Origin of the sequence: Flavobacterium sp. T12S277, assembly GCF_048514875.1 — a bacterium.
Classification (GTDB): Bacteria; Bacteroidota; Bacteroidia; order Flavobacteriales; family Flavobacteriaceae; genus Flavobacterium.
Window position 1 is genome coordinate 57,672 of sequence record NZ_JBLYEG010000011.1, and the last position, 115,343, is coordinate 173,014.

The 115,343-nt window shown below is 37.5% G+C and carries 94 protein-coding genes, 1 tRNA gene and 2 pseudogenes (2 of these 97 cut by a window edge); 27 read left to right on the forward strand and 70 right to left on the reverse strand.

The features are described from left to right. Nucleotides 1-1,193 carry the 3' portion of a UvrD-helicase domain-containing protein gene (locus tag ACN1CN_RS15740; RefSeq protein ID WP_419136304.1) on the forward strand. It extends 688 nt beyond the left edge of the window, so the window shows 1,193 of its 1,881 coding nt (coding positions 689-1,881); its start codon lies beyond the left edge, outside the window; it ends in the stop codon at nt 1,191-1,193. 89 nt (nt 1,194-1,282) lie between these two features. On the opposite strand, the pseudogene ACN1CN_RS15745 reads toward ACN1CN_RS15740, so the two are convergent. Beyond that, nucleotides 1,283-1,396, reverse strand: a pseudogene (locus tag ACN1CN_RS15745) (transcriptional regulator); the annotation flags it as partial. Between the two features lie 138 nt (nt 1,397-1,534). Between ACN1CN_RS15745 and ACN1CN_RS15750 the strand changes: the two are divergent. From ACN1CN_RS15750 to ACN1CN_RS15770, 5 genes are all read left to right on the forward strand, one after another. Further along, nucleotides 1,535-2,161, forward strand: coding sequence for a hypothetical protein (locus tag ACN1CN_RS15750; protein ID WP_419136305.1), 627 nt, complete (start codon nt 1,535-1,537; stop codon nt 2,159-2,161). After that, the gene (locus tag ACN1CN_RS15755) at nt 2,158-3,216 is read left to right on the forward strand and encodes a DNA polymerase beta superfamily protein (RefSeq protein WP_419136306.1); all 1,059 of its coding nucleotides are present in this window, start codon (nt 2,158-2,160) and stop codon (nt 3,214-3,216) included. The genes ACN1CN_RS15750 and ACN1CN_RS15755 overlap by 4 nt, the downstream gene beginning before the upstream one ends. A gap of 252 nt (nt 3,217-3,468) precedes the next feature. After that, nucleotides 3,469-4,407 (forward strand): multicopper oxidase domain-containing protein, encoded by a 939-nt coding sequence (locus ACN1CN_RS15760; RefSeq protein WP_419136307.1) that lies wholly within the window; start codon nt 3,469-3,471, stop codon nt 4,405-4,407. A gap of 17 nt (nt 4,408-4,424) precedes the next feature. Then, complete coding sequence (locus ACN1CN_RS15765; protein WP_419136308.1) at nt 4,425-4,853, forward strand: hypothetical protein; 429 nt, start codon at nt 4,425-4,427, stop codon at nt 4,851-4,853. Between the two features lie 40 nt (nt 4,854-4,893). Next, on the forward strand, nt 4,894-6,357 hold the full coding sequence (locus ACN1CN_RS15770; protein WP_419136309.1) for a tyrosinase family protein: 1,464 nt from the start codon (nt 4,894-4,896) through the stop codon (nt 6,355-6,357). Between the two features lie 72 nt (nt 6,358-6,429). Here the strand turns inward: ACN1CN_RS15770 and ACN1CN_RS15775 are convergent, their stop codons facing one another. From ACN1CN_RS15775 to ACN1CN_RS15785, 3 genes and pseudogenes are all read right to left on the reverse strand, one after another. Then, entirely contained in the window at nt 6,430-7,758 is a 1,329-nt protein-coding gene (locus ACN1CN_RS15775; protein WP_419136310.1) for an SWIM zinc finger family protein, read from the reverse strand. A 5-nt stretch (nt 7,759-7,763) separates the two neighbouring features. Next, nucleotides 7,764-8,666: pseudogene (locus ACN1CN_RS15780) on the reverse strand (DUF6493 family protein). A gap of 71 nt (nt 8,667-8,737) precedes the next feature. Continuing rightward, nucleotides 8,738-10,855: a DUF6493 family protein gene (locus ACN1CN_RS15785; protein ID WP_419136311.1), complete on the reverse strand. Its 2,118-nt coding sequence runs from the start codon at nt 10,853-10,855 to the stop codon at nt 8,738-8,740. A gap of 157 nt (nt 10,856-11,012) precedes the next feature. On the opposite strand from ACN1CN_RS15785, the gene ACN1CN_RS15790 reads away from it, so the two are divergent. From ACN1CN_RS15790 to ACN1CN_RS15805, 4 genes are all read left to right on the forward strand, one after another. Then, complete coding sequence (locus ACN1CN_RS15790) at nt 11,013-11,162, forward strand: hypothetical protein (protein ID WP_291285996.1); 150 nt, start codon at nt 11,013-11,015, stop codon at nt 11,160-11,162. 719 nt (nt 11,163-11,881) lie between these two features. After that, nucleotides 11,882-12,484 (forward strand): hypothetical protein, encoded by a 603-nt coding sequence (locus tag ACN1CN_RS15795; protein WP_419136312.1) that lies wholly within the window; start codon nt 11,882-11,884, stop codon nt 12,482-12,484. 206 nt (nt 12,485-12,690) lie between these two features. Then, the gene (locus ACN1CN_RS15800) at nt 12,691-13,314 is read left to right on the forward strand and encodes a hypothetical protein (protein WP_419136313.1); all 624 of its coding nucleotides are present in this window, start codon (nt 12,691-12,693) and stop codon (nt 13,312-13,314) included. A 12-nt stretch (nt 13,315-13,326) separates the two neighbouring features. Continuing rightward, nucleotides 13,327-13,551, forward strand: coding sequence for a hypothetical protein (locus ACN1CN_RS15805; RefSeq protein ID WP_419136314.1), 225 nt, complete (start codon nt 13,327-13,329; stop codon nt 13,549-13,551). A gap of 73 nt (nt 13,552-13,624) precedes the next feature. On the opposite strand, the gene ACN1CN_RS15810 is transcribed toward ACN1CN_RS15805, so the two are convergent. The 6 genes from ACN1CN_RS15810 to ACN1CN_RS15835 all read right to left on the reverse strand — a co-directional run bounded on the left by ACN1CN_RS15810 (nt 13,625) and on the right by ACN1CN_RS15835 (nt 26,552). Continuing rightward, a complete protein-coding gene (locus ACN1CN_RS15810) occupies nt 13,625-15,403 on the reverse strand; it encodes an AMP-dependent synthetase/ligase (RefSeq protein ID WP_264524729.1) in 1,779 nt (592 codons plus the stop codon). A 169-nt stretch (nt 15,404-15,572) separates the two neighbouring features. After that, nucleotides 15,573-16,004: a hypothetical protein gene (locus ACN1CN_RS15815; protein WP_264524728.1), complete on the reverse strand. Its 432-nt coding sequence runs from the start codon at nt 16,002-16,004 to the stop codon at nt 15,573-15,575. A gap of 132 nt (nt 16,005-16,136) precedes the next feature. Then, entirely contained in the window at nt 16,137-18,539 is a 2,403-nt protein-coding gene (locus tag ACN1CN_RS15820; RefSeq protein ID WP_419136315.1) for a TonB-dependent receptor domain-containing protein, read from the reverse strand. Between the two features lie 284 nt (nt 18,540-18,823). Continuing rightward, nucleotides 18,824-22,477, reverse strand: a complete 3,654-nt coding sequence (gene purL / locus ACN1CN_RS15825) for a phosphoribosylformylglycinamidine synthase (RefSeq protein ID WP_419136316.1) — start codon at nt 22,475-22,477, stop codon at nt 18,824-18,826. 386 nt (nt 22,478-22,863) lie between these two features. After that, entirely contained in the window at nt 22,864-24,711 is a 1,848-nt protein-coding gene (locus tag ACN1CN_RS15830) for an endonuclease (protein WP_419136317.1), read from the reverse strand. Nucleotides 24,712-25,034: 323 nt separating this feature from the next. Further along, a complete protein-coding gene (locus tag ACN1CN_RS15835; protein WP_419136318.1) occupies nt 25,035-26,552 on the reverse strand; it encodes a hypothetical protein in 1,518 nt (505 codons plus the stop codon). Nucleotides 26,553-26,792: 240 nt separating this feature from the next. Here ACN1CN_RS15835 and ACN1CN_RS15840 point away from each other — a divergent pair, with 240 nt between their 5' ends. From ACN1CN_RS15840 to ACN1CN_RS15855, 4 genes are all read left to right on the forward strand, one after another. Next, the gene (locus ACN1CN_RS15840; protein WP_264524723.1) at nt 26,793-27,224 is read left to right on the forward strand and encodes a PaaI family thioesterase; all 432 of its coding nucleotides are present in this window, start codon (nt 26,793-26,795) and stop codon (nt 27,222-27,224) included. A gap of 4 nt (nt 27,225-27,228) precedes the next feature. Continuing rightward, on the forward strand, nt 27,229-28,299 hold the full coding sequence (locus ACN1CN_RS15845; RefSeq protein WP_419136319.1) for a chorismate-binding protein: 1,071 nt from the start codon (nt 27,229-27,231) through the stop codon (nt 28,297-28,299). A 129-nt stretch (nt 28,300-28,428) separates the two neighbouring features. Then, nucleotides 28,429-29,145, forward strand: a complete 717-nt coding sequence (gene bshB1, locus ACN1CN_RS15850; RefSeq protein ID WP_264524721.1) for a bacillithiol biosynthesis deacetylase BshB1 — start codon at nt 28,429-28,431, stop codon at nt 29,143-29,145. Nucleotides 29,146-29,227: 82 nt separating this feature from the next. Next, nucleotides 29,228-29,301: transfer RNA gene (locus ACN1CN_RS15855), tRNA-His, on the forward strand. Between the two features lie 509 nt (nt 29,302-29,810). On the opposite strand, the gene ACN1CN_RS15860 is transcribed toward ACN1CN_RS15855, so the two are convergent. From ACN1CN_RS15860 to ACN1CN_RS15900, 9 genes are all read right to left on the reverse strand, one after another. Next, nucleotides 29,811-30,656: a neutral zinc metallopeptidase gene (locus ACN1CN_RS15860; RefSeq protein ID WP_419136320.1), complete on the reverse strand. Its 846-nt coding sequence runs from the start codon at nt 30,654-30,656 to the stop codon at nt 29,811-29,813. 94 nt (nt 30,657-30,750) lie between these two features. Next, entirely contained in the window at nt 30,751-34,803 is a 4,053-nt protein-coding gene (locus ACN1CN_RS15865; protein WP_419136321.1) for a PAS domain S-box protein, read from the reverse strand. 90 nt (nt 34,804-34,893) lie between these two features. Then, nucleotides 34,894-35,682 carry a hypothetical protein gene (locus ACN1CN_RS15870; RefSeq protein WP_264524718.1) on the reverse strand — a complete coding sequence of 263 codons (789 nt, stop codon included), beginning with the start codon at nt 35,680-35,682 and terminating at the stop codon, nt 34,894-34,896. Between the two features lie 124 nt (nt 35,683-35,806). Next, the gene (locus tag ACN1CN_RS15875) at nt 35,807-37,135 is read right to left on the reverse strand and encodes an aldehyde dehydrogenase (RefSeq protein WP_419136322.1); all 1,329 of its coding nucleotides are present in this window, start codon (nt 37,133-37,135) and stop codon (nt 35,807-35,809) included. A gap of 78 nt (nt 37,136-37,213) precedes the next feature. Then, nucleotides 37,214-37,903: an RluA family pseudouridine synthase gene (locus ACN1CN_RS15880; protein ID WP_419136323.1), complete on the reverse strand. Its 690-nt coding sequence runs from the start codon at nt 37,901-37,903 to the stop codon at nt 37,214-37,216. Nucleotides 37,904-37,946: 43 nt separating this feature from the next. Beyond that, nucleotides 37,947-38,297, reverse strand: a complete 351-nt coding sequence (locus ACN1CN_RS15885; protein WP_264524715.1) for a four helix bundle protein — start codon at nt 38,295-38,297, stop codon at nt 37,947-37,949. Between the two features lie 209 nt (nt 38,298-38,506). After that, complete coding sequence (gene panB / locus ACN1CN_RS15890; RefSeq protein WP_419136324.1) at nt 38,507-39,325, reverse strand: 3-methyl-2-oxobutanoate hydroxymethyltransferase; 819 nt, start codon at nt 39,323-39,325, stop codon at nt 38,507-38,509. Nucleotides 39,326-39,375: 50 nt separating this feature from the next. Next, entirely contained in the window at nt 39,376-40,572 is a 1,197-nt protein-coding gene (locus tag ACN1CN_RS15895) for an SH3 domain-containing protein (RefSeq protein ID WP_419136325.1), read from the reverse strand. A gap of 126 nt (nt 40,573-40,698) precedes the next feature. Further along, the gene (locus ACN1CN_RS15900) at nt 40,699-42,126 is read right to left on the reverse strand and encodes an L-serine ammonia-lyase (RefSeq protein WP_264524712.1); all 1,428 of its coding nucleotides are present in this window, start codon (nt 42,124-42,126) and stop codon (nt 40,699-40,701) included. A 316-nt stretch (nt 42,127-42,442) separates the two neighbouring features. Here ACN1CN_RS15900 and ACN1CN_RS15905 point away from each other — a divergent pair, with 316 nt between their 5' ends. From ACN1CN_RS15905 to ACN1CN_RS15920, 4 genes are all read left to right on the forward strand, one after another. Further along, the gene (locus ACN1CN_RS15905) at nt 42,443-44,590 is read left to right on the forward strand and encodes a cation:proton antiporter (protein WP_419136326.1); all 2,148 of its coding nucleotides are present in this window, start codon (nt 42,443-42,445) and stop codon (nt 44,588-44,590) included. Between the two features lie 97 nt (nt 44,591-44,687). Further along, the gene (locus ACN1CN_RS15910; protein ID WP_419136327.1) at nt 44,688-45,365 is read left to right on the forward strand and encodes a DUF2625 domain-containing protein; all 678 of its coding nucleotides are present in this window, start codon (nt 44,688-44,690) and stop codon (nt 45,363-45,365) included. Nucleotides 45,366-45,448: 83 nt separating this feature from the next. Next, complete coding sequence (locus tag ACN1CN_RS15915; protein ID WP_419136328.1) at nt 45,449-45,874, forward strand: SMI1/KNR4 family protein; 426 nt, start codon at nt 45,449-45,451, stop codon at nt 45,872-45,874. Nucleotides 45,875-45,920: 46 nt separating this feature from the next. After that, entirely contained in the window at nt 45,921-46,283 is a 363-nt protein-coding gene (locus tag ACN1CN_RS15920) for a VOC family protein (RefSeq protein ID WP_419136329.1), read from the forward strand. 27 nt (nt 46,284-46,310) lie between these two features. Here the strand turns inward: ACN1CN_RS15920 and ACN1CN_RS15925 are convergent, their stop codons facing one another. The 14 genes from ACN1CN_RS15925 to ACN1CN_RS15990 all read right to left on the reverse strand — a co-directional run bounded on the left by ACN1CN_RS15925 (nt 46,311) and on the right by ACN1CN_RS15990 (nt 56,010). Beyond that, the gene (locus ACN1CN_RS15925; RefSeq protein WP_264524707.1) at nt 46,311-46,679 is read right to left on the reverse strand and encodes an iron chaperone; all 369 of its coding nucleotides are present in this window, start codon (nt 46,677-46,679) and stop codon (nt 46,311-46,313) included. Nucleotides 46,680-46,734: 55 nt separating this feature from the next. Further along, nucleotides 46,735-47,202, reverse strand: a complete 468-nt coding sequence (locus tag ACN1CN_RS15930) for an SRPBCC family protein (protein WP_419136330.1) — start codon at nt 47,200-47,202, stop codon at nt 46,735-46,737. Nucleotides 47,203-47,321: 119 nt separating this feature from the next. Beyond that, complete coding sequence (locus ACN1CN_RS15935; RefSeq protein ID WP_419136331.1) at nt 47,322-47,834, reverse strand: DUF1772 domain-containing protein; 513 nt, start codon at nt 47,832-47,834, stop codon at nt 47,322-47,324. 138 nt (nt 47,835-47,972) lie between these two features. Further along, nucleotides 47,973-48,554, reverse strand: a complete 582-nt coding sequence (locus tag ACN1CN_RS15940) for a TIGR00730 family Rossman fold protein (protein WP_419136332.1) — start codon at nt 48,552-48,554, stop codon at nt 47,973-47,975. Then, complete coding sequence (locus tag ACN1CN_RS15945; protein WP_419136333.1) at nt 48,554-49,081, reverse strand: GNAT family N-acetyltransferase; 528 nt, start codon at nt 49,079-49,081, stop codon at nt 48,554-48,556. Before ACN1CN_RS15945 ends, ACN1CN_RS15940 begins: the two co-directional genes overlap by 1 nt. A gap of 31 nt (nt 49,082-49,112) precedes the next feature. After that, nucleotides 49,113-49,643: a GNAT family N-acetyltransferase gene (locus tag ACN1CN_RS15950; RefSeq protein ID WP_419136334.1), complete on the reverse strand. Its 531-nt coding sequence runs from the start codon at nt 49,641-49,643 to the stop codon at nt 49,113-49,115. Nucleotides 49,644-49,675: 32 nt separating this feature from the next. Then, nucleotides 49,676-50,782: an MBL fold metallo-hydrolase gene (locus ACN1CN_RS15955; protein WP_419136335.1), complete on the reverse strand. Its 1,107-nt coding sequence runs from the start codon at nt 50,780-50,782 to the stop codon at nt 49,676-49,678. After that, the gene (locus tag ACN1CN_RS15960; RefSeq protein ID WP_419136336.1) at nt 50,779-51,207 is read right to left on the reverse strand and encodes a DUF1801 domain-containing protein; all 429 of its coding nucleotides are present in this window, start codon (nt 51,205-51,207) and stop codon (nt 50,779-50,781) included. The genes ACN1CN_RS15955 and ACN1CN_RS15960 overlap by 4 nt, the downstream gene beginning before the upstream one ends. A gap of 2 nt (nt 51,208-51,209) precedes the next feature. After that, nucleotides 51,210-52,253 carry a serine hydrolase domain-containing protein gene (locus ACN1CN_RS15965; RefSeq protein ID WP_419136337.1) on the reverse strand — a complete coding sequence of 348 codons (1,044 nt, stop codon included), beginning with the start codon at nt 52,251-52,253 and terminating at the stop codon, nt 51,210-51,212. A gap of 53 nt (nt 52,254-52,306) precedes the next feature. After that, nucleotides 52,307-52,681: an ester cyclase gene (locus ACN1CN_RS15970; RefSeq protein WP_419136338.1), complete on the reverse strand. Its 375-nt coding sequence runs from the start codon at nt 52,679-52,681 to the stop codon at nt 52,307-52,309. Between the two features lie 101 nt (nt 52,682-52,782). After that, nucleotides 52,783-53,463, reverse strand: coding sequence for an aspartate/glutamate racemase family protein (locus ACN1CN_RS15975; protein WP_419136339.1), 681 nt, complete (start codon nt 53,461-53,463; stop codon nt 52,783-52,785). A gap of 608 nt (nt 53,464-54,071) precedes the next feature. Continuing rightward, entirely contained in the window at nt 54,072-54,488 is a 417-nt protein-coding gene (locus ACN1CN_RS15980) for a hypothetical protein (RefSeq protein WP_419136340.1), read from the reverse strand. Nucleotides 54,489-54,597: 109 nt separating this feature from the next. Beyond that, the gene (locus ACN1CN_RS15985; protein ID WP_419136341.1) at nt 54,598-55,086 is read right to left on the reverse strand and encodes an SRPBCC family protein; all 489 of its coding nucleotides are present in this window, start codon (nt 55,084-55,086) and stop codon (nt 54,598-54,600) included. 138 nt (nt 55,087-55,224) lie between these two features. Continuing rightward, nucleotides 55,225-56,010 carry a hypothetical protein gene (locus tag ACN1CN_RS15990; RefSeq protein WP_419136342.1) on the reverse strand — a complete coding sequence of 262 codons (786 nt, stop codon included), beginning with the start codon at nt 56,008-56,010 and terminating at the stop codon, nt 55,225-55,227. Between the two features lie 313 nt (nt 56,011-56,323). Here ACN1CN_RS15990 and ACN1CN_RS15995 point away from each other — a divergent pair, with 313 nt between their 5' ends. Continuing rightward, complete coding sequence (locus ACN1CN_RS15995; RefSeq protein ID WP_419136343.1) at nt 56,324-58,831, forward strand: M14 family zinc carboxypeptidase; 2,508 nt, start codon at nt 56,324-56,326, stop codon at nt 58,829-58,831. An 86-nt stretch (nt 58,832-58,917) separates the two neighbouring features. Here ACN1CN_RS15995 and ACN1CN_RS16000 read toward each other — a convergent pair whose 3' ends face one another. The 16 genes from ACN1CN_RS16000 to truA all read right to left on the reverse strand — a co-directional run bounded on the left by ACN1CN_RS16000 (nt 58,918) and on the right by truA (nt 73,292). After that, a complete protein-coding gene (locus tag ACN1CN_RS16000) occupies nt 58,918-59,322 on the reverse strand; it encodes a hypothetical protein (protein ID WP_419136344.1) in 405 nt (134 codons plus the stop codon). Between the two features lie 193 nt (nt 59,323-59,515). Next, complete coding sequence (locus ACN1CN_RS16005) at nt 59,516-59,947, reverse strand: GNAT family N-acetyltransferase (RefSeq protein WP_419136345.1); 432 nt, start codon at nt 59,945-59,947, stop codon at nt 59,516-59,518. A 16-nt stretch (nt 59,948-59,963) separates the two neighbouring features. Further along, complete coding sequence (locus tag ACN1CN_RS16010) at nt 59,964-60,887, reverse strand: PhzF family isomerase (RefSeq protein WP_419136346.1); 924 nt, start codon at nt 60,885-60,887, stop codon at nt 59,964-59,966. A 52-nt stretch (nt 60,888-60,939) separates the two neighbouring features. Beyond that, nucleotides 60,940-61,593, reverse strand: a complete 654-nt coding sequence (locus ACN1CN_RS16015) for a DUF2306 domain-containing protein (protein WP_419136347.1) — start codon at nt 61,591-61,593, stop codon at nt 60,940-60,942. Nucleotides 61,594-61,657: 64 nt separating this feature from the next. Continuing rightward, nucleotides 61,658-62,047, reverse strand: coding sequence for a DUF1801 domain-containing protein (locus ACN1CN_RS16020; protein ID WP_419136348.1), 390 nt, complete (start codon nt 62,045-62,047; stop codon nt 61,658-61,660). Nucleotides 62,048-62,134: 87 nt separating this feature from the next. Then, entirely contained in the window at nt 62,135-63,043 is a 909-nt protein-coding gene (locus ACN1CN_RS16025) for an arginase family protein (RefSeq protein WP_419136349.1), read from the reverse strand. 189 nt (nt 63,044-63,232) lie between these two features. Beyond that, on the reverse strand, nt 63,233-63,724 hold the full coding sequence (locus ACN1CN_RS16030; RefSeq protein WP_419136350.1) for a TPM domain-containing protein: 492 nt from the start codon (nt 63,722-63,724) through the stop codon (nt 63,233-63,235). 149 nt (nt 63,725-63,873) lie between these two features. After that, nucleotides 63,874-64,620 (reverse strand): DUF2314 domain-containing protein, encoded by a 747-nt coding sequence (locus ACN1CN_RS16035; RefSeq protein ID WP_419136351.1) that lies wholly within the window; start codon nt 64,618-64,620, stop codon nt 63,874-63,876. 109 nt (nt 64,621-64,729) lie between these two features. Next, a complete protein-coding gene (locus tag ACN1CN_RS16040) occupies nt 64,730-65,689 on the reverse strand; it encodes a DUF6620 family protein (RefSeq protein ID WP_419136352.1) in 960 nt (319 codons plus the stop codon). Between the two features lie 27 nt (nt 65,690-65,716). Next, the gene (locus ACN1CN_RS16045) at nt 65,717-66,649 is read right to left on the reverse strand and encodes a hypothetical protein (protein WP_419136353.1); all 933 of its coding nucleotides are present in this window, start codon (nt 66,647-66,649) and stop codon (nt 65,717-65,719) included. A 12-nt stretch (nt 66,650-66,661) separates the two neighbouring features. Further along, nucleotides 66,662-66,904: a hypothetical protein gene (locus ACN1CN_RS16050; protein WP_264524680.1), complete on the reverse strand. Its 243-nt coding sequence runs from the start codon at nt 66,902-66,904 to the stop codon at nt 66,662-66,664. Continuing rightward, a complete protein-coding gene (locus tag ACN1CN_RS16055) occupies nt 66,904-67,857 on the reverse strand; it encodes an SPFH domain-containing protein (protein WP_419136354.1) in 954 nt (317 codons plus the stop codon). Before ACN1CN_RS16055 ends, ACN1CN_RS16050 begins: the two co-directional genes overlap by 1 nt. Before the next feature lie 418 nt (nt 67,858-68,275). Then, nucleotides 68,276-69,664: a dihydrolipoyl dehydrogenase gene (gene lpdA / locus ACN1CN_RS16060; protein WP_121329580.1), complete on the reverse strand. Its 1,389-nt coding sequence runs from the start codon at nt 69,662-69,664 to the stop codon at nt 68,276-68,278. 338 nt (nt 69,665-70,002) lie between these two features. Continuing rightward, the gene (locus tag ACN1CN_RS16065; protein ID WP_264524678.1) at nt 70,003-70,587 is read right to left on the reverse strand and encodes an NUMOD4 domain-containing protein; all 585 of its coding nucleotides are present in this window, start codon (nt 70,585-70,587) and stop codon (nt 70,003-70,005) included. A gap of 145 nt (nt 70,588-70,732) precedes the next feature. Continuing rightward, nucleotides 70,733-72,487, reverse strand: coding sequence for an ABC transporter ATP-binding protein (locus ACN1CN_RS16070; RefSeq protein ID WP_264524677.1), 1,755 nt, complete (start codon nt 72,485-72,487; stop codon nt 70,733-70,735). A gap of 70 nt (nt 72,488-72,557) precedes the next feature. Then, nucleotides 72,558-73,292, reverse strand: coding sequence for a tRNA pseudouridine(38-40) synthase TruA (gene truA, locus ACN1CN_RS16075; RefSeq protein ID WP_419136355.1), 735 nt, complete (start codon nt 73,290-73,292; stop codon nt 72,558-72,560). 455 nt (nt 73,293-73,747) lie between these two features. Between truA and ACN1CN_RS16080 the strand changes: the two genes are divergently transcribed. Further along, nucleotides 73,748-75,664, forward strand: a complete 1,917-nt coding sequence (locus ACN1CN_RS16080) for an SPFH domain-containing protein (RefSeq protein ID WP_419136356.1) — start codon at nt 73,748-73,750, stop codon at nt 75,662-75,664. Between the two features lie 326 nt (nt 75,665-75,990). Continuing rightward, nucleotides 75,991-76,485, forward strand: coding sequence for a metallophosphoesterase family protein (locus ACN1CN_RS16085; RefSeq protein ID WP_264524673.1), 495 nt, complete (start codon nt 75,991-75,993; stop codon nt 76,483-76,485). Nucleotides 76,486-76,492: 7 nt separating this feature from the next. On the opposite strand, the gene ACN1CN_RS16090 is transcribed toward ACN1CN_RS16085, so the two are convergent. The 3 genes from ACN1CN_RS16090 to ACN1CN_RS16100 all read right to left on the reverse strand — a co-directional run bounded on the left by ACN1CN_RS16090 (nt 76,493) and on the right by ACN1CN_RS16100 (nt 78,687). Next, nucleotides 76,493-77,404 (reverse strand): sensor histidine kinase, encoded by a 912-nt coding sequence (locus ACN1CN_RS16090; RefSeq protein WP_419136357.1) that lies wholly within the window; start codon nt 77,402-77,404, stop codon nt 76,493-76,495. A 36-nt stretch (nt 77,405-77,440) separates the two neighbouring features. After that, a complete protein-coding gene (locus ACN1CN_RS16095) occupies nt 77,441-78,103 on the reverse strand; it encodes a response regulator (RefSeq protein ID WP_419136358.1) in 663 nt (220 codons plus the stop codon). A 167-nt stretch (nt 78,104-78,270) separates the two neighbouring features. Next, nucleotides 78,271-78,687, reverse strand: a complete 417-nt coding sequence (locus ACN1CN_RS16100) for a DUF4293 domain-containing protein (protein WP_291286046.1) — start codon at nt 78,685-78,687, stop codon at nt 78,271-78,273. A gap of 183 nt (nt 78,688-78,870) precedes the next feature. Between ACN1CN_RS16100 and rho the strand changes: the two genes are divergently transcribed. The 3 genes from rho (at nt 78,871) to ACN1CN_RS16115 (ending at nt 82,160) form a co-directional block, all read left to right on the forward strand. Continuing rightward, the gene (rho, locus tag ACN1CN_RS16105; RefSeq protein WP_419136359.1) at nt 78,871-80,775 is read left to right on the forward strand and encodes a transcription termination factor Rho; all 1,905 of its coding nucleotides are present in this window, start codon (nt 78,871-78,873) and stop codon (nt 80,773-80,775) included. A 254-nt stretch (nt 80,776-81,029) separates the two neighbouring features. Continuing rightward, entirely contained in the window at nt 81,030-81,614 is a 585-nt protein-coding gene (locus ACN1CN_RS16110; RefSeq protein WP_419136360.1) for a TetR/AcrR family transcriptional regulator, read from the forward strand. Between the two features lie 54 nt (nt 81,615-81,668). Next, nucleotides 81,669-82,160 (forward strand): acyl-CoA thioesterase, encoded by a 492-nt coding sequence (locus ACN1CN_RS16115; RefSeq protein WP_419136361.1) that lies wholly within the window; start codon nt 81,669-81,671, stop codon nt 82,158-82,160. Between the two features lie 167 nt (nt 82,161-82,327). Here the strand turns inward: ACN1CN_RS16115 and ACN1CN_RS16120 are convergent, their stop codons facing one another. The 7 genes from ACN1CN_RS16120 to ACN1CN_RS16150 all read right to left on the reverse strand — a co-directional run bounded on the left by ACN1CN_RS16120 (nt 82,328) and on the right by ACN1CN_RS16150 (nt 90,410). Beyond that, nucleotides 82,328-83,350 carry a M28 family peptidase gene (locus ACN1CN_RS16120; RefSeq protein WP_419136362.1) on the reverse strand — a complete coding sequence of 341 codons (1,023 nt, stop codon included), beginning with the start codon at nt 83,348-83,350 and terminating at the stop codon, nt 82,328-82,330. Between the two features lie 7 nt (nt 83,351-83,357). Continuing rightward, complete coding sequence (locus ACN1CN_RS16125; protein ID WP_419136363.1) at nt 83,358-84,335, reverse strand: DUF3667 domain-containing protein; 978 nt, start codon at nt 84,333-84,335, stop codon at nt 83,358-83,360. A 150-nt stretch (nt 84,336-84,485) separates the two neighbouring features. Further along, complete coding sequence (locus ACN1CN_RS16130; RefSeq protein ID WP_419136364.1) at nt 84,486-85,259, reverse strand: dienelactone hydrolase family protein; 774 nt, start codon at nt 85,257-85,259, stop codon at nt 84,486-84,488. A gap of 102 nt (nt 85,260-85,361) precedes the next feature. Beyond that, complete coding sequence (locus ACN1CN_RS16135) at nt 85,362-87,554, reverse strand: penicillin acylase family protein (RefSeq protein WP_419136365.1); 2,193 nt, start codon at nt 87,552-87,554, stop codon at nt 85,362-85,364. A gap of 2 nt (nt 87,555-87,556) precedes the next feature. Beyond that, complete coding sequence (locus tag ACN1CN_RS16140; RefSeq protein ID WP_419136366.1) at nt 87,557-88,417, reverse strand: cyanophycinase; 861 nt, start codon at nt 88,415-88,417, stop codon at nt 87,557-87,559. A 13-nt stretch (nt 88,418-88,430) separates the two neighbouring features. Then, the gene (locus tag ACN1CN_RS16145; protein ID WP_419136367.1) at nt 88,431-89,936 is read right to left on the reverse strand and encodes a M20/M25/M40 family metallo-hydrolase; all 1,506 of its coding nucleotides are present in this window, start codon (nt 89,934-89,936) and stop codon (nt 88,431-88,433) included. A gap of 21 nt (nt 89,937-89,957) precedes the next feature. Beyond that, nucleotides 89,958-90,410, reverse strand: a complete 453-nt coding sequence (locus ACN1CN_RS16150) for an Lrp/AsnC family transcriptional regulator (protein WP_264524662.1) — start codon at nt 90,408-90,410, stop codon at nt 89,958-89,960. Between the two features lie 252 nt (nt 90,411-90,662). Between ACN1CN_RS16150 and rocD the strand changes: the two genes are divergently transcribed. Beyond that, complete coding sequence (gene rocD, locus ACN1CN_RS16155; RefSeq protein ID WP_291287799.1) at nt 90,663-91,916, forward strand: ornithine--oxo-acid transaminase; 1,254 nt, start codon at nt 90,663-90,665, stop codon at nt 91,914-91,916. A 65-nt stretch (nt 91,917-91,981) separates the two neighbouring features. On the opposite strand, the gene ACN1CN_RS16160 is transcribed toward rocD, so the two are convergent. The 11 genes from ACN1CN_RS16160 to ACN1CN_RS16210 all read right to left on the reverse strand — a co-directional run bounded on the left by ACN1CN_RS16160 (nt 91,982) and on the right by ACN1CN_RS16210 (nt 112,120). Beyond that, complete coding sequence (locus ACN1CN_RS16160) at nt 91,982-93,379, reverse strand: RagB/SusD family nutrient uptake outer membrane protein (RefSeq protein ID WP_419136368.1); 1,398 nt, start codon at nt 93,377-93,379, stop codon at nt 91,982-91,984. Between the two features lie 10 nt (nt 93,380-93,389). Further along, nucleotides 93,390-96,398 carry a SusC/RagA family TonB-linked outer membrane protein gene (locus ACN1CN_RS16165; RefSeq protein WP_419136369.1) on the reverse strand — a complete coding sequence of 1,003 codons (3,009 nt, stop codon included), beginning with the start codon at nt 96,396-96,398 and terminating at the stop codon, nt 93,390-93,392. A gap of 376 nt (nt 96,399-96,774) precedes the next feature. After that, complete coding sequence (locus tag ACN1CN_RS16170; RefSeq protein ID WP_419136370.1) at nt 96,775-98,712, reverse strand: family 2A encapsulin nanocompartment cargo protein cysteine desulfurase; 1,938 nt, start codon at nt 98,710-98,712, stop codon at nt 96,775-96,777. Beyond that, nucleotides 98,696-99,616, reverse strand: a complete 921-nt coding sequence (locus ACN1CN_RS16175) for a family 2A encapsulin nanocompartment shell protein (protein ID WP_264524657.1) — start codon at nt 99,614-99,616, stop codon at nt 98,696-98,698. Before ACN1CN_RS16175 ends, ACN1CN_RS16170 begins: the two co-directional genes overlap by 17 nt. 666 nt (nt 99,617-100,282) lie before the next feature. Continuing rightward, a complete protein-coding gene (locus tag ACN1CN_RS16180) occupies nt 100,283-101,938 on the reverse strand; it encodes an arylsulfatase (RefSeq protein WP_419136371.1) in 1,656 nt (551 codons plus the stop codon). Nucleotides 101,939-102,127: 189 nt separating this feature from the next. After that, nucleotides 102,128-103,390: a YeiH family protein gene (locus ACN1CN_RS16185; RefSeq protein WP_419136372.1), complete on the reverse strand. Its 1,263-nt coding sequence runs from the start codon at nt 103,388-103,390 to the stop codon at nt 102,128-102,130. 169 nt (nt 103,391-103,559) lie between these two features. Beyond that, nucleotides 103,560-104,279, reverse strand: a complete 720-nt coding sequence (locus tag ACN1CN_RS16190) for a thioredoxin domain-containing protein (RefSeq protein ID WP_419136373.1) — start codon at nt 104,277-104,279, stop codon at nt 103,560-103,562. 5 nt (nt 104,280-104,284) lie between these two features. Continuing rightward, nucleotides 104,285-105,355, reverse strand: a complete 1,071-nt coding sequence (locus tag ACN1CN_RS16195; RefSeq protein ID WP_419136374.1) for a sterol desaturase family protein — start codon at nt 105,353-105,355, stop codon at nt 104,285-104,287. Nucleotides 105,356-105,550: 195 nt separating this feature from the next. Next, complete coding sequence (locus ACN1CN_RS16200) at nt 105,551-107,470, reverse strand: arylsulfatase (protein ID WP_419136375.1); 1,920 nt, start codon at nt 107,468-107,470, stop codon at nt 105,551-105,553. A gap of 30 nt (nt 107,471-107,500) precedes the next feature. Beyond that, entirely contained in the window at nt 107,501-108,973 is a 1,473-nt protein-coding gene (locus ACN1CN_RS16205; RefSeq protein ID WP_419136376.1) for a RagB/SusD family nutrient uptake outer membrane protein, read from the reverse strand. A gap of 15 nt (nt 108,974-108,988) precedes the next feature. Continuing rightward, a complete protein-coding gene (locus ACN1CN_RS16210; RefSeq protein ID WP_419136377.1) occupies nt 108,989-112,120 on the reverse strand; it encodes a SusC/RagA family TonB-linked outer membrane protein in 3,132 nt (1,043 codons plus the stop codon). 1,130 nt (nt 112,121-113,250) lie between these two features. On the opposite strand from ACN1CN_RS16210, the gene glp reads away from it, so the two are divergent. Beyond that, a complete protein-coding gene (gene glp, locus ACN1CN_RS16215; RefSeq protein WP_419136378.1) occupies nt 113,251-114,423 on the forward strand; it encodes a gephyrin-like molybdotransferase Glp in 1,173 nt (390 codons plus the stop codon). 245 nt (nt 114,424-114,668) lie between these two features. Next, nucleotides 114,669-115,343, forward strand: partial view of a sulfite exporter TauE/SafE family protein gene (locus ACN1CN_RS16220; protein ID WP_419136379.1) — the 5' portion only. Its footprint extends 72 nt past the window's final position; 675 of the gene's 747 nt are visible here — the first part of the coding sequence; the start codon lies at nt 114,669-114,671; its stop codon lies off the right edge, out of view.

Here is a 115,343-nt window from a genome sequence, read left to right on the forward strand (position 1 = left end):
AAGTAAAAAAAGAACAAAACCGTAGAAGCCCTAGGTTAGTTTATGAATTGGCGAATAGATTACGTACTGATGGATTGGAACAAACTCATTCAAATGACGAAAATGCTCCCAATATGATTTCCAAAGAAAAAGTAAAAGAAGGTGACATTAAATTTATTTATTCAAAAAAATATGATTTAACGAATGCAAAAAATTACTTAGGATGGAATTTTGAAAATGCAAAATTGACAAAAGAATTAAATCTTACTCATAATCTAATCGCTGAGAAGGCAGGTTTTCCAAATTTAATGGAGATTTATAATCGAGACAGAATCATTGAATATAAAAATAATATATTGAGAGAGTTAAAAATAAGGGCTGACATATTCGTTGATGATAAGGACACTTTTGGACAAGTTATAGATAAGCTAAATCTTCATAAACAACCAGTTATTCAAACATTTATTGATGCAAATCCAGAGTTATATAGGGAAGCTAAATGTTACAATTTCTTAATTTTTAAAAATATTTATTTAGATAGTGATGTGCTAACTGATGATAAAAAACAAGATGAGCAAGAGGAAAGTAAAAAAGGTTCTAAAAGAGACAATTTATTAAAACATTTATTTAAGATTCAAGATTGTTTAAAATTATATGAATCCGGCAATTATAATGACTTTATTAAAAAAGTTCAATTTAAAATCAATAGTCTAAATGATAAAAAAGTTCTCAAAGAAAAGATAAGTAGTTTAACGAAGACAGACGAAAAAACTATTGAGGATATTATTAATGTAGCTGATTCTCTAGGACTAGTGCTTAAAAATGACGATAAATTAAATAGTTTTATTGAGAAAAATGAATATGCTTATAATAGGATTAAAAAAGTAAAATATTTAGAGTTTATTAATCTTTATAAATATTTAGAAGGATTTACACCTTTTTCAACACAACATAAAACAAAAGGGAATGAATTTGAAAATGTTTTTGTAGTACTTGATAACGGTAACTGGAATAAATATAATTTTAATTATTTATTCAGTGACAGAACTGATAAAGCTAGTGTCTTAGAAAGAACGCAAAAAATATTTTATGTTTGTTGTACAAGATCAAAGGAAAATTTAGCCGTTTTTTATAATGATCCAAGTAAAACTGTAATTGATAAAGCCGTATTATGGTTTGGCAAAGACAATGTAATTGATATAGATAGTAAATAATTATTTCAATCCAAGTCCATTTAAAAAATAAAAAAGCGCAAACCTTTTTTAAAAAGTTTGCGCTTTCAATTCTATAAAGAAAAAGAGTATTATTTCAATTTCATCAATTTTTCTAAATATTCAACCTTATCTTTTTCAGCCTGAACCAAACCTTAGTAAAGTTCTACAAGTTTATCAAGAGGATTGAATGTGCAAGCATTATGATTAGTGTTTCTTTTTCCCTGACTTACTTCAATAACTTCCGTAGAATCTTTTTTTAATACCAAGAAGCACCTTATTCGACTTATATTTCGCGAGATAAATTGTAACTTTAAAATATTTATATTTGCATTATAAACTTCATGAAAAATGAACTACAAAATATCATTTCAGGAAAGAGCCAGGTTAAGCATGGAGCAAATATCCAAGCAGCCTCCGGTTACCTTAAAAATGGCAAAGGAACAGGCACTTTGGCTGAAAAAGGAATCCACATCAAAAAACAAGAAGAAGCCTTAATTGAGGAATTTGCAACAATTAATGAACTTTGGATTACCAATTTAAACATTGAGAATTTTTTCTCTAGTGGTGCAGAACAATTAGTTTATCTGAAAGATGAACGAAAAGTTCTCAAACTCAATGATACCATCTACTATACTTCTTGGGAAGATTACTTTAATAATTTACTTTTAAATAATTATTTTTTCCCCGATACCGCTTACAAACTTCTTGGATTTTATAAAAATACTAAAGGTCTGTATGCTGTTGTGGAGCAAAACTTTGTAATAGCTACCGAAAAGACAGAATTGATTAATGTGAAAATATTTCTTGAAAACTCAGGATTTGTGAACAAAAAAAATAACGATTACTTTCATCCTGAATTGGGTATTATTTTAGAAGATTTGCACGATGAAAATGTATTGACTAAAGATGGAATCCTAAAATTTATCGATACCGTTTTCTATATCACAGAACAATTTTACAAGCCATGACCATCCAAGACCTAAAATCCCAAAAACTGATCCTTTTTGAAGTAATTTCCGGAAGTAGATCTTTTGGATTAAATACACCAACATCTGATACCGACATCAAAGGTGTTTATTATTTGCCGAAAGAAAAATTCTTTGGGTTAACCTATATTCCTCAAATTAGTAATGAAACTAACGATGAGGTATACTACGAAATTGGGCGTTTTGTAGAATTGTTGCTTAAAAACAATCCAAATATTTTAGAGATTTTGGCTTCGCCGGAAGATTGTATTTTGTACAAACATCCATTGATGGAGCATTTAAAATTAGAAGATTTTCTATCGAAACTCTGCAAAGATTCTTTTGCCGGTTATGCTGTTACACAAATCAAAAAGGCGAGAGGTCTAAACAAGAAAATCGTAAACCCAATGGCAAAGGAAAAAAAGAGTCTTTTGGATTTCTGCTGTGTTTTAAAAGGTTACGAAACTGTTTCGGTTAATAGTTTTCTAGCCGAAAATAATTTGAATCAAGAACAATGTGGTTTGGTGAATCTTCCTAATTCCAAAGGAATGTTTGCGATGTTTTATGACGAAAATAAAAATTTGGGTTACAAAGGAATTATTCAGAAAGAAAGCTCTAATGAAGTTTCAGTTTCGTCGATTCCTAAAAGCGAAAAGTTACTGGGGTATTTGTCCTGTAATCAGGAAGGCTATTCTAAATATTGTAAAGAATATACAGAATACTGGGCCTGGATCGAAAAACGTAACGAAGAGCGATACAACACCAATCAGCAACACGGTAAAAATTACGATAGCAAAAACATGATGCACACCATCCGACTTTTGCAAACTGCCGAGCAAATTTTGTACACTGGAAAATTAAATATCAGAGTTTCCAATCGTGACGAATTGTTAGACATAAAAGCAGGAAATAAAGAATATGATGGTTTGCTCGAAATGGCCGATCAATTAATTACCTCAATAGAAAGCCACTATGTAACTTCAAATCTTCCGGAAAAACCAGGTGAGGTAAAAGCCATCCAAACCTTAATAACAATCCGGGAAACCTTATACCAATAAAGACTAAAATCATCCAAAATTAGGATGATTTTTTTTATCATACCCTTAACGATTTCAGGGACGTATTGTAAATTTTAGCTTCAAAGGTTGATGGTTTCAGTACGTTCGTAGATTGTTGATATAGAAGAATTTTGGCCATGTTTAACTTGATTTTTACTACAAAATCAGGTGTTTATACGCTGTTTTTTAATGTTAAATAGCTCTAAATTTGATTGGTCAAACGGTTGATAACCAAATTAATTGAGTCTTTAAATGAGGAATTGGAGTAAAATAGGAGCATTTTGTTTTTTACTGAGCAGTACCTTTTTGTTTTCTCAAAACGAAAGATTAATCATTGGCCGAACAACCGGAAAACTAGCCATAGGGAACAATCAGGAGATTCGGACTTTTGGTTTTACCAATTCGCTTTCGGGACAGGTCACTTTGCCCGGCTTGTCTATTGAAGCTGTGGAAGGAGAAACGGTAAGTATTGATTTTTGGAACATTTCACAAGGTAATCCGGTCTCTTTATTCTGCAAAGAAATTGATTTTGTACAGCGGGATAAAGAGAATAAAGTGATGAAGAAAGAAGAAGCAATTCATCATATGGAACATGGCTTTTATTCTTTTCAGGCTCAAAAAGCAGGAACGTATCTTTATTACAGTCCCGAAAATTACCCTTTCAATCTTCAGGCGGGTATGTTTGGAGTTATCATTATACGTGCAAAAGACCAAGATTCTTCGGCACTTCAGCCTTTACAAGAACTACTTTGGTGCAGCAGTGAACTGGACACCAAGTGGCATACCGATGCTATTATGGGTACGGAGTATGATTCCAGCAATAAACCCATAGTTCTTCCGAAATACAAGCCTGAGTACTTCCTTATTAATGGCAAAATGGCAACAGATAGTAAGGGATTACAATCGCTGGGTAATAAAAATGAGCCGCTACTTCTTCGTCTCGTAAATTCGGGTTTATACCTTCATGAAATCGTGTTTCCGTCTCCGGTAAAACTTCAGTTGCGCTACGGAAACGAGGCTTCCGTTACGGCATTGCCCGACGGATGTAAAATACAACTTCGTTCGGGGGAAAGCATAGAAGTGCTCGTTTTTTTAGAAAACGTGGACGAGAAGGAACACATCGTATATCATTTTACAGACCCGGTTTTAAAAAAGAAAGTCTATGAAGCGGCTATACCGGTTTTTTATTAAAATTTAAACAAACAATCATGAAACAACTCTTCTTTTATTGCATGCTGCTTTTCTCTTTTTCTGTCTCATTTGCGCAAAGCAAACCTACATTTTCTGTAGTGGGTACAGCTGTTAACAAAGAAAGTGTACTCAAAAATAAGCGACTGGATATCTCAAAAATTAAAGTCGAAAACATTTCTAATAAACCGATATTCCTGGTTTGGGAAACCGTGTCTAACACATTTCCTAAGGAATGGGATTGTTCAATGTGCCAGCATGGAGCTTGTCAGATTGGAATTCCAAAAGGATCGGCTTTTAACAAACTCAACCCAGATCAACAGGGATTTATTGCCATTCATGTAATTCCCGCCAACAAAATAGGTAACGGAACGGTAAAATTTAAAATCTACGACAAAGCAAATCCTAATTATGCTAAGATTTTAACTTTTGAAGTCGAGGTACTTTAAATTCAACCAATAATTTATTACTCACCCAAAAACAAACAAAATGAAAAAAATTACTAGTTTATTATTCATTATTCTGATCGCAGGATTGTCCTATGGTCAGAGTAAATCTAATGTGAAGTTTATTCGCTGGAACGTTAATACGCCTCAGGGACAAGCAAATCTCGAGGCTATGAACGTAGCGTTTAAAAAAATGCGCGAAATAGGCTGCGAGAAAGGTTACTCCTGGTATTATCAGGGAGCCATACACAGCATTCCGAATGAAATTAACGGACCAAATGCACTTTGTGCGGCTTATCAAACCGATAAAGATAAATTATGGGCATGGGCAGATTGTACGCATAACGGAACACAAAATGCCAATTTAAATTTTCTTTTATGGCACAGAATGTACATTTGGTTTTTAGAAAAAATGGTACGTGAATTTTCAGGAAAAGATGATTTTGCGCTTCCCTATTGGAATTATGGCAGCCCGGAAGAGAGCCAAAATGTTATGGCGGCAAAATTAAGAGACCAGTCAGGTTCCTTGTACACGGCGGCCAGATATAGTATTCTGAACAACGGAAAAGCGATTCTTCCTGATCAGGTGAAGCAAATTCAATTGGCACTTAACGAATTAAAAACAAATCCTTCTTTTGCAGGATCGGCCGGATTCAGTAAAAACCTTGAAGGGGCACCTCATGGTTATATGCACAATCTGATAGGAGGCGGTTATGCACAGCCAAGTGAAACGTATTTTAATGAAATATATCAGAAACAATATTCCGGTTTAATGGCAAATGTTCCTTCAGCCGGATTTGACCCTGTTTTCTGGCTGCATCACAGTATGGTAGACCGTATTTGGGAATCTTGGGATGCTTCTGTTTACGGGCAGCGTCCTACCTTAGAGCAGTTAAAAGCAAATCCTTGGCAGTATCAGTTTATCGCGCCAAATGGAGACCATCTTACGTATACAATGGAGGAAGTGTACAATATCGTTTTTAATCTGGATTATAAATATGATAATTTGCTTTACGGATCTAAAACTCCGGTTTTGGCTGGCAAGGAAATAAAAGGAAAAAAACTAATTGCATTTCAGGATTCAAATGAAAAAGTGATCTGGGAACAAAAAGTTGGGAAACCGCTTGAGGGTGCTTTTACTCATAAAGTGAGCAGCACATTCGCCAAAAACACCAATAGAGTTTTTAAAACCGCTAATTCTAAAATCATATTAAACCTGGATATAGTGGTTTATAAAGAACCAAAAGATTACTATACGGTTTATCTGCGTTATCCGGGAAAAGAAGATCAGTATGTAGGTACGATGACTTTCTTTGGAGTAGCTCATGATCACGGAACAGGGGCAAATCACGAAATAGGGGAAGATGGTGTAAAACTTAAATTTGCCTATTACATTTCCGATGATTTAGTGAATTCAGATGCGAATTTCGATATTATTATCAAAAAGACCGGAGGCGGCGATGCAAAAGTAACACTGGAAAAAATTGGTGTATCCAATGCAAATTAAGCAAGAAGCTAAAAAATAAAAAAATGCCCCGTTACGACGGGGCATTTTTTGTTATAGGTACATAAGTTGTTACTAAGAAACGGTCATTTTAACGGCTAGTATATGTTTGCAAATCCCTCTTTTTCCCTGATAAGCTGTAAACCAATCGCAGGTGCATTTTTGAGAGTGACTGTCCATAATCACTTTGTGTAAAACCCCTGAGCCTTTTACTCTGGCTTCAATATAATCGGCCCTTCGTTCTATGATTTCGATATCTTCATTGTCGATCAGTTTTTTGGCATTTTTAAGCCTTGGATTTAAAGACAGTATACGCTCGGTTTTAAAAGGGAGACGTCTGTAGAAATGTGCTTTTTCGCTTAAATCATATCCCAATAAACCCATTGAGGACAGATTCGAAGTCAGATTATCCATTGTACCAAAGTCAATATCATTTTCTATTGAAAGCATTGTTGGATCAAAAGTTTCATTAGACTTTAGTAAACTGTTTAAACCGTAAACCCATTCAATGGGTAAATTTTCGGTCATGGTTTCGAGTACATTTCCTTCACCCGAAAAACCACGGTACGAATCGGGAGAAAAAGCCATTAGAAGCTGCATTTTGCCAAATTCCGAAACGATGGCGCAGGTTTGTTTGTCTGACGATTCGTAAATGTAAATTTTATCGACAATGGCCAGAATTCCTTCTAACAATCGCAATCGCTGCACTCCTCCAATTCTAACGCTATCGGCTGTAGCCAAAGTCGAGAACATAAATTTCCCCGCTCTTTTTGTAATGAAAAAATCACCTTTTACATTTCCTTTGGGTAAACTTTGAAACAGTTGAATGGTCTGGATTTTATTCAGTTCAAATTGTACATCCATATCTGCCAGATAGAGCTGAACACTTGTTAAACCTTTGATCCAGCGCATGGGTAAGGTTACTTTTTTCTCTGTAACCTTTGTTTTGCTGGTAATGACCTGAACATCTTGCTGCCCCACTGCAAGCGTTACTTTTTCATTTTTTTGAATGGCATTCAGCGCATTGAGCATCGGATCATTAAAATCAACATTAGTCGTTCCGTTGGCAATAAATTCTCCGTCAATCGCTTCGGGTTTCATGTCCAGTCGCACATAAACGCCATTACAGGAGGAGAAACCTTCAAAACGCAGTCGTTCTGATCCTGCCGATACAATAGGATCCCGAAGACTTGGCGGAATAGGGCCGAAACTGGAACGAACCACTTTGGCAATCGTGCTCCAGCATTTTGCCGTAACATAAGGATCGGTCAAACTTCCCCAGAAAAAACACGGAATGTTGTTGACTTCCTCAATTTCGGTTTGATGTGCCAGAACCAGATTATTGATTCCTTTGGTTTTGCTGTAGGTTGAAATTCCTTTATAGTTGTATTCTAAATCTGTCATTTTGATTATTTTAAAATTTGCTTAATCAATGATTTAAGCGAAGCATTATCTTTCCATTGTTCAAAGAAAGCAATCGCCTGTGACGATGGCTTCTGATTGGTTTTGGTAAGAATGTCAACATAGTTTTCTACAATTTTCTTAAAATTCGTTGGTAGTTTGTCTTTTAAATTGAGATTTTCAAAGAAGGCGTTTAACAACTTCAGTAAAGCATTATTATGCAGGGGCGAAATGTCTTTCAAGGCGGTAAGGCCATCGACTAGTCTTAAAAACACACCGTATTTTTCAGTTGCCAGAAAAGCTAAGTTTTTAGCAAATGGGCTAAGGTCGATTTTTTGCTTTTCGATGAGGTTAATCAAAACTTCCGATGCGAGTAATCGCAGGTCTTTCTTTTCCTGAAAAAAACTAACCGCAAACAAAAATAAACTAGTATCAGAAAATAAAAATCCAGGTCGGTTGATGATCTCTAAAAAGCCTTTTAATTCCGGTTTTGAACCATCGGCAACACCGCAATTTTGCAATAAGGTCAACGCAAGAGCATCTGAGTTTTGAGGAGTCAGACTGTGCCAGAAACACGTATTTCCGGCATAATTCAAACTATAATCCCAACTGTTGGAACGCTGATAAATATCGAGGCTGTACAGCAGATAATTTGGAATTTTGGTATAGTTTGGCAAGTCAAAACGCAGTTCTTACCAGGAAGGTGTTCGCTCTTTTTCTTTGGTTTGATAATTCGTCCATTCGTTCCATTTTTCTTTAAACTTAAACTCAGGCTTAAAAGGAGCTACCACAAATGGAACTGTTTTTAAATAAGTATTTTCAAATTCGGCGAAAGTATCGTTTGGATAAAAGGTCCTTGCTGCAACGGCCCAGAGTGATAATTTACCAGTTTCTTTGGTCGTTTTGCCCATGGTTGACAGCAGTTTCGAAAACAGAGATTCTGAATCCAATTCGAGTTTTTCATTTACTCCTAAAGAAAAGGCTATAAAGGTTTGAGATCTCCTTCTATTTTATCCAATAAAGGAATTGCTTCGGCTACATTTTCTCTCGGCATACGCGCAATGGCAATCGCAAGATCGACGGCATCAATTTCTTCGTTGGTATTTTGATAGGCAATCACTCTTTCCAGCAAAACTTTCGGAGCCACCCAATACGGTCTGTGACTAGGGAAGGAGAGTAGTGGTAAAGACGAGTTTGTATCTATTTTTTGCTGCACTTTCTCTAACAAGGATTGTATTAAAGTCAGTGTATTGATTTTGGAATAATGTTTATAAGAACTGTCAAATTTGCTCGAGATATTTTGAATTTTTTGCTGTAAAAAAGACTTCACGAAATTTTTGTGAACGCTTTCAAAATAATGCTTTTGCAATTGTTTCTCATAAGGCTGCAATTGTGCCACATAATCCTCCGGAAACAAATCTCGTTGCGAAATATAAATGTTGAACAGGATTTCTGAATCGACACTTTCTTCCGAATTAATGAAATTACCAAACTGAAAAACAATGTCATTCCAGTCTTTTGGCAAAACCACTTCTTCGGTCAGCAATAGCTCTTTTTGAGGTTCAAAAATATATTCTTCCAGGACTGAAGTATCAGAACTTAAAGCCTCCTCATCTAAAAAAGGGGTTAGTCCTGACTTTATATTTCCCTGCATCAGGGTTACATAAGAGGATAGTTTTTCTTTAAGGGCTTTGTCTTTTGCGTTCGCAATTTTTAAAATAATTTTACTGGCGCGTTCCTGTAACGTTAAGTCAGAGATTACATAAACATCGGCAATAACAGAAGCAATAGTGCTGCTTAATTTAGGATTCGATTTGTTGAGTTTCTCCAAAACAGGCAATACATTTTTAATGGCAGCTTTACAGTCGTTTCGCATCATTAAAGGCTCCAGCCATTCCAGAAACGACTTGGTTTTGAATTTTGGATGATCGTAAATCTTCTTTATCAATTCTATTCCGTAACTCGTTATAGGTGGATAGGCATTGTGGAGATAAGAGAATATATTTTCCTGATGAACAATAAGTTCGTCAGCAGTAACCTTAAATTCGTCTATTCTTTTTCTGAAAAAAGACTTAAGGTTGTTGTTCCATTCTTTGGTTTGAATCAGGATGGCATTTTCGATAAAGAAAGCGCGATCCATCTTTTTATCTTCTAATAATGATTGGTAAATAACACTCCAGGTCTGGAATTCGTCGTGTTTTTGTTTGTCATTATCTCTAAAAAAAGTATTGTGAAGTGTCGTTTCATAATTAAACAACTCCGGAATATCTCTTTCATAGCCTATTTTATCTTCCAAAATCTTGGCAATAAAAACTCTGGCTTTCATTTTAGTACGCCATTCGTTTGTATCGGCCAGACATATAGCATACAATTCAGGATTGAATTGTATGAGTTCTAATTCTTCAAACTGTCTAAGAATTTGATAATTAAAGCTTCTCCAGTCTTGTCGTTTTATTTTGTCGAGAATAAAAGTTTCAATCCAGTTTGGTTTTGCCCACAATAAAGTCTCGAGTACATAGGGTTTCTCGTTGGTTTCGTCCAGTAATTGAAGCGCTTCATCCCACGAATTAATGTCGGTTTTGTCAAACAAGGCGATTGCGCTCAGGGTAATGATCTCGCTTTGAGTGCGGTCACCACGTGTTCCCCAGCCATAATCGTGTTTGTCTTTTTTTACATAACCGGGATCTTTGGTTAAATCAGTATACGTCATCCAGTAACGTTTACATTTTTTAATGTGCTTTTTTAAGGCTTCGATATTCCCTTTTGCTTTTTCTTTTAGCAAAGGCAGCATCAAACTGATGTTTTTAGATTTTATAATGGCATCGTATTCTTCTAAAACCAGATCCGAATTAGTGCTCTTGGCCGATTTTGGTTTAGAAGTGACATCAACTTCTCCGGTTTCTGAATATCCTTTTTTAATTTTTTCGGCCAGTATTTTTTCGGCCATTTTCAAACATTCTTCACTTGTTGCAAAGCTTTTTGTTTGAGAAGTTCCTGAGGTTCCGTTTTTTCCGTAAGTTACGGTGTAATCTAGTCCGGTAACTTCGATATCCCAGAATTTGTCGGAGTTTCCATCAATGTATTTTAGGTTTTTTTTCATGTTTGTTTATGGACTGAATGGCTAAAAAAAAGTGTGCGTATATTCTCAAAAATATAAAATATTTAAAGTATAGCGCGGGTTTTAAAGGGAAATTTTTGTTAAAATTGGTAGCGCTGTACAGCCTGTTTCTGCACGAATAAAACGTAAATGTTAAATTATGTTAAAAAAAACACTTACTTTTGCTTCTGAAATGGAAATGAAAAATATAAATATCAATTGGTCGGTTGGACTATACAGTGATCGTTTGGCGGGATTTGCCCCTGCTAAAGGCTCTGGATGTGATATGTATTTTAGAATTGAAGTGTAAATGATCGTTACAAACTCAACATAAATATCATTAAAGCGTCCTCATCAGGGCGCTTTTTTTGTTTTTGGACGGTTAAAAAAACACTTTGATTCTGCCCAAGAGGATGGAAAATGATAAAAAAGAACGCTAAACTAAAAATAATTGAAAAAATATTTGACCAATGTTATATGATAAAACTAAATTAATGAAATACAATTTTGAAAAGTAATCGGATGAGAGACAGTCATTTGAAATAAGTAAGAAGCTGCACAACTATGCGGACAGGGATTTCTATGACTTTTTTAAAAGTGTAACTAATTGATTTTTAAATAGATGTAGTTAAAATTGATTTGGAAAATTGATTTTTTAGACATTATCTTTGCAGAAGAAAACACGGAGAACGAGTTTCGAATACTAACAATGATTTTAATATATAGTACAATACATAAAATGGACTTTAATAAAAACACACATATCGCAAAATTATCAAACGCCAGTTTTTACTCAGAACGTTTGGCAATACAGGTGCATGAATACGGGCAATAGGATAGTTATATCTTGTTAGATCTCATGAAGCACCTTTAATCGGGTGCTTTTTTTGTGTCTGTTTTTGAGGTACAGAGGTACAAAGGTGCAGAGGTACTGAGGCTTAACAGGAAGAAAACAAAACTTTGCGTCTTTGCGAGAAAAATTAAGAGAAATTAACAAAAAACCAAGTCTAATTTAAATAACAAAAAGAAATGAAAAAGATAGGCACATTATTTGCAAAAGACCCTACGGATTTGGCAAAAGTGATTAATAAAATTAGTGACGAAAACAAATGGGTGATTGCCGGAAAGGCCGTCGCTACCAGAAAATTTGATGGTACAGCTGCCGCGATTATTAACGGAGCGCTATTCAAAAGATTTGATGCCAAAAAAGGACGTGTAGTTCCCATAGGTGCAATTGCATGCCAGGAAGCAGATATCATTACAGGACATCATCCGCATTGGTTAAAATGCGATCGTTCGAAAGCTGAAGACCGATTTTTCTTTGAAGGTTTTGATAATTTAAAAATCAAAACAGATGGAACATTCGAATTATGCGGACCTAAGGTGCAGGGGAACCCTGAGAACTTAGCCAGGCATACACTAATCAGACACGGTAGTGAGGTTTTGGAGTTTTCAAGTTTTGAGTTCGATAATTTGAAGAAATTCTTGTCAGAGAATGATATCGAAGGCATTGTTTTTCACCATGAATCGGATGGCAGAATGTGTAAACTGAGGAAATCTGATTTTGGAATGAAACGTTTAGAAGTAGTCGAAGAGACAATGTTGTATAATTTGAATATTTCTGACAAATGAGTAAAAAAATTACGTTTGACCATCATTTTGGTCGTACAGGTATAATTAGGTTTAAGGAGCAGCTGTTTGTTTTTATAACAGAAATGGAAGCAGCACTCGCTAGACTGCGGAACAGAAAGGAGGTTCAGGAACGCTGCAGGCTATTCAGGTAATAGCTGCTCAGAAGGTTTTTGTGATTGCCGGAAATTCCTAAAAAAAGTAAGATTATGAAAAGTAATACATTAGAACTATATAAAAAAGCAATTAGAAATAAATATGAGATAGAAAAAAACGGGGAGTATTTTGATTATTTGTACAATCCTTCCCGTGGAAAACTTCGTGACTTTTGTTGGCTTATTTTCGAGAACAACGCAACAAAGGAGGATTTGAATGTTTTTAGAAACTTATTCTCTTTAGATTTCGATCACACCAAAAAGAACAAGTTTAAGGAGCAGAAAGATAAGTTCAGACCTATTGAAACCTTCTTTAAAGGAGAAACAAATCCATCGAATATTGATGCGATAAATCTTGCTGCAATTATGGTCGATTTTCATCCGCGTCCTTTTAAAAAGTTTAACGAATACTGTAGAACTGATGAAGGAAAGCAGTTGGAACGTGCTACTAAAGCTGAGGTGACGTTTGAATTGAAGAAAGAAAACCTAAAGATCGAGCGTTTTGAAGAAACCCAAAAGGAAGAGTCAGGTAAAACTTCTAAAGCTGGAAATCTTTTTTTCAAGTTTAAAGATTTATCCAAGAAAATGAATCAGGATTCCGAAGGGCGAAAACGTCATTGGTCAATTGAAGAAAGTTTTCGTGAAATGAAATCTCGTTATAAGAGAAGATTAAATTAAAAAGGAACAAAAATGAAATTTAAGAATAAAATGAGTAGTATCGATTTAGAGGCCAAGTGTTGGCAGAACGCAGCTCCTGAGGAACAGGAACGTACAATTATCGAATATGCATTGGCTGTTTTAGAAGCTGAAACTGGTAAAATTGCCCCAAATTATAAGGGTTTAAATCAGTCACAACGCTTAAACGTAAGTCCGTTTTGTGCAGCACTAATAACTATTGTTCCATATTTGAATTGATGTTTGCACCATTAAAAAACGGCTGTCCTGTAAAGGCAGCCGTTTTAGGTTTGGTTGTTATTATTTTGATTTATTAATTCTGACCGTATATTTTAGCGTAAAGATCTTTGTATATTTCTTTGATGATTTTACGTTTTAATTTTAGGGTAGGAGTAAGTTGTCCGCCATCGATAGACCAAACATCAGGCGTTAACTCAAAACGTTTGATTTTTTCCCAGTGTCCGAATTTTTCATTGATTCCTTCTACTTCTTCGTCAATACGTTTAATAACCTGTGCATTGGTACTGATTTCTTTATCGGTACTTCCTAAAGTTATTTTGTGAATTTTAGCCCATTCTTTTACAAATTCAAAGTTAGGCTGAATAAAGGCAGCCGGCATTTTTTCACCTTCACCAATTACCATGATCTGCTCGATAAAACGGGATTGTTTCATGGCATTTTCAATCAGCTGAGGAGCAATGTATTTTCCGCCTGAAGTCTTAAACATTTCTTTCTTACGGTCGGTGATTTTAAGGAAACCTTCACTGTCAATCTCACCAATATCTCCTGTATGAAAATAACCGTCCTGTAAAGCTTCGGCTGTTTTTTCAGGATCTTTAAAGTAGCCTAGCATCACGTTTGGTCCTTTGCAAAGGATCTCACCGTCTTCGGCAATTTTAACTTCTACGTTTTGAATTGGTTTTCCAACTGTTCCAATTTTAAAGCCTCTGTTTCTCTGATCGTTTACGGCAATTACCGGTGATGTTTCAGATAAACCGTAACCTTCCATTACCGGAATTTCTGCCGCGGCAAAAACTCGCGCTAAACGTGGTTGTAATGCAGCACTTCCTGAAACCATTAAGTCTAATCTTCCTCCCAAACCTTCTTTCCATTTACTGAAAATAAGTTTGCGGGCAATTTTTAACTGAAACTCATACCAGGCGCCATTGGCTCCATACGGTTGGTATCTTAGTCCTAAATCAATAGCCCAGAAAAATAGTTTTTTCTTGATGCCGGTTAATTCAGCTCCTTTTGCATAAATTTTATCGTAAACTTTTTCCAGAAGTCTTGGTACAGCTGTCATTACATTTGGACGAACTTCTTTGAGGTTGTCACTGATCTTATCAATCGATTCACCAAAATAAACCGAAATACCATAATACTGATAGATGTACAGGATCATTCTCTCAAAAATATGACAAATAGGAAGGAAGCTCAATGCCGAACTTTTTCCCGGGTCAAACGGAATTCTTGGTGCACTATCTAAAACATTAGAAACAATGTTTTTGTGAGAAAGCATAACTCCTTTAGGTCTTCCTGTTGTTCCGGAAGTATAAATGATAGTCGCTAAATTTTCTGGTAGAATGCTGTCTTTTCTGGCTTCAACTTCGCTCTGATTGCTATCGTCTTTTCCAAGCTCTAATAATTCAGACCAGTGTTTGCAGCCTTCAATTTCATTAAAAGAATAAACTTCTTTTAAAGTGGGAACGTTTGCTTTGATCGCGTTTACTTTATCAAGTACTTCGGTATCGGATACAAAGCAGTAAATACTTCCGCTATGGTTTAATATATATTCGTAATCTTCTTCGGCTATAGTTGGGTAAATCGGTACGTTTTGTGCACCGGTTTGCAGGATACCAATATCCATAATATTCCACTCCGTACGGTTGTTAGAAGTGATTAATGCAATTTTATCATCTTTTTGAACACCCATGCGCAATAATGCTCTTGAAATGGCATTTGCTTTTGCAATATATTCCTGGCTAGATGTTTTTTCCCAGACTCCGTTTTTTTTAGTTGCTAAGGCAACCTGAAGGTTATAAGTTTCTTGTTGATAATAGGGAAAATCAAAAAGGCGTGTGATTGAAACCATGTTTAAAATGTTGAATTTTATCGCAAATTAAATAAAAATTAGGGATAATTTTTATATTTATGAAAATTTATGGGAAAAATTATAACTACTTTAGAAAATCAACGAAAACGTTTTCTTTTTTGTAGTAAAATTTAGAAAAACCAAGAAAAAAATGATTTTTGTGTAGTAATTATTGTACGTTATAATCTACATATTCTTTTACTCTTTCTCCCATCAGAAACATCTTTTTCTTAGCAAAATGGATCGAAAATTGAGTGTAATTCCACTCCTCACTATCATCGGTACGGTACCAGAAAGTATAAGAAGCACTGTTGAAACCTTCTTTGAAAACCGGAATACCTTCTTCGGTACATTCAATTCCCCAGTTGATCTTTTTTTTGCTTAAATCGTCATACTGAATAACTCCTGTTCCGTCCGGATTTAATACGGTAGAAGGCTCTTTTTGTCCTGTTGGTAAAAAAGTTCCCGGAACCGGATAACCAATTGTAGTGGTAATAAAATGATCACGTACTTTGTAAGTGATTCGGTCTACCTGAATTTGGGAATGTGATTTTACGGCAATAAATAATAAAGTAAAAAGAAATACTTTTAGGATTTTCATTCTATGTAGGTTTAAGGGGTTTTGGAGCTGCCAAAAAATCCGGGGCACGAATTTTTTGGCGAATATAGTTCAATTTTTACTAGAAAAATGAATCCAAATTACAAGAATGATTTTTTTTACCGTAATGTAATGTTACTCTGTCGAAAACTGGTTTTCCAGTAATTTTTCCTTAAAGTCCGATTTAAAAGTATAAGCAAAAGTAATCATCAGAGCGCGGGTATCTGATTTTGAAGTTCGATGGTTACTGAACAGGGCCGTGTTGTTTTTAAAACCGCTTTCAAGGGTGTTAAACATATCCGTAACCACTAAGCCTAAACGGGCATTACCCTTGCCAAGTTTTTGCTGAAACCCCATGTCGACATTATAAATCGGAATCCTTTTTCCCTGTGCCGTAGCGAGAGCCGAATTGTAATTTCCGATGATTTGCAGTTTCCCGCCTTTCCAGGGAACAAAATTATTGATGATCTTTCCGTACCAGCTAAAGGCATTGTTTACCACATCCTGAGCCAGATTAGAAGCGTTTATATTTTGCTGGAAAGCGGTAATGCTGATGTTGGCATCATAAAACCCAATTGGTTTTAAGCTGAAAATAGTTTCAAGACCATAAGTAACGGTGCTTCCGATATTTCTGGGCTGCTGTAAAACAACTCCATTGTCCTGCAATTCTGCATATTGCCTGATGCTATTGGTAGCATTTCGGTAAAAAGCATTGGTCGAAAAGGAGTATTTAGACCATTCTTTGGTATAACCGCTTTCGATGATGTGAATGATTTCGGGTTTTAAATACGGATTTCCTCCATGCGGATTTAAAGCGTCCGTAATGTCGATAAAAGGATTTAAATTGTCTAAATCCGGGCGGTTGATACGTTTGCTGTATCCTATTTTTAGAAATTCATCTGAAGCTAAATTAAGCTGTAAAGAGGCAGAAGGAAAAAGTTTTATATAATGATTTGAAAAATTGTCACTGTTGTTTTGTGTCTTTCCGTTGTTTGAAACCTGTTCGGCACGCAGTCCTAAATTGTATTTCCATTTTGGAGCTTCTTTGGTACCAATATAGGAGTTTAACATTCCATAAACCGCATTGATCTGCTCGTTGAATTTAAAGCCGTTACTGGCCAGCGGATTTACAATGTATTCGCCATTCGTTTGATCGGCGCTTTGAAAGTCGGAGTCGAAAAATCGGAAGGTTCCTTTGTAACCTGTCTCTAAAATTGATTTTTCAGAAACCGGAAGCGCATAATTTACCACAGCATTTGAAATGTTCTCGTGCTCGTAATTGTGTGTTCTTTGCCATGCAGCAGCACCAATCAGGTTGTAGTATTGGTCAAATTGATAGGTGTCGATGTCTGTATTTTCTCTGTGTTTATTAAAAGAAGAAGTAATGCTGGCATTCAGACTTTTTCGATCATCGGTAAATTTGCGATCGTAGCTAAAAGCAAGTTCACCTACCTTAGAACGTTCAAGTTCCAGAGAATGTCTTTTGTTGTTAGAGAAAAACTGATTTGCACTGTTGTTTACCTGCGTGTACAGGGTTTCGCCATTGTCCTGACTTTCCATATTTCCCAAAGCCTCAAAAGAGAAACTATTGTTTTCGTTAGGCGAAAAATCAATGTTGAATTTCAAATTTTGCAAACCTTCGGTACGTTGATCGCTTCGGTTTTGATTGATGTAATGCTCGTCATCGATCAGATAATTGATTCTTTCTCCTTTTATTTTTTTAGTTCTTCCGGCAAAACGATTGTCATAACCCAGTCCAAAATTCCATTTGTCCGTTTTATGATTTAAAAGCACGGAGCTGTTTAATCTTCCTTTGGCGCCAAATCCGCTCCCTAAAACTACCGCGCCGTTCATACCGCTTTGGTTGTTTTTTTTGAGTTTGATGTTGATAATGCCACTCTCTGCATTGGCATCGTATTTAGCCGTAGGATTGCTGATGATCTCAATACTTTCAATACTGCTCGCGGCAATCTGGTCCATATTAGTAATGGCAGAGTTTTTTCCGTTGATTAAAATCATTGGAGATTTTCCCCTCAAAGTAATTCCCCCGTCTGCATCAACGGCAACGGTTGGAATGTTTTTTAGCATATCTGTAGCCGTTCCGCCTGCCTGTGTCAGATTGGAAACTGCGTTAAAAATAAAACCTTCGTCAGTCTTTTGAATTTGTTTCTTTTGAGAATTTACAACCACAGCATTTAATAAATTGGCATCGGTGTGCAATGTTATGGTCCCAACTGAAAGTGGAGTGCCCGCAAATTTTACTTTTTGAGTAAGGGTTTTGAATCCGATTAACCTGAATTGCAGCTGATATTCGCCGGAAGCAAGATTGTCTAAAGAAAAGTTTCCCGAAGCGTCTGTAACGGCATATCCGGCTACTTTTGTAGAATCGGCGGTGTTTTTTAAAACGACATCGACAAATTCGATGGCCAGTTTTCCGTCAGAAACAGTTCCTTTTACAGAAGAATTTTGTGCAAATGTAACTTGGCTTATAAGTAATAAGAGTAGTAAAAGCGATAATTTTGGCGTCCATTTTTTCATGAGACAAAGATATTTATCGCATTAAAAACAGTTTATTAAAGTGCCTTAAGATACTATTAAATTAGTCTTAGAGTCGTTTTAAATAATCTCGATTTATGGTATAACAACGATTTAGACAAAGTTTGTTATTCCGAGGAACGAGGAATCTTCGCAAGTAGTTTCGTCCAGAATAGTTGCCAATCTTTGTCGAGTTTCTCACGAAGAGTCGTCGTTCCTCGGAATGACAAGATTGTGGCAAAAAAAAAAGCGTCCGAATTATCGAACGCTTTTAGTAAAATATATTTTTAGTTTTTCTCAATCCATTTTCTGACGTTGACAAAAGCTTCGTGCCAAGGTGAAACCTCGTCATTTCGGTCTTTTGGATAGTGTGCCCAGTTCCATTGGAAGGTTGAACGCTCGATGTGTGGCATCATAACTAAATGTCTTCCGGTTTTGTCGCACAGCATGGCCGTGTTGTAATCAGATCCGTTAGGGTTAGCAGGATAACCTTCGTAAGCATATTTTGAAACGATGTTGTAGTTTTCCTCCGCTAAAGGCAATTTGAATTTACCTTCTCCGTGAGAAACCCATACCCCTAAAGTACTTCCGGCCAATGTCGATAACATTACCGAATTGTTCTCCTGTACTTTTACTGAGGTAAAGATACTTTCGTGTTTCTGGCTTTCGTTGTGAAGCATTTTTCCGTGAACTTCATGCTCCGGATTGATTACTTCCAATTCCATAAACAACTGACAACCGTTGCAAATTCCAACTGATAACGTATCTTCTCTTTTGAAGAAATTATCCAATGCCGTTTTGGCTTTTTCGTTGTATAAGAAAGCTCCGGCCCAGCCTTTGGCAGAACCTAAAACATCTGAGTTAGAGAAACCTCCAACAGCACCAATAAACTGAATATCTTCAAGTGTTTCACGACCCGAAATCAAATCGGTCATGTGAACGTCTTTTACATCAAAACCAGCCAGGTACATGGCATTTGCCATTTCGCGCTCAGAATTACTTCCTTTTTCACGAATGATAGCAGCTTTTGGTCTCACGGCTTCACTTGAGATAACAGGTTTTTTACCTGTAAAGTGTGCTGGGAAAGTATAATTTAAAACCTGATTTTTATAGTTTTCGAAACGTGCCTGCGCTCTTCCGTTTTTAGATTGTTTTTGATCTAATAAATAAGAAGTTTCAAACCAGATGTCTCTGTACTTCGCAATATCCAAATTATAAATTCCAAATTCCAAACTTGGGGTGCTTTGAACTGAACCAATTTTGAAGAATTCGATATTGTTGGCTTTTAGTTTAGCTTCAACCGCTGCATCTGATTTCGCCTGGAAAACGATTCCGATGTTTTCAGCGAAAAGGATTTTCAATAAGTCTTTTTCCGCGAAAGCGCTGAAATCAATTTTAGCTCCAAGGTTTACGTCGGCAAAACACAATTCTAATAAAGTAGTGATTAAACCACCGCTTCCAATATCGTGTCCGGCTAAGATTTGGTTGTCACCAATTAATTCCTGAATCGTATTAAATGCATTTTTGAAGAAAGCAGCGTCTTTAATAGTCGAAGTTTCTTTTCCAATGGTGTTTCTGATTTGTGCAAAAGACGAACCTCCTAGTTTGAAATCGTCCTGAGACAAATTGATATAATAAATAGAATCTCCGTTTTTCTGTAAAACTGGCTCTACTACTTTTCTAATATCGGTACAGTTTCCACCAGCCGAAATAATTACCGTTCCCGGTGCGATTACTTCGTCATTTGGATATTTTTGCTTCATCGAAAGTGAATCTTTTCCGGTTGGAATGTTGATTCCCAATTCGATTGCAAATTCTGAACAACCTTCTACAGCAGCGTATAAACGAGCGTCTTCACCTTCGTTTTTACAAGCCCACATCCAGTTGGCAGATAATGAAATTCCTTTTAATCCGTTTTTAATTGGCGCCCAAACAATGTTTGATAACGATTCTGCGATCGCATTTCTGCTTCCCGCAACCGGATCAATCAAAGCCGCAATAGGAGCGTGGCCAATAGAAGTTGCAATTCCTTCTTTACCTAAATAATCCAGGGCCATAACCCCAACATTATTCAAAGGCAATTGTAGTGGTCCTGCGTTTTGCTGTTTTGCAACTTTTCCACCCACACAACGGTCTACTTTATTGGTTAACCAGTCTTTTGATGCTACAGCCTCTAAACGTAAAACGTCTTGTAGATAACTTTCGAAATTTGCTGCGTCGTAAGCAACATCAGCATATTTTCTGTCGATTGTTTTGTCTGTCATTACCGTTTTTGGAGAGCTTCCGAAGAAATCTTCCAAAGCGTAATCCATCGGTTTTGAACCATTTGATTTTGATTCGAATGTAAAACGGTGATCACCCGTTACATCTCCAACCTGATACATTGGCGAACGCTCTCTGTCGGCAATTCTTTGTAGAGTATCGATGTCTTTTTGACCAATAACCAATCCCATTCTTTCCTGAGATTCGTTACCGATAATTTCTTTAGCCGAAAGGGTTGGGTCTCCAACAGGTAATTTATCCAAGTCGATTAATCCTCCGGTTTCTTCTACCAATTCTGAAAGACAGTTTAAGTGTCCTCCTGCTCCGTGATCGTGAATAGAAACAATCGGGTTGTGATCGCTTTCTACCAAACCACGAATGGCATTGGCAGCACGTTTTTGCATTTCTGGATTTGAACGCTGGATGGCATTTAATTCAATACCTGATCCAAAAGCTCCGGTGTCTGCAGAAGAAACCGCAGCTCCACCCATTCCGATTCTATAGTTTTCTCCACCAAGAATTACGATTTTATCGCCTTCCTGTGGTTTTTGTTTGATCGATTGATCTAATTTTCCGTAACCGATTCCACCTGCCTGCATGATTACTTTGTCGTAACCAATTTTGCGGTCGTTTTCTGAATGTTCGAATGTTAAAACAGAACCTGTAATAAGAGGTTGTCCGAATTTATTTCCAAAATCAGAAGCTCCGTTTGAAGCTTTGATTAAAATATCCATTGGAGTCTGGTACAGCCATTTTCTTTCTTCAACAGCATTTTCCCATTTTCTTTCGCCGTTTAAACGAGAGTAAGAAGTCATATAAACAGCGGTTCCTGCTAATGGCAAAGAACCTTGTCCGCCAGCCAGACGGTCACGAATTTCTCCTCCTGATCCTGTTGCTGCTCCGTTGAAAGGCTCTACAGTGGTTGGGAAATTGTGTGTTTCGGCTTTTAATGAAATAACAGAATCGAATTCTTTTATTTCGTAAAAATCAGGTTTGTCAGCTGTTTTTGGTGCAAACTGCTGCACTTTTGGTCCTTTTACAAAAGCAACGTTGTCTTTGTAAGCAGAAACAATATCGTTAGGGTTTTCCTGTGATGTTTTTTTGATTAATTTGAATAAAGAAGTTTCTTTTTCTTCTCCGTCAATTACAAATGTTCCATTGAAAATTTTGTGACGGCAGTGCTCTGAGTTCGCTTGCGAGAAAGCAAAAATTTCAGAATCGGTTAGTTTTCGTCCAAGTTTTACAGCAAGATTGACTAAATAATCTACTTCTTCCTGACTTAAAGCCAAACCTTCTACTTTATTGTAAGTGGCAATATCATCAATTTCCAGAATAGGTTCCGGTTGCACATTGATCGTAAAAATTTCCTGATCTAATTGGCTGAATTTTTGAAAGAGCATTGGGTCAAAATCTGAAAAATCAGCTGTTGCCGGATGAAATTCTTCAATTCTGATAATGCCTGTAATACCCATGTTCTGAGTGATTTCTACAGCATTTGTACTCCATGGAGTGATCATAGTGGCACGAGGGCCAACAAAAAAATCCGTCAGTGCGGATTTTTCGATCTTATTGGAGTCGGCAAAAAGCCAGTTTAGTTTTGAAATGTCTTGAGCCGAAATTTCGTTTTGCGTTTGTACTGCAAAAACAGTTTTGCTTTGGTTTTCAAAGAAATGGATCATTGTGATGTGTAGTTTGTTGTATTGAAGTGCAAATTTAGTGTAAATAAATAGCAAGCGCAAATTTGAAAATAAACTCTTTTGAAAAAAAATGAAGCTGCTTTTTGAAACCCTATAAATGCTATGAGCTCCTTTTAGAAGTTGGTGTAATTGTTCTTGATGTTTTGATCTCGCGAAGGTGCAAAGGCGCAAAGTTTTTAATTTTTCGCAGTGAATGGATGGTAAGATATTCTAATGCTGTAAATCTGCGCAAATTATGTAGTGAGTTTTCGATTTGCCTGATCTGTAAAATCTGCGAGAAAAAATAAAGATTGCGTTCTTCTTTAATGGTATAAAAAAAACAGCGACACTATTGCCGCTGTTTTTCTTTAGTAAGCACTCGTATGTAATTAGTTGATTACGATTTTTTTACTGAAATTTTCAGAACCTTTACTAATACGAACAATGTACACACCTTTTGGTACATTATTTATCGTTGATAATGAATCAGTAGTATTTAATTTCTCAAATACTTTTTGACCTAATATTGAAATTATCCCGATAGAATAGGGTGCTTCTAAATTGTTAAAATAAACCGTGAAGTTGCCCTGTGAAGGGTTTGGATAGATAACCAACTCCTTTGTTGAAGCTTCTTCTGTTTCAGAAAGACCTTCTTTTATTCGTTTGGTACCCAGATTAGAACAGGTGTCAACTCCAAATGAATCCCATTGCGCCGACAGGTTAAAAGTAGTGCTTGGGGCAGTAACGGTTGCTTTTCTTCTTATAGTAACATCGGCTGCAAAATTTGCCGCTCCGCCACTAAAAGTTCCGATGATGTCAATCAGAACGCCATTTTTGAATAATCCGATAGGGTCATTTCCGTTAAAAGCCAGTTCAGTTGCTGTTGTTGAAAGGTTGGCCGAACCGGTTGAATAACAACTGGAAGACATTAGGTTGTTTACGATTGTAAATTTAGATCCCGAAGCCAAAGTTCCGGTCAAGGCTAAGCCCGTACTCCAGGAACCTGCACCGTTGGTTTGTTTTTTTATGGTATAGGCTGATAAATTTACAGCTGCTCCGGTATTGTTGGCAATAACCACTGCTTTGTTGTTTCCGGATCCTTCGATGTATTCAGAGAAAAGCAAATCGCTTGTTGTTCCTCCGGTTCCTCCACTGCTGTCGGTTGTCACGGCAACTGTGTTGCTCAACGCCGAAGTGTTGGCGGCTGCATCTCTTGCATTCACATTAATGTTATAACTGGTAGAAGCAGTTAATCCTGTTATTGTAGCGGACAATCCTGTCACTGTTGTTTTCAAAACTCCGTTTGAATAAACGTTGTAACCGCTTACGCCTACATTATCTGTTGAAGCGGTCCAGCTCACTGTAATTGAAGTCGCAGTTTTAGCCGTAGAAGCTAAACTGGTCGGCGCAGTTGGTGCCTGAGTATCTGCCGAAGTATTCCATATTTGATTTACATATTCCGGATGATCGATGAAAGGGTTTCTGTTGTTTTGACGGGCATAAATCGCATTGTTTCGGGCAATTTCTCTGGCACTTACCGGATCTTGTGTATGCCATGCCAGAAGAATGCTTAGAAATGTTGCTGTAAAAACTTTGTTGCTCGAACCGTCAAACATAGGATAAGAGTAGCCCGCAACGGTATTTTCATAACGCGTGGCAAAGTAAAAATACATTCGGGCAATATCGCCTTTGAATTCGTTGATAGGTTCAAATACGGTTCCGGAATATCCAGAAGTGGAGTTTGCCCCCAGTTTTCCTCCATTTTTAGAAATATAAGTTGGGGTATTCACCACGCCATGTGGGAAATTGGAGCGAACTCCGTTTACTTTTCCATCGGTTGGAGTGATAAAATGAGCATCGGCTACCATTGGAGACTGTTCGTTAAAAACAGATTGGGGAATGATATGTTCTCTGTTGTAGCAGTCGCCTTCTACGACATAGTTGCCACAACGCTGTGTGGATGCTATGCTATAATTGTAAGGGTCGGTTCCGGCAGGGTTTTCTGAGTACATGTCTAAAACTGTCCCGTCGTTTTCGTAAAAATTATCAATATCTGAAGTTTGATAAGTGGTGTACAAACCAGCATAACCGTTATTGGTATGTCCTTTTATGATGTTGTACAATTGTGTTTTTAAAGTGTAACCCGAGCCTGTTGCAGTGCTGTAATAGCCGGATGGAATTTGTGCAAATGATGCGGTAATAAAAAAGAATAATACATGCGAGTAGATTTTTTTCATAAATAGCAGTAGTTAAATTTGGTTTTTTAATAAATGAGTGTTTCCTGTTTGAATTTATTAATTGTCTCAAATTTACTACTTTATGAAACACGTTGCGTTAAGCGATGTTTAAATTAAGATAATTTTTCTTACGGTTGTAAAGAGAACCGCGAAGGCGCGTGGATGCTACGTTTTTTATTTTTTAGCACACAGCTGCAAGCCCATTGGTTTTGTTGGGTTAGAGAAAAAGCTTATACTTTTAAGAAAGAACTATAGACCAAAAAGAAGATGGGTAAAGTGAAAAAAACTTTGCGTCTTAGCGAGCAATTTTTTTTTAGTAATCTTTATTTCGGAAATGCCGCACTCTGATAAGCTCCCAGATCGGGTGGAGAAGTTCTGGTTTTTCCAATAATATCCTGAGGAACGTTATAAGCCTGATTTCCTTTCGCGAAAGCGGCAGAAGTATTGTCAATGTTGAACAGGTTCTTGGCTACATTAAAGAACTTTGGATTTTCGTTTAGAATGATCTGGTTGTAGTGCGCGGGATCTGTTTTAAATTGATAATCGGGATTGGTCGTTGAACTGCTGAATTTTATTAGGCAGTTGTTGAGCTGATATACAAAGGCTGTTGCAGCATTTTTACTCAGATTGAATTCATTAGTACCCGATCCGTAAATGATACAATTGTTAAAAGTTGCCTGTGTCAGCGGATTTGTTTCGGGTACGGCATTGGCCAGGCTATTGCTGAGCTGAACCGCAAATTGTGAGTTGTTGGACCAGCTGTTGTTGAAAGTACAATGTGTGAACTTATAATTTCCGCCATATACGCAGGACAAACTGGCCAGGCCGGCATAATTAATAACGATGTTTTCTCCGTTTATGCGCGCATTTTGAGCCAGTATTCCGTATTCGGCAGAATTGTAAATCTGCGTATTTTTGATTTGAACAGTCGAAGCAGCGTCGGGATTTTTGAAGTTTAAACCAACAACAGCATTTTTCAGAGTAAGATGGTTTATGGTGTGATTGGTACTTCCGTTCGCAAAAATAACCGAGTTCCATTGCCCCGGAATATTGTCGTAAAGTGATTCTAAGCGATCGCCTTCAAATACAACTTCATTCTCTAATTTAGGAGTTGCAGATGTTGTTCCATTAATGTGTAAAGAGGCTTTGTCGTCAATAAAAAGTCCTGAATTGGCATGGAAAAACACACGTGCTCCTGCTTCGAAAGTGACAGTTTTATTTTTGGGAACTCCCGCATATCCGTAGATAACATAAGGTTTTTGTTTGGTGAAAAGCAACTCATTTCCGTTTACAGGATCATTGTCATCGAGATAAAAACCATCTACATCTTTGCCTTCAATTTTAATTTTCTCTTTGCTTCCGTCTGGATTTTGCTTCGGATAAAGAAAAACAGCATCCTGAATCAGTGTGACCAAAGCGACTTCCTGAAGGTTCGCACCGCTGTCAAACTGAATTTTATCGGTATATAAAAAGTCGGTTGGGTTTGCATCTGTGATATCTGCAGTGGTTTCTACAAAAATGTACAAACTGTCTTTGGCTAAAAGTGTGACGTCCTTGAAGATTTTACCATTGTTTCCGCTCGTCCCGTCAACCGTCATTCGGTATTTTGAATTTAAGCCGTTTTTGAGCTGAATGACCGGAATTGAAATGTCATTTTTGCTTCTATTGTACACTTTAAGCTGGTAGGTAGCAGAGCCAATATTTTTAAAAACAGTATCCAGATAAACGGTGTCTTTTGAAAACTTCAAATCTCCGGAACTGGGAACGGTATCAAAATCAGTTCGGCAAGAGCTGAAAGTTATAAGCAATCCGAAAATAAGAAGTATAAAGTATTGACGCATTTGTTTGGCTTTTTTGCCACAGATTATAAGGATTTAAATGATTTTGCCTGAAGCAAAAAAAACCTTCGTAAGCTGTGTAATCTGTGGCATAAAAAAAATCTTTGCAACAGATCAATATTAATGTTTTTGTAAAAATAGCAAAAAACTTACATGTTTGAAGTTGAATTTTAATTTTAGAATGTGATTTTCGAATTTGTATCTCATCTTTTCTTTAATTTTACGATTTTAAAGTCTATTTTAATGAATTATACAAAAGAACAGATTTTAGCACACTGTAATGAGTTTTCTAAAAACACATTGATGGAAACGCTAAAAATAGAATATGTCGACGCAGGAGCTGATTTTTTAACTGCAAAAATGCCTGTAAATCCTTCTGTTCACCAGCCAATGGGCTTGTTACACGGCGGTGCTTCGGTTGCTTTGGCTGAAAGTGTAGGGAGTGCGGCATCCTTCTTTTTTATCAATCCAAATGAACAAGAAGTACGCGGAATAGAAATTTCGGCCAATCACCTGAAAAGTATCAGAGAAGGATGGGTTTTCGGAACAGCGCGAATCATTCACAAAGGAAAAAGTATTCATCTGTGGGAGATTAAAATTACCGACGAGGCCGGAAATTTGATTTCGCTTTGTAAACTGACCAATATGGTTTTGGACAGAAAGAAAACAGTATAGAAATATGAATGATTTTTTTTCTAAAATTAAAGTACAGTACGAAAAGCGTTTGCCTTTTGTGATGTATTCTAAACCTAATTCCACTACTATTTTTGCTCTTTTGCAGCAAAATGACAGGCTGCATAAAATTTCTGATTATAAAGAAAAAGGTTTTGTTTTTGCTTCTTTTGATGAAAAACAACTGATACTGATTCCGGAAAATGAATCTGAAATTCTAACAACAGTACAGGAAGAAATTCTTTTTGAAAGTACAGAAATAGAAACTTCGGAGCTTGATAATGAAGCCAGGGTACAATATGAAATGTTGGTTTCAAAAGGAATCCAGGCCATTAAAAACGATGAATTCAAAAAAGTAGTGCTGTCCAGAAGCGAAAAAGTAGCTTTAGCCGAATTTGATTTTGTTGCTACTTTTCAGCATTTGATTCAGTTGTATCCCACGACTTTATCGTATGTGTTTTTTCATCCAAAAATTGGTTTCTGGATGGGAGCAACTCCTGAGCGATTGCTAAAAGCCAATGGCAATGTTTTTGAAACGGTGGCTTTGGCCGGAACGCAGAAAGCAACGCTGGAAACCGATATCTTATGGCAGCAAAAAGAAAAGGACGAGCAGCAATATGTGACCGATTTTATTGTCAAGAGATTGCGTGAAGTAGCTTCTTCGGTTGAGGTAACAGAACCTTACAGCGTGAAAGCAGGATCTATCTGGCATATTAAAACAGATATTTCGGGAGTTTTAAATGACAATTCGACTTTGGAAGAAGTGATCGATACACTGCATCCAACGCCGGCAGTTTGTGGTTTGCCAAAGAAAAAAGCAAAAGCATTTATTATAGAGAATGAAAATTACGACCGGACTTTTTATACCGGTTTTCTGGGAGAATTAAACAGAAGCTTTGCTCATGAAGATATAAGTTCTGATTTCTACGTAAATTTACGAAGCATGCAAATTCAGGAGAATACTGCCATTTTATATATGGGCTGCGGTATTACCAAAGAAAGCGTTCCTGAAAAAGAATGGGAGGAAAGCGTAAACAAATCGATGACGATGAAAAGAGTATTAAGAGTTATGAGTTAGAAATTATGAGTTTTCAGTTGCAGTTGCAGTTTTCAGTTACTGAGACTGTATACTGAGACTTCGACTGGGACTAAACTTGAAACAAAGAAAACTTGAAACCTGAAACAAAGAAAACAAAAAACAAAAACAATGAAACTAGACATATTAGCCTTTGGGGCACATCCGGATGATGTAGAATTAGGTTGTGCGGGAACCATTTTAAAAGAGATATCACTGGGTAAAAAAGTAGGTATCGTCGATTTAACGCGTGGGGAATTGGGAACCCGTGGTACAGCTGAAATTAGAGATGCGGAGGCAAAAGAAGCGGCAAAAATATTAGGCGTACTGGTTCGTGAAAACTTAGGTATGCGTGATGGCTTTTTTACAAACGATGAAAAACACCAGTTGGAAGTAATTAAAATGATTCGGAAGTACAAACCGGAGATCGTATTGTGTAATGCAATTGACGACCGTCATATTGATCATGGTAAAGGAAGTAAATTAGTGTCGGATGCCTGCTTCTTGTCTGGATTGTCAAAAATCGAAACTTCGATAGATGGAGAAGGGCAGGAAGCCTGGAGACCAAAGGTGGTGTACCATTATATTCAATGGAAAAACATCGTGCCGGACTTTGTAGTGGATATTACAGGTTTTGAAAAGAAAAAGGTAGAAGCTGTTTCGGCATACAAAACGCAGTTTTACGATCCGAATTCGAAAGAGCCTGCAACGCCAATTACGAGTAAAAACTTCTTTGAAAGTTTAGATTATCGTGCGAAGGATTTAGGAAGGCTAGTTGGTAAAGAATTTGCCGAAGGTTTTACTGTTGAAAGGTGTTTGGCAGTCAATAGTTTAGAAAATTTACTGTAAATTTTTCATTTTTTTCTTTGCAGAACTCAACATTAGTTATATATTTGCACTCGCTAAGCAGAAATGCACAAGCAGAAAAATGGTGGTTGTAGCTCAGTTGGTTAGAGTAGCGGTTTGTGGTGCCGCGGGTCGCCGGTTCGAACCCGGTCAGCCACCCAGAAATTTAAAGCCTTGAAGAAATTCAAGGCTTTTTTTGTGCGCTCAATTGAAAACGCCAGTTTTTATCAATTCCACTTTGTTCCATTGTGGGAGTCTCCTAAATTTTATTCTTTTCTATGATGGTCTATGGTTTCAACTGTAGGGTAATGTGATTGTTGTTGCGATCTGGTAGTATTCAATTAAAAATAGTGTTCCATGATTTTTATCATGAAATAGCAGGAAGTGTGCTACTATCTTTACCCCACTAAACAGATATTTAGTTTTTGGAAGGATATCGTTTAGTAAAAAAAAAAGCTGCACGGTCAAGGAAGTGTACAGCTTTCTCCTGAGTCGAATACAAATTTATAATTTGAATATTTTGTAATAGACCCCAATAAAAACAAAAATGTAGAGAATCGTTTCGACTTGGGAGTTTTTACTTTAAAGAGTAGTTGTATTTAAAAATAACAAAAAAGCATGACGATTAAGTCATGCTAAATTGGTTGTTATAATTTGGTTTATGAATATTATATTTCATCAAAAGTATTCCCTTGTTTGATATCTCCTGTAGAAAAACCTTTTTTGAACCAATACATTCTCTGCTCAGAGGTACCGTGAGTAAAGGAATCCGGGACAACTTGTCCTTGCATTTTACTCTGAATGGCATCGTCCCCAACCGCATTGGCAGCACTTAAAGCTTCTTCAATATCACCTGGGTCTAAGTTTTTCTGATTGTAATGTGCCCATACTCCGGCATAAAAGTCGGCCTGTAATTCCAGGGCTACCGAAAGCTTGTTGGCTTCTGCCTGACTCTTTCCTTCCTGTGCCTGATGCATTTTTGCTGAGGTTCCCAGCAATGTTTGTATGTGGTGCCCAATTTCGTGCGCAATAACGTACGCAATAGCAAAATCACCACCTTTGGCACCAAATTTAGTTTTTAGTTCCTCAAAGAAGCCCAAATCCATATAAACCTTTTGGTCGCCCGGACAATAAAATGGTCCTGATGCCGATGATGCGCCTCCGCATGCCGTGTTTACTGCTCCTCTGAAAAGTACTAATTTCGGGTTTTTATAAGTCATGCCGTTTTCTGCAAATATTTTACCCCAAATGTCTTCGTTATCGGCAAGATTAACTCTCACAAATTGTCCTAGTTCTTCATCTTCTTTGCTCAATGGAGCTGCAGCTTCGGTGGATTGCTGTCCGCCTTGCATTTGTTCCAGTATAGGGGTAATCATCTGGGCATTTTCGCCGCCAAAAACATTTAACAGTAAAATAATAATACCAATAATTCCACCGCCAACGGCAACTTTACCGCCAGAAATTGATCGTCTGTCTTCAACATTATCACTTTGTCTTCTACCTTGCCATTTCATAGTAATTTGAATTTTAGTTGATTAGGATTTGTGTTGTACGAATTTATATTTTTTTTAGGAATAACGCGCAGTAATAGTCCGATTTAGTTCTAAATTATTTTAGCCATTTTACTAAAGCTTCCTCTACACTGCCTTTCATTATGGGCTTCGAGATATAATCATCCATCCCTGCTGAGAGGCATTTATTACGTTCCTCTTTTTCAGCACCTGCGGTTACTGCAATGATCGGAATATCTTTTCCGATAATGGTGTTTCTGATGGCTCTTGTGGTTTCGTAACCGTTCATGATTGGCATTTGAATGTCCATAAAAACCAAATCAGGATTGATGCTTTCAAACTGACTCACGGCTTCATAACCATTTTCGCATTCGTGTATGTACGCGCCGCTGTACAAGTTTTTGATGATGGTTTTTAAAAGCAGCATATTCACTTTGTTGTCTTCTACAATCAAAAAAGTAATGTTTTTGTGATTAGAAGCCAGACTTTCAGGACTTAGGTCAAGGTTGATGCTTTGAAGTTCTGCCTTGTATTTGTCGTTAATGCTCTGATTGCTGGTTTTTAGATTCAGATCAAAATAAAAATTACTTCCCTCATCGATTTTACTTTCCAGTTGTAAACGACTCTCCATCAAAGCAAGCAATTGATTTGAAATGGTCAGTCCTAAACCGGTACCTCCAAATTTTCTCGTTGTAGAACTATCCTCCTGTGAAAAAGCTTTGAAAATTTTCTTCTGATTCTTTTCGAGAATTCCAATTCCTGTATCAACGACTGAAAAACGGATTGTGCAGTTGTTGTTTTTGCTTTTTTCCAAAACAGAAACATTCAGCTTGATTGAGCCTTCGTTGGTGAATTTTACAGCATTGGAAAGCAAATTGATTAAGATTTGCTTGATTCTCACAATATCGGTCCAGATGTATTTCGGAACGTCGGGAGCGACATTTAGTTCTAACCTTAGATTTTTTTGGTTGGATTCGTATACGATGAGATCAAAAACCTGTCCGAGGACTTTTTTAATGTCGTATAAATCGATAAAAAGTTCGAGTTTACCGGCTTCGATTTTAGAGAAATCGAGGATATCATTTATAATGTCTAATAACGAATGCGCCGATTGATTGATCGTGGTCATGTATTTTTCCTGAATTTCTTCGAGACCCGTATTCATCAGTAAATGGGTAAACCCAATAATGCCATTCAAAGGAGTTCTGATTTCATGAGACATATTGGCCAGAAAATCAGACTTGGATTTATTCGCGGCTTCTGCCAGTTGCTTGGCTTTTATGGCGTCTTCAGTCTCTTTTTTGTTGGTAATGTCAAAGTAAATTCCACCCACAAATTCGATTTCATCGCCTTTTTTAATAACGTCTCCAAATTCCTCTACCCAAATGTATTCGCCTGTTTTACGTCGGATGCGATAGATATTGTGCAGTGGCATCCCCTTTTGTAAATTGTCGATCTGATTGTTGATCACCTCGTCTTTGTCGTCAGGATGAATAAGGGATAAGAACGATAAGTTGTTCTCGATAAATTCAGATTTTGAGTAACCGGTAAGGTTTAAAATCTCATCATTCAGGAATATTTTGGTAGAGAATGCATCAAATTTCGACAAGTAAACGGTGCCGGGAATGTTGTTGGCGATTAACTTGAACTTTTCTTCGCTTTCCAGAATTTTGGTTTCGTTTCGGTTTCTTTCCAGTGCCGATGAGATGTTGTTGGCCAAAACCTGAAAGATATAAATTTCTTCTTCAGACCATTTTCTTTCTTTGGTACAATCGTCAAAACCTATAAAACCGGTAAAAATATCATTGATGTACAACGGTAAAATCAGGATTGATTTAATTTCGTTTGCGATCAGTAACTGCCTGAAAAAAGTATCCTCGAGTTTGCGGGTAAGCGTGTTGACGATTTTTTTGTTTTGAGCTGCCTCGTAAATTTCGCTTAAGTGATCTTTGGTAAGCCGCTGTAATTTTGTAATCTGATGTTCAATGCCTTGTCTCGACCATTTGTATTTCTGGCTTACGGTATTGGTTGTAAAATCTTTTTCGTAGTAGTACATATGATCTACCTTGGCTGCTTTACCAATTAAATTGTAAGTCTCCTGAAACATTTCCTGAGTCGATTTGCTCATTAAAAATTTCTCGGTACATAACGAAAGTGCAGACAATAGCTGACTTTTAAATTCCAGTTTTCTTTCGGCCTCCAGACGCATTTGTGATGAAATGGCCAATGAGATTACATCCGAAATGGTACGGGCATAATTGATATCTTCGTTGTCCCAGTCTCTTTTTTCGTCAGTACTTTCAAAACAAACTACACCCGCCAATTGCCCGTTTAGAAAAATAGGAACGTCCAGCATCGATTTGATCTGGTTCTTGGTGAAGTAAAGTTTTTGAAATTCAGAGGTTTCCAGTTTGTTGAAAACATCCGGCGCATTTATGATGGTTTTACTTTTTAGGGTTTCAAAGTAAATAGGATAAGATTCTTTATCGAGAATATTTTTGTCGTTAGAATGCTGACTGTTGCTGCTAAAAAGGTTTTTGCAGGTGATTAGGTCTTTATGATACTTCCAGAAACTTACCCGATTGGTTTTGGTTACGGTTGCGGCCTCTTTGATGATATAATCGATAACCGTGTTTAAATTATCGTATTTACTAAAATCTGTAGTCGATAATTTGTTGGTTGAATTGTTATAAGATTCAATTTTTTTGAGACGTTTCCTTTTATCGTTTTCTATATTTCTGATCTCCGTAATATCGCGGGCGATTCCGGCAAAACCAATAGTTTGTCCAAGGTCATTTTTTCGAACAATGATCTTTTGTGAAATCCATAGTTTTTTTCCGTTTTTCTTTAAAATTGGAATTTCAATAGTCGGAAAATTATTTTCATTAACTTCCAGATTCTCATAAAAATCGACGGCATTTCGTTGGTAATTTTCATGGATGAAATTAGAATAATGCTGCGAAATGATTTCATTTTCGCTATACCCTAAGATCGAAAATCCAAAATCGTTGATAAAGGTAAAATAACCGTCAGCGTCGATTTCGAAAATAATATCGGTGGCAGTCTGAATCAGGTTTTTGTACTGATCGCGTACAGTGATCTGCTCGGTAACGTCCTGACCAATGCTAATGATTAAACCCTGTGAAAACTTTTTGTCTTTCCACTGAATGTATTTGTACTCCCCGTTTTTACTTTTTAATTTACGGATGTAGAGTTTATCTTCTTCATGATTGATGTTGCTGAGGTTTTCGGGACAGTCCGCTTCGGTGGTTAAGTCCCAAAATTTGGGTCCCATAACTTCGTCCGGCAAATACCCCAGGATTGAAGTGATCGTTTCACTGCAAAACAGTACTTCATTTTTTTCGTTTGTAGCAATTGTTAGTGAATTTCCTTTGTGTACAATTTCATTGGTGAATCTGAAATTATCACTGTTATTCAGTAAAACAGCATATTTAACCTGATTAAGAATGAAGATCAGGATGCAGTAATTAAGTAATAAAATGGAGGATTTTATTGGAACTAATTGGTAAATAATAGTGGCAATAAGAAAGGCAAAAACCAATCCGATATAAAGCCAGTATAATTTTATGGGCTTTAAGATGCTATAGGAAAAGTAGAAGGAAATTAGAAAAACAATTACAGGTATAATATCATCTTCGTGGTAAATGATATTGTGTCCAATGTAAAAAACGTAAATAAAGAAAAATGAAATGAATATGGACTGGACCTGCTCCCGTAAAAACTGAATTTTGTCGATTATCACGTAAACTAAAAGGACGGAGAAACCAATGCATAAATTGACGACGAGTAAGCTTTTGGGTCTTATTTTGAAGATTTCATTGATAATTTCGATTACAATTACCGCAAGACCAAAGAACAAGATGTAAAGTTGATACTCTTTGTTTAGCGTTTCAGCTTCCGGTTTTTTTTCGATGAAATAGCCAATTCTGGCTTTGATCCGGAAAAATTGATACACCAACAGTGCCAGAAAAGCAAACAGAGACAATCCTAACATGATGAGCTTAGGATTGTTGTAAAATATAATATCGGAATTGAGTACATACCACTTCGTAATAATTGATTTCAGGGCACTGCCAAAATGGGCAATTCCTGATATCAACGAATTGAAGAGACTATAGTTTGCTACCATAGAATTCGGGGGTATGTTTGGTTTAGTAAATAGTTTTTGAAAATTTCAACAGAGTAGGTTAGGCTCTTTTGTGATGGAATTTTCTATTTTTTAAAGATCAGACTGACCGATAGAGTCAATAGGATCTTGTTGATCAATCTTAAAAATGGCTCGATATATGGCATATGTCATCGAATAACTGAACGGAATGGTGAAGAGTACTCCAACACAAAACGCACAGAATCCAACCAATATAGCTCCAATAATCGTAATGATTAGTCCGATTAGTACCATAGGTTGTTTTGCGATTACAATACAACTGGATTTGACAGCCTCAACTGCTTTTAAATTTCCAAATACGATAAGTGGAATGGTTAAAAACGTGAAAAAAGAAATAAACAATGAAAACACCAGACCTAATGCATTTAATTTAAAAATCTCTAAAGCGGTTGTGATTATTACACTAAACAATGAAATAAGGAAGGTGGCCGCAAAAATTTGTGAAAAATGACTGGTTTTGTAATAGTAAAAGATGGTGGAGACGTTGAACTCCTCGTCTTTTTCTGCACAATCGGCCATTTTTAAAAATCCGGCAGTAAAAGGACTCATAATTGCCGATGCAAATGCGGTTCCCAGAATATAATAGAGCAATTGAATTTGCGACAGATTTTGAGGCTGAATGTTAAGAAAATTCGCATTTGTTATTTTGTCGATACCAAAAGCGGTAAGCAGTATTATGTAGGCGATAATTCCAAAAAGAACCGAAAAAACCAGTAGCATTAATCCGGCGTAAACGGCTATTTTTTTATAATTTTCAAAAGCATGATTGAAAACAGTTGAAAAATCTAAGGTATAACCATGATTTTTAATGTCTTTGACCTGATCAGATGTGGATTTCATTTTAACTGGGGTAGAATTATTTTATGTCGCCGAAAATTTAGTTGATTATTTGAGGCGTAAATATAATATTTTTAATCAATTCCATATAAAAATCTACTAAACATTACGAAATTGTTTTTAATCATCATAGCCAGTTCAGTAACCGTTTCAGGGACGTTAGTTTGTCCTTGTAAGGAGCATAGCGCATGGGCAGGTCAAGCCAGTTTGCTTTTTTTACGACAGCCTTGTGGTGCGAAAAAATATCAAAACTCAGCTGGCCGTGATAAGCACCGATGCCACTGTGACCAACTCCTCCAAAAGGCAGTCTTTTGTTTGAGAAATGCACCACTGTGTCATTGATACAGCCTCCTCCGAAAGAATGGGAAGTGATTAGTTTTTTGGCAAAATATTTATTCTCACTGAAAACATAAAACGCAAGAGGTTTTTCGTAACGGCTGACTACATTATGAATATCAGCTTCGGTTTCGTATGTTAAGATCGGAAGTATAGGGCCAAATATCTCTTCTTTCATGACCGGACTGTCCAGTGCAGGCTCTTCGATTAAGGTAGGAGAGATGTAGTTGTTTTCGGCATCTGTTTCCCCTCCAAAAACAACCTTTTCACGTTCGATCATACTGTCCAGGCGTACCCAGTTTTTGGTATTGATGATTCGGGCGAAATCGGGAGATTTCTCTATTTTTTTACCGTAAGCCTTTAGAATTTCTTCTATTAAAAAAGAAATAAAATTGACTTTCATGTTTTTTTGAACCAATATATAGTCCGGTGCAATGCAGGTTTGTCCGGCATTGATAAATTTCCCCCAGACGATTCGTTTGGCAGCCAGTTTTAAATTGGCAGTTTCATCGACAATACAAGGATTTTTCCCGCCTAGTTCTAAGGTTACAGGAGTTAAATTTTCGGCAGCGGCTTTGGCGACAATTTTACCAACAGCAACACTTCCGGTAAAGAAAATATAATCCCAGCGCTGTGCCAGTAATTTGTTGGATACTTCAACACCGCCTTCAAAAACTTCAACATGACTGACATGGAATGTTTTTTCAATAATTTTAGCGATTACGGCTGAAGTATGGGGAGTGAGTTCTGAGGGTTTCAAAACAACCCTGTTTCCGGCTGCTACGGCCGAAATTAAAGGGCATAAAGCCAATTGAAACGGATAGTTCCAGGGAGCAATCACCAGCACATTTCCGTAAGGTTCTTTAAAAATATAATCGGTAGAAGGAAAATTAAGCAGGGAAGGTAAAATGCGTTTTCGTCCTGCCCACTTATGGATGTTTCTGATGGTATCTTTCAACTCCGAAATCACATAATTGGTCTCGGTTAAAACCGCTTCAAATTCGGGTTTTTTAAAATCATCGTACAAAGCTTTTACAATTAAATCCTCGCTTTTTTGAATGTTATACAACAATTTCTTTAACGTTTCTTTCCTGTATGCGATGTCGTTTTTATAGTCCATAATGTATAATCCGATTGATTTTTTGTCAATGCAAGTTAATCGATAAAAGTTAGAATTTTAACAATTAAATCATAAAAATCATATGGCGTTCCAGATAGACTCATCGGGAGTAGGAGCGATAATGGTGATGTTTTCTTTAGAAACCGGATGTACAAAAACTAATTTGCGGGCGTGAAGATGAATTCCGCCGTCAGGATTACTTCGATCAGCACCATATTTTAAATCGCCTTTTATTGGTGACCCAATTGCAGCCAACTGCGCACGTATCTGATGATGGCGTCCCGTATGTAAATTGATTTCGAGCGCCACATAATTCTGAAGTTCTTTAAAAACCGTATACTCCAAACTGGCCAGTTTACTGTCGGGAACCTCTTTTAAATGGGCTTTGGAAGTATTGTTTTTTTCGTTTCTTTTGAGGTAGTGTACTAGTTTGGCTTTGGTTTCCTGAGGTTTGTTTTTCACCACTGCCCAATAGGTTTTTTGAGTCTCGCGATTGCTGAACATTTCGTTCATGCGCGACAATGCTTTACTGGTTCTGGCAAAAACAACAATTCCCGTTGTAGGCCTGTCCAAACGATGAATCACCCCTAGAAAAACATCTCCGGGTTTATTGTATTTGTCTTTGATGTATTCTTTTACAATATCTGATAAAGGTTTATCCCCTGTTTTATCTCCTTGTACAATATCGCCCACACGCTTGTTGACCACAATAATATGATTGTCTTCGTGCAGGATTTGGAGGTTGTTTTTGTTGGAAACGATTTTCATTCTAGACTTGCTTAGACTTCTTAGATGTTGGACTTCTTAGACTTTATAATAAAGTTGCCCTAAATCTGGATGTCATTTTAATTATTTCTTCTAACAGATTTGTTAGTTCGGTTAAGTTTTCTTCGTTTATAAAGCCTAAATCTGATGATATAAGAAGTTGTGTTTCTACTTCATAGGCTGAGCCAATCGCAATCTCTAAAAATCGGGCAAAATCTTTATTCGAATTTCTTGAAGAGCCTTCTGCTATATTTGAAGCAATAGAAACGGAAGCCCTTCTCAATTGATTCGTTATTCCGAATTTTTCTTCACTCGGAAAATTAGCTGTTGCACTATAAATTTTAGAACAAAATAACCTGCTTTTCTTCCAAATTAGAAGCTCTTTAAACTGATGCATTTTTTTAGATTTTTAGACTTGCTTAGACATCCTTAGACTTTCTTAGACTCCTTAGACTTGCTTAGATTTATTTAGATTTTTAGAAGAATTTAGACTTTTTAGATTTTGTACATTTAATTCTAAAATAACAAATCTAAAAAGTCTAACATCTAAGCAAGTCTAAGTAAGTCTAATATCTAAGTAAGTCTAATATCTAAGTAAGTCTAAACTTAATATTGTTCCCTTTCGTTAGGAAAATCTGTCGATTTTACATCGGCAGCATATTGACCGATTGCTTTGGTCATTTCTTCGTATAAGTTTAAATAACGACGTAAGAAACGAGGACTGAATTCATTGTTCATTCCTAACATATCATGAATTACAAGCACTTGTCCATCTACTCCGCCTCCAGCTCCGATTCCGATCACGGGAATAGAAATGCTTTTGGCAACCTGCTCGGCTAAATGTGCCGGAATTTTTTCTAAAACAATACCGAAACAACCAATTTTTTCCAGGAGTTTAGCATCTTCAATTAGTTTTTCAGCTTCCTGATCTTCTTTTGCACGAACGCTGTAAGTTCCGAATTTATAGATCGATTGTGGGGTTAAACCCAAATGTCCCATTACCGGAATTCCCGCGTTTAATATTTTTTTGATAGATTCTTTAATTTCTTTTCCACCTTCCAGTTTCACAGCATGTCCACCGCTTTCTTTCATGATTCTGATCGCAGAACGCAAAGCTTCTTTCGGGTCCGACTGGTAACTTCCAAAAGGTAAATCTACCACTACTAAGGCTCTCTCTACAGCGCGAACTACAGAGGAAGCGTGATAAATCATCTGATCTAAAGTAATAGGCAATGTCGTTTCGTGCCCCGCCATAACGTTGGATGCTGAATCGCCTACCAGAATTACATCAATACCTGCGGTATCAACAATTTTAGCCATGGTATAATCGTAAGCTGTAAGCATTGAGATTTTTTCTCCATTGCTTTTCATTTCGATCAATGACTTTGTTGTGATTCTTTTATAATCTTTTTTTGCTACTGACATTTTTGAGTTTTTTTGAATGTGTAAAAGTATTGAATAATTATAGATTGAAATCAGCAATAGAAGATTATTTCAATGGTAAATAACTTTCCATCTTTGAATTTTATTCTAAACTCGCTGTCTTCCACCTGGATAGAATACAAATGCGGACTTTTTATGGAAGCTCCGATATAGGCCCCGTATTTTTCAATAAATGCATTTTCAGACAGGTTGTGGTCCAGAGAATGCGTTGGACTAAAAACAAGTTTGTTGTTTTCATTGATGAAAACCCTGGTGATTTCGGCCTTATTTTGGTGTTCGTCTACAGAGGCTTCAAAATCCGGGTAATAATAAAAAAGCTCACTCAGGTAAATGCCACATTCATCGCTTATCGTTCCTTTTTTGGGAGGATTTCCAAATGCTTTCACTAAATCTTTTTGCGAGAAGTAGAGTGATTTGGTTTTTACTCCTTTCAAAACAAACTCGGCTTTTTTGCTGAAAGCGGTAATTTCTTCCGACGTTTTGTGTTTGGCTAAGCCTTTGGCAATCGCGATATTCAGTTCGGTATCAGCGAGAAGTTTAGGATCGTTGAGCTGTTTTACAACTTCATAATATCTTTGGTAGGCAGGAGCCAGTGTGGTATTGTCACTGTTCCATGCTAATTCGACAATTCTTTCACCAATCGTTTTTCGTTCCGCAACTCCATTGACATTGAGTTGGTCGAAATCTTTGAGTAATGAATTAAAATCGGGTCTTTTTCCGAGAAATTTTCCAAGCGTGTACTGCGCATATTCCTCGTCGATTCGACCTTGTATGTTTACCCACTCGTCTGGATTTTTGGGAAGATAGTTAACTGCTACAGGATCACCGGTGAATAAGATCTCCCTGGTCTTTGCGTTTTTACCGGGAAGTGCTCTTGCTTTCAGACCGGCCACCAAAACAAAAAGGTGATTGCCGCCATAATAATTGTCGTTGCCTTCAAGAATGGGGTTTTCACGGTCTATTGTTTTAACATCTTTTGCGTTCAATCGGGTTGCAACAAAATTTTCAGGCACATAACCTTCAGAGAAATTGTCGGATCTTACTTTGTACCATCCATTTTTACTTTCCGATAACAACTGCACCTCTGCGCCGTATTTAAAGTAGCCTAAAAAGTCACCGGCTGCATTGGTTGAAGTGTACAAACGTGTATCTGAATTTAGGAAATAACGCTGCTGCGAATGCATCATAACAGCGCAAAGCAGTAGTGCTGTAAGGAAGTGCTTTTTCATGAAGTTCAGTTTGTTTTTTTGCCACAGATTAAAAAGAGTAAAAGAATTTTTTAATTAGAGATTAAAGAAATATCTAATCTGTGTTAATCCTTTTAATCTGTGGCTGTAATATATGAAGCAAACAGTTTAGCAATCCGCCATGTTTACGGCAATTGCCAATCCGCCTTCAGAGGTTTCTTTGTATTTAGAATTCATGTCTTTAGCCGTTTGCCACATGGTGTTGATGACTTTATCTAAAGGCACTTTTGCGTTTTTAGAATCGGTTTCAAGGGCTAGTTCGGCAGCATTAATGGCTTTTATGGCTCCCATCGTATTTCTTTCGATACATGGAATCTGAACCAAACCGCCAATAGGATCACAGGTTAATCCTAAGTGATGCTCCATTGCAATTTCGGCAGCCATTAGAACCTGAGCAGGAGATCCGCCCATTAATTCGCAAAGTGCTGCTGCGGCCATCGACGACGAAACGCCAATCTCTGCCTGACAGCCTCCCATTGCTGCTGATATGGTTGATCCTTTTTTGAAAATACTTCCAATTTCTCCGGCAACCATCAGGAATTGTTTGATTTCTTTTTCGCCTGCATCATGGTTTTCAATTACCAGATAATACATTAAAACGGCCGGAATTACACCAGCGCTTCCATTGGTAGGTGCAGTAACTACACGGCCCAAAGAAGCATTCACCTCATTTACGGCCAGTGCAAAACAGCTTACCCATTTTAAGATCTGACGAAATTTTACTTCGGTCTTTCTAATTTCTTCCAGCCAGCTTTGCGGATCGGAATAGTTAGACAGTCCGATTAAATTCTGATGCATGTCAAAAGCACGTCTGCGAACATTTAGACCGCCTGGCAGAATTCCTTCAGAATGGCAGCCAATGTACATACACTCTAACATGGTATGCCAGATGCGCATTAATTCGGAGTGAATTTCGGGCTCCGGACGCATTGATTTTTCGTTTTCGTAAACAATCTCAGAAATCGATTTGTTTTCGGTAACCGTATAATTTAAAAGCTCAACAGCATTTTGAATCGGGAAAGGGAAGGCACATTTGATGACCTCCTTGATTTTGGCATTCGTACGTTCCTCTTTAACAACAAATCCTCCTCCAATCGAATAAAAAGTAGATTCATATTCAGAATCGTCGGCTTTATAAGCTGTGAACTTTAATCCGTTGGCATGAAAAGGAAGGAAGTCTTTATTGAATACAATGTCCTGAAGAAAGTAGAACGGAACTTTATATTCATTAGCCAGAATAATTTCGTTTTGCTCTTCAATGTTTTTTATAATTCCGGCAATATTTTCCACCGGAATGTATTCGGGATCTTGCCCGCTTAATCCCAGCATCACCGATAAATCGGTAGCATGACCTTTTCCGGTTAAGGAAAGTGATCCGTATAAATCGACTTTTACACGTTTAATCTGGTCTAAAATTGATTCGTCTTTCAGCTCTTCCAAAAAACGTTCTGCGGCTCTCCATGGCCCTAAAGTATGTGAACTTGAGGGACCAACGCCAATTTTAAGCATATCAAAAACTGAGATACATTCTTCCATTGTGCAATTTTTATTAAGACAAAGATAATTGAATAATGCAATGTCGCTTAATTTTCTATAGTTAATGTTGCCGTTTTGTTAAAATAAATATTAAATATTAATAATTTGGCAACGAAACAAAATTAATTGCTTAATATGGTATTTTCATAGAAAGTTCGCGTTTTTTTTAGGTATTTTTGTAATGAAACAATCACTAAAGAAGCCGTTTTTAGAGCTTTTCGAAGAATCGGCAAATAATAACTTCTGAGATTTTAGTTTGGTTTTAGCGTTTTATTTGCGAAAAACTAAAAGAGTTTAAAGAAGATAAAATTACATTATGATAGAATTTTTCAGGCATTTTTTACAAGAATTCGAATTACCACTCAGCAATCCAGTATTGATTTTTTCTTTGATACTTTTCATCATTCTCTTGTCACCTATTTTACTCAAAAAAATAAACATTCCCGGAATTATCGGGCTTATTATTTCAGGAGTGATTATTGGGCCTCACGGATTAAATATTCTGGCAAAAAACTCGGCCGTTGATTTATTTTCTACGATCGGACTTTTATACATCATGTTTATTGCCGGTCTGGAATTGGACATGAATGAGTTTAAAGCCAATAGAAATAAGAGTTTATTGTTTGGCTTTTTTACCTTTATTTTTCCATTAACGATCGGGTTTCCGGTTTGTTTTTACCTGCTGAATTACGATTTTAACGCAAGTTTTTTAACAGCAAGTATGTTTGCGACCCACACCCTGGTAGCCTATCCGATTGTGAGCAAACTCGGAATCGCAAAGAATCAGGCAGTAGCCATTACGGTTGGTGGAACTATTTTGACCGATACGGCCGTTTTAATTATTCTGGCGGTGATTATGGGAAGCAGTCAGGGAAATTTAAATCAGGCCTTCTGGATCAAACTAACGGTTTCATTAGCGATTTTCTCGGCGATCATGTTTTTGGTTATTCCGAGAATAGCAAAATGGTTCTTTAAAAAATTAGAAAGTGAAAAACACGCCCATTATATTTTTGTACTTTCAGTGGTGTTTTTTGCGGCGTTTTTGGCAGAAGTAGCAGGGGTAGAGCCAATCATCGGAGCATTCGTTGCCGGTTTAGCACTTAACCCTTTAATCCCGCATTCGTCAGCTTTAATGAACAGAATTGAATTTATTGGAAATGCCTTGTTCATTCCGTTTTTTCTGATCTCGGTGGGGATGCTGGTAGACATCAGCGTGATCCTGAGCGGACCAACGGCTCTGATTGTAGCCGGAACATTGAGTGTTGTTGCTATTTTTGGAAAATGGATTGCCGCTTTTTTTACGCAAATTGTTTTTAGATATACCAAAACCGAAAGACAGCTTATTTTTGGATTGAGTAGTGCGCATGCCGCAGCAACTCTGGCCGTTATTCTGGTTGGATTTAAAGCAAAAATCTTGGACGAAAACATCCTAAACGGTACCATTATTTTAATCCTGATTACGTGTATTGTAGCCTCTTTTGCCACAGAAAAAGCGGCTAAAAAGATTGCTATTTGCGAAGAAGAAGTTTCAAACGAAGATGCCAACGGCGATCAGATTTTAGACGAGCATATCTTAATTCCTTTAGCCAAAACGTCGGCTACAGCCAGTTTATTAGATTTTGCTCTTTTGATAAAAGATAAAAAATCGTCTAATCCGGTGACGCTGTTAACGATTGTTCCAAATAATGATCAGGCGGAAATTAATATCTTAAACTACCGAAAAGCAGTTGATAAATTTGTGATTCAGGGTTCGGCTTCCGAAGTAAAAATCAACACCATTGCCCGAATTGACCACAATCCGGCAAGTGGAATTGCAAGAACTTCCAAAGAAATCATGTCGGATATCGTGATAGTAGGCTGGCCAAGAAAAACTGGTTTTCTGGATAAAATTTTCGGAGAAAATGTAGATTCGATTATCAACAATGTCGATAAGTGTTTGTTTATCTGTAGGTTTCAAAAGACCTTTATTGAGGAAAAAAGACTGGTTTTCATCTGTCCGCCTTTCTCTGAAAGAGGGGTTGGTTTTCACCTGCTTTTGCAGAAAATTTCCAGATTGTCGCAGGAATTAAGTATTCCGATTGTCATTTATTCCGAATACAAAACACACGAGGCCATTTTGCAGATTGCAACCAAACTGAAGTTAAATGCCAAATTAGGTTTTAAAAGTATTTTGAACTGGGAAGATTTTGAATTGATCTCGGATGAAATTAAACCGACTGATCTGATCGTTTTTAATTTATCCAGAAAAGGATCTGTGTCGTACCAATCGATTTTTGATAAATTACCGCAGAAATTTGAGAAATCATTCAGTGATAACAACCTGATTTTGGTTTATGCACAAGACGATCGTAAAGAGACTGCCATGGATGCGTATGAAGATTTCACTGCAACACCATTAACGAAAGGTCTTGAAGCCATTGAGCAGATTGGCCGTGGTTTAGGAAATATTCTGAAGAAAGGATAAGAGATAAAGTAAGTATATAGCTATTGAAGTAATGACACAAAAACTGTTAATGACTACGGTGATTTTGATCACTTTTTTCGCAGGTGCACAAAACAAAATGAAAACTACAGAAGAACTTATTGATAAAAAAGAACCCGGCTGGGCCATAGTAGAAGCAGGGATTAAAAGGGCCAAAAATAAAGTAGAGATTTTGCCTGTCGATGCACTAAAAGCAAAAGATGCCTTGTATAAAACGCAGGTAACAACGCGCTCGCCAATGGGAGCAATTGTTTTTATGACTGGCGGACTTTTGATCGATGACGGCTGGATTCGGATTCTGGGATCAGGAAGTTCAAAATTCAATCGCAGTCTTCCGGATTGGAACCAGGGAAAGTCCTTTAAAGAATTTGGAGAAAACCCCGGTTTTTTGTTGATCGCCGATGATGCAATTGGAGGTTTTTATTTGTTGAATGGTGGCGGACTGGGAAGCGATTTAGGTAAAATTTATTACTTTTCTCCGGATAGTCTCGAATACGAACAGTTGGATGTTACGTACTCGGAGTTTTTAGAATTCTGTTTTAACAACGATCTCGATAAGTTTTATTCGGGGAGCAGATGGGAAGGATGGAGAGAAGAAGTTTCTAAAATAAAAGGAGACGACGTTTTTAATTTTTACCCTTTTCTTTGGACGAAGGCAGGAAGTGATATCAATAAAACTTCGCGAAAAGTCATTTCAATTCAGGAACAATACAATTTAAATCTGGATTTGCGCAAACAGCTTGGTTTTGATAAATAAAACCCCGGTTTAAAACTGTGGTTTAAAATAAATTCTTCTTGATTAATTAGAACAATATAGTTTTATAAAAGAAAATTTGGCTTATGGAGGACTTAGAAAAAATAATTGCAAAATATAGTTTTCCGAAGAGAGATACAGCCAGTCATGTTAAAATTGATGATGTTGAATTTTACGCCAATTTAAAACTTCCGGCAGATTATGTCTTTTATCTTAAAAACTATTTTGGGATTGATCAATTTATTGGTGTGGAGTTTATAAACCTTTGGAGTTTAGAAGAAATTATCGAAACCAACAAAGGTTACCATATAGTTGAAAAAATGACCAGAACGATTGGAATTGGCTCCAACGGAAGCGGAGAATTTATTGGGATTGAAATAGATCAATTTGATCAGGTAAAAATAATTCTTTCGCCTTTTATGGATTTGAATAGCAAATACAATACTGAAATAGGGAAATCATTTACAGACTTTCTCGTCCGTCTGGACCATAAAATTGAATGGTTTTCTTAAACTTATTTCGTCAAAAATTATAATTTCATTTATAAAATTTAGCAAAATGAATCACAAAGCAACATCCATTCGCCCTTTTATCGGAGCCAAAGATTTTGAAATCTCCAGAAGTTTTTATCGGGATTTAGGTTTTGAAGAAGGTGTTTTAGACTCTAAGCTTTCTGTTTTTGAAACAGGTGATTTAGCCTTTTACCTTCAGGACTATTACGATAAAAGCTGGAATGAAAATACCATGATTTTTTTGGAAGTGGAAGATGTTGATTACTATTACAATCAGCTTTTAGCGCTTAACTTAACTGAAAAATACGGTGTGAAATTAACTCCTACAGTTCATTTGGATTGGGGAAGCGAATGTTTCCTGCACGACCCTTCGGGTGTTTTGTGGCATTTTGGGAAGTTTAATAAGTAAAAGGGAATCTGAAAGGTTTGCGCCGCGTTATTTCTTTTTTACTTTTTCGAGATTTTCTTTCACCCTGAATTTTACAATTTTGGCAATCAAATCATAAGGCATAGGCTCATTCAGCGGAAATTGCACCGAACCTTTACCGGATTTGTATTTGGATAATTCTTCGTTAAAAGCAGCATGTCCGCTTGGCAAAGCATACAGTCCGATATGATTTTTGAACGCAGCAAAATACACTACGATTCCATTTTGTTCAAAAGCCGGCATGGCATAACTGATTTTTTCTTTGGCATCGGGAGCTGCTTCCTGAATGGTCATTCGAATCTTTTCCAGAACCTCCTGCACCTCATTCGGAAAACCGCCAATATAAGCATCGATGTTTTCGGGTTTCTTGGTTTCCATAGGGTCTCTGAGTTATGAGTTATGAGTTTTGGAATTTGGAATTTGGAATTTGCTTTTATTCTAATCCTTTAGGAAATCGGTCCAAAACTAAATTCAGTTGGATATTATGTTCTAAGTACGCTTTTGCACCAGCCAAAACTAATGTAAAACCTTCGGTCGAGTTTCGAACCTGATCAATGATTTTATCGGAATCTCCTTTTAAACCTGAATTTGTAATGCTGACAAAGGTCTCATTATCGTTTAACGGACTGAATATCCATTCTACGATAGTGGTTTCGTTACCATTTCCCCATTCGATTTCGATTTTTTTATTCTCCTCTAAAACATGCGTGGTTACGGTTAGTGAAAAATTATACATTTCCCATGTCCATTCAGTTGTGGTGTCCTGCACTAGTTTTCCGGAGCCTTTTGTAAACCAAAATTTACTGGTAATTTCCGGATCGATAAAAGCCTGAAAAACTTCTGAAACAGGCTTTCTAATCAGCATTTCGGCTTTTGCGAAGTGGTTGTTTTCTGTTTTCATTTTTTGTGTTAGATGTAAAATGTTAGATGTGGAATGAGTTTGTGAAAGCTGAAATTTAGAATTTTCAACTTCATTTTTTCTTGACTTCTAATTTATAAAATTTATGGTTTGCTTTATCGTTAACGAACGGTATTGTTTTTTAGCAAGCAGCTAATGATCAAAAGTGAAAAAGAAATTAGGGACGCAATGATCCGAATCAGGTTAAGATTGTTCCATTTTGCTTCAAATTTACTTCTTAAAAGGGCTGCCTGCTCGATTGAAATATGAAGCAGATCTGTTGTGTCCAGCATTTTATTAAGCGGGACGTTTCCGATAATGGTCACAAGTATAACACCGGCAAAATAGATAATGGCAGCAGTCAGCGTCAGCTTTAAAAGAATAGTATCTGATTTATAACCATAAGCGGCTGCAAAAGAAAATAATAACGGGCCAAAAAGGACCAGAAAAAATAAAGGATTTTGGATCGCACGATTCATGTTCTGAAAAGCCCTGAGATAACCAATGTCATCAAGTTTTCCAATTCCCGGCGTCACAGCGTTGCCCCAGGTAAAAAATATACCGGCTAAAAGGCCTGTAAATAAGGTGGCCAGCAGTAGTGTAACGGTTTTAGTATCTGTAATAAAAGTATCCATGATTTTGTGTTTTAGTTCATAGGGTAAAATTAAAAAGATTGATTATCTGATACTTGTTCGAAAAGCACTATAATTTGTCTGAAAAGATTTTTTTTGAAATATTCTTCAGACTTTTTGGAGAAAGAAAAAGCAAAACCGCTAGGATTGTGATTTTTCAATCCATTTCCCGGTGGTTGGCGGGATGTAATTTTTCATTTGAGTTAGTAAATCCTCAATGTTATCACTTACCAAAAGCATTTGTTGATTGACGGCTTTTAGCAAACCTTTTTCTACCATAACTTTCGTTAATTCAATCAGCGCATCATAAAAGCCATTGATGTTCAGGATGGCGATTGGTTTTTTGTGCAACCCCAATTGTCCCCAGGTAAGCATTTCAAAAAGTTCCTCAAGGGTTCCAAAGCCGCCCGGTAAAGCAATTACGCCATCACATAAATCGTTCATTTTGGTCTTTCTTTCGTGCATGCTTTCTACTACAATCAAGTCGGTCAGACCTAAATGTGCAATTTCTTTCGATCTCAAAAAATTAGGCAGGACACCAATTGCTCTTCCGCCTTCGTTTAGAACGCCATCGGCCACGGCACCCATTAAACCCACATTTGCTCCGCCATAAACCAGTTCTATGTCTTGTCTGGCTAACGTTTTTCCGAGCAGGGTTGCCTGTTCTTTGTAAATTTCATCGGTTCCAAAACTCGAACCGCAGAAAACTGTTATTCTTTTCATTATTTTTTTATTTCGTAGACAAAATTATGACGAGAGGGTTCATTATAATAGGCAACTTCTAGTTCTTCCACTTTTACGGCACCCAATTTTTCGATGGCTTTTTGCGAACGGTAATTTTCTGCTCCAATGTGAAACTGAACTTTATCAACCGCTTTAAAGGCGTAATCCAGCATCATTTTTTTCACCTGTGCATTAAATCCGGTGCCCCAGAATTTTCTTCCGTAAAAGGTATAGCCAATAAAAACAGTTTTGTTTTCGGGGTCATATTCATAAAATCGGGTACTTCCGGCTATTTCGCCTGTCGTTTTATCCAGTATTAAAAAAGCGCCTTTGCTTTCCATAGCACCTTCAAAGAAATTTTGAAAGACTTCTTTTTCATAGCGGTTTTTATTCGGATGCTGTTCCCAAATCAAAGGATCTGAAGCCACTTGATAAAGTTTTTCAAAATCACTTTCCTGCAGCGGAATTAATTGGGTCAAATCATCTTCTAAAATTTCGGGCTGTAGGTTTAATAGATCGGTATTCATTTTGAGCTGTTTTTTTAGGTACACAATAGTTTTAGGAAAGAAGGGGCAAGCGAAAGCCAAATACAGCCAGTTCTCCCTGCATAAAATCTAAATCTTCGGATCTTTTGAAACCCAGTTTCTCATACATTTCCCAGGCTGTTTTCATGGCTAAAGTAGAGTGAATGATCAATTGCCCGCGTTTGTTAAGGGCTGCTTTCTGAATGCATTCCTGCGTTAAAAGTTTACCAATACCTTTTCCTCTTGCAGTTGTGGCGACTCCCAGCAATCGAAATCCAGCTGAGTTTTGTTCCTGAGTAGCAATGCCGCCCGAGCCATAGTATTGCATGTCGTTAAAATAAACTACCGCACCAAAGAGGGTGTTGTTTTCATCAACCGCAATTAAAAGTTCTGTTTGCGGGTAATTCGTAAAATCGCCAATATTGGCCAGCATTTTATAATAGTTTGGCTGTTCATTCTCTTTAGGGAATCCCTCCAGTTGCGAATAAACGCTGATGAGTAATTTTCCAATTTCTTCAAATTCTGAAGAAAAAGCATTTCGGATAATATAAGTGGGTGGAGTCATTCTTTTTAGGATATTAATGCTAAGGTATAGGTTTATTGGATCCCTTTCCACCATTGCTGGAAGGGCTGTTTTTCATTTTTCAGTTCGACTAATTCTCCAATCATTGGAGTAATTAATGGAATTGGATTCGCAGATAAATCGTTTAATTCAGTCACTTTTTTTAAAGGTTCATCCCAGGAATGAAGGGCGAGCGAGAATTTAGACGAATGCACCGGAAATACTCTTTTTGCCTTCAGATCCTGCATGGCTTTGATTACATCTTCAGGTAAATTATGAATGTACTTCCAGGCGGGATTGTACTGACCATTGTCGATAAGGGCAAGGTCGAAAGGGCCAAATTGAGCTCCAATTTCTTTAAAGTGTGTATCATAACCACTGTCACCGCCCAAATACATTTTAAAATCTCTGGCTTCTAAAACAAACGAACTCCAAAGCGTGTTACAACGCTTAAAACTTCTGCCCGAAAAATGCCTTGAAGGCGTAGTGTATAGCGTTAAATTCTGATCGAGTTCGACTTTTTCAAACCAGTCTTTTTCGATGATGTTTTCCTTTGGAAATCCCCAAAATTCAAAATGTGAACCCACACCAAGCGAGCAAATTACTTTTTTTGTCTTAGGTTTTAATTGCAGGATGGTATCATAATCCAGATGATCGTAATGATCGTGTGTGATCAGTAAATAATCAATTTCGGGAAGATCATCGACGGTGTAAATATCAGTTCCTTTAAATGCTTTTGTGGTGCCGGGAATCGGGGAGGCGTTACCGCTAAAAACAGGGTCGATTAAAAAACGCTTTCCTTCAAGCTGAATAAAATAGGAAGAATGCCCAAACCAAACCAGCGCATCTTTTTCAGGAGCTAGTGTCAGTAAATTGGTTTTGACTGACGGGATGAAGTCGGACGGAATTTTTCGGTCTACTTTCTTGAAGAAAAAATCATAAAGTACTTTTGAGTATCCGTAACCTTCTGCAAGTTCCGGTGTAAAATTCCGATTCTCAAATTTACCATTTTTATACTGAGGCGATCGCTGAATCAGTGCCAATCGTTCTCCTGAGGGGGCTTTTCCAAATTTTGGATGCTGTAGAAAAAAGTAAAGCGCAATGGCTAAAACGAGAAGGACAATAAGTATGGGTGTGATCATTTTTGCTGTGGTGGATAAAGTTTTAGTGTCAGTTCAAGCGATATCGTAATCATTTCTTTAACAATTTCGAGATCAACATCGCTTAGTTTTTTGATGTAAATACAGGCTTTTGCAGACTTGTGTTTTCCTAATTTTGAAAGTAGTTCTTCTCTTTTTTTATCCGAAAGATAAACATAGAGCGAGATTGCGGCTTTTCTTGGGGAGAATCCTGCAAGAGGAGCATCGCCTTCGTGACCGCTGGCATATTTGTAATGGTAACTCCCAAAACCAATAATGCTTGGTCCCCACATTTTGGCTTCAAAACCACTTATGTTCTGCATGATTTTAATGAGCTCAAAAGCATCATTTCTTTTAACTTCGTCATCAATCGCATTTACAAAATCAACGACACTGCTTTCGGTTGCTGTAGTTTTATTTTTTGCCATTTTTATGGATTTAATAAATTACTGTTTAAGACTGCATTTTTGATTTTGAATTCAGATGCATAAAACAAATTAGGCTCTGTATTCATTTGATTTTCTAGAATAATCACAGTTGTTTCAGATTCGGGGAAGTACAAATTTACGGAAGAAAAACCATCCCCTAAACCAGTGTGGCCTAAATATTTTACGGTTTCTTTTTGGATAATGCGTATCCCGGAACCATATCCTTCTTTTTCTTTTCCGAAGAAATTATGCTGCGAAGTAATCTTTGAAGTAATCATTAACGGATATGTTTTCGGTTGGAGTATTTTTCCTTTATGAAGATTTTCGTTCCAAAGGGCCAGATCGTTTACCGTGGAGACAATTCCATCAGCACCTAGGCTTTCAGGGGTGATTTTAGAATTTTTCATCGATTCAAAAACGCCGTTTTTATTGAGATATCCCAACACTATATTTTGATTTTTAGCAGCATCGTAGACAAAAGTATTTTTCATCTTTAGTTTTTTGAAAAGCAGATTCGCATTTTCGGAATAACTTTTTTTAGTGGTGTTTGCTACAATTTTACCAAGCAGACTAAAACTGAGATCTCCATACTTAAAATCGGTTCCTGGAGGAAAAGCCAGAGGTTTTTGCAAACTTGTAATTCCGTGACTGTGGTTTAACAGCTGCTGAACCGTTACGGAGTCGGCCCAGGATTGGGTTAAATCCGGCAGGTATTTTTTGATTGGGGCATTGAGGTTAATCTTTCCTTTTTCAACTTCGAGTAAAATCAAAACAGCCGTAATTTGTTTGCTGTTCGACATAATTTCAAAGTGACTGTTGAGGGTTAAAGGCTTTTTGGTTTCAAAATTTTCAAAACCCTGCGCTTTCGAATAGATTGTTTTTCCCTTTTTCGAAATCAGAACTACTCCATTAAAAACGGGAGAAGCTTTTTTAAGAATACTGTCAATTTGAGATGAGAGCTTGTCTTTTTTCTGCGCGACCAAATTGCAGTTTGAAAATAAAAGTAGAAAACAGAGGAGTGTTGAAATTTTTCGAATCGTATTCATTAATGTTTTTAGTGGTTTGGTGTTGTGTTTTCTGTCTCTGTGATCAATTGCAATTAAAACATGCCGTTTTCATTCACTATTTCGGTTGGGATGGACTGCCCTAAATCCCAAAGCTCTACAATTTTGTCCGTTTCAAACCGAAGAATGTGTATCACTACAAAACCGATATCAGTGGGAGTTTGTTTTAAATGCGAATGCACAGCAACCAGATTTTGATCTTCAAGTATATGGTGAATGGTAAAGGTTTTATTAGGGTTTTTTCGGGTCGATTCTTCCATTGCAAGCATCAAAGTATCGGCATCTCCTTTAAAATAGGCATTGTGATGTTTGAAATTTTCGCCAACATGAAGACGAAAAGCTTCGTGCGAATGCCCGTTTGCGGCAAGTTTTAAAAAGTCGCGGGCGATTTCTTTCTTAGTCTTACTCATGGTTTTGGAATTTAATAGCTAACTAAGTTATGAAAATAAGTTCCTGAAATAAAAAGAATTATGAAATTATTAATGGAAGTCCTGCGGGTATGTCTTTGATCTTAAGATAATATAAAGTCGACAATGGCTTCGGAATGTATTTTTGTGGTATCAAAAACAGGAACAGAAAAATCAGACTGATTCAGCAGCAACGGAATTTCGGTACAGCCCAGAATGATCCCTTCGGCGCCTCGCGAAATGAGTTCGTTTGCAATATTGATATAGTTCTGTCTGGAGTTTGGGTTAATAATACCTCTTCCGAGTTCTTCTTTGAGAACATGCTGAATGTAATTTCGCGTTTCCTGTTGCTCGGGAATAAGCACGTTTAACCCAAAACTTTTCAGACGATCTTTATAAAAATCCATTTCCATCGAAAATGAGGTTCCTAAAAGTCCAATTGTTGTGATTTTTTCTTTCTTTATGACTCTGGCGGTCTCTGTTCCGATGTGAATCAGCGGTAATGCAATTTCTTTTTCAATTTTATTGGCATACATATGCGCTGTGTTTGCACACAATACGATAGCCTCAACACCGCTTTTCTTCAAACTTAAGCAGGCATTCAACAGAAGCTCATAAGAATGAGCCCAGGTTTTTTCCTGAACATCACCAAAATTTAATGAATAAATGAGGCACTCGGCAAATTGGAGTCCGCCTAGTTTTTTGTTAACACCTTCGTTAATTAATTTGTAATAATCTATGGTAGAAACCCAGCTGATTCCGCCTACAAGGCCTATTTTTTTCATTGTTTTGAGGGGCATTTATAAAGCAGACTTTATAATTTAAAAAATATGTTTCTATGTGTTAAATCATTTTTGTTAATGATGCTCAACGGGTTATATTAATCCCGAAAAAATATGGGCCGAGCCTATGGCTCTTTTTATTATGGTGTCTATTTTCTACAACGGATTAAAATCCGTTGTTACAATATCATTCGAGCCAATGGCTCTTTTACAGCTTTAACACCTATTTTACGAAAATGGATTATACTGAATCTACCATACTTTTATGGTTCTATCTAATTTATACTCATGAATTATGGTCCGTCAACGACAAAAACAGCCGCATAATTTAGTTCCGAAGGAACGACAATTTTATAGCGACTTTTAATTGTTCTATGCTAATTTATACTCATGAATTATGATTCGTTAACAACAAAAACAGCTGGATAATTTAGTTCCGAAGGAACGACAAATTTGTAGCAACGGATTTTAATCCGTTGAAAAAAAAGCGTCTTCAGAATAAGTTCCAGCGGAACGATACATTTTGCGTCCTTTTTTACACCTAAGAATCTATATTTCTATGTGTTAAAACATTTTTTTCTTATCATTATTAGCTAATAAAAAAACTGATTTTAAGATTTTTCTTTTACCACCAATTTAGTAGCCAGATAAGCTGCCGGTAGATAGGCAAATAGAAGGTCTGTGATATTAAACCAAACCGGTGAAGGCAGGGAGCACACATTTATAATTCCACCCAGTAAAAAGAAAGCGCCAATAACCAGTCCAAGTTTTGTTTTATGACTGATGGCAATTAAAGCCGTTGTTCCCGCACCTGCAAACGTTCCGATGGCATGCGCCAGAAACGGAAACAGAAAATGTTTCGGTTCAAATAAATGCATCGTAGCTTTTAGCCCTTCGATAGTGGTAACATCAGCGCCATTGGGAGCAGGAATGATAGAGCTGCTCATCAAAATGATAGCCATATTGACAATACTTCCAACAAAAAGACCAATTATAACAGCTATTGTATTTCTTAAAATAGGATTCATAGTCATAGTTTTAGTACTACGAATTTATGAAAATTATAGCTGGTATCGCAATTAAATAATGCGTCGGACTTTTATTTTTATAGTTAAAAAATGAGCGAGAAAGAGCAGACTATGGTTTTTCAGATAGTTTTTTCTCGTTTTCGGTCTGAGGCTTTCCGGTTGCATTAGGTTCTCCTTTTCCTGTAGTAATGAGTTTAAGGAGACTATTCCCGATATAATTGGTCCAGGCCCCTCTGCAAATTTCAAAACATTCGTAGTCGGGTACCAAACCTACATGGGTAAAACGAAGTTCAGTTTTTCCGTTTTTTTCTGAAATCTCGAAAGTAGGATGGGTACCAGTCCATTCCGTTTTATCTTCCGTAAATTTGAAATAGTTGTTCTCTATCAGCCAGACAATTTTTTGGTTCGGAATCACTTCTATTAATTTTACTTTGCAGCGATGAATGTCTTCGTAATGATAATCAAACTCATCGTTCAACTGAGCTGTATTCCCTTCAATTTCTTCCGACCACCAGCCGCGGACATTTGTAACAGCCTTAAAAACTTCTTGTGGTGACTGATCTACTAGTATAGTTGTGGTAAAATTTGTTGCACTCATTTTGTTTGGTTTTAAAAAGTTGTAACACAAATTTACGGTTTAAAAATCAATGTGTTAGGGCTGTTAAGAGACAAAAATGAGGGGTGAATCGGACAAGATAATTAGGCAATTAGATAATTAGACTGTTGGATTTTAGATTTACTCAATTCTCCTGACCACATTATCAAGATCATTCACCACAAGTTTCAGAATGATTTTATCATGTGGGAAATATTTTTGCATATCGTTTCTCAGTTGTACAAAAGGCTCAAAGGCTGATGGATCATCTTTAACCGATTCGTTACAGGAAATGGATATTTCGTAGTTGTTATTGATTTTTTCCAGATAGACATATTTGGTTATGGCGTCATCAAAAAAGGTTGTTTTTTGAAGCGCTTCGGCAATTTTATCCGCTTCGTTTTCATTAATATTGCTTTGATAAGCAATCTCATGATTCATAATGCCGTATTTTTTCGTTGACTCTGTGAGACCTCCGTTTGCTGTTTCGGTTAGAAAGGCAATACCGAATATCGTTCCCAGAAGAACCAAAATACCAATTACCGAAATTAAAATGGTTCTCGGCCAGGCAAAATGCTCACCGCCATTTTCGAGGTGTTTGCTAATTTGTTTTTCCTGATATTCTTTGGTGAAATAAGTGGCGATTGCCATATAAATTAAAGGGAAAACGATATTTGGAATCTTAGCGCTGATGTGTTCCGGAATTAAGAATATCAGGGCAAAGATCAAAATAGTGGTAAGTATGGTTATAATCCAGGTTTTTTTGGCTTTGGCTGACTCACCAAAAACTTTAAAATTCTCTGCTAAAAAATAACCGGCAACCAAAGGGCCTCCTAAGAAAGTGCCAACACGAATGGCGTTGTCTGTATAGATTTTTTCTGTTGGTATTTCTTCAAAAACTGATTTTTCAATTGCTGCTTCTTCCATACTATAGTATTGAGTTTTTTTTATTTTAATAGTCCGTGTCAAAAGGTCAAAAATACAAATTAATGTCTGATGGAAGTAAAACAGAGCTTGTTTTGTGCAGAAGAGAAGGTGTAAGACAAGTAAACGTCTTTCATATAATGTTATGTTGCTTATTACAAGTGAAATGTCTTTATTTATGGTTTTAAAAATCGATGCATCTATATGTTTTAAATAACTAGCAGGAAGAATTTAAAATGATAATATTCCTGGTGATTTTTGAAAAATAACTAAGTTAATTCTTACTTTTTAAAAACTATCCAAATTAAAATTAATTATGAAGAAACTATTCTTTATAACAGTTCTGCTGTTAACCATTTCTTTTACTGCTTTGGCGCAATTAAAAACGCCTTCAGAATTTATTCCGAATTACGGAAAACAAATTAGTTATTACCATCAGGTCGAAGATTATTTTAAGTATCTGACGGAACAATCCCAATCGATCAAAAAACAGAAGTACGGGGCAACCAACGAGCAGCGTGATCTGAATGTGTATTATATTTCGACACCCGAAAATTTGGCCAATCTGGAACAAATTAGAAATAATAATTTAGCGGCAATCGGATTATCGGATCAAAAAAGTAGCGGAACCGATGATAAAATTATCGTCTGGTTGAGCTTTAATGTGCACGGAAATGAATTTGCCGGAACCGAAAGTGCTTTAACCGTGGCCTACGAACTGTTGAACCCGTCAAATGAAACCACAAAACAATGGCTCAAAAATACCATTGTCATTCTTGATCCCTGTATTAATCCCGATGGCTATTCAAGATACGGAAACTGGTTAAGAGAGATTTCGGGTAAAAAAACACATCCGGGTTTGTACGACAGAGAGCATATGGAAGTCTGGCCGGGCGGAAGATACAACCACTATCTTTTTGATTTGAACCGCGATTGGGCCTGGCAAACACAAACCGAATCCCAGCAGCGTATTAAATTGTACAACCAGTGGATGCCGCAGGTACACACCGATGTGCATGAAATGAGTTACAATTCGGCCTACTTTTTTCCTCCGGCTGCAGAACCTTTGCATGAATTTATCGAGCAATATCAGAAGGATTTTTATACGGTTTTGGGTAAAAATATTTCACAGAAATTTGACAAGCAAAACTGGATGTACAATACGAGAGAGCGATTTGATTTGTTTTATCCGAGTTACGGAGACACTTATCCCACGTATAATGGTGCGGTTGGTCTGACGCTGGAAAAAGGAGGGATAGGCGCAGGGCGTGAAATAACCATGGAAAACGGTGCAAATGTTACGATAAAAGACCGATTAACACATCATGCAACTGCAGTTTTGACCGTGGTGGAAAGTGCCGCTTCACAAAAAGACGTATTGCTCAAAGGGTTTAGAGATTTTTATCTCAATGCCCGTAAAAAAGCCAAAGGCGTTTACAATACTTATGTGTTGAAAAGCAATCCTAAACTGGAGCAGTTGACCGAATTGCTTCAAAAAAACAATGTTGAATTTAGTTTTGCTGATGCTTCCGCGAATGCCTCGGGATTTCACTATCAAACGAAGAAAAACGAGAGTTTTAAAATAGAACCCAACGACTTAATCATTAAAGCCGACCAGCCGAGATCGGTTTTAACACAGGTGTTGTTTGAACCCAATCAAAAATTAAACGATAGTTTGTCGTATGATATTACGGCCTGGGCTTTGCCTTTGGCGTATGGTGTTGAAGGGTATGCGGTTAAAAATAGTCTTCCAATCAAAACAAAAAATAAAATGGAGACCGCGGCTAAAAACATCCCTGAATCGGTATATGCTTTTTATGTACCTTGGAATAACAGGACTTCGGCACAGGTACTTTCTTTATTGCATCAGGCGGGAATAAAAGTGCGATCGGCCATGAAAAAAGCGGTTTTCGGAACGGTTACCGTTGAACCGGGCGGATTAATTATCAGCAGGGCTGATAATCCAAAATTAACTGATTTTGAAAAAACGGTAAGTGCTATTATTAAAATCAAAACCGATTTTAGTTTTATAAGCACAGGATTTTCCACAAATTCGAAAGATATTGGAGGAGAGAATTTTACCTTGCTCAAAGCCCCAAAAATACTAATGCTGTCCGGAAAAGGGGTAGTTTCAACAGAGTTTGGCGCGACCTGGTTTTATCTCGATGAAACGGTCGCTTATCCGGTAAGTATAGTAGAAACGGCTAATCTGAATCGGGTTAAATTATACAATTACAACACTTTGATACTGTCAGACGGCAATTATGAATTAGGCGAAGAGCAGAAAAAACAAATTGATGAATGGGTAAAAAATGGTGGAAAAGTTATCGCTATGGCCAATGCAATTTCAGTATTTCAGGATCGCGACGGTTATGCTTTGAGTCAGTTTGCAAGTAAAGAAGACAAAGAGAAATCAGAAAAAGAAGAGAAAGAGCTTGAGCTTAAAAAGCGTTTTCTGGATTTTGAAGGTTCGGAACGAAGAGGAATTTCGGGCTCTATTCCGGGAGCAATAATCGAGAATAAACTCGACAAAACCTATCCAATGGCTTTCGGATTAGGAAATACCTATTTCAGTCTTAAAAGCAACGAAAGATCGTTTTCGTTACTCAAAAAAGCGATTAACGTGGCGTATATCCCAAAAGGGTATTTAAGTTACGGATTTGTGGGTAATGACATCCGAAAAAAACTGGACGAAACGGTAAGTTTTGCCGTAGATAAAAGGGGTGACGGTACGGTAATTTATATGATGGATAATCCACTTTTCAGAGGCTTTTGGGAAAATGGAATTTTGTTATTCAGCAATGCCCTTTTTTTAGTTCCCTAAAACATTTTTTAATTTTTAATTTCCGCTCTTCAGATCTTTTTGAAGAGCGGATTTTTTTTTTGGAGAAGGCCTAGTTGTTTGTGTTATTACTTTGCGCGGACATAACCTGATCCGTAGCAGTCGTAACATTCTTCGTATAGGTATAGTTTAGTGCCGTCAAATTCGAATGACATGGCAACAAATTTTTTTGAAGGCTCATTACTTACAATCATTGGTCTTTCGCCGCCAAAAATTGATTTTTCAGTTTTTATGGTATATGCGGACTCAATATCTAATTTTCCGTTAATATATTTTTTAAAAGTAGCTCCTGAAAATTCAAGATAAATTACTTTGTTTGTTGATTCTGGCGTCTCGTAGGTTCCGGCTATCCCACCGCTGGAACCAATCCAACTCCATTTGCCCTCTAATGTTTTTTGTGGAGTAACTTCGGGATCAGCGCTGCTACAAGAGCTAAAGATCATTATTACAAGTAGTAGAAAATATTTTTTCATGTTAACTGGTTTAAAATTTACATTGGTTTAATTAATAGATGTAAATTTTGTTAAATGGTTGCGTTGCTGTCTTGTATCTTTAAATTAACAAAATTGTTTTTTTTGTTATCGATTATTTTTTTAAGATCGATAGGCAATGCGATGGTACTCATTTTCTTTCGCAGGCTTTCATTCGATAGGGATGTTTTACTTCTTAATTTATATTTCCATTCAATTCAAATAAAATATAAGGGCCATGTTCTGATTGTCCTCTTTCGGTGGCCCAAAAGCCTTTTTTGAGATAGAAGGCAACGGCTTTGGAGTTGTTTTCTAAACATTTTAAAGTAAGGGGCAGTTTTGTAACTTTGATTGCCGCTTTCAATAATTCGGTTCCTATACCTTTGCCCTGATAATGCTCGTCGACATACAAATGATGTATAAAATAATCCTTCATCCAGATCGAAATAAAGCCAACCGGAATTTCGTTCTCTCGCGCTACTAAAATCAACTCACCTTTAGTATCCCGGTCAAAATCTTTCGACTGAAATTCAGAAGGATCGTGCCATGAAAAAGTACGTCGTCTCTCGTTTAAGAATAAAGTTCTTAAAGGCTCGTAGTCGTTTTTTCGGAAGGCTGTTATTTCCATTGTGTTTTTTAGTGGATTAAGGAGTTGAGTGCAATCTCGAAAGAAGGATCTCGGTTCTAAAAACAGCAACAGCATCTCCTTTGATCTGAATTAATTTTGGGCGATTATCCTCAATTGCCACTCTGACCTGTATGACTCCAAGACGGTCTATTTTTTCTCCTTGTCTTCCGTTAAACTGAAATTCGTTACCAGTAAAAGCAATAATTTTGTTTTGAATCAAATAACCACCCAAAGGACCGTTTGCATTTCCGGTAACAGGATCTTCATTTATGCCAATTCCGGGTGCAAACATTCGGCCATAGGTCAAAACATCTTTATCGTCAGAATCAAATGTAAAAACAAAATACCCGTTGCAGTTAATCTCTTGGCTTAAGTTGGCTAAAGCCGTATAGTTAGGAGTTAAAGCATTTAGTTTTGTTCTGCTTTTGATTCCGATCATTACTTTAGAATGACCTGTAGAAGCAATTTGAATCGGGCATCTTTCATCTACTTCTGCTTTTTCCACTCCTAAGGCCGTTAACATTTTTTGTGTGATCGTTGCATTAAATGGTTCACTAAGTTCGAAGCTTCCCTGTGTCATTACAATTTGATAATCGTCATTTTTTCGGATGATTTCAAATGGGAGAATACCAACTTTTGTTTTGTATCTTAGAATACAGGAGTCCAGTTTTTCTTCGATTGCCTTTGCGTACATGGCTGCAATTGTGGCGTGCCCGCAGATGGGAACTTCGGTATTTGGTGTAAAATAGCGTATAATTCCATCGCAGTCGGGACTATCGGGAGAGAAAAGAAATGCCGTTTCTGAGTTATTTAGTTCCCTGGCAATTTGCTGCATCTCGTAATCACTCATTCCATCTGCATTTATCACAACTCCTGCCGGGTTTCCTTTGAATTTTTCTTTGGTAAAGGAATCAATTTGATAGGTTATTCGTTTTTTCATTTTAGTTTAAGGAGTAAATTGTCTCTCTTCTTTTTTTGTTTCTTCAATATTTCTATTCTATTCTTATTGCGGTTTGTTTTTTGTTGACTTTTCTCATCCAGTAAACAATATAAAATGCTCCGATTGTTCCGGGGATAAACCAACCATAAAAGCTGGGGAAAAAATCATTTACAACAACAAAAGCGGTTGTGGCAGAGATATAACCGCCGAGCATTTTTCCTAAATGCAATTTGAGCCAGACACTTTTAAGTCTGGTTTTATTTTTAAACAGTATTAAATCTCTGCTTGAAAAAATCAGTCCAACAAGACCAAAAGCAGTTAAAACAATATTGATAGTCTGATGCACAATCGGATTGTACAGGATCATTATAAGTCCCGTAATCATCATAATTCTCGAAATGATTTTATCGTTTTTCAGGTTTACATCACTCTTTTTAAAGCGCAAAGCCCTGTAGCCTGTAAGTACAAAATAGGAACTAAAAATTCCAATTGAAAATAAAAACGGACTTTGATGTTGGGGCAGAACCGAAATAATCAAAGCACTTATGGCCGACAAAAGCATGGTGTAATAAAAGAGTTTTCCGAGTTTTTTATGCGTTTTTTTTCCTTTTTGGGAGAGTAACGAGATGAATCCCGAAACAAGCGCAATAGCACCAAACAGGGCATGAAAGTAAATTAGGACTTGTATTATTTTTTGGCTCTCCATCTCATTGATCTAGTTTTAGTTTGGTCCAATATCTTTTTTGTCTTTGGCTTGGCTCATTGCTAGTTTATTTTAACCGCTCTAAAACGCCCTTACGTTTGACAATATTTTTATAATCCCACTGAATTTCTCTTGCTTTTTTTAGCCAGCGTTTTAAGTCGGATGGGTTAATTTGATCGACTGAGGTATAGCGAAATTCTGCCGCTTTAAAAGAACCTTCGTTGATAAGCTCTTTTTCCTCAAAAGACTGACCGCTCCAGAACAATAGCCGAACATTATTCTTTAGCTTGCTGTAGCCTACAATAGGATTTCCGTCTAAAAACCAGACCGGATGCGCGTGCCAGATTTTATTCTCGGCTTCCGGCAGATTTTCGTCGATTAGTACCGCCAGTCGATCGCAGATTTCCTGATAGGAACTGCTTTGTGAATTATTGTAATCCTGTATCGCTGTATTCATGATGCAATTGTTTTGGCTGCGTTTTTTGCTTCAATGGTAGTAGCTAAAATACGTTTTTTAGTTTGACAAAATCAGGACAAAAAGTTTTTATACCTCCAGATTGATATGGGTATTAAAAGTAGTGGTAAATTGATGTACAAACTCTTTGGTGTATTGTCCGGTAACGTCGAGATCAGGGTCTAAAATGGTAATTTCAAGTCCGGTTAATTGATTGCTTTGAAAAAGGAGTGAAAGTAGCTCATTGAACTCTTCATAAGTAAGTCCGTCAGGCGTTCGGCTGTCTACGCAAGGCATTACAGCATCGTTTAGAACATCCAGATCAATATGCAGCCAGAAACCATCCAGTTTTTTGTTCTTTACTTCTGAAAGAAAAGATTGTACGCTTTTTAAAATCCCCTGTTTTCGTAAGTTTTTAAGACTAACATAAGTGGCAGCCGAATTGCGAATTTCATTTTCATAGGCATCATCATATTCGCGGTTGCCCACGCACCATAGGTTTTCTTCGTTGATATAAGGACGCAGGTTTAGAATATTGGTTAGTTTTTCAGTTCCGTTTCCGGTAACTATTGATGCGGCCATTCCGCCAACACCCCCGGTTTCGGATAAGGCGATATCCATAAAATCGGTATGCCCGTCCAGATAAAACAATCCGTAATTTCCTTTTTGCTTTAAAGCGATAGCTGCTCCCAGTAGAATGCTGCAGTCTCCGCCCAAAATAAATGGAAATTTGTTTTGAGAAAGCAAGTTGTTTAGCAAATAGGCCTGCTCTCTGGCATAACCAATCAGTGAATTGCTATTGAGAAGCTGAGTTTCAGGATCACGGCTATTTGAATATTTAGGAGGGTCAAGCCTGATGATGTTTTTAGGGAGAATGACTTTGTGTAAATTATGTTTCCATAACCAATCCGGCAGTTTTTTTACGCCTGGTTCTTTTCCGGGTTGAGGTTCTTTTAAACCCAAATTTGATGGAAATTCAACAATGCATATTTCTTTCATAACCTTATTTATTTAGTGCTAAAGTTATGAAAATAAATCGCGCGTTAAGAGGGGAGATCGCTATGTTTGTATTGAATTGTCTGCAGGACAACAAACGTTTTTTATAGATAAAAAAAAATCCGACCCGTTTTCACAAGTCAGATTTTACTATTTTTTCGGATTAAATCGGTTATCGATAAAAAGGATTTTTTATTCGAGCTTCTTAATAAGCTGAATTGTACCTTCCTGTAAGGCTTTATGGTAATCACCTTTTTTTAGTTCCGGAAGCACATAGGCCGATACTATATCTTTAATTTCCTGATCGCTCATTTTAGGACGCAGTTTATTAACTCCCTGAATCTGAATTTGTCTGAGTTGCTTGCTTAAAACAATCAAAATAGAGGAGTCAATTTTTAAGGTAGAAACCAGGTATTGTTCAAAATCGGATGAATAATCGGTAAGGTTGGTATAAGGGGCTATTGAAGAAGTGGTTACAATAGTAATTTTAGTTTTAGTCTTGTTCTCGCCTGCTTTTAAAAAGTCGTTCAGATTCTTGATCTGGCTTGCAGTAAGGATTTTTTCAAAATCGTTTACATAATTAGTTGATTTTGCAAAAATGGCCTGTGCTTCGGTTTTGGTTTGCGCAAGAAGGGCATAGGGTAAAAAAAGAGTAAATGTTACTACTAGCAATATTTTTTTCATGGCAGATTTGTTTTGGGTGCCGCAAAATTAGTGCTTTATTATTAAAAAAAGGTGTCTTAATGGTTACTATAAATTAATATTTATTTTCATAGAAATTTCAAAAAAAAAGTCCGACTTGCTTATGAAAATCGGACTTTAAAGGTTAAATATTACAACAAAGGAATTAAATGTTCCCAGTTTAGCTGTTTTGCAAAATCAAGAGCGGTTTTTCCATTGACAGTTTCGGCTTTCACATCAGCTCCAAATTCCAGTAAAATTTCTACACTTGTTTTGTTTCCTGCAATGGTTTCACGATGCAGAAAAGTATATCCCAGTTCATCTGTTGCGCTAAGTTCTTCGGGATTATTTTTTACAAAATCAATAAGGCTTTCCTTCATGTTTTTGCTCATTGGATGCTCGATAAGATTTTCGGGCTTTTCTTTTTGATCTGAAACAACCAGTATGTCGTTGTAATCTCCAAAATCTAATCCCCAGGCTTCGTCGTGATCTTCTCTTTCGTCTTCATCCATTTCTGAACGCATGGCTTGTATGGTGAAAGCGCCGTAAGTTTTTCCATCGCTGGCAAACAACCAATCGCTTATTTGATTGGCAGGTATTTGTATTTCGTCGCCATTATTGACGTTGGTTAAATCATTGGGTTGATTTACCAGGATGCCATAAATGGTGTCGCCGTCAAAATTAATATCGTTAATCCACATATGTTCGACTACGGTTTCTCCGTCTATCTCTTGTGTGAAGGCCAGTTTTACACAGGCAACATCAAGTCCCGGAACGATTCGACGGTATTCCCACGATAATTCTCTCCAGAAATATTTGAAGGTTTCTTGTGCTCTTTTATAGGCTTCGATCATTATTGGGTTTTCCCCGTCGGCAAAGAAGGTAGGTGTGTTTTCCATTTGGTATTGTTTTTATGAAGTAACTTTTATAGAATTCTGAAATGTTTTAAACGAACAAAAAACCGATTTGTTTTGCAAATCGGTTTTTTATACTGATAAGAAAGTCAATTTAGAAATTTACATCGTCTGCAATATTTCCTCCTTGTTCTGCAGCAAATTTTGCGGCATACTCCTTTTGTTTTGCTTGTTGATAGTCATGAAATTCTGTAATATCTGCTGAATTCCAGTTTTGATTTTGCTCGGTCATCCATTGCATGGCTACCGATTGGAAATCGGCAAGATTGATTCCGAAATTTTCTAAAATCCATTGGGCACCATCGATTCCGTACTCGTAAGCGGCTTGTCTGGCACCTGCAAGTTCTTCATAGAAATAACGGTCGGTTCTGATTTTTTCAAGATTAGCAGCTCCTTCTTCCGAAATTTCAGCATTCAGGTTTTCTAATTGTGGAACCGTTACATTTTCGGCATAATATTGTCCAAACAAAGTGGTAACCGTAAACGAAGTATCTTCTCCCATACGCTGTGGCCAGATGGTGTTAAGTTCTTCCCAGATTACAGGCTCAAATCCCATTGCTTTACAAACTTCAAGGTAATCGACTCCGGCACTGATTTTAAGACACATTGCGGTATAGGTTCTTAAATCTACACCATGTACAGGCTCGAGGAACGGATTGTTATCGTCAACTTTTACAAATCCCGAAACCTGAACTCCGCTGTATTTTAAAGAGTTGGCGTGCTCAAAACGAATCATCTGATCTGAATCGCAGTTGTTCCATTCGGTGTAAACCGTTCTTCTGTAATTAAAATATATGTTTTGAATGTCTTTGTCTTCCAGATTTTCTCCACTTGCACGTTCGTCTGCAATCCATGCTTCGGCTCTTTCGGCAACTTCGGCATCAAAATCTTCTACAGTATAATGTGTTCCGTGTAAAGTTTCCGGATCGTATTGTACTTCCTGATCCTCATTTTCGTATTCATTTTCATAATTGTCATTTGAAGTTTGTGCTTCATAATTCTGGTTTTCCTGCTTGTTGTCTCCAGTTAGAGCTCCAAAAAGTTTTTTAAACATTTTTCAAATTTTAGGGTTAATAAATTATTAGGATTGTATTTGATTTTGATACATTTTTTCGTTGTGTTCTTTTAAATCGGGTGTAATTCTATTCCATTCGTCGTACATAGCGCGCAAATAAACCTGATATAGTTTGGGAGCATTTTTAATCACAAATTGTCTTTGTTCTTCTAAATCGTCCATTTTTGACTGAATTTCACTTAAAACCTTTTTGTTTGATTCGTGAATTTTACTCAAACTTAATTCATGACGCTGATGGTACAATTCGCGTTCTTTGTTGTTTTCGGTTTCAAAGGCTTCGTACAAATGCGCAGTTCTTTGTTCGGCCAGACCTCTTGCAATATTTTGCAGATTTCTTCCCTGCGTGCTGGGCGCAAAGGTGTTTTGCGTTTTGCAGTAGGGACAAGCGATATAGGTTTCGATTAAAAATATTTTTTCGATTTGAATATTGCCACCACATTGTGTACAGCTGAATTTGTCTTTAATGGCTTCATACTCGTCGACTATTTTTTGATATTCGATTTCGAGGTCACGTTCCTGTGTTTTTTCGATTTGATTTCTCCAATATTCGTAGTTGTCTTCAAAAGCATGGTAACGATCAGAACAGTGGTTTCTAAAATCGGAAACCAGATTGTGGTGTTTGCTTAAAACAGAGATATGTGAATTGTAGTTGTAATAAACGTTTATTATTTTTTCGTCGTAGGTAGTTCTGGCTTTTTCTCTGATATTAGACAATTGCCCGTTTACGCCCGAATAGACTTTATGAAAGGTTCTCTTGTACAAATCGTCATCGGTTTGTAAAATTTCTTTGAGCTCCGGAATAGCTGCCGTGGCAAACTCTTCCATTTTGGCTTCTAGTTTTTCTAAGAAATTAAACCATCTTTCCTGTGATTCCTTAAGTTCTGAATGCCATTCGGGAACAGCGTCTTCGCCTTTTTGTTTGTTGAATAATCCGAACACTGTCTCTTATTTTTAAATTGAATTATCTTCTTTTTTAATGTAAACCCCGTCTGTAAGTTTGACGGTTATAAATTCAAATCCGCAATAGGCGCAATGTGTTACACCGTCTTGTTTGGCTCTTCCGGCACCACAGTTTGGGCAGTCTCTGGCGTTCAGCTGCGCCTCGCTGCTTTCGGACTCACCGCCGTAATTGGCTTGCTTTTTCGCATTAGCCTTGAGTTTGTCTAAAAACGAGTTGACTTTTTTCTCTTCCATTACAATTGGCTTAACAGTTCGGTTTTTTTGTTTTTAAACTCGTCTTCGTCAATTAAACCGGCATCAAATAAAGATTTTAGTTTTTGAAGTTTTGTAGTTATATCGTCTTTGATTTCTTCTTTCGGAGTTTCTTTATTTTGCTGTAATTGATTGAGAAGGATTCCCATGCTCAACGCATTTTGAGTCGCATCGTGAAGCGCTGTTCCTTTATCGCCAATAGCCGTTGCGGTATTGAATTTGGTAAATTTGTCCATATCGGTCACCATATTCATATTAGTGATTTTATCGTAATGGGCTGTAACTTCTTCCGGTAAGGTTACACTAGTGATGACAAACTGGGTGAGCTCGATTCCTAATTGCTCAAAATAAGGCTTAAGATAAGGTTCGATTTTTTTCCCTAATTGTGTAATATTTCCGGCAATGTCTGTAACGGTTATATTTTCGTTTGCGAGAACTTCTCCAAATTTTGGAGCCACAAAATCTCTCAGCTGATTTTGTAATTCAAAAATCGTGAGCTGCGGATAGGTTCCGGCATATTGTCGGAAGAATTTGGCAGCATCGGCGATTTTAAGATCAAAATTACCAAAAGCGCGAATTCTGATTTGACCAAATTGCGGATCATTGAGCAGGATAGGAGCGGGAGTTCCCCATTTATTATTGATAAACTGATGGGTATTGAAAAAATAAACATCCACTTTAAACGGACTTTCGAAACCGTATTTCCAGCCTTTTAGTTTGCTTAAAACAGGAATGTTTTCAGTAGATAAGGTGTAAAGCCCGGGAGAAAAAACATCAGCGAGCTGCCCTTCATTTAAAAGCATAACGTGCTGACTTTCTCGAACGGTTAGTTTTGCTCCGTTTTTGATTTCTTTGTCTTCATCATAAAATTTCCACATCAGTAAATTTGGGTCACTTGTTGTGGCTTCAATTATTTCTATAAAAGGTAGTTTCATGAATTCTTATTTATAAGAAATAAAAATAAGAATTATAAGACGACGATACGCTCTTTTTATGTCAAGTTTTTAACAACTTTTCGTTTGTTAAAATTTTAAAAACCTTGTATTGTCATTTCGACCGGAGGGAGAAATCACATTCGCATATCGACAATGATTGAAGATATACTTTGTGGAATTTCTTGTGGGGATTTCTCGTTCCTCGAAATGACATACTTTGTGCAGTTTCTTTGTCGACATTCGGGTGTGATTGACTTCGTCAGTTCGCTATCGCTCGAGCCTCCTTTCAGTCGAAATGATATACTTTGCGGATAATTTTCGAGCGTGAGACAAAAGTGGGCAAAAAAAGAATCCGATCTGTTTTCACAAATCGGATTCTTTAAATTGAAAATTATATGTAACCGTAAAGGTCTATTTTTTACAAGTGAATTACTTCGCCGTAAGCATCCGCTACAGCTTCCATAACAGCCTCGCTCATGGTTGGGTGAGGGTGGATCGATTTAAGGATTTCATGACCTGTAGTTTCAAGTTTACGGGCTACAACTGCTTCAGCAATCATATCGGTAACTCCTGCACCAATCATGTGGCATCCTAACCATTCTCCATATTTAGCATCAAAGATTACTTTTACGAATCCGTCTGGTGTTCCGGCAGCTTTAGCTTTTCCTGAAGCTGAGAATGGGAATTTACCAATTTTTAATTCGTATCCTTTTTCTTTAGCTTGTTTTTCAGTTAAACCTACAGAAGCGATTTCAGGAGTTGCATACGTACAACCAGGAACGTTTCCGTAATCGATTGGGTCTACGTGTAAACCTGCAATTTTTTCTACACAGTTAATTCCTTCTGCAGAAGCTACGTGAGCCAAAGCTTGCCCTGGAGTAACGTCTCCAATTGCATAATATCCAGGAATATTAGTTGCGTTGTAAGCGTTTACTAAGATTTTATCTCTGTCAACAGCGATTCCAACTTCTTCTAAACCGATGTTTTCAATGTTTGTTTTAATTCCAACTGCCGAAAGTACGATGTCAGCTTCAAGAACTTCTTCACCTTTTGCAGTTTTAACAAATGCTTTAACTCCTGCACCAGTTGTGTCAATACGCTCAACAGATGAGTTAGTCATGATTTTAATTCCGGCTTTTTTCAAAGAACGCTCAAATTGTTTTGAGATATCTTCGTCTTCTACAGGAACAACGTTTGGCATAAATTCCACAATAGTAACTTCAGTTCCCATTGAGTTGTAGAAGTGAGCAAACTCAACTCCAATTGCTCCAGAACCTACAATAATCATAGATTTTGGTTGTGTTGGTAAGGTCATTGCCTGACGGTAACCAATTACTTTTACACCATCTTGTGGTAGGTTTGGCAACTCACGAGAGCGAGCTCCGGTTGCGATGATAATGTGATCAGCGCTATATTCAGTAACTTTATTGTCTTTGTCTGTAACGTCAAGTTTTTTTCCTGGTTTTAGTTTTCCAAAACCTTCGATAACGTCAATTTTGTTCTTTTTCATCAAAAACTGAACTCCTTTGCTCATTCCTTCAGCAACCCCACGGCTACGTTGAACTACTGCCGGGAAATCTTTGTCGAACTCAGAAACTTTCAATCCGTAGTCAGATGCATGTTTTAGATAATCAAAAACCTGAGCTGATTTTAATAATGCTTTTGTTGGGATACATCCCCAGTTTAAACATACACCACCTAAGTTTTCTTTTTCAACTACAGCTACTTTAAAGCCTAATTGTGAAGCTCTGATTGCTGTTACATATCCACCGGGACCACTTCCTAAAACAATAACGTCGTATTTCATTTGTTTGGTTTTTAGTATTTATTACCGAAAATGCAGTTTAATTCCGAAACTCATTTGTCGATTTATTCTTTTGTTATTTGTGCTTGCGAATTTAAGGATTTATTTTAAAAAATACTTTAAAATTTATTTTTAGCCTTACTGATTTTGATCTTTTCACAGAGATTGTGCGAAATGTTAATTGTTAATTATGAATTATAAATTTAAAATTATGTTTTTTGCTTTAAATCTGCAAAATAAAACTTTCATTAACAAAGCGGAGCCAAAGACCTTTCGTGTTCAAAAGTTCTTCGACTCCGCTCAGCGTATATTATATCGAATTAAAAATTCATAATTAACAATTACACCTTAACATGCCCCCAGTTTTCACCGCTGGCAATACGTCGTATCTGCATTTCGCTTACGCCAAATTGTTTGGCAATCATTTTCAGACGTGTTTTTTGTTCCGGACGTGCGAGGATTTTTTTGATTAACATGACTTTGGTGGTTGTTAATTTTCTTCCGTCGGCTTTTAAATTGTGTTCGATCAGGTTCTTTTTGGCCTGAATCACATGCGGACTTTTGCGGCTGTGTGCCATCATTTCAGCTTTGGTCGCCCAACATAAATTTTTTACATCATCGTTGCTGCGGTTGTAATCCAAATGAAGTACATAAGTTTGTTCTTCGGACTCTTTTGGGATGAAGTAATGTGCAACTAATTTGTACAGGAAAAGATATTTGTTGACAATTTTGTCGTCTTTTTTGACCTTAAATCTAAAGGTAGGATAACCATCGCTTAAGCCGCCTTTCAGGATGCGTCCGTTTTGAATTTCATCTGAAAAACTAATCAGTCGGCCTTTGTTTGAAATGGCATATCTAAGTTGTAATGAGGCGTTTATTTCTATTTCTTTGAATTCTTCGTTAGGATAAAATCTGTTTTGTGGCATTTTCTTTTGCATTTGAATTTTGTCTCTCAAAGATAAATAATTCAAAAAAAAGGAATGCTATCCTAAGGCCTGTGAACCAGTAGATTTATGATTCTTATAACGCTAATTTAACTTTTTTAAGAACTTTTTTAGCATTTCGAAATCTCTAGTTGGCCACAGCAAATTGAGAGTCGTACAGATTTTTGTAATAACCGTCGGTTTTAAGGAGTAATTCGTGATGCGTTCCCTGTTCTACGATCAAGCCTTTATCCATCACCACAATTTTGTCGGCGTTTACAATGGTTGCCAAACGGTGCGCGATGATGATCGAAGTTCTTCCTTTGGTAATGGTTTCGGTAGCGCGCTGAATTAATTCTTCAGAATAGGTGTCTATGGATGATGTTGCTTCGTCGAGAATTAAAATACTCGGGTTGCTGACATACGATCTTAAAAAGGCAATTAACTGGCGCTGACCAGATGAAAGCATTACGCCTCGTTCTTTTACATCAAAATCATAATTGTCGGGCAAACTCATGATGAAATCGTGGACTCCGATTTTTTTGGCAGCCTCTAAAACCTGATCGCGCGTAATTTCGGGATTGTGTAAAGTAATGTTGTTGTAAATGGTATCGGCAAACAAAAATACATCTTGTAAAACCACGGCAATTTGTTTTCGCAAGGATGCCAAAGTATAATTTTCGATATTATGTCCGTCAATGCAAATGGTACCGCTGTTGATCTCGTAGAAACGATTCAATAAATTGATAATAGTTGACTTTCCAGCTCCTGTCGAACCTACAATGGCAACAGTTTGTCCTGATGCGACAGATAAATCAATTCCTTTTATCACTTCTTCTTCCGGAATATAACTGAAGCGGACGTCTTTAAATTCGATGCTTCCTTCAAAAATAGGTGCTTCGATCGTTCCGGTATCCTGAATATGATCCTGAGTATCGATAATATCAAACACACGATTGGCAGCAATCATTCCTAATTGCATCTCGTTGAATTTATCCGCAATCTGACGTAGTGGATTGAACAGCATTCCGATAAACATGGTATACGAAAACAAATCTCCAAAAGTGGTAAAATGATCTCCGTTCAGGATTTTAAAACCTCCATAAACAACAACCAAGCCCAAAGTAATGGAAGAGATGATATCGGCAATCGGGAAAAATATCGAGTTGTATAAAATGGTTTTGATCCAGGCAACTCTGTGTTTGTTGTTAATTTCTTTAAAGTTATCGGCTTCGATTTGTTCGCGGTTAAAAAGCTGTACGATTTTCATTCCCGTAACGCGTTCCTGCACGAAAGAGTTCATATTGGCAATCTGCGTGCGCACTTCTTCAAAAGCGACCTGCATTTTACGCTGAAAAATTCGGGTAATGTACACCAGAATTGGCATGGCGACTACTACGATCCACGTTAATTTCCAGTTCATGTAAAACATAAAAATAAGGACCACCAGCATTTTCATCAAATCACTGATGATCATAAAAAGCCCCTGACTAAAAATACGGGCAATGGATTCGATGTCTGAAACGGATCTTGTTACCAATTGTCCTACGGGTACAAGGTCAAAATACTTCATTCTGAAGCTCAGTATGTGTTTGAAAAGTTTGGTACGGATGTCTTTTACAATGTCCTGCCCAAGCCAGTTGGCCCAGTAAACAAAATAAAACTGAGAGAATACTTCCATCAAAAGAACAACTCCCATTAAGATGATGTAAAGGAGTAAACCTTCTTTGTCATGCGTCTTGATATAGCCGTCGACCGTTTGTTTTAATAAATACGGACGAAGGGCTGCAAAAATAGAGAGCGAAACAGCAAAAATAATAACGCCGTAGTAACGCCATTTATAAGGTTTGGTATATTTTAAAATTCGTTTGAATAATCCGGTATCAAATGCTTTTGCTTTCATTTATTTATTGAGGCATTAAGCATTAAGCATTAGGCATCCAGACTTATTGCCTGTGGCCTATAGCCTAAAGCTATATATAATCGTAATCAATTTCGGTTAAATACAATCCGTGTGCCGGTACCGAAAAACCGGCTTTTTCCCTGCTTTTACTGGCGATAATATTTTCAAGATCGTCCAGAGAAATTTTATGCAAACCAATATTTACTAATGTTCCAACAATTGCGCGAACCATGTTTCGAAGAAAACGATTGGCCGAAATGGTAAATATCAGCTTGTTGTTTTCTTGTTTCCAGTAGGCCTCAAAAATCGTGCAATCAAAAGTATTGACATCTGTATTTACTTTCGAAAAACACTGGAAGTCGGTGTGGAGCAGTAAAATTTTCGCAGCTTCATTCATCAAATCTACATCTAATTTTTGATTAAAGTACCAACTCAATTCCTCTAAAAATGGATTTTTAACAGTGTTGATGTGGTATTCATAGGTTCTTCTGGTGGCATCAAATCGGCAATGCGCGTCATCGTGAACCGGAAGTATATTAAAAATAGCAATGTCTTTTGGTAAATAGGAGTTGAGCTTATGAATCAAAGTTGGAACCTCCAATGGAGTTTCAACATCAAAATGGCCATACATTTCCTGTGCATGAACTCCGGTATCCGTTCGTCCCGCACCCATTACATTTATAGGAGTGCTTAATAAAATAGAAAGCGCTTTGTTTAAAGTTTCCTGAACAGAAGACGCGTTGGGCTGAAACTGCCACCCATGATAATGTGTTCCGTTGTAAGCAAATTGAATAAAATATCTCAAAGTAAAGGTTCAAAGGTTCAGAGTGGCAAAGGTACGAAGGTTTTTTTAAAAAGAGGCTCAAAGGGACAGAGAGGCAAAGGTACAAAGGCTTTTTTAAAAGGTTCTGAGTTGCTAAGGCAATAAGGTTCTAAGTTTTTTCTTTGTGAGGTTTGAGTTTTTATAAGTTACTTATTATCTCGGTAGCATAAAACTTTAGTATTTCATAATTTCTAAAACAAAAACCTTTGTTCCTTTGTACCTATGCGCCTCTGGACTTATGAAGAAACTGTTAAAGCCCAAAATGCCAACCGCAGTTGACAGACTAAAAAATCGTGTCAGAAATTGACAATTCTAACGATGGAGAAGGAATCAAATTTTAACTTTTTTAAGTAAAAATTAATAAGAGTTAAATTTTAAAATTTTTCATTTTAACAGGAAGTATTTCTCCTATGTTTGTAATACTAAATATTAAAACTATGAATGAAATTACTTCTTATTGGTGGATAATTTTAATCTTATTTGCCATTGTTTTTTACAAGTTTATTTTGCGTGTATTTTTCGGAATGGTTATGGTTCCGGAAAATAAAATTGGTTTGGTAACCAAGAAATTTGTTTTGTTCGGCGCTGATAAATCGCTTCCCGACGGGCGTATTATCGCTACAAAAGGAGAAGCCGGGTATCAGGCGCAAACACTTGCTCCGGGTTTGTACTGGGGAATGTGGATCTGGCAATATTCAATTGATATGACCGGATTTACGGTTATTCCGGAAGGTAAAATTGGATTGGTTTTAAGTAAAGACGGACAGGAGATTCCAACCGGAAGAATCCTGGCAAGAAGAGTGGACAGTGATAATTTTCAGGACGCTACTTCTTTTTTAAACAATGGCGGACAAAAAGGACGTCAGACCGCATTTATTACAACAGGATCGTATCGTATTAATACCTTTTTGTTTGAAATTATAATTGCAGATCAGATCAAGATTTATGAGAATATGATTGGTATTGTGACCGCTCTTGACGGCGAGCCTATTCCGCAGGGACAAATTGCCGGGAAGTTTGTGGAAGGGCACAATAACTTTCAGGACTTTGATCAATTTTTGGACAAAGGAGGAAATCGTGGTCTGCAGCCTCAGGTAATGCTGGCAGGGTCGTACTACATTAATACGTGGGGAATCTTAATCGAACAAAATCCGATGACAGATGTGCCAATAGGATATGTTGGTGTGGTGATTTCTTATATTGGAGAAGACGGTCAGGATGTTACTGGAGATACTTTTAAACACGGAAATATTGTTTCAAAAGGACAACGAGGTGTTTGGATGGAGCCTTTTGGACCGGGGAAATATGCCCTGAACAAATACACGACCAAACTGGAACCTGTGCCAACAACTAATTTAGTTTTAAACTGGGCAAACGCACGCAGTGAATCGCATGATTTAGATAAAAACCTGTCTACCATTACAGTTCGTTCAAAAGACGGTTTCCCTTTTAATCTTGACGTAGCGCAGATTATCCATGTACCGGCAAATGAAGCTCCAAAAGTAATTGCGCGTTTTGGAAGCATGAACAATCTGGTTTCTCAGGTTTTAGAGCCTACCATTGGTAATTATTTCAGAAACTCGGCTCAGGACAGTGATGTAATTTCTTTCTTAAGTACCAGAAAAGAACGTCAGGAATCTGCTAAGAATCACATAAAATTAGTACTTGACGAATATAATGTTAATGCTGTTGACACCTTGATTGGAGATATTGTTCCGCCGGATTCGTTGATGAAAACCTTAACGGACAGGAAGTTGGCTGAAGAAGAGCAAAAAACATATCAAACCCAAAGGATGGCTCAGGAACAGCGTCAGGGAATGGAAAAAGAAACGGCAATTGCAGATATGCAGAAAGAGATTGTGCGTGCTTCACAAAGTGTTGAAATTGCACAGCGTACTGCCGATGCGACCGTTAAGAAAGCGGAAGGTGATGCTACCAGTTTGAAATTGAATGTGAACGCTGAAGCAGAAGCAACTAAAATGCGTGCAAATGCTGAGGCAGAAGCAACGAAAGCAAGAGCAGGTGCACAGGCCGAAGCGACCAAATTGAATGCAAGTGCCGAGGCAGAGCGTATCTCAAAAACCGGTTTGGCCGAAGCAGAGAAAATTATGGCTGTTGGTAAATCGACAGCAGAATCGTACCAACTGCAAGTTAGCGCGATGGGTGGGGATAATTTTACCAGATACAAAGTAACCGAAGAAATTGGTAAAGGAAATATCAAAGTAATTCCTGATGTACTAATCTCCGGAAATGGCGGTTCTGACGGTTCTATTAGCGGTTTACTTGGGTTAAAACTCATGGAAATGATGGATACCAAAGACCTAAAAGAAACAAAAACACCTAAAAAGGGATAACAAGTTATAGTCCTAAAAGGTGAGCGTGTTTTTTATTGAAATACGTAACATCTAATAAATCCGATTCGTTTTTTACGAGTCGGATTTTTTTTTGATTGTGAGATGTGAAATGTGAGATGTGAAATGTGAGATGTGAAATGTGAGATGTAAAAAAAAAACTTAGAACCTTAGCGTCTTAGTACCTTTAAAAGAAACCTTTGTAACTTTGCCTCTTTGTCACTATGAACCTCGAAAAAGAAAACCTTAGAACCTTAGTATCTTAGCGCCTTAGCACCTTTTAAAAAAACCTTTGTACCTTTGCCCCTCTGAACCTCTTTACCTACTAAATGAAAAAAATTCTTCTGCTTTCGGATACGCACAGTCATATTGATGATACCATTTTAAAATACGTTGCTCAGGCTGATGAAGTGTGGCATGCGGGAGATATTGGGGATCTGAATGTTACGGATACCATCAAAAAGTTGAAACCGCTTCGTTGTGTGTATGGTAATATTGATGACGCACAGGCGCGATTGGAATTTCCTTTACACAATCGGTTTTTATGTGAGGATGTCTCGGTCTGGATTACGCATATTGGAGGATATCCGGGAAAGTATAATCCCAATATAAAGGAAGAAATGGCACTGAATCCGCCCAAACTATTCATTTGCGGGCATTCACATATACTGAAGGTTATGTTTGATAAAAAAAATAATCTGTTGCATATGAATCCCGGTGCAGCCGGAAAAAGTGGGTTTCATCAGGTTCGAACGATGTTGCGATTTGTAATTGACGGCGATAAAATTAAAGACCTGGAGATCGTAGAAATCGGGAAGAAATAAACTTGACTTAAAGTGGTAAAGGGACCTGAATTTTGATAAAAGTTCCTTCGTTTTTTTTGGAGGTAATCGAGATAGTTCCTTTGTATTTCTTGATTCGGGCCCTGATTCGGTTGAGACCAAAACCTTCAACATGGTTTAGCTTTTCGGTTTCAAAACCTTTTCCGTTGTCCTGAATTTCAATGAGAAATTGGTTGTTTTTTTCGGATAAGGAAATTTTGGCTTTTTGCGCGTCACTGTGTTTGATGATGTTGTTGAATAGCTCTGTCACAATAAAATAAAGCTTCATTTCAAATTTTTCGGTGTATCTTTTTTTAGTCGGAATGGCACTTGAAAATTCAAAATGAATATGCGAATTGGAGTTTCTTTCACATAAATCTTCCAGGGCATAAATTAAACCAAAGCGAACCAAAAGGGTAGGAACCAGATCGTGTGAAGCATCCCGTAAAAGATCATGTGCTTCCTGCAAAATAGCTTTTGCTTTCTTAATTTCGTCAGATTCTATATTGTTTTGTGTTGTAAAAGTTTTTAAGTGAAGTCCGACAGAAGAAACCAAAGAGTTGATGTTGTCGTGTAAAAATGATGCGATTTTTTTTCGTTCTACTTCCTGGCTGTCGATTGCGGCATTAATTACGTTTAGCAATATCTTTTGCTTGATCTCTTTTCGTTTTATTTTTTGCTTCAGTTTATTGTTCTGATAGAAAAAATAGAACAGGAAGAACAACAGGATTACCAGTACAATCGACAAACTGATGATTTGTTTGTTTCGTATATTTTCTGAAGTAGAAATGCTGTTTTCTTGCGAATTTTCGGCAACTGCAATAGTCGTATTTTCAGAAGCCCTCTTCTGCTGAGAAGCTGCAAGGCCGCTATTTAAAGAAATTAAAAGACTGAAAAATAGAAAAATTCTAAAAAGAGACATGGCGACTTGAATTGTTTAGGTGTGTTGGTATAGGTATCAGGAATTGATCAGATTGTTTTTCAGGGCATATTTTACAAGGCCAATGGTACTTTTTATCTGTAATTTTTTCATGATATTTTTTCGGTGTGTTTCTACGGTATTTGTGCTGATGAAAAGCTGCTCGCTGATTTCTTTTCCACTGTATTCTAAGGCAATTAAGGTAATGATTTCAACTTCACGCGCGCTTAGAATGGGGTTTTCGACCTGAATGTTTTTGTTGAGTTTTGGATTGTTATGAGAGAAGATGTTAAAGATTTTTTCTCTTACCGAATCGCAAAAATATTCCTGTCCCTGATAAACGGCTTCTATGGCTTCGATTATATTTTCTCCGGCGCATTTTTTGGTGAGGTAGCCTTTTACGCCTAGTTTCATTACTTCTTTGATAATTTTTAAATCATCGTAGCTGGACAAAATAATGATTTTGCATTGAAATTCTTTCTGCAGCAGCTCTTTAACTACTTCTATGCCGTCTTTTTTAGGCATACTGATGTCCAGGATCAAAATATCGGGATTGCTTTGGAGGATATCATTATAAACAGTGGTGCCGTCCAGTGAATTGCCTACCACTTCAAAATTTTCAACGGTTTGCAGCAGGTTGGTCAGGCCATCAATAAGCACCTGATGATCATCTGCAAGGTGTATTCTTATTTTGTGTTTCATAATTAGTTTAGGAGCTGAAACACAAAATTAAGCAAAAATTATCTTACAAGGTTTCTTTTTAAGGTTGTTTTGGCTGTTCTGTTTAAAATGGCAGAAAATGTAAGGCACAAAAAAACCCGAATTTAAAATTCGGGTTCTCTTCGCACAAAAAATTTAAGTTTATAGGTTTACCTCAAACGGTCTACAGATTTTACAAGATCTTCATCCTTTTTGATGGCCTTATTAGCTAAAACTAATAATACGATAGCAACAATAGGTAGAAACATCCCAATACCTTTCTCTGATACAATGGTAGTAGTATCTCCAGATAAATTTAGAGATCGATATACAAATAATCCCAATAAAATTAAATTTAATATTATGTTCAGTCTGCCCATTACAAACTGATTTTGTCTTTTTTTGTATGAAATGATACTAAGAATAGTAAGCATGGTACTTAAGCTTAAAAGAACAGCGTAAAACTTATCCTGCATAAAGTAAAATGGCTTACCATTATTTAAGGTCCAAAGCGGAATAAAAAAAAGTAATACCCCTGTGATTAAAAAGGTAAGAATTAAATATACGGTTTGAATTCGTTGTATCATGGTCTAAAATTGTTTTACAAAAATATATTTTCTTTTTATAAAATACTATTGTATGATTAAATTTTATTCGTATTATTGCATCATAATACCGTAAGCACTTCATACTGCGGTCAATCGAAAAAAAATATCTACCTATTCTTTTTACAGTATTTCCGTTAAAATAATTAAATTCATAGAACATTCATGTTTGATATTTCTGCATTAAAAGAAATGAAGCTTTCTGAGCTTCAAGAAATAGCTAAGTTAGCTAAAACTATAAAGTTTAATGGTGTTAAAAAAGAGACTTTAATCAGTCAGATTTTAGCACATCAAGAAGCGACTGTAGCGCCGCCGGCAAATCCTGTGGCAGAAGCGGAAATAGTTGATGATAAACCGAAAAGAGCAAGAATTGTTCCGGCCAAAAAAACACCAATCAGCAAGAATGCACCAGTTCTGGAATTTGATAAAGTAGAGGAAGCTCCTGAAAAAGCAGCAGCACCAGTTGCAGCAAATAAAACCCCGGCGATCAAAGCAAATCCTAAAACCAATCCTAAGATAAAAGGAAATGCAGCGGCGAAAGAAACAGCAGAAGTTAAAATTGCCGAAGCAGCTCCGGAGGTTCAGGAAAACAACGAAAATACCGAGAATACTGAAAATACGGAGAATCAAGAAGTAGAGAAAAAAGGACCGAAGATCGTAAAATTTAATAAATCAGCTTACGAGAAAAAGGTCGCTTTGCAAAAAGAAAAAGAAGCAACAAAAGAAGCAATTCCGGAAAACGAAACGGTAGCAGAAGTTCCGACAGCTGAAAAAGCAGAAGCACCGGTTCAAACCAAAAAGGTTAATCCGAACCAGAATAAAAATCAAAATCAGAATCCCAACCCAAACCCAAATCAGAATCCAAATTCTAACCAGAACGGGAATGGAAATAACGGGAATCAAAATCCAAACCATAAAAATAAAAAGAGTAATTTCAGAGATTCAGACTTTGAGTTTGATGGAATTATAGAAAGCGAAGGTGTTCTTGAAATGATGCCGGACGGTTATGGTTTTTTACGTTCATCAGATTATAATTATTTAGCCTCTCCCGATGATATTTATTTATCAACGTCACAAATCAGATTGTTTGGTCTTAAAACCGGAGATACTGTAAAAGGAGTGGTTCGTCCTCCAAAAGAAGGAGAGAAATTTTTCCCTCTTGTTCGTGTACTTAAAATTAATGGTCACGATCCGCAAGTTGTTCGCGACAGAGTTTCTTTTGAACATCTTACCCCGGTTTTCCCTTCTGAAAAATTCAAATTAGCTGAAAAAGGCAGTTCAGTTTCAACCCGTATTATCGATTTGTTTTCTCCAATTGGAAAAGGACAGCGTGGTATGATTGTCGCTCAGCCTAAAACGGGAAAGACAATGTTACTAAAAGACATTGCCAACGCAATCGCAGCCAACCATCCCGAAGTATACCTTATTGTTCTTTTGATCGATGAGCGTCCTGAAGAGGTGACCGATATGCAACGCAGTGTAAGAGGAGAAGTTATTGCTTCTACTTTTGACAGAGAACCACAGGAACACGTGAAAATTGCCAATATCGTACTTGAAAAAGCAAAACGATTGGTAGAATGCGGACACGATGTGGTTATTTTACTCGATTCTATTACGCGTTTGGCAAGAGCTTATAACACAGTTCAGCCTGCTTCAGGTAAAGTTTTAAGTGGAGGTGTTGATGCTAATGCATTGCAAAAACCAAAACGTTTCTTTGGAGCGGCAAGAAATGTAGAAAACGGAGGTTCATTAAGTATTATCGCAACAGCATTGACTGAAACAGGTTCTAAAATGGATGAGGTGATCTTTGAAGAATTTAAAGGTACCGGTAACATGGAACTTCAATTGGATCGTAAAATTGCCAACAAACGTATCTTCCCGGCTATCGATCTTACTTCGTCAAGTACACGTCGTGATGATTTATTACTGGACGAGAAAACATTACAAAGAATGTGGATCATGCGTAAATACCTGTCTGATATGAATCCGGTAGAATCTATGGATTTCGTAAACGACCGTTTCAAGAAAACTAGAAACAATGAAGAGTTTTTGATTTCTATGAATGACTAGGAGGAAGGTGCTAAGATACTAAGGAGCTGAGGTTCTGAGATACTAAGATATATAGACTATTTAGATAAAAGGTCCTGAGTTTTAAAGTGAAATGCACTTTGGAACTCAGGACCTTAATTCTTTTCATTTCTCAGTTATTCAACTACTTGACTTTTGGGCAACTTAGAATTTCTAAGAAAAATAATTTAATCTCGTTACATACCGATCGGTATTTTGATTATATTTGTTTTGAAAATTTCTATTTCAAACGGAAAATGATGAATACTTCTGAATTTATATTGGATAAAGTGGCCCCAATTTTTAACAAGCAGGGATACATTGGTACCAGTCTGACGGACATAACCAATGCAACTGGCCTTACGAAAGGAGCTATTTATTGCAATTTTACCAATAAAGAAGATTTGGCACTGCAGTCGTTTAGATTCAATGTTGATTTGGCGATTACACCCTTATTCAAACTTGTAGCTGCTAAGAGTGGAAGTCTTGATAAACTTTATGCGATTACCCATTATCAGAGAAGTTATTATGATTTGGTCAAAGATAGAGGCGGATGTCCTATGCTGCGGGTAGGAGTTGATACAAAATTTATCAATCCCTTATTGTTTCAGACCGCTCAGAATTTATCCCAAAAATTTATTACCGGACTGACGAATATTATCATTGAAGGTATTGATAAAGAAGAGATACTACCAACTACGGATCCTCTGAAATACGCAAAAATAATATTGTCCTTAATTGAAGGCAGCTCGCTTTTGGCCTTTACACACAATGACGAGAGTTACATCATTAGTGCAATGGACTTTATAGACAGTACAATAATTGATAAAATTAGAAAATAGTTTTTTTTTAACCTATCAGATACCGATTGGTATCTGATGCAATAGATTCAAAGAATGGAAAAAGTATTAAAAACAAAAAAGAAAATCAGATTTCAGGATTGTGATCCTTTTAATCATTTAAACAACGCAAAATATCTGGAGTATTTTATTAATACCAGAGAAGATCAGATTGCGGAACATTACAATTTAGATATCTTTAAATATCTTAAGGAAACAGGAATTAGCTGGGTGGTAGCATCCAATCAGATCAGTTATATGCGGCCTGCTTCAACCATGGAAACGGTACTGATTGAGTCACAATTGATTCAGTACAGCGATAATTTTCTGCTGGTTGAAATGAAAATGTGGAATGAAAATGAAACCGAATTAAAGGCAATTTTATGGATAAAGTTCTTTCATTACAATATTCAGAGCACAAAACGCGCCTCTCATTCTGATGATTTGATGAAACTATTTGAATCGGTTGTTGTGCCAGTCGAAGAATCTATTTTTGAAAACAGATGTTTAGAAATTGTACAGAAGTTAAAATCAGGAGTACCCGCTTAAATAAGAAATCATTGCGATAGCTTATTTAAAAGTTGCTCTAAGACGCAAGAATACTCTTTAAGGAATAGAAAAAATAAGAGAGGCTGTCTAAAAAGACAGCCTCTCATTTATAAAATTAAGGGATAACTTAGTTTCTCAGAATCTCAGAACCTTAGAGCCTCAGTCCCTTATTTAATCGGTTTATCGACTACCGGCCTGTTCTCTCTATTGGCTAAATCCCAGGCGATGGCGAAGGCTAATTTTGTTCTTTTGGTCAAAGCATCGTATTCGATTTTTTGAGGTTCGTCACCTTTTCCGTGGTAATCTTCATGTACTCCGTTAAAGAAGAAAACAGCTGGAATTCCATATTTTGCAAAATTATAATGATCAGAACGCTCATAAAAATGATTTGGATCTTTCGGATCATTAAATTTAAAATCCAAGTCAATTTTGGTGTATTTCTCGTTTTGAGCCACCACGATATTGTGTAAGTCAGTTGAAAGTCTGTCGGCTCCAATTACGTAAACATAATTGTTTGTTTGTGCGTGTTCAACATCGCGACGCCCAATCATATCGATGTTAATGTCGGTAATGGTATTAGCAATTGGGAATAGCGGATTCTCAGAATAATAACGCGAACCATGTAAGCCGTGTTCTTCACCGGTTACATGCAAAAACAGGATGGAACGTTTTGGTCCGTGCCCGTCTTTTTTGGCTTTTGCAAATGCTTTTGCCATTTCGATAACAGCAACTGTTCCGGAACCATCATCATCGGCACCATTATAGATTTCGCCTTTTTTGATTCCAACGTGATCGTAATGCGCTGAAATTACCAAAACTTCATCAGGTTTTTCAGAACCTTCAATATAAGCCCAGATGTTCTCTGAATCCGGTAAATTTTCGTTGCGTCTGGCATTTAAAAAAGCGGCAGGAATGTGTTGGTAATAATCAGTCGCTCCTTTAGGAAACGAAATTCCACTTTTTTTGTATTGTTCGATCATGTAAAGACCTGCTTTCTTTTGTCCTTTCGATCCGGTTTCACGACCTTCCATTTCATCTGAAGCGACAACATAAAGCATCGTTTTCAGATCTTTTTCAGAAATAAATTCGATGTATTTAGACGGATCTGAATTGTCTTTTGAGGCAACTGACTGCGTGTTTTTACAGGAAAATGCAGTGCCTATTAGCAATAATAGTATGATTTTTTTCATGTTGTGTTTAGTGTAAATTGATAAAGGTATAGAAAACGTAGAAAACTAATAAGAATGAGATGATCATAAAATTGATGGTCAGCACTACAATGCTTTTAAAAAAGGAAATCCATCTTGTTTCTCCGTAAAAACGGTGGTGTGCCGGGAAAAAATAGTAGAACATCCAGAGACCTCCAAAGAAATCGGTTACGCTTGAGATAAAAGATATTGGACTGTCTTCTCCAAATAATCCAACCAATCTTCGGATGACAAATAAGATGAAGGTTACCAGTAGTAAAAAAGAAAAATAATGCAAGGTGAAGATACCATGGTCAAAATAATACCATCTTTTTTTGCCGTGAAAGATCCATAGAATGAAAGCAAAGAGAGGCATTATAATAAACAGAACCTTTGGAATGTTGTGTACAAATGACTCTGTGAATTTGTTAATGATCTCTTTTTTGGTATTGTGCTCTTTTACGTATTTTGCTTTTTGAACTAACCAGTAACTAAAAGAATCCAGCTTTTTGTCCTCGGGGGCATATTTTTGAACGGAATCGACTTCTCGGGTGAATTTATCAAAACCGTCTCCGGGTTTTAAATCGTTAAGATCTCCTGTGAAAACGTTTTTTGGAGCTTCTTTTTTGTTGCTTACTTCCAGATTAAAATCAGCTGCGGTATCCTCGGAATGACCTGGAAATAAAGCGATCATTAAAAAAGTAACAAAACTGATAAAAATGTATAAACGAACAGGAGCTAAATAAGATAAACGTTTTCCGGAAAGATATTCTTTAGTTAAAGCAGAAGGTTTAAACAAAAGGTTTTTGATTGTTCGCCAAAAAGCATTTTCGTAGTGTGTCAGATCTTCAAAAAAGTGAACGAACAAATGATGAAATGTTTTTCGGGAATCGGTGTTTTCCTGCCCACAATTGGGACAAAATTTTTGTTCAACAACATGCCTGCAGTTTAAGCAGGTTTTGTCTTTTCTAATCGGACTGTGTGACATTGATTATAAATTACTTTGGTTTAATTTTGGTTTGTTTTTAATCTGCAAATGTTGCAGATTTAAATGGGTTTACGCTGGTTTTTTAGGCAAATTTCAGGAGTTAACGCGAATTAATTCTATTGCAATCAATGTAAATTGGTGCGTTGTTATTTACTTTTTTAATACTTCGTTCAGGAAAAGCTGTAAGTGTTCAAAAGATCTTTTTGCAGCAACTGCATTGTAGGCTGCACCTTTTGAGTTGTCATTTCCTGCTTCCGGATTTGTGAAAGAGTGTACGGCATTGGCATAATAAATCATTTGCCAGTCGGCTTTTGCATCGCGCATTTCCTGTTGAAAAGCAGTGATTTCTTCTTTTGATTCATAAGGATCGTCAGCTCCATGACAAATCAGTACTTTAGAGGTGATTGGTTCAATCTTGCGGGCAGCGTCTCTGGCTAAACTTCCGTGAAACGAAACTACGCCTTTAAGTTTCAAATGGCCACGTGCAGCTTCAAGAACTCCGGTTCCTCCAAAACAATAGCCAATAGCCACAATATTGTCAGCATTGGCTCCGGATTTAATTAATTCCTGTAAGGCAGCATTGATGCGTTTTTGATAGATCTCGTAATTGCTTTTGTAGTAGCCGGACTGTTTCCCTGCTTCGGCAGTATTGGCAGGATAGTTCCCTTCGCCATAGATATCGGCTATGAAAACATTATAACCTAATTTTGATAAGTTTTCTGCAATATCTTTAGAGGCTTTGTCAATTCCAAGCCAGGCCGGAATAAGTAAAATACCCGGATTTTGAGTGCTTTTTTTAAGAGATTTTACAAATAGTCCGTTTAGAGCCTGAGAACCATCTTTATATTTTACAGCTTTTAATTGCGCATTTATACCGTTAGAAAACAGTAGGGTAGCAAAAAGGAGAAGGGCCGAATTTTTCATAAGCGTACAATTTTTAACAAATATCAGAAATATTATGTTACAAAAAAACCTCGGGATCTATTTCTTCCGAGGTTTTTATCTGTTGTTTTCTTACCATGAAAATCATTGACCGGGATGGTAGGTTTTCTCCGCATTTTTGATCACATCTTCTTTGTAGAATAAGACTTCTTTGAAACTTCCTTTTTGATACATTTCGCTTTGATCGTTGAAGTGTCGGGAGTTAGGATCGCCGCTGTTACCTCCTGCCAATAGGGATTTTGCTTTTATTTTTGGACCAAATTCTACAGCACAAACAAAACTGTTGCCATTGTAACCATATCGTTTTTTAGAGTCTTTTTGGTAGCTGCTTTTAAAGGAAGGTAAACTTCCCCACGAACCCGGGCCAAAAGCAATAGGCAAACTTGGCAGCGCATCGTCATATTTTAAATCGATGTCGCCGTTGGAACGCTGAAAGCGGTTTATTTCTCCCCAGGCAATTTTCCAGGTTCCCCATTTTGAGGTGAGTTCTTTTAAAACCGCCTGTAATTGCGGAAGCATCTGATTAGCGGTTGCGTTTTTTGCAAATTTTTTGGTGTTTTCTACCTGATCCGGTTCTCCTTCATCGATATAGGCTTTGAGTATAATGGGGTCTAGTTTATAAGCCCATTCCACCGCTAATGTGGTGGCCACCGAATTTTCCTGAGCATAATAATCCCAGTTTTTTAAGAGTGAAATGGCTTCCTTTAATTCCGCATATTCAGGATTTGCCGGGTTGCTATTTTTTTCGAAAACGCTAATCAAAGATGGGATTAAAATTTCGAAAATCGACAATTTGGTATCGTATCCGTCTGCAATTACTTTGTCTAAAGTATATTGATTGCCTTTGCTGAAAATTCTAACCGCATTTACGCCTCTGAAATTTTCTCCGTCAGGAGCCATATAAGGCAAATAGTTTTCTCTTTTCGGACTGTTTTCTCCGGCAACGGAGTAAGGGGTCGAATTGCAGTTTTGCAGCCAGCCATTTACCGGATTATACAAATGAACGGTTTCGTTTACTTCATGCAGACCTTTCCATTGTGTCGCTAAAATTGATCCGTCCACTACTTTAGACCAATTGAAACTTTTGTCTCTAACCGGAATAAAATTCCCGTGCCAGTAGGCAATGTTTCCTTTGTCATCTGCATATACAGTATTGTTGGAGGTGTTGGCTTTCAAATCCATTGCTTTTTTGTAATCTTCAAAACTGGTAGATTTGGTTCTGACCCAACTCTGAATTAAACTGGTCATCGATCGATTATGTGACTTCAAACTGATCCATTTTCCATCGCGTTTTGCCATAATCGGACCGTTATTGGTAAAGTAAGTTTTGAACTTTTTAGGAATCAGTTTCCCGTTTTCGGTATAACGTATCGTGATCTCTTTTTCAACAACCGGGATTAATTTTTTATCGAATTCATAAAACAATTTGCCCTTTTTATCGATAATTTTCTCGGCATACATGTCGGCGACATCTACATTGGATGAGGTGTGCATCCATCCACAATGCTCATTAAAACCTTGATAGACAAAAAACTGTCCCCAGGTCACTGCTCCGTAAACGTTTAGTCCTTCTTCGCTAGTTACCTGTACTTCAGGTCTGAAATAAAAGGTAGTATGCGGATTGATGTATAAAATAGCGTTATTGTCAGCTGTTTTTGAGGGTGCAAATGCAAAACCGTTAGAACCTGTCTGAACGTTTTTTTCTCTTTCCACGTAGGCTACTTTATCCGAATTGCCGGAGTAAAAAGCTTTTAATTCTCCTGTGGTAAGGTCAGCAGTACTTATGGCTCCAATACTTCCATCCGTCCAAAGCAGTGGGAACCAGGGTTCAAAATGGGTTAGGAGTGCCGGTTTTACTTCGGGATGTTTGTACAAATAAAAGTTTATGGCATCGGCATAACTGTTCAGTAGTTTTTTGAGCCATACCGGTGCTTTTTTGTAATCGGCTTTTGCTTCTTCGTAGTCTATTAAAAGTCTGATTTCTAAATCGTTGTATAAAACAGATTGCCCTTTTATTTCCGAAAGCCTGCCCAGCTTTTCAATATAATTCATTTCAATCCGTTTAAAATCATCTTCACATTGCGCATAGAGTAATCCGAAAACCGCATTGGCATCCGTCTTTCCGTAAACATGCGGAATGCCCCAGTTGTCTCGGATGATGGTCACCTGTCCGGCTAGATTTTCAAGACGTGCTACTTCTTTAGGATTAATTTTTTGTGCGGAAAGCTGAAAACTGACACAGCAAATTACAAAGGCTAATTTTAGAGTTTTAAACATGCTTATTTGATATTAAATTTTTGTCCGGCTGTATAAATGCTCATTTGCAGATTTTCGATCGAAATGAGATTGTTGTTTTTGGATTTGAGGATTCCTTTTGGTTTTTTAACTACAATTACTTCACTTTCGCCCGCAACTTCAATCTGATTGTTCCGAACAATGATAGCGGTACTTTCGTCGATTCCAATTCCGGTCAGGGCTGGAAATTCAACTAGTGCCGATAGCAATCGGTTGTAGCGGTTTCTTTTTAAAAAATGCTGGTCGATGATGGCCGTCTGGAGTAACCCTAAGCCTTCGGAGGTTTCGAGATTGTCGTAGCGGATGTTGTCAAAGGTTCCGGAGTATTCTTTTTCTAGTTTCTGATTTCCCGTGATCATTTTCTCTGACATTACTGCTGCACCGGCGCTTGTTCCCGAAATGGTACTTCCGTTTTCATAGGCTTTTTGAATGGCCGTTTTAACCGGACTGTTTTGAACGACGTTCATAAAACGGGTCTGATCTCCGCCACTTATAAAAATCAGTTTTGCTTTTTGCAGTGAATCTGCCAGCCTTTTATTCTGAGCCGTTTCTTTATTGAAATTGAGCATCACAATGGGATGAGGTGTTAGTTTTACCATTTGTGTTTTGAAGAAAATAAACGAGCTGTCCGGTTCTTCGCTTGACATTGGTAAAACCACGATATAATCCTTTTGGGATAGATCGGCAACACTCAAAACCTGCTTCATTAGGGCATCAGAGCGATCACCGCCGCCAATGATAAAAAGTTTTCCTTTAGGTGTTTGTGCCTGAACGAAACTGGTAGCTAAAAAAAGCAGGGATGTAAATATCTTAAGTGTGTGTTTAATAACTAGCTGATTTTTCATGGTTTATTTTGGTTTAGTTTTGCTGATTTTCAATGAACTTTAAAAGAGAATGGTTTACAATAAACAAAACATCCTGAATTTTATCTAAATCTACTTTTGAAGCAATATCTCCGGGGGTGTGGTAATCTTCGTGAAAGCCGCTGAAAAAAGTCAAAACAGGAGTTCCTTTGACGGTAAATGATGCATAATCGCTACCAGAATGCCCGTTGGTTTCCCATAAATCCAACGTAAACGGATTTTGAAGTTTAGCGTTGCTTTCGCTAACGATTTTCTTTAAGTACTCCGTTTCTTTTTCGGTACCAATACTTAAAAACCGATGTTTTGTATCTTCGGGAGCACTTCTCGAAATCATATCCATATTAATGCAGAGAAGGATTTTGGGATCTTTTAAATTCAAATTCTGAACAAAATATTCACTTCCTAAAAGTCCCATTTCTTCGGCAGTCCAGGCTGCAAAGAGAATATTGTATTCTGGTTTTAGGTTTGATTCTGACCATTTTTTTGCCAACGCCAGCATCCCTGAAGTCCCTGAGGCATTATCATCAGCACCATTAAAAATCGAATCATTTTTAATTCCCAAATGATCGTAATGTGCACCCACAATAATGGTTTTGCTGCTGTCTTTTCCGGGGATCATTCCTATTACATTACGGACCGCAAAGGTTTTGGATTGTAAGTCGACAGAGAAATTAATTTTTGTATTTTTTAGTAGAGTGGAAGCAACAGTTAGTTTTTGTGCTGCTTTTTTCTCAATACCTTCTAAGGATATAGAGTTGCCCGTAAATAAAATATCGGCAGCTGATTTACTTATTTTAAAAACTGGAATCGAGCTAACGGTTGGGTTTTCCAGAGAATGAAAAATGACATCTTCTTTTTTGTTTTTAAATTGAAAATCGTTTTTTCCATCAACAAAGATTAATGCAATTGCGCCTTTATTGATCGCGGTCTGAAGCTTGATTTCATTCAGATTGTCTGCTTCGGGATAGTATTTTTTAAATTTTTGATAAGATGCGGAGGTGCTGTCCTGATGCCCGGGAAATCCTTTGAGAACGATAACAATTTTATCTTTTACATTTTGATTTTTGTAGTCGTCATACTTTTCCTTTGGCAGGCTTAGTCCATAACCCGCAAAAACGACTTGCGCTTCTTTTTGAATGGATTGAGCAGTGGGGGTAACCTGAAAATCGGTTTCAGGAGAAAGTGAAAAAGTTTCTTTAGCTCCTTTTTTTATTTCAAATGTGACTTTTTCTACCCTGTGCTCTGCAATTTTAAAATTCTGATAATAGCCTGATACAGTATCATATGGAGCCAACTGGTATAATCCCATCATAGAGGCAATGTATTCCGAGGCCATAAAAGCGCCCTTTTGAGTGGTGCCGCGGCCCTGCATCCAGTCGGAAGCTAAAAAAGAAAGCGTGGGTGAAAAATCACTTTTTGACGGATTGGAAACAACGGTTTGCGAAAACAGGACTGACTTGGAGCTAAGTAAAGCAAGCAAAAGTAGTTTTCGTAACACCATCGTTTCAAATTTAGAAAATGATTATAAAGAAATATTACGCTTGAAAGCACAGCCTAACTCAATAATCGAGTCGGTTTTGGCAATGCCGGGAATCCCGTCGATTTTTTCGTAGAGGATTCGGCGCATGTGTTCGTGATTTTTTGCAATAATTTTGATGTAAAGCGTAAAGGAACCTGTTACGTAATAACATTCGGTGATTTCAGGAATACCTTTTAATTCTTCAATAATTCGATCAGAGTCAGAATCCTTATTCAGGGTGATTCCTGTAAAAGAAGCCCAATCGTAACCGATGTTTTTCTCCTGGATTATAGGTTTGATGCCAGCAATCACACCTTGCTCGATCATTCGGTTAATACGCTGATGCACCATAGTGTTTGATATTTTCAAATTTGCAGCAATGGCAGAAAAAGCCATTCTTCCGTCTTTTTCTAATTCTTTAATGATGCTAATATCAAATTCGTCTAATATATCCATTCTTTTAAATTGTGTTAAAACTTAACCATCCCCAAACACGGGGTACGATTTTTACATTTATAAAAGTAATTATTTTTTTTAATTATAAGAGTTAAAAAATGTGTCATGTAATAAGTGAATTTGATTTTTTTAAAGATAAAAAGTTTTAGTTTTGACTTTTTAAACGATTTTTAAAGTCAAAAAATAGATTTTATTATCAGTAATGAATAATTTTTAATACTTTTGCGTTTTCTATAAATAAAATAAAAGATCATGATTCATACTGAAAATAGCTTATCGTCAAAATCAGAGGTTTTGATTGAAAAAGAAAATAAATACGGAGCTCACAATTATCACCCGCTTCCTGTTGTGTTAGAAAGAGGAGAAGGGGTATATGTTTGGGATGTAGACGGAAAAAAATACTTTGATTTTTTGTCTGCTTATTCTGCTGTGAATCAGGGACACTGCCATCCGAAAATTGTGAAAGCAATGGTGGATCAGGCACAAAAGCTTACGCTGACTTCCCGTGCTTTTTACAATGATAAATTAGGAAATTACGAAGAATTTGTAACCAAATATTTTGGTTTTGATAAAGTTCTTCCAATGAATACAGGTGCTGAAGCTGTTGAAACGGCGCTTAAAGTATGTAGAAAATGGGCTTATGAGGTAAAAGGAATTCCTGAAAACCAGGCTCAGGTTATTGTTTGCGAAAACAATTTTCACGGAAGAACGACTACAATCATTTCATTTTCAAATGATGAGGGAGCACGTAAAAATTTCGGACCTTTTACGGAGGGATTTATAAAAATTGAATATGATAATCTGGATGCTCTTGAAAACGCATTGGAATCATCAAAAAATATTGCAGGGTTTTTGGTAGAGCCAATTCAGGGAGAAGCCGGAGTATATGTGCCTTCTGAAGGATATTTGGCAAAAGCAAAAGCTTTGTGTGAAAAACATAATGTTTTGTTTATTGCTGATGAGGTTCAAACCGGAATTGCCCGTACCGGAAAATTATTGGCGGTACACCATGAAAATGTGCAGCCTGATATTTTAATTTTGGGTAAAGCAATTTCTGGCGGAGTATATCCTGTATCGGCAGTATTGTGTAATGATGAAATAATGAATGTGATTAAACCGGGACAACACGGATCTACTTTTGGAGGAAATCCTGTTGCAGCTGCGGTTGCAATCGCTGCTCTTGAAGTAGTAAAAGAAGAAAATCTTGCTGAAAATGCAGAGCGTCTGGGTGTAATTTTAAGAAAAGGCTTAAACGAAATTGCAGAACGTAACGACTTAATTACACTAGTTCGCGGTAAAGGTTTATTAAATGCAATTGTAATTAATTGTGGTGAAGATTCGGATCTGGCCTGGGAAATTTGCCTTAAATTCAGAGATAACGGATTATTGGCAAAACCAACACATGGAAATAAAATCAGATTGGCACCGCCATTGGTGATGACTGAAACTCAAATTCAGGAATGTCTTGAAATTATCGAGAAATCACTGAACGACTTCAAAAATTAATTTTTTTGATTTTAGTATGTAAAAACATCCCGCCTGGCGGGATGTTTTTTTTTGGGACTACTATTTTATTTGATATAACCCGGGTTTTGAGTAATTTTTTTGTTGGCATCCATTTCTGAAATCGGAATAGGGAATACCAATTCATTAGCATCATAAAGTAACAATTCAGTGCCATCGCCATCGCTGCTTACATCAATGGAACGTTTGGTTCTACGAATATCGTGAATTAAAAATCCTTCCATGCCTAATTCTAATTGGCGTTCCAATAAAATACTATCAAGGGTTACTGTGCTTAAATTTTTAGCATTGGCTCTTGTTCTAACGATATTGATGTCGTCAAGAGCAGTGTTGCCTACTGTTGTTGCGGCCTGTAAATTTCCCTCGGCTCTGATCAGATACATTTCGGCCAGACGAATTACGCCAACATTGGCAAACTGATTGGTGAATTTTAGTGTGAGTATACGGTCGTTCGCTGGATTTACATAATTGAATTTTGCACGATCGTCATTTGGATCTGTAAATTTGTCCAGATAAGGAGATCGAATTGAAATATCACCTCCGCGGCCTCCGTTGTCTTCTGCTGCATAAAAGGTAACGACATCATTCACTCCGGTTTGTTTTGTAATTTGTATGGCAAACACATCTTCGGCCTGATCGGTATCATGATTAAAGGCATCTGCGTATTTTTTTGAAAGGGAGTGACCGCTATTTTTGATCACGTCATCTGCAGCATCTCTTGCCTGAGCATAGTTACCTTGTTGCAGATATACTCTTGCCAATAGTGCTTTTGCCGCATATTTATCGGCATAAAAACTATTGTCTTTAGGCAGATTGGTATAAGCAACGTTTAATCCGTCAATAATTACTTTGTACACTTCGTCAACCGTACTTCTTTCTTTGGATAAATCGGCATTGAAATCATAAATGGCGTTAGGTCTTATCACCACTCCCAATTGATTGTTGGCCTTACCGCTAACATAAGGTTTGGCAAAGAATCGCACCAGATCGAAATAGGCAAGTGATCTTAAAAAATTGGCTTCACCAATCATTCGACTTTGTTTGGCAGGGTCTTTTACTTTGCTGATATTCTCGATAACGGTATTGGCGGCGTTTATAATCTCGTAACTTCTGGAGTAGGTTCCCGTAAGGATTCCATTATCGGCCTGCATTTGTTTGAGGTACATTTGTCTTAATTCGCTGAAACTCCCTCTAAATCTAAAATCGGTAGTTGCGTTGACACCTGTTACTCCCAATAATTCAGCATAAGCTAAGATTCTTCCCCCATAGGCATTTCCTCTTGCGGCAAGAGCGTATGTTCCGGTTAGTACGTTGGTGATGCCTTCTTCCGTACTTAAAGTTATAGAAGCGTCTTCCCTTTGCTTTGGTTCTACATTTAATTCGTCTTGACAGCTTGTAAAAAAGACGGTAAAAAGTATCAATAGTGCTATAATATTTGATTTCATTTTGATCGATTTAAAAATTAATATTTACTCCCATAGCGATAGTTTTTGCAGGAGGAGCCGAATAAAATTCTTGTCCAATAATAGGACTCGTTTTTACAGTATTATCTCTTCGAGCTTCAGGATCAGAACCCTTATAGTTGGTGAAAGTTAATAAGTTTACAGCTGTTAGATAGAATCTTAAGCTGCTCATTCCCATATCGGTTACCGATTTTTTAGGTAATGAATAGCCCAGAGTCAGGTTTCTTAGACGCACAAAATCTGATTTGTCGAGATAACGGCTTGAGTCTTGTGTACCGTTTGCGCCTCCAAACCTCGCCTGAGGTACATTTGTAATATCACCCGGTTTTTGCCAGCGGTCTAACTGGTCTAAGGTTTGGTTGTCAAAATAATCGGCGGCTGTAGATTGGTATATTCCCGCAGTGTTGTAGATACTGGCTCCCCATTCGCCCTGGAAAGTAAAGGTAAAGTCAAAACCTTTGTAGAGGATAGTATTAGTTAGGCCCGACATTAATGTTGGAAATGGATTTCCAAGAATTGTTCTCTGTGCTTCATTATATTTGTTGGTTGTGCTTTTATCAATACTACCATCGGCATTTTTTTTGTTTTTTACAAAAAGCGCATCTCCGTTTGCCGGATCAACTCCTGCGTATTCAACAAGGTAGAAAGATGAAATGTTTTCGCCAACTCTGTTAATGGTAACAGCACCTACTACATCTGTATTGTTATTGGGTAATGATTGTACTTTAGACTGGTTGGTGGTTAAATTGAAGCTTGTGGTCCAGGTAAAATTTTCGGTGGTGATGTTTTTGGTGTTCAAAGTGAATTCAAAACCACTGCTTCTAATTTTTCCAATGTTTTTGCTAACGGTCCCATAATCACCGGCACCGGCACTTTTTGGAAGGGGTACATCAAACAGTAATCCGTCGGTATCTTTTTGATAGTAATCGGCTTCAAATGTAATTTTATTTAAAAAGCCCAGTTCTGTACCAAAATCAATTTGAGTCGATTTTTCCCAGGTTAAATTGTCATTTCCGGGTTGGTCAAATGTCAACCCTGATTTTAAGTTATACGGATTTGGCATGTACAATTGACGTGAAGCAAAGTTTCCAATTTCGGCATTTCCCAGTTTACCCCAGCTTCCTTTTACTTTTAAATAGGTCAGCACGGGATTTTCCTTTAGAAAACTTTCCTGTGATACGATCCAGCCTGCAGATAAGGCAGGGAAAACCCCAAAGCGTTCGTTTTTTCCAAAACGGGAAGAACCGTCACGACGAATACTGGCTTTGAAGAGATATTTACCATCAAAAGCATAATTCAGCCTTCCAAATTGAGAAACAAAGCTATAGTCCTGTTCCCTTCCATGACCTTCATTAACTTCGGCTCCACCGTCAATAGTCTGAAAACCGTCGTTAGGGAAGTAGATGCTGTTTACATCCTGATATCTTCGGTTGTATTTGTTAAGTTCCATACCGGCCACAACATTCAAAACGTGCTTTTCGGCAAATGTTTTGTCGTAAGTAAAGTAGTTGCTGAATACATAATTTTCGGTATTTACGGAAGAAGCAAATACAGCACCACTTGTCGCCATAAATGGGGAGTTTTTGCCTTGCCAGTAGTCTTCAGTCTGAGATAAATAATCATAAGAGAAATCAGAATTTAATTTGAGGCCTTGTATTAGTTTTAGTTCGCCATACACTTTTCCGGTAAGTCTGCGCATGACGGTTTTCCAGAAAGCATTGTCTTTTTCCAATAAATAGTTGGCGTATTCTGTGTTTGGATTTGCTTTTCCGTCTGCTAGTCTTGCCGGAGATATAGGAGCCTGAGCTACAGCTTGCATAGGTGTTACAAAGGAGTTGTCATCCTGAATCCTGTCGATGACTGCTCTTGAAAAACCAATATTCATTCCGGCCATAAAACGATCCGATACCTTATGTGATATGTTGGACCTTCCTGTTATTCTTTCCAGATGATTGCTGTCGATAATACCGGTTGTATTGTTGTAGGCTCCCGAAAAGAAATACCTTGTTTTATCGTTTCCACCGGAAACTGAAAAATCGGCATCGGTTGTAAATCCTGACTGAAAGGCAATAGCTTGCCAGTCGGTATCAATTTCTCCGTTTCTCCAGTCCGTTCCCAGAGACAGTTTTTCCAGTTCTTCGTCTACAGCTGCTAAATCATTAGCATTTTTTCCTGCTTCACGTATTAATTCCACATATTGTTTGGCATTAAGCCACTTTCTCTTGTGTGTAGGTTCACTAACACCTTGCGAGAAATTAAGCGCGAAAGTTCCTTTGCCTTCTTTTCCCTTTTTGGTAGTGATGATTATAACTCCGTTGGCGCCACGTGCCCCATAGATAGCCGCCGATGATGCATCTTTTAATACATCAATAGATTCAATTTCGTTCGGACTTAAAGTCAGTAGCGGGTTTGTTGGAGCTCCATTGCTGGATTCGTCGTCTGTGATTAACGGAATTCCGTCTAAAACATATAAGGGCTGCGTACCTGCACTTATACTGGCAGCACCACGAACTCTAATGTTTATTCCGCCTTCGACTTTACCATTTGTCTGCGTAATTTGTACACCGGCAAGTTTACCTACCAACGCGTTTTGTACGTTTGAAACGGGGATTTGCTGGATATCTTTTGCGGTAACACGGGCAATATTGTCCGTTAGGTTCTTTTTGGTCTGTGTTCCATAACCTACGACCATAACTGCTTCGAGTTCGTTTTGAGTTTCGGTGAGCTTAATGTTCATCGAATTTGAAGCAGGAACAAGTACTGTCGTAAAGCTTACATAACTCACAGAAAGGATGTCTCCTTTTTTTGCTGTGATCTTAAAATTCCCGTCAAAATCAGTTTGAGTACTGGTTTTGGTTCCTTTTACGACGATGTTTACTCCCGGAAGCGGGTTTCGTTTTGAATCTGTAACCTTACCCGTAATAGATTCTTCCTGCGCATTGGCTATTTGTACAAATAATGCTAACAATAGCCCCATAAATAGCTTAAAGTTGGTTTTCATTTTTTAATATATTTGGATTAGTTCTTTCAAATATCATAATTTATTGTTAAAGGATTGTTCTTAATTAACAATAAAAATCACATAAATAAGCATTTTTGTAATATCTGTAACTTTTTAATAAGAATTGATTCTTTTGTTGAAGCAAGAGTTATTTTGTTTAATCATACATTAGTATTGTTTGTTTTTATTTGAATTAAATGTTTTGTTTTAACAAGTATGCTGTTTTGGTTTGGATGACTATTGGTTTTGCGTGCTTTTTTTAATGCAAAAAAGCGACTGTCCGAAAACAATCGCTTTTGGTTATAATTACTCAAAATATCAAAAAAAGTAATTATTCATTTAGAGAAACTCATCAAGAAAGCTCTCTGTAGTATTTTTAGAACCTGACTTTTTTAAGTTCTCGTATGGTTTTGATAAAGGTATCAACATCCTGAGTGGTATTGTAAAAAGCCAGAGAAGGACGTACGGTTGTTTCGACTCCCATTCTTCGTAAAATAGGCTGTGCACAATGATGTCCGGTTCGTACGGCAACGCCCTCTTTGTTTAAAGCCTGTCCAACCTGATCGTTGGTGTAGCCTTGCAAATTAAAAGAAAGTACGCTGGCCTTATTCGCGGCTGTACCGATCAGTCGGACACCGGGAATTTCTTTCAGCAATTTTGTTGCATAATCTAATAATTGATGTTCGTACTGTCCTATGGCATCTATTCCCAGTTTTGTCACATAATCGATTGCGGCACCAAAACCAATTGCGTCGGCAATATTTCCTGTTCCGGCTTCAAAACGATTAGGAGCTTTGTGGTATTTTATTTCCTCAAAAGTTACATCCTGAATCATGTTTCCGCCCGATTGGTAAGGATGCATTTCATTTAGTAAATCTTCCTTTCCGTATAAAGCGCCAATTCCGGTTGGACCAAAAAGTTTGTGTCCTGAAAAAACCAGCCAGTCCGGATTTAAATCCTGAACATCAACTTTCATATGTGAAACCGATTGCGCACCGTCAATTAAAACTTTTGCTCCGACCGCATGTGCCATTTCGACTATTTTTTTGGCTGGTGTTACTGTTCCCAGTGCATTTGAAACCTGGGTAAAAGCAACCAGACGGGTTTTTGAATTGAGCAGTTTTGCATATTCATCGAGCAAAATTTGTCCGTCATCGTCAACCGGAATCACGCGGAGTTTCAGTCCTTTTTTATCGGCCAGGCGTTTCCACGGAACAATATTCGCGTGATGTTCTAAATGGCTGACAATGATTTCGTCACCGGCCACTAAATTATGATCGCCCCAACTTTGTGCTACAAGATTAATACCTTCGGTGGCACCACGAACAAATACAATTTCGTTTACCGAGCCGGCATTCAAAAACGTTTTTACTTTTTCTCGGGCAGCTTCATAAGCATCTGATGCACGGGCGGCTAATTCATGAGCCGCACGGTGAATGTTCGAATTTTCATGCTCGTAGAAGTACGCAATTCGATCAATAACCGATTGTGGTTTTTGTGTCGTAGCGGCATTATCAAACCAAACCAAAGGTTTTCCGTTTACAGTTTCCTGTAGAATAGGAAAATCTTTTTTAATTCGATTGGCATCAAAATGGGAACCGGAAATAGCACCGAAATCTTGTTTGTCAAAAGTATTTCCAACGATTAAATTCGAATTTCTCTGATCAAAAGCAAACGGATTTTGTTCTAAAAAGTAATACGAATTGGAGCTCTCATTTCCGTTTAACGGAAGGTTGATACGTTTTGTAAATTGTGTATCCACAAAAGCCAATGCTGCTTTTAATTCGGTTTCAAACGAAGAATTTTGGGTTTGAAAAGGCAGGTACTCATTGTTTAAAAGCAGTTTCGAGAAAAAACTTTCTTCATTTAGCTGAGCAGCTCCGTTATTCCCGAAATTTTCGTCATAAAAACCGGTTTGCGGATTGTTGACATTTACATTATTTCCGTGTGAAATTCCCAATGGAGAAGTTTCGCTTTTAGGATCAAATCCGGCTCCGGCATTTGGATATAAAGCCGAAGCTCCTGAACCATAATTGGCAACGTTTGGCGCTGCTCCAAATCCGCTAAATGCTGGTAAAGCAGAAGGTGAAGCTGCGGTATCCTGCAAGGGCAGGGCTGCCGGGTTGTGGCCACTTAAGTTCCCCGAATTAAGGAAGGTTTCTGCAACTTTTGTGGCACGGGGATGTTCGCTACGATCAGGACTTAACGAAATCTCTTTGGGAAATTCGTTAGGTAGCGTATGAAACAATTCGTTAGCCAAAAGCTGCAAATCCTCAATATTGGGTAAACCGTTGTTGTTAGTATTTATACTCATGGTACTTTCCAATTTCTACATCTTCAAGAACGGCTATGGCATCGTCTACCAACACAGCTAACGAGCAATATAGGGATACCAGATAGGAGGCAATTGCTTTTTCATTAATTCCCATAAAACGAACAGATAGTCCCGGTGATTGTTCGCCTTGTAATCCTGGCTGAATTAAGCCGATAACTCCCTGACGGCTTTCACCTGTGCGCAACAAAATGATTTTTGACTTTCCGTCTTTGATGGGCAGTTTATCGGATGGAATAAGCGGAATTCCTCTCCAGGTTAAAAATTGAGATCCAAACAAAGAAGTAGTAGGAGGCGGCACACCACGGCGTGTACATTCACGTCCAAAAGCAGCAATTGCTAAGGGATGTAATAAAAAGAATCCAGGTTCTTTCCATACTTTGGTCAGTAACTCGTCTAAATCATCGGGTGTTGGTGCACCGGTTCTGGTTTTAATAATTTGCGAAGGTGCCACATTGCTTAATAAACCATAGTCTTTGTTATTGATTAATTCGCTTTCCTGACGCTCTTTGATGGTTTCGATCGCCAACCTAAGCTGTTCCGAAATTTGATTATAAGGTTTACTGTATAAATCTGAAACCCTTGTATGTACTTCGACAATGGTTTGAACTGCCGCCAGATTATATTCTCTCGGATTGTCGATATAGTCGACAAAAGTGTTGGGTAAAACCCTTTCGTCTCTTGCAGAACAATCGACTTCGATATGGCTTCCGTCTTTTACTTTATTCAAACGAAACACACCTGATTCGACAGGTGTCCAATGCAAAAGATGCGTTAACCAACGTGGTGTTATGGTTCCAATTTGAGGAACTGTACGTGTTGCAATTGCTAACTGTCTTGCTGCAACATCTCCTAATGCTGTTTGTTGTTGTTGTTTTTCAGCCATGGCTTAATGGTTTAATGGTTAATTTATTTTTTGTTGAACTATTTTAAGAACTTGCATTCGTAAAAAACAATTTTATTGTACTAGTAAATTTAACTTAAAAGTAAAAGTCTCCGAAATAAATATGATTTAATTTACAGTATAATAATATCTAAAAGATTGAATCTTAAGGATTATCAACGCAGATTGGGCTACTCTTCAAGCGAAAGACCTCTTTGCCCGGTTCAGTGATCGATAGCAAAATAAGGTTCAGTTTGTCTTTGGAACTGGATTTTGATTTTAGAACTGAAATGGATTCTAAACGCAAAGATTGTGGGGGAATTAACGACAGAAGCACATATAACAAAAAGTGTTATAGGTATATTTTTTTGGATGAATGTAACTGAATTGGCTTACTGTTGTTTTCAAAATGTAGTTCTTTTTAATTTTAATCTCTACTAATTCTATAGACAAAGTTAAATTTAAAATAATAATATCCAAATGTTTTTTATAATTTATTGTTTCAGCTGAAAGAAAAACAGATTAGGGGAGGGAATTTTACTTATTAACTTGCTTGTTGTTAATTGTTTGTGATTTTTGAAAAAAAAAGACAGAAAAAGAAGTACGCGTTTTTTTGTACTTATTTTTCTGTCTTTTAAAGGTTTGATGGAAGGTATAAAGACGGTTTACTTATTTTTTTAAAGCAGCACCGCCAGGCATAACTTCCTGTTTTAGTTTGAATTTACTGTATTCTACAACTCCTGTCTGATCGGCCCAATCAAAGTAGGAAGCAGACAGTTTGTTGACGATATCGAGGTTTTGTTGTGCTACATTGGTCGTTTCTCCACGGTCTGTTTCTATATTATAAAGTTCCCATTCGTAGGAAGGGTAAGTCGAAACCAGTTTCCATTTTCCATCGCGTACAGCTCTGTTTCCGGCTCTTTCCCAAAATAAAGGTGTTCCTCTGCTGACTTCCGGAGCATTATCAAATAAAACAGGCAGCAGACTTTTCCCTGCTAAGGGGTTAGCTTTTACACCGTTGTATTCTTTTGGATATTCAATTCCAGCCAATTCATAAAAAGTAGGAGCCAGATCAATAATATGTCCGGTTCCTTTATCAATTCGTCCGCTTTTTATTTTGGACGGGAACCAGGCAATAAATGGAGAACTGAAACCGCCTTCGTGCATGTTGTTTTTGTATTGCTGCAAAGGGGTGTTAGACAAGTAGGCCCAGTTTTGCTCCTGATAATCAAAGGAACCCGAGGTTCCAATTGGACCATCATTTCGAACCAAACCTCTTCCTAACGGGTTGTAGGTATTAAAACCTCCCTGAGCTCCATTGTCTGAAATAAAAATAATGAGGGTGTTTTTGTCTTTTTTTAATGCTTTTAGTTTGTTTAAAACTTTGCCCACATTTTGATCCATATTGTCTACCATAGCAGCGTAGACCTCCATTTTGGCTTTCCAGAATTGTTTCTCATCATAGGTCAGTTTGTTCCATTCCGGAACTTCGGGGTCTCTTGACGATACGGTTTGATTGGCGGGTAAAATACCGTTTGCTTTTAGTTTTTCGATTCTTTTTTCTCTTAGAACATCCCAGCCTTCGTCAAATTTACCTTTGTATTTGGCAATGTCTACCGGTTTTGCCTGCAATGGCCAGTGTGGTGCCGTGAAGGCCAAATACAGGAAGAATGGTTTGTTTTCTTTGTTTTGTTCGTCAAGGAAAGTCACGGCATTGTTTCCGATCTCGTCTGTAAAATAATACGAATCGTCTTTTGGGTGCAGCTCTTCATTGTTGAGAAGCAATTTTACCGGATAAGGTGTTTTTCCAAAAGGCAAAGGTTTGGCGTCAAAATAACTGGAAGCTCCTTTTAAGATTCCGTAAAACTTGTCAAAGCCTCTTTGATTGGGCCATTGCGACTGATCTAGTGAGCCTACATGCCATTTTCCCGAAAGCAAAGTGCTGTAACCTCCGGAACGGAAAACTTCGCCCAATGTTAAAGATTCTTTGTTTAAGTACCCCTGATAAGCGGGAAGTCCGAGGTTGATATCAAAAAATCCCATTCCGGCCTTATGCTGGTATTGTCCTGTTAACAAAGAGGCTCTGGTGGGTGCGCAAATAGAGTTGTTGTAAAATTCGCGCAGGCGCAAACCTTCACTCGCCAGTTTGTCGAGATTCGGGGTTTTAATTTCGGAGCCGTAATTGCCTAAATCAGAATAGCCCATATCATCCACCATAATCAAAATGATGTTTGGTTTTGAAGAATCGGCAGTCGTTTTATTTTGTGCAGAAACTAAAAGTACGGCCGAAAACAGTAGGTTTAGTGTGAGAAGTGTCTTTTTCATTTTAATTCATGTTGTGAGTTGCTGAGGTTGGTTTTGTATTTCGTGGAATAGGGCTGACACATAGGAAGATAGTCTTTAATAAAGATAGAAATTTATGATTTTTTTAGATAACTACGTTTTTTATTTTTTGTGGAATGTTTTGGGGTGCAACAAGCCCCGTTTTGATGAGGTAACAAAGGATTCCGATTGTTATTTGTCAAACAGTAAAAAAGCAATGATCAGTGTGATAATGATATTGAATAATTGCGCGATTAAAAAGGCGTACAGTGGTTTTCGACTGCTATGATTCCATAAATCTTTAAAGCGGGTTTCTAGTCCGATACTGGTAAAAGCCAATGCAAACCAGATCGTCTGCAGGTTTTTTAAACTGTCTTTTACTTCATCTCTGACTTCTGCCGTCAGCAGGAAAGAAAAGAGGAGTGAAGCGGCAATAAAACCGATGACGAATTTCGGGAAACGTTCCCAGATCACCGCTAAAGTAGGTTTTGAGGCAACGGCTTCGGCTGATTTGTTGTGGGTGTAGGTCCAATAAACCGATATGGCAAAAGCCGCCAGTCCTAACAATACATTTTGAGAAAATTTGACAATCGTACTAATTTTCAAAGCCGTTTCGCCTACTAATGAACCGGAAGCCACAACAGCGCCCGAGGTATCAATACTGCCGCCCAGCCAGGCTCCGGTTACTTCTTCGGGGAAATTGAAATACTGGGCAATTACAGGCATGAAAATCATCATGGGAATGGCGGTTACCAAAACGACAGAAATTACATAAGATAGTTTTTTAGAGTCGCCTTTAATAGCACCCGATGTGGCAATCGCAGCAGAAACGCCACAGATCGAAACAGCACTCGAGATCATCAGCGTTAACTCATCGTCGACTTTTAGTTTTTTACACAGCCAAAAGGCAAAGTACCAAACCGATAGCACTACTGCCAATGCCTGAAGAAGCCCGAGGGAACCGGCTTTTAGAATGTCTGAAAAAATAACCGTGGTTCCCAGTAAAACCAATCCGATTTTGACAAAAACTTCTGTCGAAAGTGCCGAACGGAACCAACGAGGCAGTTGGAAAAAATTGCCAATACATAAACCTATGATTAAACTGAAAATGACCGCTTCGAGGTTGAGTCCTTTTACAGTTGTGTTTCCAGAGATAATCAGCGCTAAAAGGGTTAAAAGATATACTATGGGGAACCCCAGTAGAAAATTTTTGACCGATTTTCCAATTAACAAAACACCAAGTGTTCCAATCGCAATCAGATATATAAATTGTAAACCAAGGATTTTCAGATTTCCGGAATTAAATACTTCCGTTAGTAAATCTGTTCCGGTGGACCATTTGAAAACAGGGATTTCAGGAAGAAAAACAAAAAGGGAAATTCCGATGATGATAAACCCAAGGACTACGACGGTCCAGTCTTCGTGAAGGGTAAATTGTTTGGTTTGGGATGCCATTTTATGGGTTGTTTTACTGTATTAAACCCGACAGGTTTTTGAAACCTGTCGGGTTTGTGTTGATTATTTTGTAGAGGAGAATGTTTATTTCTTAAACGCAAGCCGAATTAAACCCGACAGGTTTCAAAAACCTGTCGGGTTTGGTTTGTATTCGATTATTTAGCGGTTTTTATTTCGAAGCCAAAGCGACATCAACATCATTTTTTAAATCACCCAGACCTTCTTTTTTGAAGACAATTTTTCCTTTTTTGTATAAAATCAAAGTCGGGAATACTTTTACGGTTTTTAAATCGGCAATTACCTGCGGACTGTCTTCCAGATCAATTTCGATGATTTTTAAATTAGTGCCGTATTGTGCTCTGATGGTTTCTAAAACCGGTTTTACTTTTTTGCAGGCACCACAGTAAACAGAACCAATATCAACGAGAACGTCATTGTTTTCAGCTATAATTTTATTGTATTCGGCTAAGGTTAGTTTACTTTTTGAATTGGAATAAAAGGGTTTTCCGTTTCCAATCCAATTGGCAATTCCGCCCTCTAAACTGTAGGCTTCTTTAAAACCATTTTTGAGCAACTCGTCGGCAAGCCAGACACTTCTTCCGGCTCCAATAGAATAGGTAAAAACAGGTCTCGTTTTATCTAAGGCAGCAACACGTTTGGCATAATCTTTTGATTCCAGATTAAAATTTTGAGCGCCATTGATATGGTTTAATGCAAATTCTTCGGGACTACGGGCGTCAATGATCTGGGGCTTTTTCTCGCTTTGAATTTTAGCATAAAAAACGTCTAAAGAAACAGTGTTGGATGCTTTTTGCTGCGCAAAGCCAATTCCGGATAAAAACAGTATTACGATGGCAATACTGTTTTGGAGGATCTTATTTTTTTGCATGATCTTTAAGATTGAACCTGCTCGTAGTAAGCCGGATTTGGAATGGTATTTTCTACTTTTTGTCGAATAGGAACGGCTAGTACTCCTTCGGCCAAAGCACTTCCTTCTTTTTTGGATTTGAAAATTGGCCAAAGAAACTGTGCGTACCATTCTTCTTGTTTGTACGATTTCATTCCGTATGATTTTGGGAATTTGCGGGTGATTAAGCCTGTTCCGAAAATGATGTCCCAGATGAAAAACATATTTCCAAAATTGCCTTTAAAATGTCCAACGCCGTCTCCGCTGGTGTCGGCGTGGTGCGCGTGATGGGTTGCAGGCGTCGAAATTAAACGTTCTAAAACCCATGCAATTGGATGTAAAACTTTGTATTTGTAAAAGGGTTTGTCCCAGGCAATGCTGGAGTGCGCCCCTAAAGTAATGAAGCTTTTGATGACCAGTACAAACAAAGCCGGCAATCCTAATCCTAAAAAGGTTAAAGTTGCGGTTAAGTAAATTTGAGAAAAGAAAATCGTATAAATAAAATTTTGTCTGGATGCCATTGCCATTCCCATGTAGGGTGCCGAGTGGTGCGTTCGATGAAAACGCCATAAAAAAGGAACTTGGTGGTGCAAACGGTGGTACCAGTATTGTGTTAAATCGTCGGCTATTGCGATAAGGAAAAAGCCTCCCCAAAACGGAACCCACGAAAGCGAGTTGGCAAGATTAGGAATTAAATACGGCAATGCAGTCAGACTAAAAAAAGCAATTACGGGTGGCAAAAGCAATTTGGGAGCCAGAAAACAAACGATATCGACTTTGCGTTCTTCGCCCGTCCATTGGTCATCGTACAAACCTGCTGTAAATTCGATAACGCCCAGGATTAGCATAAAAGCAGTTAAGCCCCAGGTTCTAATGTTTTCGAAAGCGGGTTTTGCAAATTCTAAAAATGACGGTAAGGTAAGATGAGATTCCGTTACTAAACCATTCGTCAATTTGAAATAAAGAAAAATTGCCACGACAGGCAGTGCATAAATAAGGAGACTAATGCTTAAATCTCTGGTAAGTTTGCTCTTTGAATTATAAGCTATTGTTGCCATGATTTCTTATTTTAAAAAGTTATTAATTAATGTTAAACCTCCCGCCAGAATAATTAGCGGAACTAAAAAAATAATCGCTCCCACGATGATTTTTTTTCCTATAATTTCAAAATCTGTTTTTTTCATAATGATGGAATTAAAAGCGATTCAGGTTTTTAGAACGTTGTCAAAAGACCTGAATCGCTAATGGATTACTTATTTAGAATTTCCCGGTCTGGTAGCTTGCTGAATAAGGTCTTGCAGTGTTTTACCTTTGTCGGCTGTAGTGTTGTGTATTCTTCTGTTGTACACATCCTGCCAGTCGATCAGCGGATAAACATTGTTTTCTTTGGCTTGTTCATCAAACAGTTTTTTTAGTTCAGCCAATTTTTCAGGGTATTTTTTAGCGAGGTTATTACGTTCGTTGAAATCTTCGTTCAGGTTATACAGTTCCCATACATCGGCATCAAAATTGCTTTCAGCAGGTTTTTCGTTTTTACCTAAAGATTTTTTTACAGCAAAAGAATCCGGAAGGTGTGCTGCTCCCGCTTTCCATCCATCTTTGTAAATGGCTCTGTTTCCAAAAATATAGTAGTATTGAACGGTGTGTAAAGAGGGTGCCTTGGCATCGTTTAGTGAAGCGTAGAAGGTAGACCCCTGAAGCGCATCCTGTTTTATTTCTCTGATATATTCCGGAGCTTTAATTCCTGCAATGTCTAAAGTAGTTGGCAATAAATCGGTTACGTGGCTGTACTGATTTCTGATTCCGCCTTTGTCTTTAATTCCCTTTGGATAAAAAACAATCAACGGATTACGCGTTCCCCCTTCCGATTGTGCATCTTGTTTCCAGTTTTTAAAAGGAACATTTGTGGCCTGAGCCCATCCCAGTGGATAGTTGGTGTTCAATCCTTTTGAAGTTCCGATTTCTCCAATATTGTTTAGATTTTTCTGTAGATTTTCTTCGTCAGATCCGCCCTGAGCAAACAAACTCTGATTGATTGTACCCTGTGTAGTACCTTCTTTACTCGCACCATTGTCGCCAATTGCAACAAAAATTAAAGTATTCTCCAGCTGATTGGTTTGTTTCAAATGCGCTACGATTCGTCCAATTTCGTGATCGGTATAGGTAAGGTATCCGGCATACACTTCCATGAATCTGGCGTAGACTTTCTTTTGATCGGGTGTTAGTTTTTTCCAGTCGGCAATCAGCGGATTGCGTTCCGGTAAGATAGCATTAACAGGAACTACGCCCAGTTTTTTCTGGTTGGCCAGTACTTTCTCGCGATACGCATCCCAGCCTTCATCAAATTTTCCTTTGTACGGATCGCTCCACGATTCTGCCACCTGATGCGGTGCGTGAACCGCTCCCGGGGCATAGTACAAAAAGAAAGGTTTGTTGGGTGCAGCTTTATGCTGTTTGGTAATATAACTGATGGCTTTATCCGTAATCTGATCGGTTAAATGTCTTCCGTCAGGCGCAACATGTGCGTTGTCTTCTACCAAATCAGGTTTATACTGATCGGTTTGAGATCCTAAGAAACCAAAAAAGTGTTCGAATCCTTTTCCGGTAGGCCATCTGTCAAAAGGTCCTGCATCGGTCGCTTCTTCATCAGGAGTCAAACCGTATTTTCCTACTGCAAAAGTATTATATCCTTTGTCTCTTAAAATTTCGGCAATGGTACCTTTATCCGACGGGATTCTTCCATCCCAACCCGGGAAACCTGCCGACAAAACGGTATGTGAAAATCCGCTTACGTGTACTTTTCCTGAATTTCTTCCGGTTAAAAGAGCGGCGCGGGTAGGGGCACAAATAGCAGTGGTGTGAAAATTGGTGTAACGTAGACCATTGTTGGCCAGATCATCAAAAGTTGGTGTCTGAATTAAACCTCCAAAAGCGCTTGAAGCTCCAAAACCAACATCATCCAGTAGAATCCAGACAATATTTGGTGCGTCTGCCGGGGCTTTCACAGGATCGGGCCAATATTCTTTTGAATCGGCCAGTGTTTTTCCGACAACACCTTTAAAATCAGGATTCGGATTGTTTTGTGCAAAACTCAATTGTGCGACAAGCAGCGCAGTGATTAAGAGTCCTTTTTTCGGACTCTCAATTTTACGAGGGTATTTGAAATTTTTCATAATTTATTCGTTTTATAGTTGTGGTTTGAATTAATATCCGGGGTTTTGTGGTAATCCAACAGGATCAATATTTCTTTCGCTTTGCGGAATTGGGTATAAATTATTTCGTTCGGAAACGGAATTTTTCGCCAGTACTTTTTTGACTTCGGTAACCAAAGTTCCCCAACGAACCAAATCAAACCAGCGTTGTCCTTCCTGAACAAATTCTTTTTTGCGTTCTTCCTGCAGCGCTGCTCTAAACGTTGTTTGCGTCAATCCGACTAAATCTACCGTTGCATCAGGTGTGTTGATGGGTTTTCCAAAAGCTCTCCTTCTTACCTGATTGATTAACTCATAGGCTTCAGGAGTGGGTGGCCCCTGTTCGTTTATCGCTTCTGCTAACGACAGTAAAATGTCGGCATAACGAATCACCGGAAAATTGATGGCGACGTTAGACGGGGTAGCCAGATTGGTTAAATCGAGGTATTTTTTGAAGATTGGTTTCGGAAACGTATAAACGTTTGCAGTACCCGGAATTGGTAACTGCTTGGCGTAACTTACATCGCGTCTAGTATCTCCGGCGGCATAAATGTCGTAGAACAAAGCGACATCCGAAATAATATCAGCAGGTTCTGTGGCGGTAAATCCGGTAAAAGAAGTGGCCTGAAAAGTACTTCCACTGGATCCGTTTCCGGCCTGATTAGGCTCAAACTGAACCGAGAATATATGTTCCTTTCCGTTCTTTTTGGTTTTGGTGAAAATATCCTGGAAATTTTCAAAAAGGGCATATCCATATCCACCGTTAATGACTTCTCGGGCTTTTAAAATCGCATTTGGATAGTCTTTTCTGGTAAGGTAAACCTTTGTTAGAATGGCTTTTGCAGCTCCCGATGTAGCACGCCCCGCATCTGTTGCAGCATAAGTCGGCGGCAGCGATTCGGCTTCTTTTAAATCTGAAATAATCTGAGTGTAAACTTCCTGTACCGTCGCTCTTTTCGATTTTAAACTCTCTAACTGAATCGAAGTAGGTTCGTGTAAAACAATCGGAACTCCGCCCCAAAGTCGTACGGCCTGAAAATACAGCAACCCTCGTATGAATTTGGCTTCGAGAATCAATCTGCTTTTAACAGCATCCGAGCCAACTACTTTTGGAATGTTATCGATCGCTACATTGGCTCTGTTGATTCCGGCATAGATTTGGCGCCATGCTACCTGAACACGATCGGAAGTAGCGTCATGCGTTAAACTGCTTAAAGCTCTAACCTGTGGATTGGTTGCCGAAACTCCCGCGGCAGCATAATCAGAAGCCATATCGGTCAGGAAGTATAAATTTCGTCCAAACAAACTCTGTTCTCCCGGATCAAGACTTAGTGAAGCATAGACTGCTGTTACGCTTGCTACGGCATCGTCCTGGGTTTTAAAGTAGTTGTCTTCGGTTACAAAAGAGGTAGGTGTGACCTCTAAATCGGTGCAGGATACCAATAGTCCGGCACTTAATAGAAATGTTAGAATTATCTTTTTCATGTTATATTTTTTTACTTAGAAAGTTACGTTCAGGCCGGAGATGAATGTTTTTGAATTTGGATATGAACCAAAATCAATTCCCGGATATAAGTTGTTTTGTTCGTAGGAACTTACCTCAGGATCATATCCTGTGTATTTTGTCCATGTGATTAGGTTCTCGGCAGAGACATAAAATTTGATACTTTTTGCTCCCAGTCTTTTTGAAAGGCTTTTGGGTAAAGTATAGCCTAAGGTGATTAATTTTAATCTCAGGAAAGAAGCATCTTCCACATAACGTTCTGAAACAATTCCCAGTGGAGAACTTGTAGCTCTAGGAACCTCGTTGCTTGGATTTGTTGGGGTCCAGCGATCTTCCAGCGTAACATTGGCATTGGTACCAAGGGTAGAAATTTCCAATTGTTGATTTAAAGCATTGAATACTTTACCGCCATATGATCCCTGGAAAGAAAAGTTAAGATCAAAGTCACGATACGAAACCGTGTTGCTAAAACTTCCCACAAACTTAGGTTGTGAGCTTCCAAGATTGCCTTTGTCCAGAGCTGTAATTACTCCATCTCCATTTGTATCCACATATCTTCGGTCTCCAATTTTTGTGTTGGCCAAACTGTTTATTTTGGGCTGAGTGTTTACTTCTTCCTGCGTCTGAAAAATACCGTTGGTTTTGTACCCCCAAAAAGTTCCCAATGGCAATCCTACTTTTACCGTTACGGGTTGTTGCTGTAGTAAAGAACCGTTTGGTACTACAGGGAAAAACTGATCGACTCCATTTCCTATAGAAACGACTTTGTTTTTATTGGCAGAGAAAACGATGTTGGAATTCCATGAAAAGTTTTCTGTTTTTAGATTTTCAGTGATCAAACCAATTTCAACCCCTTTGTTTTCAACCCCTCCAATGTTTTGAAGCACCGTTGCATATCCTGAAGTCAACGGAATCGGTACGTTGATCAACAAATCGTTTGTTTTTTTGTAGTACACATCAAAAACAAAATTGATTTTACGGTCTAACAAGGACAAATCCAATCCAACATTGTATTGATTTGTTTTTTCCCATTTCAGATCCGGATTGGCCAGTCGGGTTGGGGCTAGACCCGTTTGCAGCGTTCCTCCGAAAGCGTAGTTAACAGAGGCCATTTGTGCAAGGGAAAGGTAATTCCCAATTTCCTGATTACCGGTTGTTCCGGCAGTTATTCTTAACTTGGCTTCGGTTACGCCTTTGATGTTGCTTGCAAATGATTCATCGGTAATATTCCACGAAAATCCTGCTGATGGGAAATACCCCCAAAGTGACTTCGAACCAAATCTTGAAGATCCGTCTGCACGGGCAGAAAGTGTAAAATTGTATTTTCCTTTATACGAATAGTTGACTCTGGTTAGCCAGGATTTTAAAACACTCTCGAAAGCATCGGTATACGGTTTTACCGGCACACCATCCTGCAAAGCGTTGAAAGTATTGGCGTCATTAACAAAAAATTGAGCTCCTGCATTTACAACTTCCCCTTGTGTATATTGAAGCGTATAGCCACCCAAGGCTGAAAATTTGTGGTTTTCACCAAAATTAGTGTTGTAATTCAACGTATTTTCATTCAGTACAGAACTTACTAAACGGTCTCCAACCGAACCAAAACCTTTAGTTCCTGCACCTGTAGTGGTAGTTGCCGGTGCATAGTAATTTTGCTTGGTATTGATCACATCGCCGCTGACAGCCACTTTTGCGGTTAGTTTTTTGGTGATTTTATATTCGCCAAATAAACTGGTCAGGATTCGGTTGATTTTAGTTTCATTGGTGGTGCTAACAAGATCGTTTATCGGATTGGCAATAACTCCGTTAACCGCTGTTGCATAAGGATTATTGGTTAAGTTATAGCTTCCGTCGGCATTTTTAATCGGAACTACCGGTGGCTGATATAAAGCGACAACTAGCGGATTAGGCTGTCTTCCGGCAGAAGAACCACCATTGGTACCAATACCATTTGCAACCGAATTGCTGTAGTTGGCATTCACTCCAAATTTAAAATTCTGAGAATAGTTTCTTTCGTAATTAACTCGAAGCGAGATACGTTTGAAATCAGAGGCAATTACAATTCCGTCCTGCTGGAAATAACCTGCTGAAACGGCATAACGGGAACGCTCGTCACCACCTGAAAAAGACAATTGATGATTCTGAATGGGTGCAGCCGTTCTAAAAGCAGCCGATTGCCAGTCGTATCCTCCCGAAGTTTTTAAAGCTTCGATCTGAGCAGCAGTAAAAGAAGGAGCCTGACCAATACTGGCCTGAACATCATTGCGCAGGCTTGCCCATTGACTGGCGTTCATTAAATTTAGTTTTTTCGATACATTCTGAAACCCCACATAACCCTGATACGAAATATTGTCCTGACCCTTTGTTCCTTTTTTGGTTGTGATGATGACCACGCCATTTGCCCCACGGGAGCCATAAATAGCAGTTGCAGAGGCATCTTTCAGTACTTCAATAGATTCGATATCACCCGGGTTAATCGTCGAAAGGACATTGACAGTCGCTCCGGCGTTAGATACTCCTGCCGTACTGTTGTTATTGTCGTTGTAGATTAAAATTCCGTCCACTACATAAAGCGGTTCGTTACCAGCCGTAATAGAGTTTCCTCCTCTGATACGAACACTGGAAGAGGCTCCGGGACGTCCCGAACTTTGTGTGACTACCACCCCCGGTATGGCACCGCGCAGTAAGTTATCTGCCGATGAGGTAACCTGACTTAAATTGGCCTTTGGTACAGAGGACACAGCACCAGTAATGTCTTTTCTCTTTTGAGAACCATAACCAACAACCACCAATTCGTCCAGTTCCTGACGTTCTTCTTTTAGATGAATGGTAATTGGATTTTTTTCGACTACAACTTCTAATTTTTTATATCCGATGTAGCTTATGATTAAAGTATAAGGGAATTTTTGTCCGGTTTGAAAGTAAAATTTTCCTTCGGCGTCCGTCTGAACACCGTGTGTAGTTCCTTTAATAACAACAGAAGCGCCAATAATAGGCTGGTTGGTGATGTCGTCTACCACTGTTCCATCCAATTTCGATTGTATAAGTGGGGTTGTATTTTGGGCATTAATTCCTGCCGATAGCAGCAGGAGAAACAGGAATGAGTATATTTTTAATTTTTTTTTCATTTCTTTGTACTGGTTTAAGTAATTAACAAGAAGCCCTGAAAGTTGAATTTTCAACTCTCTGACGGTATTCTTGATTTAGTGATAAATGTTCTTTAAGCCTCGCCATTTCTGTTGCCGCAGAAATGGCTTTTTTTATTTACAGCAACAGCCTTGCATATTTTTCATTTTGTTTTTTTTAGTTGTTAATTATTTTCTTTTTAAAGTATAGGTATAGTTTCAGTACTCCTTTTGATACAAATGAATGCATCAAACCGACTTGGAAATTTCAATAAAGATTTTGTGGTGTATTTAAAAATTCGTTTTTAAAATGATTCGGTACAAAAAAGGAATCGAATGCAAACGAAAAAAGGCTGAGATTTAGCAACAGAAGCACATATAACAAAAAGTGTTATAAGTATATTTTTTAGGAAGAATGTAATACGATATGCTTTCGGTTGTTTTCAAAATATAATTTTTTTGGTTTCAAATATTATTTTAAACTCTACTAATCCTATAGACAAAGTTAATTTTAATATAATAAAAACCAAAAGTTTGCTTCTTTTTTTTTGAAAAAGATAAAATTTTGAGATGTTTTTTATCTGTAAAAATAAGTTAATTATTTGTTTTTCAATGAATTATGTTTTTGAGCAAGATGTTAAAAAAAAGTATAAGCTTCTATTTTTCCAATTAAAAAATGTAGTACTTTATACTTAATTTTCTAATTTTTAAGATCTTATCTCATTTTAAAATAAGGCAAAAACGTCAGCTAAAAGTCATTGGAGTCTCCAAAAGATGATTTTTTTTAAAAACGTAACTTTTATAGGTACGACTTTATTATAAGAATGATGGTCGGCAAATGCATTTTTAGGTTGAGATGGGATAATGAAGTAGAGAAATTGATTAAAGTATTGTGAATTAGTTGTTTGTGTGTTAAGTTGTGCGTAATTTTATAGGTTGTAGGATCGTCTGAAAGGAAATTTACGGAATAAAGAAACCAAAACCTCTGATCCTAAAAAGCTATTTGATTTTTTCGGGGAGTAATCCAAAGAATTAAGCTAAATTTATATTCTTAAAAAAGTGATAAGAGAGACTTAGAGAAGTAAAAATTAATGTTTTTACAAAAAGTGTTTTTTGCTTAAAAAACAACCGTTATGATTAAAGTTGAAGAAGCATTACAAAGAGTTGAAGCGAACTGTGTCAAAATGCCTACGAAACGAATAGCAATACTCAAAGCATTGGGTTATGTTTTGGCCAATAAGGTGATTTCGCCAATCGATATGCCGCCGTTTCGTCAATCGGCGATGGATGGTTATGCTTTTATTCACAGTATAAAACATCAGTACGATATCGTAAGTACTTCTCAGGCGGGCGATCATTCCAATTTGAAACTAAAGGCCAATGAAGCAGTCCGAATCTTTACCGGTGCTTTTGTACCCGATAATGCAGATACGGTAGTAATGCAGGAGCATGTGATCGCCAATAAAGATTCTATTTTGATTGCTGTCATGCCTTCAAAAGGCACAAATGTTCGCTTAAAAGGAGAACAAATTGCTAAAGATAATGTTGTTTTTGAGGCAGGAACTTTAATAACTCCTGCGGCAATTGGTTTTTTGGCGAGTTTAGGAATCACAGAAATTGAAGTGTACAAAAAACCGAAAGTGGCTATTTTGGTAACAGGAAATGAATTAGTAAAACCTGGTGAAAAACTAAAAAAAGGAAAAATTTACGAAAGTAATTCGGTTATGCTTCAGGCTGCTCTTGAAACGGCAGGAATAAGCAAAACAAAAGTCTATCGCGTAAAAGACGATCTGAAAGCTACAAAAAAGTCATTAAAAGAGATTTTAAAAAAATATGATATTGTTTTAGTTTCTGGCGGAATTTCGGTAGGAGATTATGATTTTGTCAAAGAAGCTTTATTGCACAATGATGTCAATGAACATTTTTATAAAATCAACCAAAAACCGGGCAAACCTATGTTTTTTGGGTCAAAAAATGGAACCTTAGTTTTTGCTTTACCCGGAAATCCGGCTTCATCCCTGACTAATTTTTATATCTATGTTTATCCGGCCATCAGAAACAGAATTGGGCTTTCTGAAATTCACAGAACAAAAATAGTCCGAACGCTAAATTCGGATGTTAAAAACGATACAGGCAAAACATTATTCTTAAAGGCAAGATACGACGAAACAAATGTCACAGTCTTGGACGGACAAAGCTCCGCAATGCTCAATACATTTGCCGTTGCCAACGGTTTGCTAATCGTTCCCGAGGATGTTGAAGCCTATGAAAAAGGAACTTTAGTGACTGTATTGCCGATTGATTAGAGGAGTTTTAGATTGTAGATTTTAGATTGTAGAAGAAAGGTGCTAGAAGAAAGAGAAGCTGTATGTAAATAAAACGATATTGAGGAGCAAACTTGAAACTATATTGTAGAAGAAAGATGCTAGAAGAAAGAGAAACTGTATATAAATAAAACGATGTTGAGGAGCAAACCTGAAACTTGAAACCTGAAACCTGAAACCTGAAACAAATAAACAGTTAAACAACCAAACGATTAAACAATAAAAAAATGACCCTATTAAGTTCCGAAAACCTATTGCTATTTAGTTTTGCATTAATTGTTATTGCATTTTTATATTCTAGTGTGGGACATGGAGGAGCATCGGGATATTTGGCTTTGATGACCATTTTTGCTTTTCCGGTGGCGGTGATGAAACCTTCGGCTTTGTTGCTGAATTTATTTGTATCCAGTATTTCGTTTTTCTTTTATTATCGGATGAATTATTTCAGGCCAAAATTGTTTTATCCCTTTGCAATCGCGTCAATTCCAGCAGCATTTATAGGTGGATTTGTCACATTAGATAACAGTATTTATAAAGCAGTTTTAGGAGTAGTCCTGGTTTTTGCAGCGTTAAGGCTGTTTGGAGTTTTTAATTTTAAAGAAAAAGAGGCTGTTAAAATCAACCTGCCGTTTGCCTTAACAATTGGTTTTGCGATCGGATTATTATCCGGAATGTTGGGAATAGGCGGAGGTATAATTTTAAGTCCAATATTATTGTTTTTGGGATGGGCGTCTGTAAAAGAATCAGCGGCCATTTCGAGTTTATTCATATTTGTGAATTCTTTTGCGGGAATGTTAGGTTTTTTTATGGGCGGAAAAACAATCCCTGTCGAAAGTTTTTATTTAGTTCCGATTGCAGTTGTAGGAGGAGTATTGGGAGGATTTTACGGAAGTGGTTATTTC

Excerpts from the sequence above, each read along its gene's own strand:
- ACN1CN_RS15750 (WP_419136305.1), top strand. The coding sequence starts at position 1,535 with ATGAAAAATGAACTACAAAATATCATTTCAGGAAAGAGCCAGGTTAAG.
- ACN1CN_RS15755 (WP_419136306.1), top strand. The coding sequence starts at position 2,158 with ATGACCATCCAAGACCTAAAATCCCAAAAACTGATCCTTTTTGAAGTA.
- ACN1CN_RS15760 (WP_419136307.1), top strand. The coding sequence starts at position 3,469 with ATGAGGAATTGGAGTAAAATAGGAGCATTTTGTTTTTTACTGAGCAGT.
- ACN1CN_RS15765 (WP_419136308.1), top strand. The coding sequence starts at position 4,425 with ATGAAACAACTCTTCTTTTATTGCATGCTGCTTTTCTCTTTTTCTGTC.
- ACN1CN_RS15770 (WP_419136309.1), top strand. The coding sequence starts at position 4,894 with ATGAAAAAAATTACTAGTTTATTATTCATTATTCTGATCGCAGGATTG.
- ACN1CN_RS15775 (WP_419136310.1), bottom strand. The coding sequence starts at position 7,758 with ATGACAGATTTAGAATACAACTATAAAGGAATTTCAACCTACAGCAAA.
- ACN1CN_RS15785 (WP_419136311.1), bottom strand. The coding sequence starts at position 10,855 with ATGAAAAAAAACCTAAAATACATTGATGGAAACTCCGACAAATTCTGG.
- ACN1CN_RS15790 (WP_291285996.1), top strand. The coding sequence starts at position 11,013 with ATGTTAAAAAAAACACTTACTTTTGCTTCTGAAATGGAAATGAAAAAT.
- ACN1CN_RS15795 (WP_419136312.1), top strand. The coding sequence starts at position 11,882 with ATGAAAAAGATAGGCACATTATTTGCAAAAGACCCTACGGATTTGGCA.
- ACN1CN_RS15800 (WP_419136313.1), top strand. The coding sequence starts at position 12,691 with ATGAAAAGTAATACATTAGAACTATATAAAAAAGCAATTAGAAATAAA.
- ACN1CN_RS15805 (WP_419136314.1), top strand. The coding sequence starts at position 13,327 with ATGAAATTTAAGAATAAAATGAGTAGTATCGATTTAGAGGCCAAGTGT.
- ACN1CN_RS15810 (WP_264524729.1), bottom strand. The coding sequence starts at position 15,403 with ATGGTTTCAATCACACGCCTTTTTGATTTTCCCTATTATCAACAAGAA.
- ACN1CN_RS15815 (WP_264524728.1), bottom strand. The coding sequence starts at position 16,004 with ATGAAAATCCTAAAAGTATTTCTTTTTACTTTATTATTTATTGCCGTA.
- ACN1CN_RS15820 (WP_419136315.1), bottom strand. The coding sequence starts at position 18,539 with ATGAAAAAATGGACGCCAAAATTATCGCTTTTACTACTCTTATTACTT.
- purL (WP_419136316.1), bottom strand. The coding sequence starts at position 22,477 with ATGATCCATTTCTTTGAAAACCAAAGCAAAACTGTTTTTGCAGTACAA.
- ACN1CN_RS15830 (WP_419136317.1), bottom strand. The coding sequence starts at position 24,711 with ATGAAAAAAATCTACTCGCATGTATTATTCTTTTTTATTACCGCATCA.
- ACN1CN_RS15835 (WP_419136318.1), bottom strand. The coding sequence starts at position 26,552 with ATGCGTCAATACTTTATACTTCTTATTTTCGGATTGCTTATAACTTTC.
- ACN1CN_RS15840 (WP_264524723.1), top strand. The coding sequence starts at position 26,793 with ATGAATTATACAAAAGAACAGATTTTAGCACACTGTAATGAGTTTTCT.
- ACN1CN_RS15845 (WP_419136319.1), top strand. The coding sequence starts at position 27,229 with ATGAATGATTTTTTTTCTAAAATTAAAGTACAGTACGAAAAGCGTTTG.
- bshB1 (WP_264524721.1), top strand. The coding sequence starts at position 28,429 with ATGAAACTAGACATATTAGCCTTTGGGGCACATCCGGATGATGTAGAA.
- ACN1CN_RS15860 (WP_419136320.1), bottom strand. The coding sequence starts at position 30,656 with ATGAAATGGCAAGGTAGAAGACAAAGTGATAATGTTGAAGACAGACGA.
- ACN1CN_RS15865 (WP_419136321.1), bottom strand. The coding sequence starts at position 34,803 with ATGGTAGCAAACTATAGTCTCTTCAATTCGTTGATATCAGGAATTGCC.
- ACN1CN_RS15870 (WP_264524718.1), bottom strand. The coding sequence starts at position 35,682 with ATGAAATCCACATCTGATCAGGTCAAAGACATTAAAAATCATGGTTAT.
- ACN1CN_RS15875 (WP_419136322.1), bottom strand. The coding sequence starts at position 37,135 with ATGGACTATAAAAACGACATCGCATACAGGAAAGAAACGTTAAAGAAA.
- ACN1CN_RS15880 (WP_419136323.1), bottom strand. The coding sequence starts at position 37,903 with ATGAAAATCGTTTCCAACAAAAACAACCTCCAAATCCTGCACGAAGAC.
- ACN1CN_RS15885 (WP_264524715.1), bottom strand. The coding sequence starts at position 38,297 with ATGCATCAGTTTAAAGAGCTTCTAATTTGGAAGAAAAGCAGGTTATTT.
- panB (WP_419136324.1), bottom strand. The coding sequence starts at position 39,325 with ATGTCAGTAGCAAAAAAAGATTATAAAAGAATCACAACAAAGTCATTG.
- ACN1CN_RS15895 (WP_419136325.1), bottom strand. The coding sequence starts at position 40,572 with ATGAAAAAGCACTTCCTTACAGCACTACTGCTTTGCGCTGTTATGATG.
- ACN1CN_RS15900 (WP_264524712.1), bottom strand. The coding sequence starts at position 42,126 with ATGGAAGAATGTATCTCAGTTTTTGATATGCTTAAAATTGGCGTTGGT.
- ACN1CN_RS15905 (WP_419136326.1), top strand. The coding sequence starts at position 42,443 with ATGATAGAATTTTTCAGGCATTTTTTACAAGAATTCGAATTACCACTC.
- ACN1CN_RS15910 (WP_419136327.1), top strand. The coding sequence starts at position 44,688 with ATGAAAACTACAGAAGAACTTATTGATAAAAAAGAACCCGGCTGGGCC.
- ACN1CN_RS15915 (WP_419136328.1), top strand. The coding sequence starts at position 45,449 with ATGGAGGACTTAGAAAAAATAATTGCAAAATATAGTTTTCCGAAGAGA.
- ACN1CN_RS15920 (WP_419136329.1), top strand. The coding sequence starts at position 45,921 with ATGAATCACAAAGCAACATCCATTCGCCCTTTTATCGGAGCCAAAGAT.
- ACN1CN_RS15925 (WP_264524707.1), bottom strand. The coding sequence starts at position 46,679 with ATGGAAACCAAGAAACCCGAAAACATCGATGCTTATATTGGCGGTTTT.
- ACN1CN_RS15930 (WP_419136330.1), bottom strand. The coding sequence starts at position 47,202 with ATGAAAACAGAAAACAACCACTTCGCAAAAGCCGAAATGCTGATTAGA.
- ACN1CN_RS15935 (WP_419136331.1), bottom strand. The coding sequence starts at position 47,834 with ATGGATACTTTTATTACAGATACTAAAACCGTTACACTACTGCTGGCC.
- ACN1CN_RS15940 (WP_419136332.1), bottom strand. The coding sequence starts at position 48,554 with ATGAAAAGAATAACAGTTTTCTGCGGTTCGAGTTTTGGAACCGATGAA.
- ACN1CN_RS15945 (WP_419136333.1), bottom strand. The coding sequence starts at position 49,081 with ATGAATACCGATCTATTAAACCTACAGCCCGAAATTTTAGAAGATGAT.
- ACN1CN_RS15950 (WP_419136334.1), bottom strand. The coding sequence starts at position 49,643 with ATGACTCCACCCACTTATATTATCCGAAATGCTTTTTCTTCAGAATTT.
- ACN1CN_RS15955 (WP_419136335.1), bottom strand. The coding sequence starts at position 50,782 with ATGATCACACCCATACTTATTGTCCTTCTCGTTTTAGCCATTGCGCTT.
- ACN1CN_RS15960 (WP_419136336.1), bottom strand. The coding sequence starts at position 51,207 with ATGGCAAAAAATAAAACTACAGCAACCGAAAGCAGTGTCGTTGATTTT.
- ACN1CN_RS15965 (WP_419136337.1), bottom strand. The coding sequence starts at position 52,253 with ATGAATACGATTCGAAAAATTTCAACACTCCTCTGTTTTCTACTTTTA.
- ACN1CN_RS15970 (WP_419136338.1), bottom strand. The coding sequence starts at position 52,681 with ATGAGTAAGACTAAGAAAGAAATCGCCCGCGACTTTTTAAAACTTGCC.
- ACN1CN_RS15975 (WP_419136339.1), bottom strand. The coding sequence starts at position 53,463 with ATGAAAAAAATAGGCCTTGTAGGCGGAATCAGCTGGGTTTCTACCATA.
- ACN1CN_RS15980 (WP_419136340.1), bottom strand. The coding sequence starts at position 54,488 with ATGAATCCTATTTTAAGAAATACAATAGCTGTTATAATTGGTCTTTTT.
- ACN1CN_RS15985 (WP_419136341.1), bottom strand. The coding sequence starts at position 55,086 with ATGAGTGCAACAAATTTTACCACAACTATACTAGTAGATCAGTCACCA.
- ACN1CN_RS15990 (WP_419136342.1), bottom strand. The coding sequence starts at position 56,010 with ATGGAAGAAGCAGCAATTGAAAAATCAGTTTTTGAAGAAATACCAACA.
- ACN1CN_RS15995 (WP_419136343.1), top strand. The coding sequence starts at position 56,324 with ATGAAGAAACTATTCTTTATAACAGTTCTGCTGTTAACCATTTCTTTT.
- ACN1CN_RS16000 (WP_419136344.1), bottom strand. The coding sequence starts at position 59,322 with ATGAAAAAATATTTTCTACTACTTGTAATAATGATCTTTAGCTCTTGT.
- ACN1CN_RS16005 (WP_419136345.1), bottom strand. The coding sequence starts at position 59,947 with ATGGAAATAACAGCCTTCCGAAAAAACGACTACGAGCCTTTAAGAACT.
- ACN1CN_RS16010 (WP_419136346.1), bottom strand. The coding sequence starts at position 60,887 with ATGAAAAAACGAATAACCTATCAAATTGATTCCTTTACCAAAGAAAAA.
- ACN1CN_RS16015 (WP_419136347.1), bottom strand. The coding sequence starts at position 61,593 with ATGGAGAGCCAAAAAATAATACAAGTCCTAATTTACTTTCATGCCCTG.
- ACN1CN_RS16020 (WP_419136348.1), bottom strand. The coding sequence starts at position 62,047 with ATGAATACAGCGATACAGGATTACAATAATTCACAAAGCAGTTCCTAT.
- ACN1CN_RS16025 (WP_419136349.1), bottom strand. The coding sequence starts at position 63,043 with ATGAAAGAAATATGCATTGTTGAATTTCCATCAAATTTGGGTTTAAAA.
- ACN1CN_RS16030 (WP_419136350.1), bottom strand. The coding sequence starts at position 63,724 with ATGAAAAAAATATTGCTAGTAGTAACATTTACTCTTTTTTTACCCTAT.
- ACN1CN_RS16035 (WP_419136351.1), bottom strand. The coding sequence starts at position 64,620 with ATGGAAAACACACCTACCTTCTTTGCCGACGGGGAAAACCCAATAATG.
- ACN1CN_RS16040 (WP_419136352.1), bottom strand. The coding sequence starts at position 65,689 with ATGTTTAAAAAACTTTTTGGAGCTCTAACTGGAGACAACAAGCAGGAA.
- ACN1CN_RS16050 (WP_264524680.1), bottom strand. The coding sequence starts at position 66,904 with ATGGAAGAGAAAAAAGTCAACTCGTTTTTAGACAAACTCAAGGCTAAT.
- ACN1CN_RS16055 (WP_419136354.1), bottom strand. The coding sequence starts at position 67,857 with ATGAAACTACCTTTTATAGAAATAATTGAAGCCACAACAAGTGACCCA.
- lpdA (WP_121329580.1), bottom strand. The coding sequence starts at position 69,664 with ATGAAATACGACGTTATTGTTTTAGGAAGTGGTCCCGGTGGATATGTA.
- ACN1CN_RS16065 (WP_264524678.1), bottom strand. The coding sequence starts at position 70,587 with ATGCCACAAAACAGATTTTATCCTAACGAAGAATTCAAAGAAATAGAA.
- ACN1CN_RS16070 (WP_264524677.1), bottom strand. The coding sequence starts at position 72,487 with ATGAAAGCAAAAGCATTTGATACCGGATTATTCAAACGAATTTTAAAA.
- ACN1CN_RS16080 (WP_419136356.1), top strand. The coding sequence starts at position 73,748 with ATGAATGAAATTACTTCTTATTGGTGGATAATTTTAATCTTATTTGCC.
- ACN1CN_RS16085 (WP_264524673.1), top strand. The coding sequence starts at position 75,991 with ATGAAAAAAATTCTTCTGCTTTCGGATACGCACAGTCATATTGATGAT.
- ACN1CN_RS16090 (WP_419136357.1), bottom strand. The coding sequence starts at position 77,404 with ATGTCTCTTTTTAGAATTTTTCTATTTTTCAGTCTTTTAATTTCTTTA.
- ACN1CN_RS16095 (WP_419136358.1), bottom strand. The coding sequence starts at position 78,103 with ATGAAACACAAAATAAGAATACACCTTGCAGATGATCATCAGGTGCTT.
- ACN1CN_RS16100 (WP_291286046.1), bottom strand. The coding sequence starts at position 78,687 with ATGATACAACGAATTCAAACCGTATATTTAATTCTTACCTTTTTAATC.
- rho (WP_419136359.1), top strand. The coding sequence starts at position 78,871 with ATGTTTGATATTTCTGCATTAAAAGAAATGAAGCTTTCTGAGCTTCAA.
- ACN1CN_RS16110 (WP_419136360.1), top strand. The coding sequence starts at position 81,030 with ATGATGAATACTTCTGAATTTATATTGGATAAAGTGGCCCCAATTTTT.
- ACN1CN_RS16115 (WP_419136361.1), top strand. The coding sequence starts at position 81,669 with ATGGAAAAAGTATTAAAAACAAAAAAGAAAATCAGATTTCAGGATTGT.
- ACN1CN_RS16120 (WP_419136362.1), bottom strand. The coding sequence starts at position 83,350 with ATGAAAAAAATCATACTATTATTGCTAATAGGCACTGCATTTTCCTGT.
- ACN1CN_RS16125 (WP_419136363.1), bottom strand. The coding sequence starts at position 84,335 with ATGTCACACAGTCCGATTAGAAAAGACAAAACCTGCTTAAACTGCAGG.
- ACN1CN_RS16130 (WP_419136364.1), bottom strand. The coding sequence starts at position 85,259 with ATGAAAAATTCGGCCCTTCTCCTTTTTGCTACCCTACTGTTTTCTAAC.
- ACN1CN_RS16135 (WP_419136365.1), bottom strand. The coding sequence starts at position 87,554 with ATGTTTAAAACTCTAAAATTAGCCTTTGTAATTTGCTGTGTCAGTTTT.
- ACN1CN_RS16140 (WP_419136366.1), bottom strand. The coding sequence starts at position 88,417 with ATGAAAAATCAGCTAGTTATTAAACACACACTTAAGATATTTACATCC.
- ACN1CN_RS16145 (WP_419136367.1), bottom strand. The coding sequence starts at position 89,936 with ATGGTGTTACGAAAACTACTTTTGCTTGCTTTACTTAGCTCCAAGTCA.
- ACN1CN_RS16150 (WP_264524662.1), bottom strand. The coding sequence starts at position 90,410 with ATGGATATATTAGACGAATTTGATATTAGCATCATTAAAGAATTAGAA.
- rocD (WP_291287799.1), top strand. The coding sequence starts at position 90,663 with ATGATTCATACTGAAAATAGCTTATCGTCAAAATCAGAGGTTTTGATT.
- ACN1CN_RS16160 (WP_419136368.1), bottom strand. The coding sequence starts at position 93,379 with ATGAAATCAAATATTATAGCACTATTGATACTTTTTACCGTCTTTTTT.
- ACN1CN_RS16165 (WP_419136369.1), bottom strand. The coding sequence starts at position 96,398 with ATGAAAACCAACTTTAAGCTATTTATGGGGCTATTGTTAGCATTATTT.
- ACN1CN_RS16170 (WP_419136370.1), bottom strand. The coding sequence starts at position 98,712 with ATGAGTATAAATACTAACAACAACGGTTTACCCAATATTGAGGATTTG.
- ACN1CN_RS16175 (WP_264524657.1), bottom strand. The coding sequence starts at position 99,616 with ATGGCTGAAAAACAACAACAACAAACAGCATTAGGAGATGTTGCAGCA.
- ACN1CN_RS16180 (WP_419136371.1), bottom strand. The coding sequence starts at position 101,938 with ATGAAAAAGACACTTCTCACACTAAACCTACTGTTTTCGGCCGTACTT.
- ACN1CN_RS16185 (WP_419136372.1), bottom strand. The coding sequence starts at position 103,390 with ATGGCATCCCAAACCAAACAATTTACCCTTCACGAAGACTGGACCGTC.
- ACN1CN_RS16190 (WP_419136373.1), bottom strand. The coding sequence starts at position 104,279 with ATGCAAAAAAATAAGATCCTCCAAAACAGTATTGCCATCGTAATACTG.
- ACN1CN_RS16195 (WP_419136374.1), bottom strand. The coding sequence starts at position 105,355 with ATGGCAACAATAGCTTATAATTCAAAGAGCAAACTTACCAGAGATTTA.
- ACN1CN_RS16200 (WP_419136375.1), bottom strand. The coding sequence starts at position 107,470 with ATGAAAAATTTCAAATACCCTCGTAAAATTGAGAGTCCGAAAAAAGGA.
- ACN1CN_RS16205 (WP_419136376.1), bottom strand. The coding sequence starts at position 108,973 with ATGAAAAAGATAATTCTAACATTTCTATTAAGTGCCGGACTATTGGTA.
- ACN1CN_RS16210 (WP_419136377.1), bottom strand. The coding sequence starts at position 112,120 with ATGAAAAAAAAATTAAAAATATACTCATTCCTGTTTCTCCTGCTGCTA.
- glp (WP_419136378.1), top strand. The coding sequence starts at position 113,251 with ATGATTAAAGTTGAAGAAGCATTACAAAGAGTTGAAGCGAACTGTGTC.